Below are 110306 nucleotides of genomic sequence, written 5' to 3' on the forward strand. Positions count from 1 at the left end.
ATGGTCCCGTTCGTCCCCGTTAACTGTCGCTGTTGTTCCACATCTCGATCTGCTGTTCGAGATAGCTTTGCGTAGCTTTGAGCGCCGTCAGGCGCGTTTCCATCTTGGAATAGACGGTCGTGAGCTGCGCTTCGTAACTGGTCATCTGCGTGTCGAGCTTTTCCAGCTGTTCACTCAAGGATTTGGCCAGCGCCTCATATTTGACCTGCGCCTGCGCCAGCGCACCGTCCTTGACCTGGACCCGGTCGCGCACCGCGTCCATCATCCCGGCGAGGCCTGGGTTGGTCGCGGTCGCGACCGCCGGATTGAGCATCTGGGTGATCGCCGACGGATCGGCGGCAATCGCCTTGTCGAGGACGTCAGTGTCGAGCTTGAGCGTGCCATCGCGATTGGTGGCGATGCCGATGTCCGACAAGGTGCGATAGGTGCCGCTGCTGGTCAGTGCGGTGGAGGTCATCTGCGACAATTGTCGCTTCATGTCCCGGATCGACGCTTCGCCGTTCAGAACACCGGACGAGGCGGAATCCGCGCCGGTGCTGGTCGATGTGTTGAGCGCCTTCATCAGCGTATTATAGGCATCGACGAATTCGACCATCAGGTCGCGCATGGTCGTCGTCGGTTCGGTCGACGCCAGCGTGACCAGCGCGCCCGGCGCTGCCTTGTTCAGGTCGATGCGCAAATGGGCGATCGCCGTGTCGATCGTGTTGCTGGCATAACGCTGCTCCACGCCATCGAGGCTGATGATCGCATCCTTGGGCGTCGCCATCGACGCCATCGTCGCGCTGTCCGTGCCTTCCCAGGCGAATTTCGCAAGCTCCGCGCCGCTGACCGATGCCAGCGAAAAATCATTGGCCGCGCCAGTCGCGCCCTTCATCACCAGCCGCGTGCCCTGCGTATCGGTAACGACCGAGGCGGTTACGCCCAGGCCCGATGCGTTGATGGCAGCGGCAAGGCCCGAATAGCTATCATTGTCGGCGGTGATGCTGATGGTGGCGCTCTGGCCACCCACCGTCAGCGTCATTTCGCCCTCGCCCACCGCCGTCGCAGCGGTTGCGCCCAAGACCGGAGTCGATGCCAATGTGCGGGCCGATGCGAGTTGCTTGACTTCTAGCTGGGCGGGCAGACCCATCGGCACGCCACCCGGCAGCAAGCCGACCGTAGCGATGCTGGGATCATTGGAGGCGGGCGTCCCGGCATAGCCAGTGCCCGCGAGCAGGCTGTTCAATGCATCGGCGAAAGTGTCGATCGAACTGGAGGCCGAGGCGAGCGCGGAGATGCGCGCACTGTTCAGGCTCTGCCGGTTGGTGATGACCTCCTGCTTGGGATCACGCGTGGCAGCGACCAGGCTGGAAACCAGCGCCTTGGTGTCGATACCCGATCCGACGCCGAGCGCCGTGGTAATGCTGCTGCTGACCGATGCCATTGCGTCGTCCTTTCAGAGGAGAGAACGGCGCTAGCGCGAAGACCTTTAGGAATGATTTGCGAGGGGACTGATCAGTTGGCCGAAGCGACGATCTGATCGACGACACCACGCGAAACATGGGCCTGCGCGGCATGGCTGTAGGCCGCACGATCGACCATGCGACGAGCGACCACGGCGGCATGTTCGATCGCTTCCTTGCTGGCAGGCGGCAGCGGCACCAGAATGATCGGCCGGGCCAACATCGCGTCGATGGACCGCGCCGCGCCATCGACCGACGTGCCGCTGTCTAGGTCCGCCAATATATCGGCGATGCGGGCGTGGATTTCGACATATTCGGCGGCGCTGGCGACATCCTCGTCCACGCTCGCCACATCGATCTGTGGCATCGACGCACGGGCGTCGCGGTCGGGTGAAGGGGCGGATCGCCCTGCTTCAATCGGCTGAACGGCCTGCGCAGACGAGATGGCGCGTGGCGCGGTCCGATCGACCGGCGGCAACTCGATACGGGAAAAATAGTCGCTCATGACGCACATCCTAATGCGTCCCCATGAAGAGAATACGGACGAGCACGGCTAAACTTTAATTCACCATTACGCTTTCGTTACGGCTTTCGCCCATCGGCATCGAAGCGCAGGTCGTCGGGTACGGTGATGAAGGGGCGGTCCATTTCACTCGCCATGCGATTTTCGACACGGAAGACGAAAGCGAGGACGGTGGCGACGGCCATGTAGAGGCCTTCATTGACGACCTGCCCGGCGCGTGAGGTGAAGTAGATGGCGCGGGCGAGGTCGGGATATTGCAGGATGGTGACGCCATTCTGCTCCGCCAGTTCGCGGATGGCGGCGGCAATCGCATCATTGCCGCGCGCGACCACCACCGGCGCGGCATCCACGCCCGGCTTGTAGCGCAGCGCCACCGCGAAATGGGTCGGGTTGGTGATGATGACGCTGGCTTCGGCCACCGCTTGGCGCGTCGATCCGTTCAGCACCTCAAACTGGCGGCGACGGATCTGGCCCTTGAGTTCGGGCGAGCCTTCGCTTTCCTTATGCTCGTCCTTCACATCCTGTTTCGACATGCCCAGGCGCTTGGCGCGCTGCATGATTTGCGCCGGGACATCGATCCCCGCGATCAGGAACAGCCCGCCCGCCATAACCAGGCAGGTGAGGATGAACATATTGCCAAGGTCGGCGATGGCAGGACCAATACCCATCTTGCCCAGCCCCGTAATTTCGGTCAGCCGATCCCAGACCATCCAGATACCGATCGCGCCGAGCAGGCCGATCTTGGCGATGGACTTCATCAGCTCGATCAAGCCCTGCGTGCCGAACATACGCTTGAGGCCCGATGCCGGGTTCATCTTCGACGCCTTGGGCGCGAAGGCGCCGGGGCGGAAGCCGAGCGACCCCAGCAAGGCCGGGGCAGCGATCGCGGCCAGGAAGGTCGCCAGCATCACGCCCGCCACCGGCAGCGCGATGCCGGTCAGCAGGTCCAGCCCGCGTTGGGCCGGGGAGAAATCGGTAATGTCCTCGCGCCGGAAGCGCAGCGCCTCGACCAGCATGTCGGACAGGGAATCGATCAAGGATGGGCCTGTGACGGCGAGCCAGCCAATGCCTGCCATGACCACCATCGCCGTGCCCAGTTCGCGCGACTGAAGGATGTCGCCCTTCTTGGCGGCGTCATCCAGCTTCTTCTGGGTCGGTTTCTCGGTCTTTTCGCCGCCCTCATTGCCGCCGGCCATGGCTATTGCCCCTCCGCGATCATGCGGGCCTGTTCAAGGCCGGCCTTGATCGAGGCGGTCATGCCTTCGGCCATGATCGGGACGGCCATGGCGAGGAGGATGAGGCCGGCCATCATCGCGACGGGCATGCCGACGGCGAACAGGTTGAGCGAGGGGGCGGCGCGCGCCAGCATGCCCATGACGATCTGCACCAGCACCAGCGCAAAGGCGACCGGCAGGGCGACGGTGACGCCCGCGCCCAGCAACGCGCCGCCAAATTCGATCATCCGCCAGATCGTGTCGTTGGACAGCATCGCCGCGCCCGGCGGGATCGCCTGATAGCTTTGCACCACGAAGCTGGCGAGCAGCAGATGCCCGTCCATGCCGAGCAGCAGGAAGGTCGCGAGGATGGAGAGGAAGGTGCCCAGCACCTGGGTCGATTGGCCCGACGAAGGATCGACCATCGCCGCGAAGTTGAGGCCCATCGCATTGCCGATCGTCTCCCCCGCGACGAAGGCGGCGGCATAGCCGATCTGGACCGCAAAGCCGAGCGCAAGGCCCGCCATCACTTCGCCCGCGACCATCATCACGCCTTCGAAACTGGCGACGCCGTCCTGCGGCAGGGTGATGGTGACGCTGTTGAGCGCGGCAAGGCCGAGCGCGAGCGCGAGGATCAGGCGAAGCTGGAGCGGCACGGCGGGCGCGCCGAAGACGGGCGCGGCGATGAAGGCCGCGCCGGGGCGGATCATCGCGATCAGCCAAACCCACAGCTGCGCCTCCACCCCCGCAAAGCCGGGGGCTATCATTGCAACAGGTCCGGGATGCGATCGAATATCTCGCGGGTGAAATCGGCGATCAGCACCATGATCGAACCGCCGAACAAGGCGAGCATGGCCCCGACCACCAGAATCTTGGGGATGAAGCTCAATGTTTGTTCGTTGATCGAGGTCGCGGCCTGCACCATGCCGATGATCAGGCCCGCGATCAGCGCGGGCAGCAGTATGGGTGCCGCCGCGAGTGCGGTGATCCACAGCGCCTGTTGGGCGAGGCCCATGAAGAAATCGGCATTGTCCATCGGGGCTAGATACCCCACCCCGTTCGCTTCGAGCGTGTCGAGAAGCGATTGCGCGAACGGTTCTCGACTTCGCTCGAACCGAACGGAAACAGGTGACGACCCACGGTCATGTCGCGAACGATCCCGCCAGGCTGCCCATCGTCAGCGCCCAGCCATCGACCAGCACGAACAGCAAGAGTTTGAACGGCATGGAGATAATGGTCGGGGACAGCATCATCATGCCAAGCGCCATCAGCGTGGAGGCCACGACCAGATCGATGATGAGGAACGGCAGGAAGATCATGAAGCCGATCTGGAAGGCGGTCTTGAGTTCGCTGGTCACGAAGGCGGGGAGCAGGATGGTGAAGGGAATGTCGGCGGGCGTGCGGAAGGCGGGGGCTTCGGCGAGGTTGGCGAACAGTTTGAGGTCGCTCTCGCGGGTTTGCTTGGTCATGAAACCGTGCAGCACCTTGCCCGACCGGCCGACCGCTTCCTCGATCGTGATCTGGCCCTTGCCATAGGGATCGAAGGCGAGGCCGTTGATCTGGTCGATCGCGGGACGCATCACGAACAGCGACAGGAAAAGCGCGAGGCCGACCAGCACCTGATTGGGCGGCGTCTGTTGCAGGCCCAGCGCCTGGCGCAGCAGCGACAGGACGATGATGATGCGGGTGAAGCTGGTCATCATCAGCACGAGCGACGGCAACACCGTCAGCAGGCTCATGAGGATCAGGATTTGCAAGCTGAGCGAGAGCGACCGGCCGTCGCCGGAAATCTGGCCCATGGCCCGGCCTAGCGCGCCGCCATTGTCGGCGGGGGCGGCAGGCGCCGCCTGGGCCAAGGCGGGCGCGGCCCATAGCAGGACCAGCAACATCGTCATTCCCAAGACGGCGAGAACCCATCTCCGAACAGCTGCACCTTGGCGCGACGTCGGGAGATGAACCCCCGCCTTCGCGGGGAGGACGGATACGGGGTTAGCGCAGGCGCGCATGGTCGCCTTCCGCGATCTTCTCGATCCGGCCGCGCGTGACCGACAGCAGGATCTTCTTGCCCTCGAACTCGACCACCGCGAGCTTGCCGAAGGCGCCCATCGGCAGGGCTTCGAGCAGCTTGAGCGAACGGTCGCCCTGCTGGCCCATCATGCCCGGCTGATATTTGCGCCACAGCCACAGAGCGCCGAAAGCCATGCCACCGACCAGCGGCAGGAGGATCAGCAGTTTAACGAAATACCAGAACATGATGGAGCCGCCCGCGCTTCATGGTTAATTGGCCCAAGCGATCCGCAGTTTCGATCCGCAAGGCAAGCGCAAAATCGATGCGGTGCGATCAGCCGCGCCGTTCGATGCCTGCAAGCCGGGTTTCAGTCGCCGCGATATCGACGATGCGGATGCCATAGCGGCCATTGACCGTCACCACCTCGCCTTTGGCGATCAGCGCGCCATTGACCATGATGTCGAGCAGGTCGTCGGCCTGGCGGTCCAGTTCCACGATACTGCCTTCGGCCAGGTCCATGACTTCGGCGAGGCGAAGCGAGGTCGATCCGACCTCCACCGACATGCGGACCGGAATGTCCGCCAGCAGCTTGAAATGACGATTATTCGTCATCCGGCTGACGGGATCTTCGGCGCGCTCCATCCGGGGGGCTTCGCTCATGTCGCTCATTGGTCGGATCCTTGTACGAGTTTTTCAATCTGGAAGGCGGCGCGGCCATCCTGTTCGCCGATGCTGCCATGGGCGACGATGCGGTTGCCCACGATCAGCGGCAGCGAGCGACCGATCGTGACGGGAATGACATCGCCGACCTTCAATTCCATGAGGTCGGCGACGGAAAGATGAGGCCTGGCCAGCACGGTGCGCGCGGGCAGGCGAATGTCGCGCATCCGCCGGGCGATGCGCCCCTGCCAGACGGGATCGCATTGCTCGTCGTCTGTCGGCAGCTTTGATCCCATCAGCGCTTCGACGGCGCGCAAGGCGGACAGCGGGAAGACGAGATCGATCGGCCATTCCTGCTCACGGGTCAGGCTGACGGTGAAGCGCTGGACGACCATCTGGTCGGCGGGCTGCGCGCTGGCGGTGAAACCGACGCCGGTTTCGCGCATGACGAGGCTGGCATCGAGCGGCAGGACGTCGCTCCACGTCTCGACGAGGCGCGCGATGATGGCGTCCGCCAGGCGGACGATCAGCCGGTCTTCGGTAGGGGTAAATTCGCCGCGCGAGGGCAAGGGCCGGTTGCCAAGCCCGCCATAGAAGCAGTCGACCAGCGTCGAGATCATGGCGGCGTGCATATGCAGCAGCACCTGCCCTTTGAGCGGGAGCAGGCGATAGACGGACAGGCTGGCAAAGGCGGGCATGGCGGCCGACCAGGCGCCCATGTCCATCAGCTGCGTCTCGTGCGCGGCGACATGGGGGCGCGTACCCGATATCGGTTCGATGAGCGTGCGCATGCGCCGGGCGAGCTTGTCGCCCAGCCGGTCGAGGCCCGACAGCATCACCGGTGCTTGTGAATCCCCCCGCCCGAAGGCGTAGGTTTGTACGTCGTCCATGATTGTCCCCAGCCCTTCGGACCGGGGGACTTCCCGGCCTTCTGGACGGTGCTATTGAATAACGAAATTGGTAAAATAAACGTTATCGACGCCGCCATAACCCGTTTTTTGCTTTAAAATATCGTTTATTATCACCTTGATCTTCGCTTGGAGCGCCTGCTTGCCCTTGGGCGTCGCCAGCATCTCTTCGGGCTGCTGGGCGAGCATCATCAGCACCTGGCTGCGGATCGCCATCTCATGCGTCTTGATCGCGTCGATCACCCGCAAATCATAATAGGTCGATACCGCCAGCGAAATCTGGGCAAAGGCGTCGGTGTCCGTCATGTTGGAGGTGAAGGGCGTCTGCAGCTGGAAATAGGTCGCCTGATAGGCGGTGGGGTTGGCTGGCGGGGGCAGATCGATGCCCTTGCCATGCGCGCCGCCATGGGCCGATGCCGCATCGCCATGGGGCGCGGCATGCGCCTTGGCGATATCCTCGGCGCTTTCGCCGGCCAGCACCAAAACGGGTTTGTTGGGATCCTCCTTTGGCCCTTCATCCTTGGGGCTGAAGAAACCGGCGGCATAGAGGCCACCCGCCGCGCCCGCACCGCCGATCAGCATGGCGATGACGACCAGCAGGATCATCTTCATGCCCCCGCCCTTTTTCTTCTTCGCCTTCGGTTCGTCGCTCATTCTTCCTGTCCCCCAGGCTCAAGGCCGATCATGCGTAGCGCGCGCGAGCGGCATCGCGGGTGTTGTCGCCCGCCTCCGCATGGTTAAGAACGGCCGCGTCGTCGGCGGCTTTATGCGATTGCGCGATATTTTCGCGCGCCTGCCAGCGGCCTTGGCCCTGGCCCTGAAAGGCGGGCTGACCTGCCTGCTGCTGGTGCTGTTGGCCCGGCGCATTCTGTCCCGACGGATCAGGGCGAGTGGCGTCCGTGGCGGCGGGCGCACGCTCGATCTTCACCTCGCTGATCTTTACGGCGGCGAGGCCTGCATCGAGGCGCAAGCGGTCGCCATCCTGGCGCAGCGCCTGTTCGGCAAGGTCGGTGGCGACGGTCAGGGCGACGGTTGCGCCCTTGTCGCCCTGCTGGATGTCGACCTGGATCTGGCCGAGCGTGTCGGCATTGATCTGAAACCGGCCCTGCGCGCCATTGGCCGACAGACCTGCAATGTCGCGGGCCAGGCTGTCGATCCACTGGCCCGACACGCCCATGTCCACCACTTGCGCGCCAAGGCTGGCGGACAGGTCGGCAACGGGTGCCGTGGGTGGGACTGGGGCGAGTGCGACGGGTTGGAGCGTGATCGGCGTTGGCACGGCTGCGGTGTCGGCACGCGACATGCTCAACGGCAGAGCGGCGGTCTCCTGATCGGTGTCCGGGCGCTGCACGGCTTCCGTCGGCTGCGGAGACGCCGCGCGGCCAGTCATATGATCGCGCACCAGTTGCAGCAGCGATACTGCCTCGGCTTTGACGGGCGCTTGCACCGGTGGCTGGGCATCGGCGGTCGGTGTCGGTAGCGGGGCGGCGGTAACGTCAGTTGGCGCGATGCTCTGTGGCGTTGTGAGCGCGACGGGGCTGACGACTGGGGCCGGGCCTGGATCGCTGACCGTCATCGTTGAACCGGGTGTAGCCTTATGGAGCACCGGCTTGGAGGTCGCTACAGGCGGCACAGGAACAGGCGGCACCGTCGCAGGTGCGGCTGGTGTGGCTGGTGTGGCTGGTGTGGCTGGTGTGGCTGGTGTGGCTGGTGTGGCACCAACTTCCATTAGAGTGGTCGGTTGCGCGGGTGCGGTTGTCGCCGTCGTGATGCGGGCTGCGAGAGGTGCTGGGGCCTTGGCGTCCGCAGGCAAGGCGTCAGCGACGATGGACGGCGCAGGGACCGGAAGAGCTGGCGCTGTCGCCATGTCGGTCGCGGCGACCATCGGGTCGGGCAGCGGCAGCGGGGCGGCTGGCTGTTCGGCCACGACGTCCTGAGGCAACGGGCGATCGGGGCTGGTAACGGCCAGCGGTGCAGCTCCGTCCGGTCGCGCGGGATGAACGGCTTCGGTTTGCCTGACCGGTTCGGCCGATCGGATCGGGGCTTGAGGGGATGGCTGGACTGGCGTTGCGAGAGGGATTGCCGCGTTCTGCGCCGGTGCTGCCGCGTCGGAAACGGACAGCGAAGCGGACAAAGGTTCGGCGTTTTCAGGCCCGGCTGCCGCGGCCGACTCTATGTCCGTTTCGCTGTCCGTTTCGCTATCCGTTATCGGTGTGCGGACTGGTGCAGCGGCGTCGGGTGCGGTGGCCGGTTGGATCGCAGGCGACGCGGGCGTCGTGACCATCGAAGGGCTGTCCGCCGTCTGCTCGATCGGCGATCGATCGACAGGCGATGGGCGTGCAGGCGCGGCGGCAGGTCGTGCAGCGGCGGGCGCTGCCTCAGGCTGCGGCGCGGCGGGCGCGTCTTGCGTTTCCTGGGACGGTGTGTCCGTCGCTGCCGGTGCCGGTGTGATACGCGAATCTTTGGCGGGCACGCCGGGCAAGGCTGGCGCCATAGGGCTAGGTGCCATGGTCGGTGTAGCGGATTGCGGCTGGGCGGGTGCGGATGGAGACTGTCCGCTCTGCTCAGGCCGGGGCGGTTGAACGGGCGTCGCCGCAAATGCAGCGGCAAGCGCAGGGGTCGTAGCGTCTGGAACCGAAGGCGCGGCGCGGGGCGTGGCAGGCACGGCTTCTGCGGCTAAGACCGGTGTTCCTGGCACGGAGATGGGGGTGCTGGGCGTCGCAGACGCTGCTCCCGACGCTAGGCTCGGTCCGTTGGGCGCTGCAATTACGGCGCTTGGCGTCGTCGCTGCCGCGCTCGGCGGGGCGGTCGCTGCGTCGAGCAGCTGCGCGAAGTCGGGGGTGCCGGGCATTGGCGCGACGCCCCCGCCCTTCCCTGTCCCACCGGCGGGTGTCGTGAAGAGCAAGGCCTTGATAGAGGCGAGCATCGTCATGTCAGGCATCCCCCGTCCGCTGCATGCGGCGATAGCGCGGCAAGGCCGCCAGCTTGTTTTCGCGCCATTCTTCAAGGTTCGCGCGGGCGCGGTCCTTGAGGCGGGTGGCGATTTCCTTTTCGCGGTTCGCGGCGAGCGTCACGCCTTCCTTGCTCTCCACCTTGCGTCGCGCATCGTAGAGCGCGCCGTCGAGCTGGCGCCCTGCCTGTTCCAGCCGGGTGGCGAGTTCCTGCATCGCCGCGAAGGATGCACCGGTGGCGGCACCTTCGGTTTCAAACAGTTCGTAGCGGACCTTGTTGAGCCGCTCGATATTGCGGGCCAGGCCATCGGCCTCGTCGCGCGCGCGCGCCGTTTCGGCCACGGCCATGGCATGCTGGACATGGCGCACGCGCAGCACGCGATGGCGGCGGGACACCAGCCCCTTCATGCGCCGAACCCGGCGATCAGCGCGGCGGCGCTGGTGTCGAGATCGATGCGGCTTTTCTGATCCTGCCGGATGAAGTCGAGAATTTCCTGACGGCGCTGGACGGCTTCATCAATCACCGGATCATTGCCGGGGCGATAGGCCCCCATCAGGATGAGATCGCGATTTTCCTCATAGGCGGCCCAGAGGCGGCGATAATTGGCGGCGGCCATGCGATGATCGTCGGGCACCACGTCGGCCATGACGCGCGACAGGGATTTGCCGATGTCGATGGCCGGGAAGATGGATTGTTCGGACAGGTGCCGCGACAGGACGAAATGGCCGTCCACGATGGCGCGGGCCGCGTCCACGATCGGATCGTCCGTATCGTCGCCATCGGCCAGCACAGTGTAGAGCGCGGTGATCGAACCGCCGGTACGAGCGTCCACCCCGGCTCGTTCGACCAGGCGGGGAATGAGCGCGAGGGCAGAGGGCGGATAGCCCTTCATCGCGGGCGGTTCGCCCAGTGCCAGGCCGATTTCGCGCTGGGCATGGGCGCAGCGGGTCAGGCTGTCGATCAGCAACAGCACTTTCTTGCCACGGGCGCGGAAATATTCGGCGATGGCGGTGGCGCGCGCGGCGGCACGCAGGCGCAACACCGGGGGATGATCGGCAGGGACAGCGACGACGATGCTCTTGTGCATCGTATGTTTGAGTTTGGTTTCGAGAAAGTCGCTGACTTCGCGGCCACGTTCACCGATCAGGCCGACGACGACGATGTCGGCTTCGGCCCCGGCGATCATCTGGCCCATCAGCACCGACTTGCCGACGCCGGACCCTGCGATGATGGCGATACGCTGGCCGCGCCCGGCGGTGAGCAACGCGTTGACGGCGCGGACGCCGAGGTCGAACGGTTCGGTGACGCGGCCGCGATCGAGGACATTGCCCTTAACGCCGTTCAGCGGCCAGACGCCGCCCGCGATGATCGGTCCCTTGCGGTCGAGCGGCTGGCCCATGGCATCGACCACGCGACCGATCAGTCCTTCGCCCACCTGCACCATATTGGCCTGGTTGTCGGGTTCGACCCGCGCGCCATTTTCGAGCGGCGCGTCGCTGTCGAGCGGCACCAGCAGGGTGCGGCCGCCGCGAAAGCCCGCAACTTCGGCGCGCGCGATCGTGCCGTCGCTGGCGATGACCCGCGCGCCTGCGCCGATCGGTCGGCGGAAGCCGGTGACTTCCAACATGCCCGCATCATGGCTGACCAGACGACCGACATGGCGCGGCGCGCGGTTCTGCACCTGCAGATGGTCGAACAGGGTTTCGGCCTGGGCCAGCGATGCGCGGATCAAGGCCTGCCCTCCATATCATCGAGCAGTGCGCGCAGGCGCGAGAGGCGCACGTCGGGGCCATCCTCGACCCAGCCTTCGGCGGTTTCCAGCCGGACGCAGCCGCGCTGCATCGCCTTATCGGGCACCAGCTTCACGCCGATCTGTTCGCCTTCCAGCATGACGATATCGTCGGGATGGAGGTGGAGCGCGCCCTTTTCGTCATTATCCTCGATGAAGGCGGCGACGGTGTCGCAGCGCTGCACGAGGCGTTCGATGTCGATCTCGACCTCGCCCACAATCTGTTCGACCAGGCGGACGACCGTAGCGGAGAGCATGGTGGAGAGCATGCCGCTGGGCGCGGGCGCGAGCGAGGCCAGCGATTCCGCCAGCCGTTCGCGGATTTCCGTGTCGGCACCATGGGCTTCGGCGGTGATGCGGCAACCTTCGTCGAAACCGAGCGTGAAGGCTTCCATCCGCGCTTCTTCGACCAGGTCGACCACGGGTTCGGCGTCCGCCATGGCGGCGCGGATCGTCGCGGTCTGCGCGCCGGGATGGGCGGTGTAGAGGCTGCGGAAACCGCTGCTCTCGCTTTGTACGAAACCGGCGACCGCGACTGGCGCGAAATCGCGGGCTGCTTCGGCACCCCAAATCCTAGACAAAGTCATTCCCCTTGCCACCGAGCATGATGGTGCCTGCATCCGCCATGCGGCGGGCGGTGGCGATGATCAGTTTCTGCGCTTCCAGGACTTCGGCGAGGCGGATGGGGCCGCGCTCTTCGATCTCGTCGGCGATCGCCTGGGCCGCTCTCGCGGACATGCTGCCGAAAATCTTGCCCTTGAGCATGTCGTTCACGCCCTTGAGCGCGACGACCAGAACGGTGTTGTCGATGGTCCGCATCAACGCGCCCAGATTCTTGTCGTCCATGTCCACGAGGTTATCGAAGACGAACATCTCCTCCTCGATAGTCTGGGCAATCATCTTGTCGCGCTTGGCGACGGCCTTCATGATACGCTGCTCATTATCCTTGCGGACATTGTTCATGATCGCGGCCGCTTCGACCGTGCCGCCGCGCTGCGAGGCGGCACCCTGCTTGCCGACCGGACCGCGCATCAGCAATTGCTCCAGATCTTCGAGCGCCTCGTTCGACACCGGCCCCAGGGTGGCGATGCGATAGACGATCTCCTCCTGATATTCGGACGGCAGCAATTGCAGCACGTCGGCGGCGACGGGTGCCTCCAGATGGGCCAGCACGATCGCCATGATCTGCGGATGCTCCGCCTCGATCAGCACGGCGATTTCCTTGGCATCCATCCATTTGAGCATTTCAAGCTGGGTGGAGCGGGTCGGCGGCGTAATGCGCGCCAGGATGGTTTCAGCCCGTTCCTCGCCCAGCGCCTTGGTCATGGCACCGCGAATATGGCGGGTCGCGCCATAGCCGATGGTGGTGCGCTTCTTGGCCTTGGCGACGAAATGGTCGAGCGCTTCGTTGACCTCTTCGGGATCGACATCGGCGACATCATACATGGCATAGCCAAGCTGGCGCACTTCCTCCGGTTCCAGCCGGGAGAGGATTTGCGCGGCTTCATCCTCGTTGAACAGCATCAGCAGGACGGCGGCGGCGGCGCTGCCCTTGAGCGCTTCGGGACGACCGGGAACGATCTCAGGCATTTTCCTTCTTCCCCTCCTTGAGGAGGTCGCGGACGACGAGGGCGGCGCGGTCGGGATCTTGCTTCACGAAGTTGCGAATGAGGTCGGCGCGCTGGGCATAGTCATAGGTGGAGGAGATCATATCGAGCGTGACCGGCCGTTCGGGATCGGGCGCTTCGACCACCTGCTTGGTGAGTTCGGACGAGATTTCCCGGCCGATGCGCTGACCTTCCTGCGTCGTCTGCTCCGCAGCGGCGGCCTGAGCGGCAGCGCGGCGCTTGAGCAGCGGGCGACCGATGCCGAAGACGAGCAGCAGCGCGACCAGCAGGGCGGTGCCGTTGCGCACCAGCGGGTTCATCCAGTCGGATTCATACCAGGGGATGACGGTTTCGGGCGTCTTGAGGAAGCTGCGCGAGGAAAGCGCCACCACGTCGCCACGGGTCTGGTCGAAGCCGACCGCGCCCTTCACCAGTGCTTCGAGCGCAGCAATTTCCTGTGCGGTGCGCGGCTTGCCATCCGCGCCGGTGTCGAGCGCCACGGCGACCGACAGGCGCTTGACGGTGCCGATCGCATCCTTGGTCACGGACACTTCACGGCCCAGTTCAAAGCTGCGGTTGAAGGTTTCCTCGGTCTTCATCAGCGGATTGGGCGGGGTGCCGGGGGTCTGCGCGGCGGTTTCGCCCTGCTGCACGGCTTGGCCATTTGGGTTGGTCTGGGTGACGGTCGGGTTGACCGGCGCCTGGTTGGTGAGCGCACCGGGGATGCCCGACGCTTCGCCGCCTGCACCCTGGCCACGCGGGTCGGATGCCCAGGTGCCCTGTTCGACGCGCAGGCGCGCTTCGTCCTGCGGGAAGGTCTCGCGGGTCGCCTGGCGCTCGGCGAAATTGAGTTCGGCATGGACTTCGGCGGAGAAATTACCCTGGCCAAGGATCGGGGTGAGCAGCGCGATGACCGACTGGCGATAGCGATCCTCGATCCGGCCCTGGATCGAGAGCTGGCGATCATCGGCGGCGTCGCCGTCATTATTGCTGAGCAGGCGGCCATTCTGATCGACCAGCGAAATCTGGTCGGGCGAGAGGTCGGGAATGGAGGAAGCGACCAGATGCACGATCGCGCTGACCTGCGCATCAGTTAGCGTGCGGCCCTGCGCCAGCCGCAACATGACGGAAGCGGACGGTTTGGCGCGGTCGCGCAGGAAGACGCTGGGCGGTTCGACGGCGAGGTGGACCTTGGCGCTTTCGACGCTGTCGATCGCCTCGATCGTGCGGGCGAGGTCCATTTCGCGGGCGGAACGCAGCTTTTCGCCCTCGACCGCGCGGCTGGCGCCCATCGGCAGGCTGTCGATCATGCTGTTGCCGTCGGGCGCGCTCTTGGGCAGGCCTTGCGCGGCGAGCATCATCTTCGCCTTGAAATAATCATCCTCCCCCACGGTCATGCTGCCGGACTTGTCGAAGTCGAAGGGGATGCCGGCCTGCTCCAGCACTTGCGCGACGGCCGATTTGTCGGCGTCGGGCAAGGCGCGGAACAGGTCGCGCTGGGGCGGTTCGCGCAGGGCCAGCCAGGCAAGGCCCGCCAGCGCGACGACGCCCAGCATGCCGAGCAGCGGCAGGCTCTTGGCGACAGCCGGTTGCTGGATGAGCCCGGTGAAGCGCGCCTTGAGCGCCGCCATGCCGGTGAGGCCGTTGCGGGCCGCCGAAGCGGGGGCCGGGAGGGCGGGCTTGCCGCCGTCGATGGTGAGTGCGTTCTCGCTCATGATTTAGACCGGCATGCTCATAATGTCCTTGTAGGCGGACAGGAGTTTGTTGCGGACCTGAAGGGTCGCTTCGAAGCTGACCGATGCCTGCTGCTTGGCCAGCATGACGGCGGCGATGTCGGTGGTTTCGCCGCGTTCGAAAGCGGCGGCGGCCTCACCGGCCTTGCCCTGCAGGCCGTTGACCTGCTGCAGCGCGTTGTTGAGCGCGTCGGTGAAGCCACCGGGCGCGGTGCCCTGGGCCGCGCCTGCACCGCCGACCGGATTGGTCGAGCCGATGTCGCGCAGCGCGGCATTCTTTTGCAGGATGGCGTTGCGGATCGCCATCACGCTGTCGGTCGGGGAAATGCCGTTCATATCCTATCCTCCCGGTTCAAGCCGCGGCCAGCTCGCGCATTTCGGCGAGCCGATAGCGCAGCGTGCGTTCCGAGATGCCGAGCTTGCGCGCGGCGGCGGCGCGATGGCCGTCCGTTTCGCGCAGGGCGCAGCGGATGGCTTCGAGCTTGGAATGGCGCGCGACGTCGCGCAGCCGGATCGGTTCGGCGGGCAGCTGGATCGGCGCTGTGGCGCGGAAGGGCGTCACCATCTGCGCCGCGCCTGCCAGATGCAGGTCGTCCGCCTCGATCCGGTCGCCATCGCGCAGCACTAGGGCACGCTGGAGGATATTGCCGAGTTCACGGGCGTTGCCGGGCCAGCCATGAGCGGCGAGCTTGTCGAGCGCGGCGGCGGTCGGCCAGACGAACCCGGTCTTGCCGCCATCCTGATGGCGCAGCAGCATCGCGGCGGTGATCGCGCTGATGTCGCCGCGACGCTCGGCGAGCGGGCGCAGTTCGAGCGGCATGACGTTGAGACGCCAGTAGAGATCTTCGCGGAAGCGGCCTGCGGCACATTCCTGCGCCAGGTTGCGGTTGCAAGCGGCGATGATGCGGACATTGACCGGCACAGCATGGGTCGCGCCGACGGGCAGCACTTCGCCTTCCTGCAGCGCGCGCAGCAGCTTGGCCTGCAGCGCGAGCGGGAGTTCGGCGATTTCGTCGAGGAAGAGCGTGCCGCCATCGGCGGCGAGGAACAGGCCTTCGGACGCATTGGCGGCGCCAGTGAAGCTGCCCTTGCGATGGCCGAACAGCATCGCTTCCATCATGGTTTCAGGCAATGCCGCGCAATTGACGGCGATGAAGTCGTGGCCCGACCGGCCCGACTGGGCGTGCAGGAAGCGCGCCATGCCTTCCTTGCCGGTGCCGGTGTCGCCCTGGATCAGGACAGTGGCGTCGCTGCGGGCGACCCGCCCGGCGAGCGTCATCAGCCGGACGCTGCCGCTGTCGCCCACCGCGGGGACGGCCGCGGGGCGCGCCAGTTCGGCGATGAGCGCAAAGGCGAAACCCATGTCGGCAAGGCCGAAGGCGACGCGGGCGGGCAGGCCGTTGGCCGCGGAGACCAGCGAAGGTGCGCCGTCGATCAGGTTGATGAGAATGTCGCGATGGGTCGCATGGCCGATCTCGGTGGCCAGCAGCACGCGGCGGCTGTCCTTTTCACGCGGGCTGGCCGCGTCGACGATGCGCACGGTAAAGAGAGCGTTTTCGAGCCAGTGCTGCAGACCCGGAACGAGCGCGCAGACTCCACGGCTCACGTCGAGCGATGACATGAACAAAACCCCAATAACTGGTCGGCTTGTGCCCCCGCACGCCCCGGACCCCTTCGATGGTTCAAGCTCTATATTTATGTGGTTATCAGATGGTTAACTTTGCCATCCAGTTGCCGCCGACCGGCAATTTAATTCCGGCAAGGCGGCAAAGACGCCGTCCTTTGTCCTACGCGCGCGCGTAGTAGCCAGGGAAATTGCCCTTTTTCAGAAAAATCGACAGCGGCGCTAAAGGCCGGTCGCTGCCCGCCGTTATCCCCTTTCGAGGCCGCAGACGCTCCATGGCAGCGACCTGATTGACACTGAAAGGGAACACCATGACTGTTATCGGAACCAACACCGCCGCTCTCCGCTCCGCCAATGCCTCGTCGATGGCCAGCAAAGGCCTGACCAACGCAATGGAGCGCCTGTCGACCGGCAAGCGCATCAACAGCGCCAAGGATGACGCCGCCGGCCTCGCAATCGCTTCGACCATGACGTCGCAGATCAAGGGCATGACCCAGGGCATCCGCAACGCCAATGACGGCATCAGCCTGGCGCAGACCGCGGAAGGCGCGCTGAACGAAGTCAGCAACATGCTGCAGCGTATGCGTGAACTGACCGTGCAGCGGAACAACGACACCAACAGCACCGAAGCCGTTGCGAACATCGACGCGGAAAAGGATCAGCTGGCCGTTCAGATCAACGACATCCTGACCAAGACCGAATTCAACGGCAAGGCGCTGTTCCCGACGACCGCCGACGCCGTGACGATCCAGGCCGGTGCCAACGACACCGACACCGTGACCATCACGCTGGAAGCCATCGACGTGACCGACGTGGCCAGCGCGACGGAAGCGGAAGATGCCGCCACTCTGGCAGACTTCGACACCGCGCTGCAGACGGTGGCGACCGCCCGCGCTACGCTCGGTGCCGTGCAGAACCGCCTGGAATCGTCGGTCAACAACCTGACCAATAACATCACCAACCTGACCGACGCGCGCAGCCGTATCGAAGACGCCGACTTTTCGGCCGAAACGACCGCGCTCGCCAAGCAGCAGATCCTGAGCCAAGCGTCGACCGCGATGCTGGCACAGGCCAACCAGAGCCAGCAGGGCGTTCTGAAGCTGATCGGCTAAACCCCTACCCCATTGGTCGGCTGAGGTCTGGTCACCTGACAGCCGCCCATAGGCGCCCGGCACATCACAGTCCCCACCGTGCCGGGAGCCACAACTTCGATCGAACGACCAGCATCAGAAGCCTCCGTCCCCCCGGGCGGGGGCTTCATCGCATATGCAGCATGGGGGGCTTGGTTTTGCGTGACAGGCTCGCCATGGTGAAACCATGACCCAGATTGACCGGCGCGCGATGATCGCTGCCACGGGCGCTGCCCTCCTCCTCCCCCGCGCTCTGCACGCGCAAACGCAGCCCCCCCCCTTTTCCTGGGAGCGGCTGATCGGCCAGGCGCAGCGGCTGGCGCGCGCGCCCTTTGCCGAGACGCCGGCCCATCCGGGTGCCGCCAAGATCGATTATACCGCGCTGCACGAGGCGCGCTTTCGCGAGGAACGGACTTTGTGGGGCGACCTGCCGGGCGATACCGGCATCCGCTTTTTCCCGCTGTCCGCCACCGCGCCGCAACCGGTCGAGATCGCGATCATCGAGCAAGGCCGCGCGACGCCGCTGCGCTATGATCCGGCCATGTTCGATGCGCCGGCGGGCAATCCCGTGACGGCCCTGCCGCCCGGCGCTGGCTTTGCGGGGTTCCGCATCATGAATGCCGCGCGTGACGGCGACTGGTTGTCGTACCTTGGGGCCAGCTATTTTCGTGCGCCAAGCCCGCAAAAGCAATTCGGCCTGTCGGCGCGGGCCGTTACGATCAATACCGGCATCCAGGGGCGCGAGGAATTTCCGCGCTTCACCCATTTCTGGCTGGAGCGGACGGGGCCAAGTAGCGTCACCATCTTCGCCCTGCTCGACGGGGCATCGATTACCGGCGCGTTCCGCTTCGTCAGTCGGCTGGACAAGGACGGCGTGCGGCAGGACGTGACCGCCGCCCTGTTCCCTCGCCGTGCCATCCCCGAACTGGGGCTGATGCCGATGACCAGCATGTTCTGGTATGATCAGGCCAACCGGACGATCGGCACAGACTGGCGGCCGGAAATCCATGATTCCGACCTATTGTCGATCGCCAGCGCCGATGGCACCGCCCATGCCCGCCCGATCGTCAATCCCACAGCGCCGATGGTCAGCGCCTTTGCCGAGCGCGATCCCAAGGGGTTCGGGCTGCTGCAACGCGACCGGGATTTCGACCATTATCAGGACGATGGCGTTTTTTATGATCGCCGCCCGACTTTATGGGCCACGCCCGCCCGGCCGCTGGGCGCGGGCGAGGTGCGGCTCTACGCTTTTCCGACCGACAGCGAATATACCGACAATCTGGCCGCCTACTGGACGCCCGCCGCCGCGCCTGTGCCGGGCAAGCGGATCGACCTTGCCTACAAGCTCGACTGGACGGCGGACCGTTCGCCCGCCGCGACCGGCATGGCAATCGTCGAGAATGTCTGGCGCGGGCGGGGCGACCAGCCTGACATCGCGCGGCTGGTAGTCGATTTCGCGGGGGTGGCGGAGGGTAGCAAGCCCGACCTGTGGGTGGACATCGCCAACGGCACTTTGGTCAAGCAGGCAGGCTATCCGGTGCTGGGCCGCAAAGGCCTGTATCGCACGGTGCTGGACCTACGGCGCAGCGGCGGCGGTGCGGCGGATGTGCGGTTGCAATTGCAGGCCGGCGGTCGCGCGGTGAGCGAATATGTGCATTACCCCGTTGGCGGATGAACGGAACCGTTGGCGTAACGAACGGTTCTTGCCGTTGGGTGAAACGCTATGGGTCTGGATGATATGGGCAATGGACAGGTGCCGGTGGCCGATGCCGCCGCCGGGGACGTGCCGGTGAGTCCGGCGTTCGAACAACTGCCCCCCGAAAGCCCGATCGCAATGCCGGAGCAGGATTTCGACGCGCGACCGCCGCTGACCATGCCGCGCCGATTCAATATCGACCTGTGGGCGCGGCGCATGCTGGTCGTGCTACTTGCCCTGATCCCGACTGGCATGGCTGCGCACGAGATGCGCCGTTCGATCGGCCTGGACGGCATTTCGCTGCTGGAGGGCATCTATCTCGCGCTATTCATTCCGCTGTTCGCCTGGATCGCGTTCGGCTGTGCCACCGCGATCATCGGCTTCCTGCTGCTGACGGTGGGCAAGGGGCGTAGCGTGACGCCGCGCCCGCTGCGCGCGTCGCAGCCGTTGCAGGGCAAGACCGCGATCCTGCTGCCGGTGTGTAACGAGGATTTTCTGGGCGTTCTGGGGCGGTTGTCAATCATGGAGCGATCGCTGGCGCAGGTGATGGGGCGCGAGCGGTTCGAATTCTTCATCCTGTCCGATTCCAACGTGCAGAGCGGCGAGACGGAGCGCGCGGCCTATCTGGAAATGCGCGGCTCTTTCTCCCGCCCCGTTCATTATCGCCGCCGTGCGCGCAATATCGGGCGGAAGCCCGGCAATATCGCCGAATGGGTCGAGCGGTTCGGCGGCGGTTATGATTATATGATCGTGCTGGACGCCGACAGTATCGTCAGTGGCCAGACCATGGCGCGGCTGGCGTCCGACATGGAGCGGCATCCGCAGGTCGGCCTGATCCAGACCGTGCCCACCGTCATGGGCGCGGCCACCCTGTTCGCGCGCTGGCAGCAATTTGCGAGCCGCCTGTTCGGGCCGATTTCGGCCGCGGGAATGATCTGGTGGGCCGGGTCCGAAGGCATGTTCTGGGGCCATAATGCCATCGTCCGGGTCAAGGCCTTCGCGCAAAGTTGCGGCCTGCCCGAACTGCCGGGCCGCGCGCCCTTTGGCGGGCATATCATGAGCCATGACATGCTGGAGGCGGCCTTGCTGCGGCGGCGTGGCTGGGACGTGCATATGGTCACGGCCGACGATAGTTTCGAGGAATTTCCGCCGTCCATGCCCGACCTGTTCACCCGCGACCGTCGCTGGTGTCAGGGCAATATCCAGCATGTGCCCTTGCTCGTACGGATTGCGGGGCTGCATCCTGTCAGCCGGTTCCAGTTGCTGGTGGGCGCGACGGCCTATTGCACGTCGCCGATGTGGTTGACACTGATGCTGGTCGTGCTGGGTGGCGGGGCGAGCGGGGTGTGGCCGCCTACTGATGTGTTGCCGTCTGGCGGATTGCTGGCGGTGACGGCCTTCCTGCTGTTCGGGCCGAAGCTGCTGGCGATGCTGTGGGCCTTGCTCGACCCGGCGCGGCGGATCGGCTTTGGCGGCGCTGCGCGGATGACGCGCGGGGTGATCGTGGACATCATCCTGTCGATCCTGATGGCGCCGGTGGCGATGCTGACCCAGACGATCAACCTGTTCGGCATATTGATGGGCCGCAAGAGCAGTTGGAACGGGCAGACCCGCGACCGCGACGGCATGGCGATCACCAGCGCGATCTGGCTGTTCAAATGGCATATCTTGCTGGGCGCGCTGCTGCTGGCGCTGGCGATCCAGGCGGGGAGCGGCATCGGTTGGATCATTCCGGTGACGGCGGGGCTGTTCCTGGCGCCCGTGCTGGCGGCGGTTACCGCGCGCAAGGATCTGGGGCGCCGGGCCGAGGCAAGCGGGCTGTTCCAGGTCGCCGATCCCTGGTGGCGGACGCAAAGCTATCGCCCGTTGCGGTTCCGCTGGCCCAATGGCGAGGAACGGCGGGTCGGGCGGCTGGCAGCGAACGACGAATAGCGTCAGTCCCAGTCGCGCAGCTTCTCGCGCAGCTTGTCGAGCGCGGCCTTCTTGATCTGGCAGACGCGCGCCGCGCCGATGTCCAGCGTATGGCCGATTTCCTCCAGATTGAGTTCTTCGACGAAATAAAGTTGCAGCACCAGCGCTTCGCGCTGCGGCAGTTCGCCGATGCAGGCAGCGAGCGCCTTCTTGAGCGATTCGCGTTCCATGACGTCGTCGGCGCGGTCCTCGACATCGGCGAACCACATGGACTGGTCCGAATAGACCTCATCCATGCTGGTATGCTGCACCATTTCGACGCTGTCGGCGAGTTCGCGATAGTCGGACGGGTCGAGGCCCATTTCGGCGGACATCTCCGCCTCGGTCGGCAAGCGGCCAAGCGTCTGTTCCAAGCCATTACGGCAGGCGGCAAGTTGCTTGCGCTTGGCCATGGCGGAGCGGCAGATGGTCGCCTGCCGCCGCAGATGGTCGATCATCGCGCCGCGCACGCGCAACTGGGCATAGGCGGCGAAGCCGAAGCCGCGATCCTCGAAACTGTTGGCGGCCTCGACCAGCGCGAGCATGCCGATCTGGAGCAAGTCCTCCACCTCGATCGCGCTCGAAACGCGGCCATGGACGTGCCAGGCGATCTTGCGCACCAGCGGCATATATTGGCGGGCGAGCCGCTCCGGGCTGTTCTCGCCGGGCTTCGCGTAAGTATGGGCGCCGGCCGCGATCTTGTTCATATACATGACTCAGCCTCCTTTCAGGCGACTCGTTCGCGCGCGTGTTCCTGGCGAGGTGCCGGGTCGTGGCGGGGCGTGGGGCGCTGTTCGCCGCCCACGACCGCGACCACTTCGACGCCCTTGCCATCGGGAATTTCGAGGAAGGACAGGACCGGCGTTTCGGGCAGATGCGGCTTGAACAAGCGCGCGAGCGCGCGCCTGGCCAGCGGCGAGGTGACGATGGCGAAGTTGCGCGCCTGCCCCAGCAGCGGCCGGGCGGCCTGGACCACCGCTTCGACGATGCGGTTAGCGAGCGCGGGTTCGATCGGGTGGCGAGCATCGCCCGCCACACGCATCGCCTGCGCGAGCATGGCTTCGAGGTCGCCATCCAGCGTGATAACCGGGAGCGGCATCTTGACGGGGACCAGCCCCTGGATGATGAGCGCGCCGATCCGCTGGCGCACAGCCTCGACCAATTGTTCGTGGTTCATGTCGGGCCGGGCGGCGTCGACCATGGCTTCGCAGATGCGGCGGAAATCCTTGAGCGCGATGCCTTCGGACAGCAATGCGCGGCACAGCGCGCTGATCTGGGTGAGGCTGAGCGTGGCGGGCGTCAGACCTTCGACCAGTTGCGGCGCGGCGTCCTTGAGCGTGTCGAGCAGCTTGCGCGCTTCGTCGAGGCCGAACATTTCGGCGGCGTTCATGGCGATGAGTTGGTTGAGGTGCGTTGCCACCACGGTCGGCGGATCGACCACAGTATAGCCCGCGATCACCGCTTCGCTGCGCTTGGCCTGCGAAATCCAGACGGCATCAAGGCCAAAAGTCGGGTCTTTGGTCGGGCGACCGACGATCACATGTTCGAGCGCACCGCTGTCGAGCGCGAGCAGGTCGTCGGGCCAGATTTCATCTTCCCCCACCACGACACCGGCGATGGTGATGCGATATTGATTGGGTTCGAGCGCCAGATTGTCCTTCACCCGCACCATCGGCACGACGAAGCCAAGCTCCTTGGAGAGCTGGCGACGGATACCGGTGATCCGCGCCATCAACGGCGCGCCCTTGCGTTCGTCGACCAGGGCAATAAGGCCATAGCCGATTTCGAGGCCGAGGATCGCTCCGTCGGACACGTCATCCCATTCGATCACCGCCGGATTGGGCGCGGGGGCGACGGGGGCGGGTTCGGCTGCTTTCGCCTGGCTGGCCTTGCGCAAGTGCCAGGCGATGCCCCCCGCCACGGCGGCGGCGGACAGAATGATAAGATGCGGCATGCCGGGCAGGACGCCCAGGAAGCCGAGGATTGCGGCGACCGGCACCCAGGCGCGGCCCGACCCGAACTGGCCCGCAATCTGGCCGCCCAGATCCTGCTCGCTCTTGACGCGGGTGACGATGGAGGCGGCGGCGATCGACAGCAGAAGCGCGGGGATCTGCGCGACCAGCGCGTCGCCGATCGCGAGGATAATATAGGTCTGGGCCGCTTCGCCGATGGCAAGGCCGTGGCTGACGACACCCAATATGATGCCGCCGATGATGTTGATGACGAGGATCAGGATGCCCGCGACCGCGTCGCCCTTCACGAACTTGCTGGCACCGTCCATCGAGCCGTAAAAGTCGGCTTCGGTCGCGACTTCGACGCGGCGCAGCTTGGCTTCTTCCGGCGTCATCAGGCCGGCATTCAGGTCGGCGTCGATCGCCATCTGCTTGCCGGGCAAGGCGTCCAGGGTGAAGCGCGCCGACACTTCGGACACGCGGCCCGCGCCCTTGGTGATGACGACCAGGTTGATGATCATCAGGATGGCGAAGACGAAGATGCCGACGACATAGTCGCCGCCGATCAGGAAATGGCCGAACGCCTCGATCACCTGTCCGGCCGCATCCGAGCCTTCATGCCCCGACACCAGCACGACGCGGGTGGAGGCGACGTTGAGCGCCAGGCGCAGCAGCGTGGCGAACAGCAGGACGGTCGGGAAACTGGAAAAATCGAGCGGCTTGGCGGCATTCAGCGCCACCATCAGCACCGCGAGGCTGATCATGATATTGGTGATGAAGCCGATGTCGAGCATGACCGCCGGAACGGGGACCATCATGAACAGCACGACCATCAGCGTCGCAAAGGGCAGCACCGCCCCCTGGACGGCGCTCATCCAGATCTTCGCTTTGACTTGGGTGGGAGTCATGAGGAGCCGTTACCTTCCGAGGGTGGCGAGCATGAGATAGGCGAGGCGCGCAGTCTGCGGCTGGGGCCGGATGCCGACATCGACCTGTTCGCTGAGGCGCTGGGTTTCGATCCGCACATAATCGGCGGGCTGGACCGTCTTGGCGCCCGATGGCAGCGCGGCGGCGGCATATTGCACCTCACCGCCGAGGCTGCCGGAGCTTTTTTCGAGCTTCGCGGCGAAACGGTCGCGAATGTCGGCGAAGCTGCGCGCGCTGCCTGACCGGTCGTAGAAGATCGACCGGTTGGCGCGCGCGGCGGCGGGAAAGAGCGAAGCGGCGGTGGCACCGGGCGCGCGATCATGGACCGAGAGGAATTTGCTGGCACCGCCCACGCCCAGAAAATGGGCAAGATAAAGATCGACCGGTCCGGCTTCGCGACCGAGCTTCTGTTCCAGATAGGCCTTGTTGTCGGCGGCGTGCTGCGCGGCCATGACCGAGGCGGTTTCGGGATGTTTGCGCAGGTCGAGTATCTGCTGGCGCAGTTGCGGGTCCGCCACATGATAGCGGCCGTTGCTGCTCTGGCTGATCGCGTCGGATGCCCAGCCAAGCCCATAGTCGCTGCCATGCTTGTCGATGACGGCGAGCCAGCTCTGGTCGATAAATTGATAGAGGCCGGTCGCCGACGATGTGGTGGCGCGCGCGGTGGGGTTGAGGCTGCTTTCGATCTTCGCCTGACCCAGCAGATAGGAGAAGTCGACACCGGTACGGCGGCTCGCCATGGCGATCGCGTTGGTCACGCGATTGCCCGTCGATGTCGCCCCGGTAGTGATGTCTGCGAAAGCCGACACTTGACCCTAATCCCCAATCATTGCGGAGATCATTAGAGCAAGGCTTGTGCCAAGATTTGGTTAACGCGGCGTCAGGAAATTTGGCCCGCAACGCAAAACGGCACCTTTCGGTGCCGTTTTAGGAAAAACAGGAAATAAAGTTCACCGGCCGTAAGTGAGCGGCGCGTGGGTCGATCCATGAGCGGCGAGCATGGCAAGTCGTTGATTCGCATGGTCGGCCAGCAAGCTGACACGCACGCGGGCGCTTTCGAGCAAGGGCAGCATGGCGTTCAGCCGTTCGATCACGATCGGTTCGGAGCGCCATGCACCGACACCGCGCACGGCGGCGGCGGCCCGGCTGACGCGGTTGCTCGCCAGTTCGATGGCGACGGCATCGGTGCCGTCCAGCACATCGCGCAGATCCTCGAACGCTTCGAACAGGTCATCCAGCGCGGCGAGCCCCAGCGGCATGATCGTTACCCCGCAGCAGACAGGTCGAGCGCGACCATGCGATCAGCGATCGCGGCGGCATCGACCGGATAATTGCCCGACGCGATCGCGGCCTTGATCGCGGCGATGCGGTCCATATCGACCGGCGCGCCTTCTGCCGCCATGCGGGCAGCGGGGCTGGCAGAAGTCGACGCGGGTGACGCCGTCGCTGAACCGGTGGTCGAAGACGCGCGCGTCTTGCCCCCTTCGCGCAGGCGGGTCGCCTCTATGGCAGCACTGATGCTTTGGCCGACAGATTTGATCATTGGCTTCAATCCTTCACTCGTCCCTATAGGCGTATAACGGACAAGTTCAAAAATCCTTAAACCCCGGAACACGCACCAGGCCCATTTCCACGACCTGGGCCAAAATGGGGGCGGCGCGCTTGTCTTCGCGGACGCGGATCGTGTCGCCGACGGCGCCATCCTCATCCGCGATCATGCCGCGCGAAACGTTGAAGAGCGCGTTGCCGGCGATCAACTGCACCGGATCGCCCTTGCGCACGACGCTTTCCTGGGGCGTGGCGCGGGCGGCGGGTGTGAAGCGGCTGGCCGTGCGCGGCCCTGGTCCCGATGCGGCGGCCGATGCACCTGCAACGAGCGGCACGCGGATGCGCCAGCCAAGCGATTCGCATTTGACCATCGCCGCGCCGAACACCGGGCCTTCGACCTTGGGCATCGTCGGGCAGGCGGCGAGCTTCAAGCGGCGATCCACCGGGGCCATCGGCCCACCCGGTTCGCCCAGATTGGCACCCACCGACATAGCGACGAGGCTGTCGATGCGATCGAGATTTTCGAACCGCTGCTGCGCCAGCACGGGCGCGGCGACAAGCAGCGCGGCGGTGGCGAGAAGGAACGGATAAGCGCGAGGCACGGCATGTCTCCTGACAAGGTCGGCGGTTCTATGCCGGGAATTTCAGCAATATCCGTGCCAAGTTGGTCAACGTGCCTCCGCCTGCCCCGGCGCGATGCGGATCACCTGCCCCTGCCCGCTTTTGCCGTCGGACTGGTCGAGGCCGCGGATCAGCAGCCGATCCTGCGCGATGCCATCCAATTTCAGCGCGCGGGCGACGGCGCCAAGGCGAGCGGCGGCCAGATCCCAATCGTCGAAGCGCTGGCGGGCGCGGTCGGAGCCACGACTGCGTATCTCGACGCCACCCGGCTCGCGCGCAAAGCGGCGGGCGATGGCGGACAGGCGCGACTGGCCCTGCGCCGTGAGCAAGGCTTCGCCCGGCTCGAACAGGTCGGCCGCGCGCAATTCCACGCCCTGCCGCATAGCTCGGCCGCCAAATTGTTGAGCGACGCCCGCCAGCACGACATCGCGCCGCGCGCCGCTCGCCTGCAACAGCACGAAGAAGGCGAGCAGCAGCAGCAGCAGATCGGCAAAGCTGACGGCCCAGCGATTGCGCCGGGCGATGGCGGAGGCCGTGCCTATCATGCGACTTCGCGTATCGCGCCGCGCCGGATCGGCGCATTTTCGCGCCGCGCGATCGCCAGCATTCGGGTTACCGCTTCGCGTTGCCAGGCAAGTTCCTGTTCGGACAGGTCGATGAGGCGCGCAGCGATCGGCGCAGCGACGACATTGGCGATCACCACGCCGTAGAAGGTGGTGAGCAGCGCGAGCGCCATGGCCGGGCCGAGGGCGGCGGGATCGTCCATGGCCGCGAACATGCCGACGAGGCCGATGATGGTGCCGGCCATGCCAAGGGCGGGCGCGGCATCGGCGATGGACAGCCAGGCCTTATGCACCGCGCCATGGCGCTGCGCGCGGTCGGCGAGCGCTTGGCTTGCCCAGAGCTCGAACTGGTCGGTGCGGTCGCAATTGGCAAGCTTGCGCGCGGCATCGGTCAGGAAGGGCGAGGCTGTCTTGACGCGATCGGCGCAAGCAAGGCCGCGCAATTGCGCCACCTGATCAATTTTGAGCATGGTCGCACGGGCAGCGTCGCGGTCGCGCGCGGGATCGGCCGTGACCAGCGGCCCCAGTGCCAGCATCGCCCGCCCCAGGGGCCCCGCGCCATTCTGAAACAGAGCGACCAGCAGGATGCCTGCAATTATTGCGAGCAGCGTCACGGGATCGAATAAATGGCCTATAATAGTGATCATATATGCCTGTCCCCATAGGCCCGTAGCGCGACGGCAAGATGCTGCCGCAGCCCGGCAATTTTTTGCCGCCCTTGCCGCCTTCCCCCGCAAAAGCCCGGATTTCCGGGCATTTCCGCCTTGCCGTTGCGTCACCCACGCAAAATGGCACGGCTCTTGCTGAATTCAGGCTGGATCACCCGCAATGGACGCCATCAGGGGTCAGAACGGCGGGGGAAACGAAACTTTTAGGGCCAGCAGGCAAAAAGGGCAGGATCAGTGGAAGACGGTTTGTTCGGCATTCATGGAAAGGCGCTGGCGCTTCGCTCGCAGCGGCTGTCCCTGTTGGCGTCCAACATCGCCAACGCATCGACCCCCGGCTACAAGGCGCGCGACATTGATTTCGATGCGGCGCTGCAAAAGGCCACGACGCAGGCGAGCGGCAATGCCGCCGACGTGTCCAAGGCGGTCGATGACGCCATGGGCTATCGCGTCCCGCTGCAGCCCAGCCTCGACGGCAATACCGTCGAACTCAGCACCGAACAGACGCTGTTTGCCGAAAATGCGGTCAAATATCGCACCACCCTCTCCTTCCTTGAGGGTCGCATCAACACCATCAACCGTGCGCTCAGGGGAGAATGAGCATGAGTGGCTCTGGTCCCATGAACATATTCGACATTGCCGGGCGCGCCATGAGCGCGCAACTCGTCCGGTTGAACGCCACCGCGTCCAACATGGCCAATGCGGGCAATGTCACTGGCAGCGCGGCGGACGCCTATCGCGCGATCAAGCCGGTCTTCACATCGGTCACCGACAGCCCCGGCATGGCGAGCGTCAAGGTTTCCGAGATCGTCACCACCAAGGCCGAACCGACCAAGCGGCACGACCCCAACCACCCGCTGGCCGACGCCAATGGCGATGTGTGGGAAGCGGCGGTGGATAGCAATGCGGAGTTGGTCGACATGATCGAGACCGCGCGCATGTACCAGAATAATGTGCAGGTGCTGAACACTGCCAAATCCCTGATGCTCGAAACCATAAGGATCGGCAAATGAGCACGATTTCAACGGCCACCGACGCAGCCGGGCTGTCCGTCTATAACGCCAATGCCAATGTCGGCACCGGCAAGTCGGAAATGGGCCAGGCCGATTTCCTGCGCCTGCTCACCGCGCAGATGCAGACGCAAGATCCGTTCGAACCGGTCAACAATGCCGAGATGGTGTCGCAGATGGCGACCATCACCAATTCGAGCGGCATTGCCGAAATGAACGCGACGCTCAAGGGGCTGGCCGCCGATATGGGCGGCACCCGGCTGGGCGATGCGGCAAGCTGGATCGGCAAGTCGATGCTGGTGCAGAGCAATATCGCGGCGCCTGACGCGAGCGGGCTTTATGCGGGACAGATCACCCTGCCTGAAGCGACAGACGGCGCGAGCGTCGAGCTGATCGATGGCAGCGGCAATGTCGTCAAGACCATCGACCTTGGCACGCAGGCCGCCGGCGACGTCACCTTCTATTGGGATGGCAAGAATGATGCGGGCGATACGATCGCCAGTTCCGCGCTGCAGGTGAAGGTCAATGGTGCGACGCCCAGCAAGGTCGCGACCTGGGCCACCATCGCCGCGGTCCAGTCCCCCGCCGACGGATCATCGTCCAAACTCATTACCGCGCTGGGCAGTTACAGCCCGTCCGACGCCATCAGCCTGATGTAATCTCACCACCTTTTTTTCTTTCCTTTTCACCCAGGGAGCAACGCCATGTCCTTCTATATCTCACTATCCGGCCTCAAGGGCGCCCAGACCGATCTGGCCACCATTTCCAACAATGTCGCCAACGTCAATTCGACCGCCTTCAAGAAGAGCAAGGTGCAGTTCGGCGACATTTTCGCCGCCGCGCCGATGCAGACGACCAGTCAGGTTGCGGGCCAGGGCGTGCGCGTGCAGGGCATCGCCCAGCAGTTCACGCAAGGGACGATCGAAACCACCGACAAGACGCTGGACCTCGCCATCACCGGCGAAGGCTATTTCACCGTCAAGGCGCCGGACGGCACCGTCAGCTACACCCGCAACGGTGCGTTCTCGGTCGATGACGACCGCTATGCCGTCGATACCACGGGCGCGCGCATCCAGGTGTTCAGCGTCGATCCGGCCACCGGCGCGCTGACCACGCCGCCGACGTCGGCGAGCAGCCCCGCCGATCTGACCGATCTCCAGATCCCGACCACCTATCTGGGTGCCGATGGCGGCGCGCAGTTGACCAGCGTCGGCGTCGCCAAGAACGGCCTGGTGTCGGCCATCTATGCCGATGGCAGCACCGCCTATCTGGGCCAGGTCGCCATGGCGTCGTTCAACAGCCAGGAAGGCTTGCGCCAGGAAGGCGATGCCCATTGGTCCTCGACCGTCGCGAGCGGCACGCCCATCCTGGGCACCGCCAATGAAGGCATGTTCGGTGCGGTCAATAGCGGGTCGCTGGAACGCTCGAACGTCGACATCACCGAGGAACTGGTGGCGCTGATTTCCGCGCAGCGAAATTTCCAGGCGAACAGCAAGGCGATCGAGACAGCGAACACGCTGACCACCACCATCGTCAACATGCGTACCTAAACATCCAACGGTAGAAGGCTTCGTCCATGGACCGGCTCGTCAACACGGCACTTACGGCAATGCGCGGCGCGATGGCGCGGCAGGCGTCGATCGCGAACAACCTCGCCAACGCCAACACCGTTGGCTTTCGCGCAGAGATTGCCAATGCCGAGACGCGCTGGCTCCAGGGCGACACCTTCGACACGCGGGCGCAGGCGTCCGAACAAGTGATCGCCGCCAGCATGGAGGGCGGGGCCGTCACCGCGACGGGCAATCCGCTAGACGTGGCGATGAATGGCGACGCGCTGCTGGCCGTGCAGGGCGCGGACGGCAGCGAAGCCTATACCCGTCGGGGCGACCTCAAAATCTCTGACAGTGGTCTGCTAACCACCGGCGACGGCTTGCCGGTGCTGGGGGCTGGCGGTCCCATCACCCTGCCCCAGCTCGACAGCGTGTCGATCGCGCAGGATGGCAGCATCTGGGGCGTGCCGCAGGGCGGCGACCCGGCCAATCCGCAGCTGGTCGATGCGCTCAAACTGGTCAGCCCGGTTGGCTCCGGCATCGCCAAGGGTACCGATGGCCTGTTCCGCGAGGTGAATGGCGGCGCGCTGCCGCAAGACCCGCTGGCGTCGGTCACCGCCGGGTCGATCGAGGGATCGAACGTCAACGCGACCAAGGCGCTGGTGCAGATGATCGAGGCGAGCCGCGCGTTCGAAACGCAGGTGAAGCTGATCGATACCGCCAAGCAGCTGGACGATGGCGGCGCATCGCTGATGCGGCTCGATAGCTGAGATATATGGTTAATATTGGCACGCATCTTGCTGTGTCTGACGCATAAGCACCCTTCCAAGGGATGCCGCACGGAGAAATGAACGATGAGCAACGCCGCCCTTCATGTCGCCCGCACCGGCCTTGACGCGCAGAACACGAAGATGCGCGTGATCGCCAACAATCTGGCGAACGTCAACACGACCGGCTTCAAGCGCGACCGCGCCGATTTCGAAACGCTCGCCTATCAGCAGATGATCGCGGCAGGCGCCAATTCGGACAGCGAAAACAAGTTCGCGACCGGCCTGAACCTGGGGTCGGGCGTCTCGCTGCAGGGCACGAGCAAGATCAATACGCAGGGTACGCTGAGCCAGACCGGCAATGCGCTGGACATGGCGATCGAAGGCTCCGGCTTCTTCCAGATCCAGCGCCCCGACGGCTCCATTGCCTATACCCGCGCGGGCAATTTCAGCGTCACTGCCGAGGGCAACGTCGTCACCAGCGACGGCCTGCCGCTGATCCCGCAGATCACCGTGCCCGAAGGTGCGACGTCGGTCACGGTCGGCAATGACGGCACGGTATCGGCGACGTTGCAGGGCGAGGCGGAACCCACGCAGCTTGGCCAGATCGAACTGGCGACCTTCATGAATGCGTCGGGGCTGCAGTCGATCGGCGGCAACCTGCTCACCGAAAGCGCCGCCAGTGGCGTGCCGCAGGTTGGCGTCGCGGGGCTGGAAGGGCGCGGTTCGATCCGATCGGGCAGCCTGGAAACGTCCAACGTCAATATCGTGGAGGAGCTGGTCGAGATGATCGAGACGCAGCGCGCCTATGAGGTCAACAGCAAGATGATCAAGGCGACCGATGAAATGCTCCAATATGTCAATCAGAATATGTGATCTGATATGATGTATGCCAATCAAAACCCGTTCGGGCTGAGCCCGTCGAAGCCCTCCCCTGCGCAGCGCGAAGTGGCCTCCCTGTCGGTCGGCCGAGCCCTTCGACTTCGCTCAGGGCGAACGGCCATGTTTATCGTATCGGCGGCAACGCTGGTGGCTTTCGCCGCCTCTCCTGCCCTGGCGGGCAAGAAGCGCGATGCCGAACGGGCGCATTATGCCCCGGCCATCGTCGCGCAACCGCCGGTGCCGCAGGCCAATGGATCGATCTTTCAGACATCGGTCGGCTATACGCCGCTGACCAGCGGCGCGCGCGCCACGACGGTCGGCGACATCATCACCATCGTCCTGGTCGAACGGACGCAGGCAACCAAGAGCAACAGCGCCGATACCAGCCGCAACGGCAATATCGGCCTGGCACCGCCCACGACCGGCGTGCTGTCCAAGCTCTTCTCCGCGAGCGACGTGGCGATGGGCGGCCAGAATAATTTTGCGGGCCAGGGCGGCGCGACCCAGTCCAACGCCCTTTCGGGTGAGATCACCGTGACGATCGCGGCGGTCTATCCCAACGGCACGATGCTGGTGAAGGGCGAGAAGGCGCTGACGCTCAATCGCGGCGACGAGTATATCCAGATCAGCGGCCTCGTCCGCCAGGCCGACATCAGCCCGGACAATCGCATCGCCTCGACCCGCGTGGCCGATGCCAAGATTATCTACACCGGCAAGGGTGAGATCGCCCGCGCCAGCAAGCAAGGCTGGTTGCAGAGCCTCTTCTCGATGATCAGCCCCTTCTGATGGAGAGCATCGTGAAAAGCATCTTCGATCGCGTCGCCTCCATCCTCCCCTTGCAGGGGAGGTGGCAGGGCGTAGCCCTGACGGAGGGGTGTCGCCCTATCGAGGGGGTGACACCCCTCCACCGGCTTCGCCGGTCCCCCTCCCCTTTCAGGGGAGGATTTTTCAGTGCGCTGTTCGCGAGCCTGTTCCTGATCGCCACATCGGCGCAGGCCGAGCGGGTCAAGGATCTGGGAACGTTCCAGGGCATCCGTCCGAACCAGCTCACCGGCTACGGCATCGTCGTGGGCCTGGCGGGTACGGGCGACGACAGCCTGCAATATGCGACCGAGGGTATGAAAGGCGTGGTGTCGCGCTTTGGCCTGACGTTGCCGCAGGGCATCAATCCCGCGCTCAAAAATGCGGCCGCCGTTCTGGTGACGGCCGATCTGCCCGCCTTTGCCAAGCCGGGCCAGCGGCTCGACGTCACGGTGTCGGCGCTGGGTAAGGCCAAGTCGCTGCGCGGCGGTACGCTGATCATGACCCCCCTGCGCGGTGCCGATAACGAGATCTACGCCATGTCGCAGGGTAATCTGGCGGTCGGCGGCCTCGGCGTATCCGGCGCGGATGGCAGCCAGGTGTCGGTCAACATCCCCTCGGCCGGGCGTATCCCCGGCGGGGCGACGGTAGAGCGCGCGGTCGCGACGGGTTTCGATACCGCGCCGACTCTGACCTTCAACCTGGCCGAAGCCGACCTCACCACCGCGCTGCGCGTGGCGGATGGCATCAACCGGGCCTTTGGCGATCGGCGCGCGCGCGCCATGGATGCCGTGTCAGTCGCGATCGACGCCATTCCGGGCGCAGAAGACCGCATTTTGATGATGGGCATGATCGAGAATATCGAGATTTCCCCTGCCGATGCCGCCGCCAAGGTGATCGTCAACGCGCGCACCGGCACCGTGGTCATCAATGGCGCGGTCCGCATCCATCCGGCCGCCGTCGCGCATGGCAAATTGACCGTCAGCGTCAATGAAGCGCCGCGCATCGTCCAGCCCGCACCCTTCAGCCGAGGCGAGACGGCGGTCGAGCAGCAGAGCGCCATCAGCATCGACGAAGAAAAGAAACCGATGGTCAATTTTAAAGGTGGGGCGTCGCTGGCCGATATAGTGAAGGCGGTCAATGCGATCGGGGCTTCCCCGGCGGACATGGTCGCCATCCTCGAAGCCTTGAAACAGGCGGGCGCAATGAAGGCGGAACTGGTGGTGCTATGATGCAGGTGACAACGACCCCCGCCGCCACGGCGCCATCGGGCGCAGGCACCGCGAACAAGGCGGCGCTGGAAAAGGCGGCGCAGCAGTTCGAGGCGATCTTCCTGCGCCAGATGATCGGCGCGATGCGCTCTGCGAGCCTGGCCGAAGGGATCAGCGATTCGAGCGCGACCGAGCAATTCCAGTCGATGGCCGATTCCCGCACCGCCGACGCGCTGGCGGGCAGCAACAGCATGGGCATCGCCCAATTGCTGATCCGGCAGTTCGGCGAGCGGGTCGCCCCCGCCGCACCGGCCACGGGCGAATGAGCGACCTGTTCATCATCGGTGCGTCCGGCACCCGCGCCTATCGCACCGCCATGGCGGCGATCGCGGAGAATATCGCCAATGCCAGCACGGAAGGCTATACTAGGCGCAGCGTGACGACCGGCGAGTCCGGCGCATCCACCGCGACGATGGCCTATTATACCGCACGCGCCAATTTCGGCGGCGTCCAGGTGATGAGCGTGGATCGCGGGGCCGACCCCTATCTCGATGCGACCGTGCGCCTGACCACGATGAACCTCGCCAGTTCGGCCGCACGGCTGCGCTGGCAGGGCGATACCGAGATTGCGCTGAACGACGGCGCCACTGGCATCGGCCAGCTGATGACCGGCATGTTCCAGAATATGGACAAGCTGGCCGCCGCGCCGGGCGATACGTCGCTGCGCGTCACGACGCTGGACAGTATCGGCCGCGTCGCCGACGCTTTCCGCCAGACCGCCGCCGATCTGGATGCCGTGTCCAAGGGGATCGAGGCCGAAGGGCAATCGGTGGTGGGCAGCGCCAATGCGTCGCTGGCCGCGCTTGCCGACATCAACAACAGCCTGCTGCGCGCGCAGCCCGGAACGTCCGCCTATGCCCAGTTGCTCGACAGCCGGGACGCGGCGTTGCAGGATCTGAATGAAACGCTGAACGTCGATATCAGCTTCGGCGCGAGGGGCGTGGCTGAGGTCAGCTATGGCGGGCAGACGCTGGTGACCGGCAATAGCGCGACCAGCCTGTCGCTCGCCGCCGATGAAGATGGTCGCCTGTCGCTCAGCCTGAGCGATGGAACGGCGCTGTCTGTCCCGGCCAACGGGACGCTGGGCGGCCTCTTTTCCGCTGCCGACACGGCGGCTGACCGTGCCGACGATCTCGATACGCTGGCCGAACAGTTCGTGACCAACATCAATGACTGGCATGCGCAGGGCGTTACCGATGGCGGCGCGGCTGGCGCACCTCTGCTGGCCTTTGGCGGTAGTGCCGCCAGCGTCACGGCCCTGGGGCTTGCGCCCGACGAGCTGGCGCTGCGGTCTGGCGACGGGACGCTCAACGGCAATCTGCTGACGGTATCCTCGACCCTGCGCGGCAATGGCAGCGTGGAACAGGGCTGGACCGCGCTGATCGCCACCCAGGCCAATCTCCTGGGCGCGACCAAGGCGGAAAACACCACGGCGCAGGGCCGCAGCGATCAGGCGGTGGCGGCGCGCGAGGCGGTGAGCGGGGTCGACCTCGACATGGAAGCCGCCGACCTGTTGCGCATCCAGCAAGCCTATTCGGGCAGCGCCAAGATATTGCAGATGGCGAAGGAAACCATCGATGCGATCCTCCAGATCATCTGACCGGCAAAGGGCTGAACCATGGTAGGCATTACGCACAAGATCATGCTCGCCGAAATCAGGCGGCAACAGTCGCTGTCGAAGAGCATCATCGAGGGACAGACCGCGGTATCCACCGGCGTCACGCTCAACAAGGCATCGGACAATGCGCTCGCCTGGGTCCAGGTGTCGGACATCGCCCGCGCCCAGTCGCAACAGGCCGCCTGGCAGGCCAATATCAGCTATGGCACGACCCGCGCCACCAATGCCGAAGCCAATCTGGCCGAAGTCGACACCCTGTTGCAACGCGCGCAGGTGCTGGTGACGTCGGCGCGCAACGGGTCGCTCAACGACACCAGCCGCGCCGCGATATTGGAGGAAATGTCGACGATCCGCACGACGATCGGCGAATTGTTCAACCAGAAGGATTATCAGGGCACGCCGGTCTTCGACGAAGGCCAGAGCGTGTTGGTGCCGGTCAGCCGGGGCATGAACCTGGCGGTCGTCGCTACCCGGCAGGAGGTGTCCGAGGGCATCGATGTCGATGGCACGCCGATGTCGATCGACGACATGCTGGGCCAGGCCATGACCGCACTGGAAGGCAGCGACGATGCGGCGCTGGCGAGTGCGCTCGACGCGGTGAAGACGGGGCAGAGCCACATCGTCGTCGAACAGGCGCGGCAGGGCGTGCGCAGCGACCGGCTGGATGTCATCGGCACGCGGCTGACCGATATCGGCCTTGATTATACCGAGCGGCGCGCGAGCCTGGAGTCGACCAATTTGAGCGAGGTCATTTCCAACGTATCGGCGCAATTGCTGCAGCTGGAGGCGGCACAGTCCGCCTTTGCCCGGATCAACAAGCAGACGCTGTTCGACCTGATCGGCTAAAAAAACGGCTGTCCTAAAGCTGCCGCTAACCAGTCCGTATTAACCAAGTGACGGACCCTTTGATGGGGTCGATGCCCCAGGGCATATTTTTCGGGGATTACCATGTTAGCAGTCATCGGCCTTGTCGTCCTGTTGGTCATGGTATTTGGCGGGTTCATCATCACCGGCGGCGATATCGGCCCGGTGCTGCACGCCCTGCCCCATGAAATGATGATCATCGGTGGCGCGGCCGTTGGCGCGCTGATCATCGGCAATTCGGGCGCCGACCTCAAGGCGCTGGGCGGTGGCCTGGCCAAAGTGTTCAAGGGGCCGCAATATAAGAAACAGGATTTCCTCGACTGCATCTTCCTTGTCAGCAAGCTGATGAAGACATTGCGGGTCGAAGGGCCGGTCGCGCTGGAACCGCATATCGAAGATCCGGCCAGTTCGACGATCTTCACCGAATATCCGCGCCTGATGAAAGACAAGACGCTGATTCATCTGATCAGCGATACGTTGCGTCTGGTGGTGGTCTCGTCTGGCACGCTCGATCCGCACGCGGTCGAGGATGTGATGGATAACAGCCTCAAGACCCACCATCATGAAGCGATCAAGCCCGCCGACAATCTGCAGGGCCTGGCCGACGCCCTGCCCGCGCTCGGCATCGTCGCCGCCGTGCTGGGCGTGGTGAAAACCATGGGGTCGATCGACCAGCCGCCCGCCATTTTGGGCGCGATGATCGGTTCGGCGCTGGTTGGCACCTTCCTGGGCGTGTTGCTGGCCTATGGCATGGTCAATCCCTTCGCCAATCGGTGCCGCAGCGTGATCGAGGCGGACGGCGCGATCTATCATGTCGTCAAGCAGATCATCGTCGCCTCGCTCCACGGTCACCCGCAGCCGCTGGTGATCGAGGCCGCGCGCTCCAGCCTTCCCCATGCGAACCAGCCGGCCTTTGCCGAAGTGTTCGACGGCATGCGGGGCAAATAAGCCGTGGCGGGGGACAAGAAACGCGGCGCGAACGAGCCCGAACCACGGCCGATCATCGTCAAGAAGATCATCGTGGAGGGCCATGGCGGTCATCATGGCGGTGCATGGAAGGTCGCCTATGCCGATTTCGTGACCGCGATGATGGCGTTTTTCCTGCTGATGTGGCTGCTGGGCGCGACCACGGAAAAGCAGCGCAAGGCGCTGGCCGACTATTTCACGCCGACACTGGTCGAACTCAAGATGGCGTCGGCTGGCTCCACCGGGCTGATGGGTGGCGACTCCATCATGGGCAAGGAAAATTATCCGACCACCGGTGGCCAGGGCAATTTGTCGATCACCATACCCAGGGACGCGAGCGGCACCAAGGACCAGGGCGGCAAGGCGATGCGCGCGGCCGACCGGCAGAAGTTCGAATCGATCAAGAAAAAGCTGGAAGCGCAGATGATGCGCAAGGGACTGGAAAAACTGCGCAAACATGTGCGGTTCACCGAGACGCGCGAGGGATTGCGCATCGACCTGATCGACGAGGCGGATTTTGCGATGTTCGCGATGGGCACCGACCGGCTGGTGCCGCAAGCCCGCGCGCTGATCACCGAGGTCGCTACCGCGCTGCAGACCATGCCCAACCTGTTGATCGTGCGCGGCCATACCGATGGCCTGCCCTATGCGTCGGGACGGACAATGAACAATTGGCTGCTGTCATCCAGCCGCGCCGAATCCACGCGCAAGGCGCTGGCCGACAGCGGCATCGGCAATGCCCGCTTCGCCCGGATCGAGGGCGTCGCCGATCGCGAACCCTTCATCAAGGGCGACAGCTATGACCCGCGCAACCGGCGCATGTCGATCATCCTGGGCTGGACCCGTGGCGGCGACGGTGCGGCGGATGCGGACATGGACGCAGAGACCAAGGCCGCAATCAAGGAACGCGACGATCCGGTGCGCGTCGCCACGGAGCAGGCCAAGAAGCTCGACATGGGCGGCACCGCGCTGCCGAGTGGCGCGGCGCTGATCAACCCGTCAGCGGCGGGAACGTCAAGCAAGCCGGGTCAGCATTGAGCGTAGCTTATGCTCAGGCAGGCGGGTCTGCGGGTGTTTCTGTCAAATCCAATATATCATAGCCACCGGTTGCGATGCGCCGTTGAATATGGCTTCCGACCGGGACCATATACTGACTCCGCTGGGTGAAACGCTCGATACGATAATGCCCCTGACCATGGCCTTCGTCGGTCGTGGCGGAGTAACGACGATCTGCAATTTGACGGAGGGCGGGTTGTACCCAGGCTTTCGACGTCGATCCCCGCAGAATTTCAACATCCTCCGTGCGCCCGTCAGGTCGTATCCAAAAGCCGATATCTGCCCAACGTATGGCGGCGTAATCGCTGGCCCTGGCAGAAATCGGATCCACGCCACCAAACATTCGGGCGCTCGCATTGGCGGCGGCGGTTGCGGTAGGGCCGTAGGGCGGCGACCAGATCAGTACGGCTTCACGGCCCCCATCCTGTCCCAATTCAGCCACGAGCCGGGAGATTTCCTCTTCATCTGCCCGGCGCGCCGCCAAACGAAGACGCAGAACCCGCAAGGCGATCTGATAGCCAGGCGTTTGCGCAAGGGGGCGTTCTTCAAGCCGGTCCAATAGTTCGGCCGATGTCCGGTTGTCACCACTGGCTGCACTCAACCATGCCCGCTTCATGCCTGCCAGCATGGCCGCCTTGTCCTGGCCCGACGCCAATGCATTCTGTTCGATGCCGCGATATGTAATCTCCGCCTGGCGATAGTCACCAAGCTTGATCCACATGTCACCCAAGGCCGTCGAACCGGAGATGCGCGATGGATCGTCTTCTGGCAAATGCCGCTCCAATATTCGCACCTGCTTGACGACGGCCCGTCGATAGGCCTGCTTGTCGCCTTCATGAACGGCAACCGTCGCATAGGCCTCATACAATGCCGCTACGGCTCTTGGTGCGACAGCGGCCTCTTGCTTGTTGCGATCAATCGCTGCGGCCAGCAACCGTTTAGCATCGAGGTAGGCACCATCCCTGAACTGCACCTCCGCCAAGGCAATCGATGCCTGCGCATCGCGCAATGGGGTGCAGCCCGTCTTGGCGCACTCGGCCTGCGCCTCAATAAGGCGTTGACCCGTGACGACGATATCGCTCGGCATCTGGAGAAGAAGCAAAAGACCTAGCATCGAACCCGTCCTTTATTACGGACCCCAAAGCTGCGCGATCAGCAAGGGGGATGCAAGCCCTTCACATGGCCGACAAGGGTTACGCCTCGCGGCCCCAATCACGCAGGCAGCACTAGGCTCGCCTCCAGCCCGCCCTCTGCGCGGTTGACGAGGCGCAATTCGCCCTGATGTTCGGCCATGATCGCGCGCACGAGCGCGAGGCCCAGTCCGGCCCCGCCGGTTTCGCGATTGCGGGAGCCTTCCAGGCGGGTGAAGGGTTCGAGCATTTCTTCCATCCGGTCCTCGGCGATGCCGGGGCCGTCATCGGCGACGACCAGCCGAATGGAACCCGCTTCGCGCACCACCGACACATGGGCGCGTTCGCCATAGACGATGGCGTTTTCGATGAGGTTGCGCAAGGCGCGGCGGATCTGTTGCGGTCGCACGAAGGCGACGGCGCGGTCGCTTTCGGTCATGTCGACGGGCGATTCCAGTTCGATGAAATCCTCGACCACAGCATCGGCAAGCGCGGCAAGATCGACCTTCTGCACCGATTCCGTGCTGCGTCCTGCGCGAGCGAGCGAGAGGATATCCTCCAGCATCCGGTTCATTTCATCGATGGTTTCGGACATGCGTGCGCGTTCGGCGTCATCCTCGACCGATTCGGCGCGGACCCGCAGCGAGGCGAGCGGCGTGCGCAGATCATGGCCGATGGCGCCCAGCATCCGGTCCTTTTCGTCCAGCATGGCGATGATCCGCGACCGCATGGCGTTGAAGGCCATGGTGAGATCACGCACGTCGCCGGGGCCGCGTTCGTCCACGGCGTCGGCCGCGCCGGTACGGGCAAATTGCTGCGCCGATCCGGTCAGTTGCTTCAGGGGGCGGGCGAGCCGACTGCCGATCCAGAGCAGAGGGAGGAGGACGATCACATAGAGGATGAGGGTCTGGCCGATCAGCCAGCCGCCAAAGCGTGCCGGACGATCGCCGCTCCGGGCTTGCGTGACGACCCATTTGCCTGGTTCATATTCGGCCGCCAGCGTCAGCCGCTCGACGCGATGGTCATGCGGCCGTTCGCCATCGGCGCGCACGCGAATCCGTTCCCAGCGGCGCATCGGCATCACCGCGTCGTCCTGCACCACGCGCACGGTCAGGATGCGCAGGCCGATATCCTCGAACATCGCCGCCGCCCGCTTTTCGATGTCCGGGCGGCTTTCGCCGGTCAGTTGCGGCGCGCCCTGCACGAAGCGCGCCCGCATCCGCGCCGGGCCAGGCCGGTCGGGGCGGTTGTCGAGCGCGTCGACCACGCGATAGACGGCGGGCGCGGTCTGCGCGGTCAATTGCAGCCGGATGCGCTCACGATAGAGCAGGCCGAAATTGATCGCCTGCGCCACGAACAGCGCCAGCGCGACGAGCGCGATGATCTGTCCGACCAGGCTTTGCGGCCAGAGGCGGAGGCGCTTCACAGTTTGCGCACATCTGCGGAGAGCGTGTAGCCCCCACCCCATACGGTCTTGATCAGCGTCGGATTCTTGGGGTCAGGCTCGATCTTCTTACGCAGACGGCTGATCTGATTGTCGATCGCGCGGTCGAAGGCGTTGGCCTCGCGCCCCTGGGTGATGTCGAGCAACTGGTCGCGGCTCAGCACCGAATTGGGGCGGGTGGCAAAGGCCAGCATCAGATTATATTCGGCGGTCGAGAGCGGCAGCGACACGCCCTCACTATCGACCAGCGTGCGTTCCTGCGTCTTGAGCAGCCATCCGGCGAAACTGTAATTGGCGCCGTCCGGCGCAGTCACGCGCTGGCCGCCGGTGGCGACGCGGCGGAAGATCACCTTGATCCGGGCGACCAGTTCGCGCGGGGAAAAGGGTTTGAGCACATAATCGTCCGCGCCAATCTCCAGGCCCACGATACGGTCGGTTTCTTCCGTCCGCGCGGTGAGCAGGATGACGGGGATTTCGCTGGTTTCGCGAATATGGCGGCAGAGCGAGAGCCCATCCTCGCCCGGCATCATGATGTCGAGGATCACCATATCGATCGCATTGGCGTTGAGGCGAATGCGTGCCTCCGCCGCGCTGTCGACGGCGGTGACGCGAAAGCCGTTGCGCGACAGATATTGCGCCAGCGGTTCGCGGATCGAACGCTCGTCATCGACGAGCAGGAGATGGGGTTTTTCGCTCATTGCGCCTGTCTGTCATGGGCGGGAAAAAGTTGGAAGGGCGAAGGCGTGGCGGGGGAGCCAGTCTTCGCCCTTCCGGAAGCGTTCACGAGTCCGGTTCAGGGATGGCAGGGGGATGCCGGGCCTGGACCCGTGAACGGGGGGTGTTCGATCAGTTGGCGGACGGAGCGGCGGCCTTGCGGTCCTTCCAGGCGCTACGCATCGCCTGACGCGCGGCCTTCATTTCGTCGGCGGTCACCTGGCCATCCTTGTTGGCGTCGGCCTTGTCGAACATGGCCATTGGTCCGGCCATGAATTCGGCCTTGGTCACGGTGCCATCCTTGTTCGCGTCGCCGCGACCGCCCATCATCTTGCCGCCCTTACCGGGACCGCCATGATGACGGCCACCCCATTGGCGACCTTCCGGCCCGCCGGGCTTGCCCGCTTCGGCGCGCTTGTCTGCCCGCTTGTCAGCCTTGGCCTCCTGCGCGGCGGCCATTTCGGCCTTGCTGATCTGGCCATTCTTGTCGGTGTCCAGCTTGGCAAAGCGCATGTCGAGGCGCTGGGTGCGCATCGCATCGCGATCGGCCTGGGTCAGCTTGCCGTCCTTGTCGATGTCCATCTTGGCGAAGCGCGCTTCCAGCCCGGCGGTCAGTTCCGCCTTCGTGATCGTGCCATCCTTGTTGGTGTCGGCCATCATCATCATGCCACCGCCACGGCCACCACGACCGGGACCATCGCCCGGCTGGGCGAAAGCGACGTGGGAAGCGGCGAGGCCGCCTACAAAGAGCGAGCCGAGCGCGACGGTTCCAAAAAACTTGCGGATCATGTCCTGTTCCTTCCAAAGCATCTATGTGGAACGACGTTTCGCCGTCCTTGAAGATGCTTATCGGCCCAACTTGTCCCGCAACTATGTCAGGCTGACCGCCAAACTGTCGCAATGTGTAACAGGGCGAACAGCCGCCTTATTGGTCGCGCCGCCCCAGCAGGCGCAGGCGCAGGGCGTTCAGCTTGATGAAGCCCGCCGCGTCGCGCTGGTCATAGGCACCGGCATCGTCCTCGAACGTCACGACCTTTTCGCTGTAGAGCGAGTGCGGCGACTTGCGGCCGACAATATAGACGCCGCCCTTGTAGAGTTTGAGGCGGACCGTGCCGGTGACCTTTTCCTGGCTATGGTCGATTGCGGCCTGCAGCATCTCACGCTCCGGGCTGAACCAGAAGCCGTTATAGATGAGTTCGGCATAGCGCGGGGCGAGTTCGTCCTTCAGATGCGCCGCGCCGCGATCCAGCGTCACCTGCTCGATGCCGCGATGGGCGAGATGATAGATGGTGCCGCCCGGCGTTTCATACATGCCGCGCGACTTCATGCCGACGAAGCGGTTTTCGACCAGGTCGAGGCGGCCGATGCCATGTTTGCGGCCATAGTCGTTCAGCGTTTCGAGCAGGGTCGCGGGGCTCATGACGGCGCCGTTGATTGCCACGCCATCGCCGCGCTCGAAATCGATGGTGATATATTCGGGCGCGTCGGGCGCATCCTCCGGGTTCACCGTGCGCGAATAGACATAATCGGGGACTTCATCCCACGGATCTTCCAGCACCTTGCCCTCGGACGAGGTGTGCAGCATGTTCGCATCGGTCGAGAAGGGGCTTTCGCCGCGCTTGTCCTTGGCGATCGGAATCTGGTTCTTTTCGGCGAACTCGATCAGCTTGGTGCGGCTGGTCAAATCCCATTCGCGCCAAGGCGCGATCACCTTGATGTCAGGCGAGAGGGCGTAATAGCCGAGTTCAAAGCGGACCTGGTCATTGCCCTTGCCCGTCGCGCCATGGCTGACGGCTTCGGCGCCGACCATCTTGGCGATTTCGATCTGGCGCTTGGCGATCAGCGGCCGGGCGATCGACGTGCCGAGCAGATAGAGGCCTTCATAGAGCGCGTTGGAGCGCATCATCGGGAACACATAGTCCGCCACGAACTCTTCGCGCAGGTCGTCGATGAAGATATGTTCTTCCTTGACGCCCATCAGCCGCGCCTTGGCACGGGCCGGCTCCAGTTCCTCGCCCTGCCCCAGATCGGCGGTGAACGTCACCACTTCGCACTGATAGGTCTGTTGCAGCCATTTCAGGATCACGCTGGTGTCGAGGCCACCGGAAAAGGCGAGGACGATGCGGTTGATCTTGTCAGACATGGTGGGCGACTCTTCTGTTCGGGAATGGCGCGGATGATGCGCGCGCCGGTATCAGGCAAGGGGCAAAAGCGCAACCGGAACAGGGTCGGGCGGCTCGGCCTTATTCGGGGGTGCGATCCTCCCGATAGGCCGCGTCGACCGCAGCCTCCTGCCGCGCGCGCTGGGTGTCATCCGCCTGTCGCTGCGCCTTGGTGCGGCCGAATTTGGCGCGGTTGGCCTCGGCCTGCTGGGCCTTGTCGTCCCGCGCCTTGGCTTTGCGCGCCTGGCGCAGATTGATCACGTCACCCATCACTGCCCATCCCTATGTTGGCGATGGGCAGCATAGGGCGCATGATCGCGCCTTGCCAAGCGCCGCCTTCCCCCCGCATGAGCGGTGTTTCCGTTGTTTCGAGCCAGATATTCATGACCAGCATCCACGACGTCGCCGCCCTCGCCAAAGTTTCGATCAAGACAGTGTCGCGCGTCGTCAACGATGCCCCCAATGTCAGCGCCGAATTGCGCGAGCGGGTGCAGGCGGCGGTGCGCGAACTGGGCTATCGGCCCAACCAGTCGGCGCGGCGGTTGGCGGGAGGGCGGTCGTTCATGATCGCCTATCTCTACAGCAATCCCGCGCCCGGTTACATCAGCGGCATCCAGTCGGGGGCCGCCGCGCGTTGCCGGGAGTTGGGTTATCATCTGGTCGTGGAACCCATTTCGCCGGGCGGCGAGGAGCGGTTCGATGTGCTCGACCGACTGGTGGCGGCCTTGCGCCCCGATGGCGTCTTGCTGGTGCCGCCCCTGTCCGATGATGCAGCGATGCTTGCGCGCCTCGCCGAGCTGCGCCTGCCCTGCGCGCGGATCGCCGGGTCGGTGGTTGGGGCGGGCTTCAATATCCACACGCCCGAACGCGCCGCCGGACGCATGGTTGCGGACCATCTGATCGCCCATGGCCATCGCCGGATCGGCATCATCACCCCGCCCGCTAAGCACCGATCGGCCTTGCGCCGGGTCGAGGGGTTTCGCGACGGGCTGGCCGCAGCGGCGGTGCCGGTCGACGAGAGCCTGTTCGTCGACGGAGGCTTTACTTTTGGATCAGGCATCGCGGCGGGCGAGGCCTTGCTGGCCCTGCCTGAGCCGCCGAGCGCGATCTTCGCCACCAATGACGATATGGCGCTGGGCGTGCTGACGCTGGCGCATCAGATCGGTTTGCGGGTGCCGGAAGATCTTTCGGTGGTCGGCTTCGACGATACCCCGGCCAGCCTGACATCCTGGCCGCCGCTGACGACCGTGCGCCAACCGCTGGAGGATATGGGCCGCGCCGTCATAGACGCACTCGCCAACGGCCCGGAGGATGCGCCGGAATTTCTGTTCACGCTGATGGAACGAGCGAGTTCAGGGCCGAAGCCGGGCTGAACCGGAAACAACAATGGATAGCGGCGCGGAACGCGCAATAATCAGAATACCAAAAGTTACCGTGCTAGCAGTAATTAGAATTGGTGATTGAATAAGCGCCTATTTCAATACAAATATTATGATATACAAAAGACTAATATTGATCCATTGCGTGTTGTTAGAAAGCCATATAAAATTATTATGAAACGGGCAAATATTCGTCAAGAATGTTTGAGAAATGCTCAGTCCTAGACCAAACGATACCGTCACGAACTTTTCTCGCTGGCGTGCCTGCGAAAATACTGTTCTCTGCTAACTTGCCCGATGCAATAGCGCACTGCCCCAGCACAGAGCCAGAACCCACATGAGCCCCCTTATTCACACGCGAACTGTTTCCTAGCCATACGTGGTGACCGATGAAAACGTCTTTAGACAGATTAATAGGTTCCTGAGTGCACGCATCAAAAATCGTGTGGCCGTCGCTAGTGCGCAAAATGACACTATTCGAAACCATACAATCGTTGCCAAGCGCTACAACATCACCGCTTTCCGATAAAATCGTTCCGCTTTCCCATGTGCATTCGGAGCCTATCACAACAACGGAATTTGCACGGCGCACTTGTATCGTCAAACCTTTAAGGCGACAATTCTCACCAATTATTATCGCACAGTGATCACCATTGATAGAAAAAGAACATCCATCTAGAGTAGTGGAAGCCCCGATAGAAATCAGACTGGAGGCACCTGCCGCTGTAGCTTTGCTCGCACCGCGGACACATGTGACGGAGGGATCAATAACTACAAAAGCTCCGCCGCCAGTAGCCCTCCTAAAGTCAGCACCATCCGCCGTAATTGGATTGCTCCCCGTTGGTGACTTACCAACGACAATCTCTCCGAAAGGGTATTTTTTAAGGACGCTGTCAACAACAGACAGTCTTAACTGATCCACCTTGTCAAACATCAATTCGTCCCCAAAAATCCCTGCTTCGAGCCATACATGGTGTTTTGATGCGTGTTAAGATACGGAGTGGATCAAGAAACCGACCATCGCGAAACGGATTGCTGGTCTACATATTGCATACGCAACACTGCATGACACAATGGCAGAAATGCCATCCGGCCTTCAATGCAAGACGGACTGGAGCGGGTAGCGGGGATCGAACCCGCATCACAAGCTTGGAAGGCTAGTGCTCTACCATTGAGCTATACCCGCTCGGCAGGAGAGCGCCCTGCCATCATTGGGCGGGCTTCGTCAAGATCGCGCTTACACCGGCCTAGCATTTCCTCTATCAGGCGGGGATGGACACGCCATCCCTGCGCCAGTTGGACCTTTTTGCGCAGATGGTGGCGGCGGAGAATTTGACGCGTTGTGCCAATGACATGGGGCTGTCGGCCGAAGAGATTGCGCGCGACCTGGCATCGTTGGAAATGCGGCTGGGCTATCGCTTGTTCGAGGATCTGGAGGGCGCGGCGCGGTTGACCCCGGCCGGACGCAAGACGGCCGAGGCGATGACGTTGCTGTCGCAGGATAAGGCGGATGATTGGGACCGCCCGGCTCCCGCTGCCGTGGCCGCTGCCCCGATGCCGCCCCCTGCCCCTATTGCCGCCGAGCCGCCGCGCCGCACCATCATGCTGGCCGCGCCCGCGCCGGTGTTCGGCCATTTGCAGGATGCCTTGGCAGCGTTCGAGGCGGCGAACGAGGACGTGGCGATCGCGCTCGACCTGCATGTCCAGTCGGCGGCGGATGCGGATGCGGCGCTCAAAAGGGGGCGCGCCGACATCGCCTATTTCTATGCACTGGAAGCACCAGCGGATTTTCCGTCGCGCTATGGCTGGTCGGAGCCGGTCAATATCTATGCCGGGGCGGATCATCCCTTTGCGCGGTCGCAGAGCGTATCGCGCGCCGATCTGGCCGCAGCGCCGATGCTGGCGATGGAGCGCGATAACGCCATGCGCGCGGTGATTGAGGCTGCGCTGGCCAGGGGCAAGGTCCTGTCGGGGCCGCTAGCGCTGGAAAGCGACAATATGGCGGCGATCATGGCGGCCCTGCGGGACAATGTAGGCCTGTTCGCGGCTTTCGGTCCGCTGGCGCGTGACTTGGGCCGGATGGAGGGCATCAAGCGGATCGCGCTCGACATGCCCCTGCCCGCAGTCGAAATTCGCCAGGCGGTGCGGCCCGATGCAGCGGAAACCCCGGCGGTCGAGGCGCTGGCGGACTTTCTGTTTCTGTAAATTGCCGGAGATCGTGGCGCGAATGCTGCGCTGCAACGGAAAAGCGACGAGCCGATATTGATATACCATATCATATTGGTTACAGGGTCTCATTCTTCCCGTTGCCAAGGATGACCATCGTTGATGTCCCGCCTCTTTTCTTTGCGTGCTGGTTGCGCCCTGTCCGCCCTGTGTGTCGCGCCCGCGGCTTTTGCGCAGGCGCCTGACCCGCAAGCGCCGGACCAGGCCTATCATGACAATCGCGCCGATATTGTCGTCACCGCGCTGATCCCGCGTCGGCAGGGCGATATCCTGTCCGGCACTACTGTCCTGACCGGCGACAAGCTGACCCAGCAATTGCGCACAACCATCGGCGAGACGCTGGCGCGGCAGCCGGGCGTGTCGGCGACCTCCTTCGGTCCCAATGCGTCCCGCCCGATCCTGCGCGGCTTTCAGGGGGAGCGGGTGCGTATCCTGACCGATGGGATCGGCAGTTTCGACGTGTCCAATACATCGGTCGATCATGCGGTGGCGATCAACCCGCTGACCGCCGACCGGATCGAAATCCTGCGCGGTCCCGCCGCCCTGCTCTACGGATCGTCGGCGATCGGCGGCGTGGTCAATGTGATCGACAGCCGCATACCCCGGCGCGTGCCGGATGAACCGGTGCATGTCGAAGGCCTGGCCACCTATGGCAGCGCGGCGAATGAGCGGACGGTGAGCGGCGAGATCGAAGCGCCGTTGGCAGAGAATTTCGTCGTCCATCTCGATGGCAGTTGGAGCAAGAGCGACGACCTGCGCACCGGCGGCTATATCCTGTCCAAGCCGCAGCGCGCGCTGGCGGCGCAGTCGGACGACGCCGAAATCCGCGAAGACGGGATGTGGAAGGGCAAATTGCCCAACACGGCGGCCGAGACTTGGGAAGTGGCGGGCGGCTTTGCCTATATCGGCGATGGCGGCAATCTGGGCGTATCGGTGTCGCACACCGAGAACCGTTATGGCGTGCCGTCGCGGATCGACGTGACGGAAGAGCATGATCATGAGGGCGAAGAGCATGGCCATGAAGAGGAAGAAGGCCACAGCCATGAGGATGTGACCTTGTCCATGCGCCAGACCCGCGCCGACCTGCGCGGGGAAGTCGCAACGGGGGGCGGGTTCCTGGACAGCATCCGCCTGCGCGCGGGCTGGGCCGATTATCAGCATCAGGAAATCGAACCGACGGGCGAAGTCGGAACGACGTTCAAGAATCAATCGATGGAAAGCCGCCTGGAATTCATCCAGGCCAAGCGCGGCGGTTGGGACGGCGCGTTCGGCGCGCAATTTTTCACCCGCCGGTTCCAGGCAGATGGCGAGGAGAAGTTCCTGCCCAAGAATGAGACCAACCAGCTCGGCGTCTTCACGCTCCAGTCGCTCGATCTGGGCGACACGCGACTGGAGGCGGGTGCGCGCTATGAACATACCGACCTGAAGGCCGATCCCGATGCCGATCTGTTCGTCGATGGGCGGACGCGCAGTTTCAACGCGCTGTCGGGATCGCTCGGCATCAGCCAGGCGATCATGCCCGGCTGGCGCGCAGGCCTGAACCTGTCGCGGAGCGAACGGGCACCGTCGGCGGAGGAATTGTTCGCGCGCGGCAATCATGCCGGGACGCAGGCATTTGAACTCGGCAATCCCGATTTCGGCAAGGAACGCAGTTGGGGCGTGGAAGGCACGCTACGCGGCGGGGGCGAAGGCTACAGCATCAGCCTGGCCGCGTTCCACAACTGGTTCGACGGCTATATCTATGACGCGATCGTCGATGACAGCGTGTGCCAGGCGGCCAATGGCGGGGCGGAACTGGAATTTCCCTGTTTCGCCTATGCCCAGGCGGATGCGCGCTATTATGGGTTTGAGGCAGAGGCGTCGGTCAAGCTGGCGCAGGTCGGCGGCTATGCGATCAATGTCGATGGCGTGGCCGATTATGTGCGCGCGCATATTAAGGGCAATGGCCCGGCGCCGCGCATTCCGCCGCTGCGGCTGCTGGGCGGGGTGGAAGCGCGTGGCGACCGACTGTCGGCGCGGGCGGAGATCGAACATGCTTTCGCGCAGGAACGGATCGCCGATTATGAGACGCCTACCGACGCCTATACGCTGGTCAATGCGTCGCTGGCGTTCAAGCCATTCGCGGGGAATGACCGGACGACGTTGATGTTGTCGGCTAATAATATCTTCGATGTCGAGGCGCGGCGGCATGCCAGCGTGCTCAAGGATTTCGCGCCGCTGGCGGGCCGCGACATTCGGGTGACGGCGCGCTTTTCGCTGTAAGGCGGGTATCCAGGGGCACAGGTGGGGTCAACCTGCGCCCCTGGACGGCCGGGCGTCAGGCGACCCGACCAAGCCGGTGGTAGAGATTGGCATATTTGACCGATTCGGGCTGGTCCTGAACCTCGCGCAGATAATGGGCGATGGCGGTGCGGATCAGGCCGAAATCTTCGGGCGAGAAGACCGCGCGCGAACGGGCGGGCTGGGGATGGCCGGTGGTGTCGGTGGTCATGTCCTTGTCCTTTCAGATGCGCCGTTCATCGGCTTGCGTACAGCGATACGGACAAGGGTCGGCCAATATAAGGACGGTTAGTGGCCGCGTGTCATGATTGAATTTGGTATAATTGTCATTCTATGACAATATGACCATATGGCAGAGCTGACCGATCGCAAACTCTATCTTGGCCCCAAATTGCGCGTGCTGCGCCGGGAACTGGGCCTCAACCAGACGCGCATGGCCGAGGAATTGGGGGTTTCTCCCAGCTATCTCAACCATTTGGAGCGCAACCAGCGGCCGTTGACGGCGCAGATGCTGCTGCGGCTGGCCAATACTTATGACATCGATATTCGTGACTTTACCGCGACTCCGGCCGAGGGCGGTCCTGGTGAACTCAGCGAAATATTGTCCGATGCGCTGGTGCGGGACATTGGGATCGCGCGCGACGAGGTGCTGGAGGTCGCGGAAAATTATCCGGGTGTGTCCGAAGCCTTGGCGCGATTCTATCGCGCGCTGACCGATTTGCGGCGCTTGCCGGGTGAGGCGGTTGCAGGCGCGCGCGGCCCGGCGCCGCTGGTCGCGCCGGTGGATTGGTTGCGGGAGATGATCGCGCGGGCGGGTAATCATTTTGCGGAGATCGATGCGGGCGCGGAGAGCCTGGCCGCGGCGATGAGCGACGATCCGGCGCTGTTGCAGGCGGAATTGCGCGCGCGGTTGAAGGACCGGCATGGCATGGCGGTGCAGGTGGTGCGCGCCGATGTGCTGGCGGGGACGCTGCGCCATTATGACATGCACCGGCGGCGGTTGATGCTGAACGAGCGGCTGCCAGCGTCCGGGCGGCTGTTCGCCATCGCCTATCATCTGTGCGCGCAGGAACTGGCCGAGGCGATCGCGGCGCAGGTGGCGCGCGCCGCGCCGCCCGATGAGGATAGCCGCCGCATCGCCACCATGGCGCTGACCAACTATGCCGCCGCGGCGCTGATCATGCCCTATGACCGGTTCCGCCAGGCGTGCGAGCAGAGCCGCCACGACCTGGCCGTGCTGCGTGACCGGTTCGGGGTGTCGACCGAACAGCTGGCACATCGGCTGACCAGCCTGGGGCGCACGGGCGCGCGGGGCATCCCCTTCTTCATGGTCAAGATGGACCGGGCGGGGCTGGTGTCCAAGCGGTTCGATGGCGAGGCCTGGCCCTTTGCCCGCTATGGCGGGGCGTGTCCGCGCTGGGACGCGTATGACGCGGCGGCGAGCGAGGCGGTCGCGTGCCAGTTGATCGAGACGCTGGACGGGCGGCGCTTCGTCACGCTGGCGATGGGGATAGCGAGCGCACCGGGGGCGCGCGGCCGATCAGTGATCGCGATCGGGTGCGAGGCGAAACATGGGGGGCGGATCGTCCATGCCGACGGCATCGACCCGGACAAGGACGGTGCGACGGAAGTGGGTCCGACCTGCCCGCTGTGCGAACGGCGCGCCTGCGCGGACCGGGCCTTGCCGCCGGTGACGCGGGCGCTGGATTTGCACAGCTATGAGCGCACGGTCGCGCCGTTTCCGTTTCGGCGGGTTGAGGGGGGGGGTGGGCGGGCGGATGCGCCGTTGCCAAATGTGCAGAAGTTCACACCGTCGCAGGCCACGCAATCGCTAGGGGACGGACGGGTGGCGTGGATTTCGCAATAGGAGAATTTTTGCGAAGTGCGGGGGGGGCGGGGAGAAAGAGCGGCGGGATTATGGCATGGATTGGGGCGTGTAGGACAAGGCATGTTGGCCAATTACGGAATGACCGAATACCGGCACGATAGCCGGGCATTCTCCCTTTCTCTCTCAATAGGGTGAGCCTCCAATTTGGAAAATTTTGTTGTCCTACGGTACGACGATAGTGCTACGCCGTTTCTGAATTAAGCTGCCCCAGCTAAATTACTGCTATTGCATGCTGCCAAAATTTAACCACTTATGTTTGAGAAAATCGCTTCGGGGGCACGGCTACGCCTGCTAATGCGCGTTTGTGAATTGAGTCGAAAGGTTGAGACGATTGCTTTTGGCGAGGCTACCGCAAGTCTGCTCGTTGCAGGTGCTGATATGAGCACATGCGCGTATGACTAAGGATTTTTTTCCCGCATCGCCGCGGGTGATTTATGATAAAACGCCCCTTCGCGAAGTCATTTGTCAGTTTCGCTTTCCTCCCGTCCTTCGCGTTGAGGCTCAAACTCCTGCCGACTTCCAAGATCGGGTACGAGATCGGTTTCCGCTTCTGGAGCGGAGTCAGCCTGTCAACGCGAACATACTGGCACAGCTTCCAAGCGATTTACTGAACTCCCTCGGTGCACCGATTAATAACACTTCATATATTTTCCGTGCCGATGACGGGGCGCACTTGACCCTTACGCCTGACTCATTAGCGTTGACGGTTACTGCTTACACGTGCTGGGAAGATTTTCGTGCTACCCTCGCTCCCGCTATTGATGCGTTGATCGAAATATATCGACCCGCCTATTTCACTCGTACCGGACTACGTTATCTCAATGTCATTCTACGCGAGGCACTTGGTTTAAACGGACGCTCGTGGGGCGACATTTTAATACCTGAGATAGTAGGCGAGTTGGCCTTACCTCAATGGGAATCAGGGGTGGAGGACGCTAGAAGAGTGATTCGCAGTAAAATCGCTAATACGCCGGATGCCGTGCTTTTGCAGCATGGAATAGCTCAAGTAGAAGGTGTACCTGAAACTGGGTACATGCTCGATTTTGATTTCTATTCGGATAACCGAACGGAAGTGGGAGATGCTCATGCAACAGTGGATAGACTCAACGGATACACAGGTCGTGCCTTCCGTTGGTGCATTAAACCTGCCGTTCATGCCGCAATGGGGCCTCGGGAATTGTGAGTTTGTAACGATCGACAGTGACCGCCACCGTTCTGTTAAGTTTCTGACGCACGTAGAAGTTACGGGTGACCATAGCCGTGCGCTACCCGAAGATGCCGTTAAGCGATTGATTTCAATGATTATCGTATCTCGCCTCGATACAGCTGCGCTGTCAGAAGCATGTGAATCTCTGATCGAAACCTATCGATGGACCTTCAGGCCGGAGGTAGCATTGCCAGTAGAATCGCCCCGACAAACACTCGCCATTAAGCCGAAGATGAAGGTGGTTGAATCACGCCCCTTCGACTTCGACGAGGAATGACGGCTTTCTGTAGGACATAGCTCTGACTGACAATCTGCCTGTGTTGGCGAGTGTGCCAATTTTCGGCCAAGCCGATGCCTCATGCGAATTTCGTCAAGCGGAAATCCTTAGTGGGTTAGCAGAGTACACGTTCGATCCCGAAACCCAAGAAGTCGAAGTCACAAAGCATGCCTATTGTGTGGTATTGAGCCAGGACTGCGATCTGCTTCGGGATTTTGAGGACCGACAGGCAGCAAAACCCAGCCCCCTCAACGGCGTGCTGATATTCCTTGCCCGCCCCGCCACAGACCTGAAAGATTTGGTCAATGGCGGCATCCGAAAGCGGATCATTCAAAATGATGATCAGCGCTACCACGTTATTGAGGCCGTTCCGGCTACGGCTGATGCTGTAGGCGAAGGAATCCCTGCTCTTGTGATTGACTTCAGACGCTTTTTCACGATGTCGTCCAAAGTACTCTACTATCAATGTGGATTGGAGGCCGAAACGAAACGACGGTCCGTGTTATCTATGCCTTATAAAGAACACTTACAAAGTCGCCTCGCTTTTTACCTAGCCCGTGTCGCACTCCCAAACCCGCACAGCGTAATAATTTAGCTTTATTTTCGATCATACGCCAAGGGCGCTCACCGACCTTGTCTTGACTATCACAATCAAGCTGCTGGTGATGATATCGGCTCCTACCGTTAAGACCCTCCCACCATAACGCCTAACATGTAGTGACCGAACATCTAGTTTGGGGCGCGCTGCTAAGAACGTCAGACGTCGGAAACTAGCGCACAACCCCCCTCCCCGCCCCCAACAAAAAAAGGGCCGCCCCTTGGGGCGACCCTTTTTCTATCCTCTCCCCATAACAGGGACAGTCAGGAGGCCGTTTAGTCGGCCTTCGTCTGGAGGTTGACGGCGGCGTATTTGCCGCGGCGGTCTACTTCCAGTTCGAAGTCGAGACGGTCGCCTTCGTTGAGGGCGGCCATGCCGGCGCGTTCGACGGCGCTGATGTGGACGAAGGCGTCAGGTTGGCCGTCATCGCGCTGAATGAAGCCGAAGCCCTTCATCGCGTTGAAGAATTTGACCGTGCCGCTGGAGCGTTCGCCGGTCAGCTGACGCTGAGGGCCACCACGTTCCGCACCACCGCCGAAGCCGCCGGGGGCTGCACCGAAACCACCAGCGCGGGGTTCGCGCGGTTCGCGCGGCGGGCCGCGATCGGTGACGGGGAGCGGTTCGCCGTCGATGACCAGATCGGTCGCCGACACTTTGCCACCACGATCGACCAGGGTGAAGCCGAGCTGCTGTCCTTCGGCCAGGCCGGTCAGGCCAGCCTGTTCCACGGCGCTGATGTGGACGAACACGTCTTCGCCGCCATCGTCACGAACGATGAAGCCGAAGCCCTTTTGCCCGTTGAAGAATTTGACGACGCCCTTGCCTTCGCCAACGACCTGCGCAGGCATGCCGCCCCGACCGCCACCGCCGCCGAAACCACCGCCGCCGCCGCCGCCGAAGCCGCCACCGCGCGGTGCGCCGCCGCCGAAGCCGCCGCGATCACCACCGCCAGCGCCACCGCCGAAGCCGCCACGATCACCACCGAAACCGCCGCCGCCGCCGAAGCGGTCACCGCCGCCGCCGAAGCCGCCGCCAAAACCACCGCGACCACCGCCGCCGCCACCGGCACCCTGATCGTAGAAATTGTCGTCGCCGAAACCGTCGCGCTTGTCCTTGCCGCGCCCGCCGCGGCGACCTCTGTCAAAACTCATGCCCTGTTAGTCACTTTCGCTTCGCCCCAAGACCATTCGGACACGCATGTCGGGCGAATGACATGCAAAATCCACCGCAAAGGCGGGTTTGGGAATCACTATATCAAATTTTCGAGGGAGCGCGAACGATTTTAACAGGGGCGGTCCCGTTCCGTTCCTTTTGCGCAAACCACTGTGCTTTGCGGGTAATATCTCCCTTCTTTCCGCCGCCGCAAAGCGTCGATTGCGATATCCCCGCTTTACCCATAGAGGGAGGATATGACCGTCCATTTCCATGAAGAAGATCTGCCCGCTGGCGTGCTTGCCCCCGGCCCGATCGCCGTCGATACCGAAACCATGGGGCTGATCACCCCGCGCGACCGTTTGTGCGTCGTCCAGATAAGCGATGGCCAGGGCGACGAGCATCTGGTGCGCTTCAAGCCGGGCAGCGACTATGCCGCGCCGAGCCTGCGCGCCGTGCTGGCCGACCCGGAGCGGCTCAAACTCTATCATTTCGGGCGGTTCGATATCGCCGCGATCCAGCATTATCTGGGCGTGGTGGCAGCCCCCGTCTATTGCACCAAGATCGCGTCGCGGCTGATCCGCACCTATACCGACCGGCATGGGCTGAAGGAACTGGTGCGCGAATTGCTGGGCCAGGACATCAGCAAGCAGCAGCAGTCGAGCGACTGGGGCAATCCGGTGCTGAGCGACGCGCAGAAGGATTATGCGGCGTCCGATGTGCGCTATCTGCATGCGTTGCGCGCCGAGCTGGACAAAAGGCTGGTGCGCGAAGGGCGGATGGAATTGGCGCAGGCCTGTTTCGACTTCCTGCCGCACCGCGCCGCGCTCGACCTGGCCGGGTGGCCGGAGATCGACATTTTCGCGCATATGTAAGGAAGTCGAAGCCCCGTGTCCGTCCAGGCCGATCAGCAACGCGATGTGCGCCGCCAATGGGCGCAGCCGGGGGGCAGCCATGACCGTATGGTCAAGCTGCTCAAAAACTGGCTGCCCGTGGCCGTTGGCGTGCTGAGCGCGCTGCTGGCGACCGCGCCCTTTACCGGCGGGGACAAGGTGAGCTTCGTCCTCGACAAGAATAAGGTCGATGTGGCGAAGGAGCGGATGCGGGTGACCGAAGCGCTGTATCGCGGCGAGGACAGCAAGGGGCAGCCCTTTTCGCTGCGCGCGGGGTCTGCCGTGCAGAAAAGCTCGCGCGAGCCGATCGTGGACTTGAACGCCATGTCGGCACGCATCCTGCTGTCCGATGGTCCCGCCGTGCTGAGCGCGCAGAAGGGCCGCTATGATATGGACAGCGAGCGGGTCGGCATTGAGGGACCGGTGCAGTTCGAGGCGGCGGGCGGATACAGGCTGACCACGCGCGATGTCGGTATCGACCTCAAATCGCGGCGGATGCAGAGCGCAGGCCGGGTCGACGGGCGCATCCCGATCGGGACGTTCAGCGCCGACCATCTGGAAGCGGACCTGGGCGCGCGGACGGTAACGTTGAATGGCCGGGCGAACTTGCGTATCGAACAAAATGGTCTCAAAGGGCGCAACTGATGACACGCTCCTTCCTTTTGCTGACGATCGGTGCCGTGGGCGCCGCCGGGATGATGATCGCTGGCGCGGGTGCGCAGGTGATGCAGAATCATGACAGCAATGCGCCCGTCAATTTCAACGCCGACCGGATCGAGGTGCAGGACCGCGCCGACCGCGTCGTGGTGTCGGGCAATGTCGAAGTGACGCAGGCGGGCATGACACTGAACGCCGCGCGCATGACGGTGGCCTATCGCAACCAGCCGGGGAGCGGGACGAGCGGCGTGGAGATCGACCGGATCGACGCATCGGGCAATGTCGTGGTGACCAAGGGCGACCAGACCGCGCGCGGCAATGTCGCCATCTACGACCTCAACAGCAAGCTGATCACGATGCTGGGCAATGTCGCGCTGACGCAGGGCGGCAATCGGCTGACCGGCGGGCGGCTGGTGATGGACCTCAATAGCGGGCGATCGACCGTGGACGGGCGCTCTTCGGGCGGCGCGGCGGGATCGACGACCAGTCCGAGCGGGCGCGTGTCGGGCACCTTCACCGTGCCGCAGCAGAAGAATTGACGCAAGCCGAGCGGGCTGTGCGCGACCGGGTGCTGGGTCGGGTAGAGGTCGAGGCGTTGCTGGCGGGGGCGTTGCCCCGGCACCTTATCGATTGCGATCTGGAGGGGGCGGACCTGAGTGGGCTGGCCCTGCCCGGCTGGACGTTCGAGACATGCCAGTTGCGGCGCGTAGATTGGACAGGCGCGCGGCTGGAGGGGACGATCTGGCGGTCCTGTCGTGGGGCGTTCGCGAATTTCGTGGGGGCGGACTTGAACGAGGCGCGCTTTGCCGCCTGCGACCTCAACAATAGCCAGTGGCGCGGGGCGCGGTTGGGCGCGGCGACATTCGAGCGGTGCAAGCTGACCGGGGCCGACCTGTCGGAGATCAAGGCGTTCGACCTGCGCTTTGACGAGACGCTGCTGATCAACGCCAAATTGCCGGGCTTCTCCTTTCGCAAGCAAGTGCTGCAGCGCATCGATTTCAGCGCGGCGGACCTGCGCAAATGTGATTTTCGCGATGCGCGGTTCGAGGAGTGCAGCCTGCGCGAGGCGCATCTGGCCGATGCACGGTTCGATGGCGCGGATCTGCGCGGCGCGGACCTGGGCGGATTGCGGCTGAACGATGCCAGCCGCTTTCGCGGCGCAACGATCTCCCGCGCGCAGGCGAGCCAGTTGCTCGGCGAACTGGGGCTGAAGGTTCTGTAGGCTCCGCAAAAACAAGCCCGGCGCTCTTGCGAGGCACCGGGCAGGATCAGGGTCTATGGCTGGGAGCCGACCCGATAGGATGCTGCGTCAGCCCTTCTTTTCGGGCGGCAGGGTGATCTTCACATCCTCGCCATTCTGGCCAGGGAAGTTGGTGAACATCGCGTCGATCAGGTTCGGAACCAGATAGGTCAGCTTGTTGGACAGCGACTGGGCGCTCGCCTTGCCTTCGAACAGGCGGCGATTGTCGGCCGCGCGGTCGATCTTCATGCTGAGGTCGCTGGTGTAGACGGTGTAGCTGGACACGTCGTTGAAACCGCCGCCGCCGAACAGCCAAGGATCATAGAAGCCATAGCCCCAAGGGCGACCCCAGCGACCGCCAAAGCCACCGCCCCAGGGACCAAAGCCGCCATAACCGCCGCCAAAGCCCGTCGAGCGGACCTTTTCGCGGCCATTGTCGACATCATAGGCGACGCGGACGATGAGGTCGGCGCGCGCGGGATCGCTGGCCGGAACATAGCCGGTCTGCGCCAAGCGCTGCCCGACCATGTCGGCATAATGGGCAAATTCGAGGCCGCCCGCAAGTTGCGGATTGTCGGCGACGATGGTGTAGCTCTGGCCCGCCGGGGCCGGGAGCTGCTGGAAACGGGCGACATCGGCCTTGAACGGCGTGGCGCAGCCCGACAGCGCAACCAGCGCTAGGGCAGGCGCTGCGAACAGACCGAACTTTTTGAAACGGGTCATTTTTCTGCGTCCTGTATCAGGCATGAATCTATCTGCATCATTGGGGCCTGTTCTAGCAAGCCGCAACTGAACATCATTTGAACGCACGAGAAAACCGAACGGGCGCAAACCATGTCCTGTCACCTTAAGGACGCCACGCCCGGCCATAACCCGTAAGTCCCGTCAGCGCATCAGCCCCATCGCGTCATAGGCCGAGCGCAATGTCGGTTCGGCCGCCGCCGCCGCCTTGGCCGCGCCCTTGTCGAGAATCGCGTCGAGCGCGGCGTCGTCGGTGCGCAGTTCGAGGAAGCGCTGGCGAATCGGGCGCAGCGTTTCGACCAGCACTTCGCCCAGCGCGGGCTTGAACGCGCCGAAGCCCTTCCCCGCAAATTCGGCGCAGACGGCGTCGGGGGTGCGCGCGGTCAGCGTGGCGAGAATGCCGACGAGGTTGCTCGCCTCTGGTCGGCCCGCCAGGCCGGCCGCGGTTTCGGGCAGCATTTCCTGGTCGCTCTTGGCCTTCTTCACCTTGGCCATGATGGCGTCGTCATCATCGGTCAGGTTGATGCGGCTCATGTCCGAGGGATCGGACTTGGACATTTTCGCGCTGCCATCGCGCAGTGACATGATGCGCGCCGATTCCTTGGGGATGATCGGGTCCGGCAAGGTGAAGAGATCGACGCCGAAATCGCTGTTGAACTTAGCGGCGATGTCGCGCGCCAGTTCCAGATGCTGTTTCTGGTCCTCGCCCACGGGAACATGGGTGGCGTTATAGGCGAGGATGTCGGCGGCCTGCAGCACGGGATAGACGAACAGGCCGACCGACGCGCCTTCGCGATCCTTGCCCGCCTTGTCCTTGAACTGGGTCATGCGATTGAGCCAGCCGATGCGTGCGGTGCCGTTCAGCAACCAGCAGAGTTCGGCATGGGCGGGGACGCGGGCCTGGTTGAAGAGGACGCTGCGATCCGGGTCGATCCCGGCGGCGACCAGGGCAGCGGCCATGTCGCGCACATTGCGGATACGCTGTTCGCGGGCCTCATGCACGGTGATGCTATGCATGTCGGCGAGGAAGAAGAAGCACTGGCTATCCCCCTCCATCTCGTCCTGCATCTTCACCCAGTTGCGGATCGCGCCGAGATAATTGCCAAGGTGCAGATTGCCGGTGGGCTGGATGCCGGAAAGGACGCGCATGGGATGATCCGTTCTATTGCGTTATGGTCGTGCCGCGCCGACGCATCAGCGCCTTGATATCGGACAGCCGGTAAGCGCCGGTGACGAAGCAGGCCAGCCCGTAGAGCGTGACGCCCGCGCCGACAAGTATGGCGAGCGCGATATAGCGTTGGACCATGGCCCCTGTAAGCCAGGGATCGAACAGGCTGGCCCCTGCGATCAGCGCGCCGCCCATGATGAGCGCGGCAAGCGCGAGGCGCGGCAGGCGACGGCGCAGCCCGGCATCGGCAGCAAAATGGCCGCGCTTGACCAGGGTGCGATAGAGCATCGCCACATTGACGGTGGAGGCGAGCGCGGTAGCGAGCGGCGGGCCGATATGGCCGAGCGTCGGGATGAGCGCGGCATTGCCGATGATGTTGATCAGGATCGAGAGCATCGCGTAGCGCACCGGTGTCCGCGTATCGCCGCGCGCATAATAGCCCGGCGTCAGCACCTTGACGAGGACATAGGCGGGCAGGCCGATCGAGAAGGCGGACAGCGCCCAGCCGCAGCGCATCGCGTCTTCGGCGGTGAAGCGGCCATATTGAAACAGCCCGCGCACGATCGGTTCGGCGACGGTCAGGAAGGCGATGGTGGCAGGCAGCGTCAGGAACAGGGCGAGTTCGATGCCCCGATTCTGCGTCTCCATCGCCGCCTCATTCTCGCCCTTTGACAGCATCCGCGAAATGGTGGGGAGCAGGATGGTGCCAAGGCCGATGCCGATCAGGCCCAAGGGCAGCTGGTTCAGCCGGTCGGCATAATAGATATAGGTGATCGATCCGGAGGCGAGCAGCCAGCCCGACAAAGCGGTCGATACGAGCAGATTGACCTGCTGCGCCCCTGCCCCGGCCGCTGCGGGCACGATGAGGCGCAGGAGTTCGCGGACATCCTTGTCGAGGCGGGGGCGCTGCAGCTTGAGCGAAACGCCTGCGCGGCGGCAGGCCCAGATCAGCCAGAGCAGTTGCAGCGCGCCGCCCACGGTGACCGAGATCGCCTGCACCCGCGCGGTTTCATATTCGTCGGCGCCATGGAAGAACCACAGGCCGCTGATCATCGCGACGTTGAGCAGGATCGGTGCGGCGGCGTTGACCCAGAATTTGTCGAGCGAATTGAGGATGCCCCCCAGCAGCGAGGCGATGGAGATGAGCGCCAGATAGGGGATGGTGATGCGCGACAGGGTGACCGCGAAGGCGAACTGATCCGGCGTCGGATTCTGCCGCGAAAAGCCGCCGGACAGCGCCCAGGTGATCGGCCAGGCGGCGGCAATCAGCGCGAGGGTGAAGAGGATGAGGACCGGCAGCAGCACGGCGAGCGCGCGCTGGGCGAAGTCATAGCCCGCAGGCAGCCCGCCCTCGCCTGCCGCCTTCTTGTTGAATAGCGGGATGAAGGCGGCGGAAAAGGCACCCTCGGCAAAGAGCGCGCGGAACATGTTGGGGAGGCGGAAGGCGACGCCGTTGAAGGCGTCCGACGCGAACCCTGCGCCGACATAGCGGGCCGCGAGGGAATCGCGCACCAGCGCCAGGATACGGCTGACGAGCGTCAGTCCGCCGACCGATCCCAAGGCGCGGATGAGTTTCATGGCATTACCCCCGTGCCCGTTCGGGCTGAGCCTGTCGAAGCCCCACACTTCCTTTTCAAAGAAAAGTGCAGCCCTTCGACAAGCTCAGGGCGAACGGAGACAGGGGTCATCCTGCGTGTCAGGCGTGGCCGGCCGGTTCGCCTGCGGTCTGTTCCAGCGCCTGGGCCTGTTGCAGGTAGAGCGCGCCGAAATCGATGGGGTCGAGCAGCAGCGGCGGGAAGCCGCCGTCGCGGATCGCGTCGGCCAGCACGCGGCGGGCGAAGGGGAAGATGAGGCGCGGCGCTTCGGCCAGCATGAAGGGCTGGATCTGCTCTTCGGGCACGTTGCGCATGCCGAAGATGGCGGCATAGAGCAGATCGACGGCGAAGGCAGTGCCCTGGGGCGCTGTGGCTTTCACGTCGATCTTGAGCGAGATTTCCATCACTTCTTCACCGACGCGGTCCGCGCCGATGTTGAACTGGACGTCGATCTGCGGCTGGTCGGGCCACTGATAGACTGCCGGGGCGTTGGGATTTTCGAAGGACAAGTCCTTCACATATTGGCTGATCAGCGCGATTTGCGGCGCGGTGTCGGCGCCGTTGCCCTGGCTGTTGATATAGGGGTTGGTATCGGCTTCGTCGGCCATGGTCCGTCCTTGTATGGTCAATAATGTCCGGCGGGCCGCAACCCCCCGCGATGTGACCCGCGCGCTTAGCAGGGGGCGCGGAGCAGGGCAATGGCACCGGCACGAAGGGGCTATTTGAAGTTGCGTGCAAACATGCCTATGTTGGTTGGAACATTGTCCCCGCGCAAAGGGTATAGATTTCCGTGTATGTGATCGTCATCCTCGCCATGATAGCCGGTTTTCTGGCGCTCCGGCTCTATTCCGTGCTCGGCAAACGTACCGGACACGAGCAGGAGCCTGCGCTCCGTCCCGCCGAAGACCGTGCCAAGGTGACGGTGCTGCAACCCCGGCCGATGGCCGAGGGCGCGGGCGATTCGGTGCGCCTGGCAGACGGGTTGATCGCACCGGGGGCGGAAAATGGCGTGCGCGCCTTGATCGCCGCCGATCGCAGCTTCGATGTGCCGCAGTTCGTCGATGGGGCCAAGAGCGCCTATCGCATGGTGCTGGAGGCCTTTTGGCGCGGTGACCGGGACGAGCTGGCCTGGTTGTGCGACGAGGATGTGCGCGCTTCCTTTGAAGCTGCGATCGCCGCGCGCGAGGCCGAGGGCCATGTGCTCGACAACCGGCTGGTGCGGATCGAAAAGGCGCAGATCATGGAAGCCTCCGTCAATGGCGGCGTCGCGCAGATTGCGCTGCGGTTCGAGGCCGACATCGCCGCCGTCACGCGCGATCAGGACGGCAATGTGGTCGCCGGGTCGATGACCGATGCGGTCGGGACCAACGATATCTGGACCTTTACCCGCGACGTCCGCAGTGCCGACCCCAACTGGAAGCTCAGCGAAACCGACGAAGCGTGATCGGCGCATGATGCTGCGTTCTAGGGCGGGCGCGCTGGCCGCTGCCCTGCTGCTGTCGGCTTGTTCGGGCAGCATGATCCCGCCGTCCGCGACTGGCCCTGTGCCATCGCGGCCTGGGTCGTCCGGGAAGTCGCCACCCGCCCCCCACCCCGGCAACGCCGCGCCCCACCCTTCCCGTCGAGATGCCGACCGATCCCGCGCTGGTGCCGGGAACCGCCGCCGCCTTGGGCGTGACGCGCGGGCCGGAGGTCGGCAGCCTGATCCCGTCGGGCGAGCGATCACGGCTGGCGTTGCAGGCGTTTCGCATTTCCTGCCCCACGCTGATGCGGCGCACTGATGCGAGCGGGCTGACCAGGGGGTCGGACTGGAACAATGCCTGCGCGGCGGCATCGAGCTGGCCGGACACCAGCGCCAGCGAATTTTTCTCCCGCTATTTCGAAGCGGTGCAGGTGGGCGACGGCGCGGCCTTCGTCACCGGCTATTATGAACCGGAAATCGCCGGTTCGCGCACGCGCCAGCCGGGTTATGATGTACCCATCTATCGCCGCCCGACCGACCTGATCGACGTCGATCTGGGCCAGTTCAGCGAGGCCCTCAAAGGCCGCACGATCCGGGGCAAGGTCGCGGGCACCAAGTTCGTGCCCTATGACGAGCGCAAGCAGATCGTGAGCGGCGCACTGGCGGGGCGCGGGCTGGAATTGGCCTATGCCGCCGATCCGGTCGAATTCTTCTTTCTGCAGGTGCAGGGCAGCGGACGGCTGAACCTGCCCGATGGTGGCGTCATGCGCATCGGCTATGACGGGCAGAATGGCCGCGATTATACCGGCATCGGCAAGCTGATGAAGGATCGCGGGCTGATCAAGGCCGGGTCGATGCAGGACATCATGCAATATCTGCGCGCCAATCCGGTCGAGGGTGCGGCGATCATGAACGAGAATAAGAGCTTCGTCTTTTTCCGCGAACTGACCGGCGCTGGGCCGATCGGCGCGTTGGGCGTGCCGGTGACGGCCGAAGGGACGGTCGCTGCCGATCCCAAATATGTGCCGCTGGGCGCGCCGGTGCTGCTCTCGCTCGACCGGGCTGAGCCCAATGGCATGTGGATCGCGCAGGATACGGGCGGCGCGATCAAGGGGGCCAATCGCTTCGACAGCTTCTGGGGTGCGGGCGCGCGGGCGCGCGGCATTGCAGGGGGCATGTCGGCGCGGGGCAGTGCGCTCATTCTGCTGCCGATCGGGTCGGTCGCCCGCCTCACCCGACCCTGACCGGGGTGGCGATGGCGCGGCGGCATCTATCGACCGATGAGCAGGCGCTGTGGAGCGCGCTGGCCCGGACGGTGCGGCCGTTGCGCCCGCAAAATCGCGCTCCCGTCGCGCTGCCCGTGGCGATGATCGATCCGCCTGCCCAGAAACGAGTCGTGCCGCCCCCTGCCCGCCCCACTCCACCGCCTGCGCCTGTCCGCACGCCTGCCGCCGTACTGGACACGGGTTGGGAAAAGCGCATCCGCAATGGCGCGGTCAGCCCGGAGATGAGCATCGACCTGCACGGCCATAGCCTGTCGGCGGCCCACGCCCGGTTGCACCAGGCGCTGGGCGTGGCGCTGGCGCAGGGGGTGCGGGTGATATTGGTGGTGACGGGCAAGCCGCCCAAGGGCGCGCTGTCCGACAGCGCGGCGCGGCGCGGCGCGATCCGGGCCGAGATCGGCCATTGGCTGGAAACCAGCGCCCATGCCGACCGGATCGCCAGCGTCCGTGTCGCCCATCCGCGCCATGGCGGCGACGGCGCGCTCTATTTGATATTGCGGCGCCGAAAATAGCGTTGTCATCGCAAAGTCGCTGACCCTTTCTTAACCACCGTCCTTCATATCCTTGCCCCCTAAGGCTTCATCGTGGAGCGTGCGCCGGGACAGGGACAGATGATGCGGGGGGTGACGTTAAAAAGCCGCGCTGCTGCGTTCGCCTGCTCCGCAGGTGCGCTTGTCTTCATCCTGTCGCTCATCCTGGGCTATACGCCCGGCCAGCCCGATGACATTGGGCAGATCAGCCGCGCACTGATCATCGCCATCTTATGCGGGACGATGAGCTGGGCTTCGGCGCGCCAGACGGTCGCGACCACCGCCACCGCCATCGACATGGCGACCGAACGGCTCGTGTCGGCCGCGCATGGCGACCTGCAATCGCCGGTGCCGGGCGATATCGCGCGCGAAATGCCCGATCTTTCCGTGGCGATGGAAAGCCTGTTCAGCCAGGTGCGGACCAATTTGGATCATGTCCAGACGCTCGCGCTGTTCGACCAGATTACCGGCCTTGCCAATCGCACCAGCTTTTGCCGTCAGGTCGAACGCCATCTCGCCGAGCGGGTGGAGGAGCGCAAGGCCGCTTTGTTCTTCATCGATCTGGACGGGTTCAAGGGCGTCAACGATACGCTGGGCCATGCCGCGGGCGACCAACTGCTGGCGCGGGTCGCCGGGCGGCTGCGCGAAGTGGTGATGGCGCAGGTCGCCGCCGGGTCGGGCGATGCCGTGATCGGGCGGCTGGCGGGTGACGAGTTCACCATGTTCTTCCCCAACCTGCCCGGCCATAGTGCGGCGGCGCGCATTGCCCGCGCCATCCAGTTTGCGCTGGGCGAACGATTTGATTTGGGCAGTCAGCATGTCGACCTGGGCGCGTCGATCGGCATCGCCTGCTACCCCGACCATGGCGAGACGCTGACGGCTTTGCTGCGCGCGGCCGATGTCGCCATGTATCATGCCAAGCATGAGGGACGCGGCCGTGCGGAAATGTATAGCGCGGAACTAGCGCTGGAGGCATCCGACCGGGCCGACCTGGAACGCGATTTGATGCTGGCGTTGCAGCGTGACGAGTTCATCCTGGAATTTCAGGCGCAGATCGACATTGGCAGCGGCAGCGCGGTGGCCGCCGAGGCGCTGGTGCGCTGGGCGCATCCCGAACGCGACATCCTCATGCCGGGCGCGTTCGTCACTGTCGCGGAGGAAAGCGGCGTGATCGTCGCGCTGGGCGACTGGGTGATGGACAGGGTGTGCGAAACCGCCGCGCGCTGGGCAGCGGCGGGCATAAGCCAACGGATCGCCATCAACATCTCCACCCGCGAACTGGGGCAGGCTGATTTCTTCCTGCGCCTGCGCCACGCCATTGCCACCCACCAGACGCCGACGACGATGCTGGAACTGGAGATCAGCGAGTCGCTGGCGATGGAGATGGAGCCGCGCGTGCTGGATCAGTTGGCGGCGCTGCGACGCGACGGGGTGCGGGTGGCGATCGACGATTTCGGCACCGGCTATTCCAACCTGTCGCGGTTGAAGGAATTGCCGGTGGATCGCGTGAAGATCGACCGCAGCCTGGTCCGCGACATAGCCACGTCGGCCGAGGCACGGACCATCTGTTCGGCGGTGGTCGGCCTGATCCAGGGGCTGGGCCTGGAAGTGGTGGTCGAAGGGATCGAGAGCGAGGCGCAGATGGACATGCTGCGCGTCATCGGCTGCACGCAGTTTCAGGGCTATCATCTCGCCCGGCCGACGGGGGAACAAGCCTATCTCGACCGTTTCACCCTGACCGCAAGCCCGGACCGCGTCCTGTTGCTGCGCCAGCCAGAGCCACGCCGGGGCTGATCAGCCCCGCAGCGCCCGCTCCACGATCAGCGCGTAGATGCGCTGCAAATCCCGCAAATCCTGCACCGCGACCGCTTCGTCCAGCTTGTGCATCGTCGCATTGTTGAGGCCGAATTCCACCACCGGGCAAAGGCGCGAGAGGAAGCGGGCGTCGGACGTGCCGCCTGTGGTCGACAGGTCAGTGGCAAGGCCGGTGACATCGCGGATCGCGCCGCTGACAAGATCGCTGAACGCACCCGGCGGGGTCAGGAAGGGTTCGCCGCTGATCTTCGCCTCGACCGTGCCGCCCTCAGTCGCGGCGATGGCGGTGATCCGTTCGATCAACGACGCGCCGCTATGCCGGTCGTTGAAGCGGATCGAAATGCGTGCGGTCGCGAGGCCGGGAATGACATTATGCGCCGGATTGCCGACGTCGAGGTCGGTGATTTCGATATTGCTGGGCTGGAACCAGTCAGTGCCCTCGTCCAGCGTCTCCGCCTCAATGGCGGACAGGATGCGGACGAGCTTCGGGATCGGATTGTCGGCGAGATGGGGATAGGCGACATGGCCCTGACTGCCCGCCACGCTGATCCACATATTGACCGAACCGCGGCGCCCGACCTTGACCACGTCGCCCAGTTGCGCCGAGCTGGTCGGCTCGCCGACGAGGCAGAGGTCGGGGCGCAGTTCGCGCGCGGCCATCCGCTCCATCAGCGCGAGCGTGCCATGAACGGCCGGGCCTTCCTCATCACCGGTGATGATCAGGCTGATCGTGCCGGGCAGGTCGTCGGGCAGATCGTGCAGCGCCGCGACGAAGGCGGCGATCGACCCCTTCATGTCCACCGCGCCGCGGCCGTAGAGCAAATCGCCGCGCTGTTCGGGGACGAACGGGTCGCTGGTCCAGCCCGGCCCCGGCGGCACGACGTCGAGGTGCCCGGCAAAGGCGAAATGCTTGCCGCCGCCCGTGGTGCGCCAGGCGAGGAGATTTTCGACCGGGCCATCAGGCGCATCGCCGGTGACGAAACGATCGACGGTAAAGCCCAGCGGTGCCAGCATAGCCTGCAGCGCGGTAAAGACGGCGCCGGTCGCGGGTGTTACGGAGGGGCAGGCAAGCAGTTGCTCGGCAAGCGCCACGACATCATGATTGGCTCTGGTGCTGGTCATGCCCAGGCGTTAGCGAAAGCCGGGCCGCTTGGCCAGCAGGAGGAGACAAGGCCGTGCCCCGGATCGACCTGGATGCCATCGCGCAGACCAATGCCACCGGCTATCCCGCGCCCCATGCCGACATCGTTGCCGGACGGTGGGTCAGGCGGCTTGGCCCTGCAAGCGATCTCTCCGATTTCGGCGTCAGCCATGTCGTGCTGAAACCCGGCGCGGCGTCGTCCAACCGGCATTGGCATGAGGATGAGGATGAGTTCGTCGTGATGCTGGCAGGGGAAGCCATGCTGGTCGAGGAGGATGGGCGCACGTTGCTGCGCGCGGGCGACATGGCGGCCTTTCCCAAAGGCGAGCCGAATGGCCATCATCTGGTCAATGAAAGCGACACCGATTGCGCCTTTCTGGCGTTCGGGCGGCCACCGACCGGCGATTGCCATTATGCCGATATCGATATGCGATGGTCGAGCGGTCAATATCGCCACAAGGATGGGAGCGGCTTTTGACGATGCGGATGGATCGGCGCGCGCTGGTGACGGGCATGGGCGCGATGTTGGTGGCGGCCAAGGCACCGCCGGTTGCGCCCTTGCCTGCGACGCTGGTGAAGCCGCCGCGTCTGCGGCCGGGCGATGTCGTCGGGCTGATCGAACCGGCTGGCTTTACCGACGATATGTTCGACCTCGATCTGGTCAAGGAGACGATCGTGGCGATGGGGCTGGTGCCCCGACCTGCGCCGCATCTGGCCGCACGCCATGGCTATCTGGCCGGGACCGACAAGGATCGCGCGGCCGACGTCAATGCGATGTTCGCCGATCCGCAGGTGCGCGCCGTGTTCGCGGTGCGCGGCGGATGGGGCTGCGCGCGCATCCTGCCTTTGCTCGACTTCGCGACGATCCGCGCCAATCCCAAGCTGCTGATCGGTTTCTCGGACATCACCGCACTGCACATGGCCTTTGCCGCGCGGGCGGGTTTCACCACCATCCACGGCCCCAATGCGTCGAGCAGTTGGGGCCGTTTTTCCTGGGATGGATTTCGTGCGGTCGCGTTCGACGGGGCGATGCCGACCTTTGCCAATCCGGTCGGCAATGAGGACCGGCTGGTCCCGCGCGCCGGGCGCATCCGCACCTTTCACCCCGGCAAGGCGAGCGGGCGATTGCTGGGCGGCAACCTGACCGTGCTGGCGGCCTTGATGGGAACCGGCTGGCTACCCGATTTCAGCGGCGCAATATTGTTCATCGAAGATATTGGCGAAGCGCCCTATCGCATCGACCGGATGCTGACCCAGCTAGCGCTGGGCGGCGTGCTGGGGCGGCTGGCGGGCGTGGTGTTCGGCCAATGTACCGATTGCGGGGCGAGCGGGCCGTCCTATGGTGGGTTTACCCTGTCGGAGGTGTTGCAGCAGCATCTTGGCTCCCTCGGCATACCCGCCTTCCAAGGCGCGCAGTTCGGCCATGTCGCCAACCAGTTCAGCCTGCCGGTGGGCGTGCGGGCGGAGATGGATGCGGACGCCGGGACGATCCGCTTGCTGGAATCGGCGGTCGCTTAAGGCCGCTCGTCCCAGCGAACCAGCGTGACCGCGCCGTCAGGGGCGACGGCCAGTTCGCCGAACGCCCCGGTGCGCAGTTTCCGCGGCGGCAGGCCCAGCGCCAGTAGCGCGAAGCGGGCCGCGCCGTTGGAGGTGACGAGCAGGTCGGCCCCCTCCCCGGCTTGCGCGAAGACGGCGCGCCAGGCGGCGATGCGAGATTCGGCATCGACGATCCAGCCATCGGGCGCGATGCCCCGTTCTTCCCAGTCCGCCAGCGCCTGCGCCCCGATACGGGCGAGAACGTCGGCTTCGGGGCGGCCTTCGTCGGGGCCATGATCGATCTCGCCCAGCCAGTCGTGCGTCCCGTCCAGGCCATGGCCGGTGGCAGCGGCGATCGCAGCGGCGGTCTGGCGGGCGCGGAGGAGCGGGCTGCTGAACAGAAGGTGGATGGGGGGCGGTTGTTGCGCGAACCAGGTGCCCAGACGCTCGGCCTGAGCGTGGCCGCTGTCGACCAATGGGATGTCGGTGCGCGACCCGATGCGGCAAGCCTGTGCGCTGCTGGCGAAAGTGTTGCCGTGGCGGATGATGAAGAGGCGGCGCATCAGAACGAGGGCGTGGGGTCGCCATGTTCGGCGATCAATGCTTCGACGCGGCTGATATCGGCTTCGGTGTCGATGCCCGAACTATCGAAGGAGGGCGGATCGACGGGCACGGTCATGATCGGGATGCCAAGCTCCAGCAGACGGAGCTGCTCCAGCCCTTCGAGATTTTCAAGCGCCGTGGGCGGGCAGGCCTCGAACCGACGCAGCGCGTCCAGCGCATAGCCATAGAGGCCGACATGGCGCCAGACCGGCGAGCGCGGCAGGCTGGCACGCAGGCTGTCTTCGTTGCGGATGGCGGGGATGATCGCTTTCGAAAACCAATAGGCATGGCCATCGGGCGAGCGGGCGCAAGTGGTGCCGCTGAACGGTGAGCGAGTCTTGTGATCGCGCAGGGCATCGAGCGCGGGCCAATCGAGCGCGATGACCGGGGTGGCGACCTGTGCGCCCGCTTCCAGCGCAGCGATGACGGCGCCGAGCGCGCCCTTGGGCTGGAAGGGCGAATCGCCCTGGAGGTTGATGACGAAGCGGGGGGCTGTGGGCTGGGCCAGGGCGGCGGCGAGCGCGCGGCCTGATCCGGTGGCGATGGCGCTGTCGGTCATCACCGCCTCGCAGCCCACGGCGCGGGCATGATCGGCGATTTCCGCGTCATCGGTGGCGACGGTCAGCGCGACCCCTGCCCTGTCGCCAATCGCCGCGCGCGCCATGGCGATGGTGCGGTGCAGCAGCGTGCGCCCTGCGATGAGGCGCAGCGGCTTACGCGGCAGACGGGAAGACCCCGCCCGCGCGGGAATGACGACCAGGTGGTTCAGGCGACCCCGGCGTGCAGCAGGTCGTGCATATGGACGGCCCCGACCAGGCGGCCCTTTTCGCAGACGAACAGCAGCATGATATTATGCTCATGCATGACATGCAGCGCTTCATGGGCGAGATCGTCGGGGGTGATGGCGTGCGGCGTGACCGTCATGAAACGGCCGACCGGTTCGGTCAGATTCTGCTTGGCGGTGACGGCTCGACGCAGGTCGCCATCGGTGAAGGCGCCGATCAGCCGCCCTTCACTGTCCGTGATCGCCGTACCGCCGAGGCGCGCGCGGGTCATTTCGATGGTCGCGTCGAGCAACGAGGCGTCCTGGCGAACCTGCGGTACGTCGCCGCCCTTCGACATCAGCTCGCGTACCTTGAGCAGTTGCGCGCCGAGACGGCCGTTGGGGTGGAATTTGTGGAAATCGTCGGCGGAAAAGCCGCGCATTTCCATCAGCGAAATCGCGAGGGCATCGCCGAACGCCATCTGCACCGTGGTCGAAGTGGTGGGGGCCAGCGCGTTGGGGCAGGCTTCCTGCACTTCGGGCATCAGGATGCAGATGTCGGCGGCCTGCGCGACGGTGCTCTGCGCCTGCGCGGTCATCGCCAGCAAGGGGATGGCGAAGCGTTTGCAATATTGGATGATCGGGCCGAGTTCGGTCGATTCGCCCGAATGGGACAGCATCAGAACGACGTCGTCGGGCGTCACCATGCCAAGGTCGCCATGCCCGGCATCGGCGGGATGCAGGAAGATGGCAGGCGTGCCGGTGGAGGTGAGCGTCGCGGTCATCTTGCGCGCGACAATGCCGCTCTTGCCGATGCCGGTGACGATGACACGACCGCGCACCTGCATCAAGACGCCGACAAGGCGCAGGAAGGTGGCGGCAAATTCCCGCTGGCCAAAGCGGGCTTCGAGTTCGTTAAGGCCGGTCGCTGCGATGGAGAGGCTTCTGCACGCCGTCTCCACGATACGGCCACCTGAGCCGAAAGGCACGATCTTGGATGCTGATGTTGACACGCGTTTGCCCTTTTTTCCGCGCTCCGCCGCGAGCTTGTCTCACTGGCGGAGACGGTGGACGAACCGCCGATTTCGGCGTGATGTCCTCCCTTGTTCCGCGACCCCCGGACGGAAATACCGCCCGGCATGGTGCGACTGTTTACGCCGTTTCAGGGACTTATGGCAATCCTTTTTGCAACTGCGAAAAAATCATTACAGGAAAAAGACGGCCCTGTCCGCGCCCCAAAATCCGCTGAAACGATGGCTTTGAGCGACCAGCCGCGCAGCCATTTTCAGCTTCGCGCGTGCGGCGTCCGGCAACCTTATGAGACTCCGTGATAATCACGATACCATTGGACGAATCGGGGGACACCCGATTCGATGCTCACCGATGGCGCGAAACCGATGTCGCGTGCGATGGCGCTGATGTCGGCGAAGGTCGCATGGACATCGCCCGGCTGGATCGGCTGGAAGTCAATCTGGGCCTTGATCCCTATCGCGTCCTCCAGCACGGCGATGAGGTACATCAATTCTTCGGGCCGGTTGTTACCGATATTGTAGAGGCGATGCGGCGCGCGGCTGCCGCCTGCCTTGAGCGCACCATCGTCGGCGGGGGGATGATCGAGACAGCCCAAAATGCCGGTCACGATATCGTCTATATAGGTGAAGTCGCGCTGCATCCGGCCATGGTTGAACACCGGGATCGGCTGACCCGCGAGGATCTTTGAGGTGAAGATCCACATCGCCATGTCGGGGCGGCCCCAGGGACCATAGACGGTAAAAAACCGCAGGCCCGTCATGGGGATACGGAAGAGATGGGCGTAGGTCTCACTCATCAGTTCGTCGGCGCGCTTGGTCGCCGCGTAGAGCGAGACGGGATGGTCGGCGCGATCCTCGACACGGAAAGGCAGCGTGTCATTGCCGCCATAGACCGAGGAGGAGGAGGCATAGACCAGATGCCGCACCCGCCGTTCGCGCGCCAGTTCGAGCATGTTGACATGCCCCGCCAGGTTGGAGCGGACATAGGCGTGGGGGTTGATGAGCGAATAGCGCACCCCGGCCTGCGCGCCCAGATGGACGATCGATTCGATCACCTGATCATGGAGCGTCGCATTGAGCGCATCCATGTCGGCGAAATCCAGTTCGTGGAAGGTGAACAGCTTGCCATGGGCGGCGGACAGGCTGTCGAGTCGCGCGCGCTTGAGCGACACCGGGTAATAATCGTTGAGATTGTCGATGCCGACCACGGCATGACCCTGCGCCATCAGGCGATCGGCGACATGCATGCCGATGAAACCCGCAGCCCCCGTGACCAATATCGTCATGCCCATTTCTCCACGCCTGTCGGTCCTGCTGTCCGACGATCCGCCTTTATATGTAAAGCCTCGTCGGGTCGCGTCCTAGCGCGGAGGATTTAGCCTTTCCCTAATCTTTCCGATCTAAAGGCGGAAAGATGGACATGGCATCCCATCCCCTGCCCCCTTATTCCCATCCGGCGGGCGTGCCGCAGCGCACGCGCTGGGAGGATCTGGCCGTCCATGCGGCGGAGGCTAATGCCTTTTACGCGCCAGACATGCTGGCCGCGGCGATCGACCATCTGGCAGCGGATGGCGACGTCCGCCTGATCGAAGCGCGTGACAGCGAGCGGCTGATCGGCCTGCTGCCCGTCATGGTGCGATCGCGCCATGGGCGGCTGCCGATCGGCTGCGTCGGCAATTGGGTCCATGATCATTGTTTTTTCGGCGCGCCGATGATCCGGCAGGGGCATGAGGCGGCGGCCTGGCGCAGCTTTCTGGCGCAGCTGGACGACGCGCCCTGGGCGCGCGGCTTCCTGCATCTCGAAGCGATCGACGCGGCCGGGGCGAATGCCGCCGCCATCGAAGCGGTGTGCGTCGAGCAACGACGCGGGCGGCGGGAAATTCATCGCTATGACCGGGCCATGCTGCGGTCGGACCTGACTGCCGACGCCTATTGGGAGAGCCAGGTACGGGCCAAGAAACGCAAGGAATTGCGGCGGCTGCAAAAGCGCCTGGCAGACCTCGGCGTCGTGGAAAGCCGGTTGCTGACCGATCGGGGCGATGTGGCGCGCTGGTGCGGGGAATTTCTGGCGCTCGAAGCGTCGGGCTGGAAAGGCCGCGAGGGCACGGCGATGGGCTGCAAGCCCGCCGATGCGGCCTTTTTTCGCGCGGCTTGTGCGGCCGGGTTCGATGCCGGGCGACTGCATATGCTGCGACTCGATCTTGACGGGCGGCCGATCGCGATGCTGGTCAATTTCCGCCATGGCGCGGGCGCCTTTTCCTTCAAGATCGCGATCGATGAGGAATTTGGCCGTTTTTCGCCCGGCGTCCTGATCGAGATCGCCAATTTGCATGCGGTGCAGGATGATCCGGCGATCGGCTGGATGGACAGTTGTGCCGCGCCTGATCATCCGATGATCGACAGCCTATGGGCCGAACGGCGCACCATCGTCCAATATCGTATCGCCCTCTACGGCCAGGGCATGACGCAGTTTCAGCGTGCGGCAGCCTTTGCCATCGCCAATGGCGTCGAAAGCGCCGCCAGACTTTTGAAAGGACAGGGATGACCGCCCATAGCCCGATCGCGGCCGCCAGGGTCGCGACCTTCCCCGACACTGCGCGCGCGACCTTCGCCGCCGCTTACCCCGACCAGCCCGCCCGTCTGTGCCACGATCTGGTCGGGCACGCATTGCTGACGCTCGACGCGTTGGCGACGCTGGCGGAGCGGATGCCTGCATCGTCGGTGGAATATAATCTGGGCAAACTACCGCTGGGCGTGCGGCCGGAGGATACGCCGTCCAACGGGCTGACGCTGGGTGAGACGATCCGCACGATCGAGACCAATGGCAGCTGGGCGGTGCTGAAGAATGTCGAGCGCGATCCGGCCTATGCCGCGCTGCTGGATGCGGCACTCGCCGATCTGGAGCCGATCGTGAAGGCCGCGACCGGGCCGATGCTGCATCGCGAGGCCTTCATCTTCCTGACATCGCCGGGTAGCGTTACCCCGTTCCACATGGACCCCGAACATAATATCCTGCTCCAGATCATGGGGACCAAGGTGATGACCGTCTTTCCCGCGCGCGACGAAGCGCTGGTCCCGGCGCAGAAGAGCGAGGATTTCCACGGTGGCGGGCATCGCAATCTGGTGTGGCAGGACGGGTTCAAGGCGCGCGGCACCGCTTTTCCGCTGGCACCGGGCGAAGCCATCCATGTGCCGGTGAAAGCACCCCATTTCGTCGAGAACGGCCCGGCCGTGTCGATCAGCCTGTCCGTGACATGGCGGTCCGAACGCAGCGTGGCGGAGGGCGAGTTGCACAGTTTCAACGCGCTGCTGCGCAAACGCGGCCTGCCCACCGGCACGGTCAGCGCCCGGCCGGAGCGGCAGGGGCTGCGCCGCCTCGTCTATCGCGTCATGCGGAAGCTGGGCGTTTAAGCAGGCGGCGCAACAGAGCTTCGGCTTCGAGGCGCGGGCTGAACCGTTCGATCATCCACCATTCCAGACACTCCTCGCAGGTGGAGAGGCTCTGCTTGTAGCGATCCTTGCCTGCGAGCAGCGAATAGAGCGACAGGTCGCGCGCGGCATAATGCGCCACAGCGGCGGCATGGCAGAGCAGGCCGGGCTTGTCCTTGGCGGTGCGCGGTTCGGCGAAGGCGGACTGATAGTTCATCGCCACGCCGCGATGGATGAAGTTGACGAGCAGGCCGACCACCCCGCCTGAATCGGCGAAGCGCAGCAGCTCGACCGAGCCGCCGGGCAAGCCGCGCGCGGCGATGGTGGCGACGAAAGCGCGGAAGCCCGCATCGTCCCACGCATTGTCGGCATGGCGACCGCTGTTGAGCGCCGCCATCTCGTCCAGCCAGGGGGTGATATCGTCAAGGCCAGCGATAGCGATGCTGGGCAGCGGGCCGCCATGATCCTTCATCGCGCGGCGGATCTGGCTGCGGGTGTTGGCGCTGAGCAGCGACAGATAATCCCCATTCGCGGCGCGCACGGCGGCGAGGTCGACCTGATAGACGGGCGACATGTCCGCGCGCGTCTTGCGGCGGGCGGGCAGGTTCAGCAGCGGCGAGTCGGGCGCGATGCCGCTGAGGCGCAGCGCGCGCCAGTCGCGGCGGCGGGTTAGCGCGGCGACGGCGGCGGTTGCGGCTTCCGCCTCCCGGCCTGCCTCTGCCAGCAAGCCGTTATATTCGACATAGGGGCGGTCTGCGGCGGGATCGCCCGACTGGTTGAGGCTAAGCGTGGCGACGCTGCCCAGCAGGCGCTGTTGCATCGCGTGGCCGACCAGCGCGAGGGCGACGTCGTTGCCGCTATCGTCCGTGATGGCCAGCAATTCGGGGCGGATGGCATAGCTGTCGAGCCAGGCGCCAGTCCAGGTCCAGCCGAGGAAGAAGGACGCGTCAGCGGGTGCTTCGAGCGCCTGCCAACGGGTTGCCAGCGCCGCACGATCGGGCAGCGAAAAGGATGCGGTAAGAGCCATCGCGCTCCTTGTGGCAGAGCGTCCGGCGCGGTCAAGCGGTGGCTATGCGGTCGTCCGTCGATCAGGATCGACCGTGCCATCGGGGCGCACCCCGGCGCGGGCAAGATCGCGGCCGATATGGCCGGTCAAAAACCGCTGCCACATCACGAAATCGGCGCGCAGCGACCAGAGCGGATAGCGGAAGGTGGCGGGCCGGTTGCGCTCGATCAGGCCATGGCCCACCCAGGCGAAGCCATAGCCGACGACCGGCAGCGCCGCCGCCATCCACCAACGGCCAACGACCGGGGCCGCCGCCGCCAGCACCACCACCAGGCTGGTCCCCGCATAATGGAGCGCACGCGTACCAGGGCGCGCATGTTCGCGCAGATAATGGGGCCAGAAATCACGGAAACGGGTCAGGCGGGTCACGGCAATCCTCTCAAGCAAGGAGCCTAAAGCCATCCGGGATCGCTGTTAAGGCCTATGCGTCAGGCCGTGGCGCGATCGGGCGCGAACAGGAAATAATCATAGGCGGCGCGCGCGGCCTCCGCCATGATCCGGTCGCGCATCACCCGCCCGCGATGATCCTGCATGACGAAGACGGTGATGGCGAACATCCGTCCATCGGGCAGGGTGATAACGCCCGTATCGTTGCCGGTGCCGTTGATCGTACCGGTCTTGTGCGCGATGGTGGTGCCGGGCGGCAACATGCCGGGCAGACGCGTCTTGCCGGTGCGGCAGCGTTCCATGATGGTGATGAAGGCATGGGTGCTGGCGGGCGAAAGCGCCCGGCCAGTGCGGATCGCGGCGACCAGGTCGGTCATCGCGGTCGGCGTCGCGCTGTCGCGCGGATCGCGGGCGAAGGCGATATTGGGCAGGTCGCGACTGTCGCGGGTGCGCAGCGCCGGATCGGCGGCCAATGCGGCGGCGACGTTGCGGTTGAAATTGCCGGGACGCGGCGCGAGGTCCATGGCGCGGTAGAGCAGGTCGGCGGTGTTGCTGTCGACGCGCAGTCCCTTGATCCCCAGCCCCGCGACCCAGCCATTGACCGCCGTCGGGCCACCGGCACGCGCGACCAGCATGTCGGTGGCATGGTTATCACTCTGGGTCAGCATCAGATCGAGCAATCGCGCCACCGGCAGCGGCGCGCCCGGCCCCATGGTGGCGACGTCGCGCGGCACGATGTCGGTGAGCGCCAACTGCCCGGCGTCGATCATGGCGAAGATCTTGCCCGCGACCGCGACCTTATAGGCGCTGGCCATCGGGAAGAGTGTGTCGCCGTTGAGCGAGAGCGTTTCTCCGCTCGCGAGATCGCGCACGGTGATGCCGACCGTGCCATCGGTGAGGGTCGCGAACCGCTGAAACTGCGCGATCAGGCGGGTTTCGGCGGTCTGCTGGACAGCGGATTTGACGGGACCGAAGGCATCGGCGCTGGGCAGCGGGGCCAGGAACAGGCCGAAGGCGGCGGCAAGGGCGATCGGGCGATGGAAGCGCATGGCGTCTGTTTTGCGGATGTGACGGGGCCGCGCAAGCGCATTTACCCTGTCGCACGCGATTGACAGGGCTTTGCGCGCCGGGCCATCAGGCGGCATGAGCGGAACCATCAAGCTGCACGAAAGCTGGCGTGAGGCGTTAGCCGACCAGTTCGCCGCCCCGCATATGCAGGGGCTGAAAGCCTTTCTGGAGGCGGAGAAGGCCGCAGGCAAACGCATTTTCCCCAAGGGCAGCGACTATTTCCGCGCGCTCGATCTCACCCCGCTCGATCAGGTCAAGGTCGTGATATTGGGGCAAGACCCCTATCATGGTGAGGGTCAGGCGCATGGCCTGTGCTTTTCGGTGCAGCCCGGCGTGCGGACGCCGCCTTCGCTGGTCAATATCTATAAGGAGATGGAGAGCGACTTGGGGATTGCGCGGGCCGGGCATGGCTTTCTGGAACATTGGGCGCGACAGGGGGTGCTGCTGCTCAACAGCGTGCTGACGGTCGAGATGGGCCGGGCGGCGTCGCATCAGGGCAAAGGCTGGGAGCTGTTTACCGATGCGATCGTGCGGCTGGTGGCGCAGAAAGAGGAGCCGGTCGTGTTCCTGCTGTGGGGGGCTTATGCCCAGCGCAAGGCGGGCTTCGTCGACCAGAGCCGCCATCTGATCCTGAAATCCGCCCACCCTTCCCCGCTGTCGGCGCATAATGGCTTTCTGGGATCGCGGCCCTTTTCGCAGGCCAATGCCTTTTTGGAGGCGAAGGGTCGCGGGGGCATCGACTGGGCGCTGCCGCCGCTATGAAACGCACCCGGCTCAGCGTCTGCGCGCGCAAGCGGCGCTATGGGTCGGAGGAGGAAGCGCGGGAGGCGATGGTGCGCGCCGCGATTATATTGCGGCCCTATCGCTGCGACCGGTGCGAGATGTTCCACCTGACCAGCCGGACCAAGGGCAAGCGCGTCGCGCGGCCGGAGGGGTAAGCGTTCTATCTTTTGCCCAAAAAGGGTTGAGGCCCGGTCCTGCTTGCGCAGGCCGAGCCTCTTTCCCTCTCCAAACGGATAAGGCGATCAGCCGTCGTAGTCGCCGCCGATATTCTGGTTGCGCGGCGGCGCGGCGGCGGTGAGGCGGAGGGCCTCAGCCGACTGGGCGATCGAGCCGATTTCATCGGGGGTGTCGTCATCGTCAATCTGCACCTTCTGCAGCGACGCGACGAGCGAGTGATGCAGTTCGTCAGGCAGAACGGTCTCTTCCGCGATTTCGCGCAGAGCGACGACGGGGTTCTTGTCGCGGTCGCGATCGACCGTCAGTTCGGCCCCGCCGGAAATTTCCCGCGCACGCTGAGCGGCGAGAAGGACGAGGTCAAAACGGTTGGTAACTTTGTCGACGCAATCTTCGACGGTGACGCGGGCCAAACAGGGCCTCCTGAATACAGCGAAGGGAAATTTCGAATTCGTCGCCTAGCAGCATGCCCCATGGGAGTCAATGAAAAGGGCATAAGGCCTTGGCAAATCATGGCGCAAAGGGGCATGAGGCGCAGATGGCGATCAACGATCAAGCCCCGCCGCTGCCCCGTGCGGACAGCGAAGCGGACGATATCACCATCATGCTGGCGGGCAACCGGCTGCGGCTCATCACGCAAGGGGTGGCGTTGCGCGACACGCTGATCGGCCTGATCGAAGGCGCGCGCCATAGCCTAAAACTCTATTATTATATCTTTGCCGATGATGGCAGCGGCGTGCTGGTGCGGGATGCGCTGGTCGCGGCGCGGGGGCGCGGTGTCGCCGTAACGCTGATGGTCGATGGTTTCGGGTCGGGCAAGACGCCCGACAGCTTCTTTGCCCCGCTCATCGACGCGGGCGCGCATTTCGGGCGATTCGGGACGCGGCGATCGACCCGCTACCTGATCCGCAATCATCAGAAGATGGCGATCGCCGATGACCAGCGGCTGATGATCGGCGGCTTCAATATCGAGGATGGCTATTTCGGCATACCGGCGGATGGTTGCTGGTGCGACCTGGGGCTGATGATCGAGGGCGATCAAGTCGAGGCGATGACGCGCTGGTACGGGCAATTGTGGCGCTGGGTCTCGACGCGTCGGCAACGGTTCCGCACCTTGCGGCGCATGGTCCGGGGTTGGAATCCGAGCCTGCATCTGCAACAGGCCGATCCCTTTCGCTGGCTGGTCGGTGGTCCCACCCGGCGGCTGAGCCCATGGGCGAAGGTGGTCAAGCATGACATGGAACAGGCGCGGCGGGTCGATATGGTCGCGGCCTATTTTTCGCCGGGCCGGGGCATGCTCAAACGCATCGCGCGGGCGGCGCAGCGGGATGGCGCGCGCCTGATCCTGCCTGCCAAGTCGGACAATGGCGCGACGATCGCGGCGGCACGGCTGTTGTACGGGCCGCTGCTCAAGCGCGGGGTGGAGATTGCCGAATATCAGCCGCATAAATTGCACATGAAGCTGTTCGTCATCGACGATGCGGTGTTCGTGGGATCAGCCAATTTCGACATGCGCAGCCTGTTCGTCAATCTGGAGGTGATGCTGCGGATCGAGGATGCGGGCTTTGCGGCGGCGGTGCGCCAGATGATCGACCGGCAGGCGGCGCTGAGCCGGACGATCACGCTGGAGAGCCACCGCGCGAGCCGCACGCCGCTGACGCTGATCAAGCAATGGATCAGCTATCTGCTGGTGGGCGTGCTGGACTATACCGTCACGCGGCGGCTCAATTTCCGCAACCCGGACGCGGACTGAGCGCTTTTTCAGCGCATGATGAGGTAAAAGCCGACCGCTGCCTTGCCGCCATTTTCGATCACGATGTCATAGCGATCGGTAAAGAGCGGCAGCCAGGCGCAATCGGCCTGCGGCCCGCCGACCGGCTTGGCGCAGAGCGTTTCACCATCCGCGCCATGGACGCGGATCGACAGGTTCGCCGCGCTGCCATTTGCGGGTGCGACCGATATCTGTGCGCGTTGGCCGCCGAGGAATAGCTGGCGCATCGTCACGCTGCCGCCGGGCACCAGCGACCCGCGCCGATAGGCGGGGCCAAGCGCACGGCCGCGAAAGGCGAGCGTGGACGGGGCCGCGCCATGCGCCTGCGCCTCATGCGTCCAGCGCGCGGCAAGATCCTCCTGCCCCTCGGCCGGGGTGGCACCAAGCGCCTTCAAGGTCTGGACGGTGTCAAGCAAGGCGGCGTGGTTGCCGCTCGCATGGGCGGCATCGCCCTCCAGCAAGGTCCGCAGCACCGGATCGGCAGGTCGCATGTCCGCCGCGGGCGCGGCAGGTGCAGCGCCGAGCAGCAAGACGGGCAACAGCCTGATCATCAACCATCCTCCGGCTGGACGACGAAACGCGCGCCGGGCGCGGCGTCCTCCACATGAAGGGAAAGGTCATGCCGCTGTGCGATCGCTCTGGCAAGCGACAAGCCGAGGCCATGCCCCCCGCCCTGCGCGCCATCGAGCCGGACATAGCGTTCGAACACGCGATCGCGGTCGGCGGCAGGGATGCCGGGTCCGTCATCCTGCACGACGATATGCGGTCCCACCGACAGGGTCAGCGACACGCTGCCGCCGCTCGGCACATATTTGAACGCATTATCAAGCAGGTTGGAGAGCAGGCGCGTCATCTGCATCGGGTCGGCGCGCAGCATGATGCCGGGGGCGATGCGGGCGTGGAAGCCAATCCCCAATTCCTCCGCGCTGGCGCCGTAGAGGTCGGCCAGATTGTCGGCAATCTCGCTGAGATTGGTGTCGAGCAGGCCGCGCAAGTCGCCGCGCATCGCCTGCGTCCCCGCAATATCGAGCAGCGAATCGAGCAGGCGCACGACATTGCGTATCTCGCCGCGCGACTGGTCGAGCGTGCGCAGCAATTCCTCGTCCTGCGTGCCCTGCATGGCTTTGAGAATGCGGGTGTCGAGATGCATCAGCGGGGTGCGGATTTCATGCGCGGTCTGGTCCGACACGGCGCGCTGCGCCTCGATCAGCCGTTCGACCTGATCGAGCATCGCATTGGTGTTGGCGGCCAGTTCGGCCAGTTCGTCATTTTCGCCAGCGCCCGGCGCGCGCGCGGTAATGCGCCCCGCCCGCACGGCGGCGAAGGCGGCGTTGACCGTTTCGACCCGGCGGCGCAGGCGGCGCGCCGCGAAATGCCCGGCGGCGAGGCTGAGCAGCGCGATGACCGCGCCCGCCCCGGCAAAGGCCATGGCCAGCCGCGCCAGCAGCGCCTCCCCCCGATAATTGCTGCGCCCGACCAGCAGCCGCGTGTCGCCGCCCAGCCGGGTCGCGCGCGCGAACATCGTGTCGCCGCCGGGCAAGGGCACAAAACGCGCCTCCGACACTTCGGGCGCGATGGCGGGCCAGCGGTCGAGATTGCCCGCCAGGCGACGCCCGGCCCCATCGACGAGCAGATACCAGCCGCGCTCGCCATCCTCCCGCTCCACCGCCATCCGATCAGCAATGCGCGCGCGCAATTCGGCGGTGCCACCGCTGACCTGAATGTCGGCCAGTCCCGCCAGGTCGGTATCGACCTCGCGCGCCAGCATTGCCCGACCGTCAGCCGCGACGATATTGCGCACCACCAGGAACAGGGCCAGCGTGGACAAGAGACTGACCAGCAAAGCGGACAACATCACCCGGCCGAATACCGAGCGGAACAGGTCGGGTTTAGGCACCCGGCGATCCCGGCGATCCGGCGGCAATTAGGCGATAGCCGGTGCCCCACACGGTTTCGAGGACCGGGCCGTCAAACCCCTCCTCCAGTTTGCGGCGCAGGCGTCCGACATTGACGTCGACCACATTGGTCTGCGGATCGAAGCTGAGTTTCCAGACATGGCGCAGCAGCATTTCGCGCGTCACCACTTCGCCCGCATGGTCCATCAGATAGCGGAACAGCTCGAACTCCTTGGGCGAGAGCGCAAGGTGACGACCTTGGCGAAAGGCGGTGCGCGCCTTCACATGGCATTCGAGGTCGCCGAACAGTAGCACCGGATCATGGGTGGAGCGGCTGGCCCGGCGCCACAGCGCACGGACGCGGGCGACCAGTTCATCGGGTTCGAATGGCTTGGCGAGATAATCATCGACGCCGCTTTCGAGGCCTTCGACCCGATGTTCGCTCCGGCCGAGCGCGGAGAGCATCAGCACCGGCGCGCCGATCCCGGCGACGCGCAAGCGGGTAACGATGTCGATGCCGGTCAGATGGGGGAGCATCCGGTCGAGGATGATGACGTCATGCGCGCCGCTGCCCGCGCGGTGCAGGCCGATGCGGCCATCCTCCGCCTGATCCACGACCATGCCTGCCTGGGTGAGGATAGCGGCGATGTTGGCGCGCGCTGCGGCGTCATCCTCCACCACCAGCACATTGATCGATTCCTGTTGCGCCATATCGTCCCCCGCCTCGCAAATACCGGCAAAGGCCGCCAGTTACAAAGGCTGTTATGGGGACGAGATGAAGCGCGGTGGTCAGATTTTGAGGGCGTTGCGGAACATGACGAAGGCGATGACGATCAGATAGACGCCGAATATCTTCTTGAGCGGCTTGGCGGGCAGCGCATGAGCGACCGCCACGCCGAGCGGCGCGGTCAGCACCGACATGGAGGCGATGGCGAGCGTTGCGGGCACGTTGACATAGCCAAGCGATCCCCACGGCAGCCCGCTTTCCTTGAGGCCGATGAGCGCGAAGCCGATCGCGCTGGGGATGGCAATCAGCGTGCCGACGCCCGATGCGGTGGCGATGGCGCGGTGGATGGAACGGCCGCAGAGCGTCATCACCATGATCGCGATCGTGCCGCCGCCAATGCCGAGCAGCGCGGAAAAAGTGCCAAGGCCGCCCGCGATGCCGACACGAGCGATGCCCGATGGCATGTCCTGGCTGATCACCTTGTCGCCGACCTTGGGCAACAGGAAGTTGAGCGACATCAGGAACACGCCGCCAGCGAAGATCATCGTCAGGATATGGCCATCGACATGGCCCGCGAGCAGCACGCCGACGCCATCGCCCAGGATGATCCACGGCGCCCAGGTCTTGAGGATTTCAAACTCCACCGCGCCACGCTTGGCATGGGAAAGGAGCGAGCGGATCGAGGTGACGATGATGGTGGCGGCCGACGTGCCGATGGCGACATGGGCGATCGCTTCGGGGGTGCCGCCCAGCAGCGGCAGGACGACGAACAGCGCAGGCACGACGACGAAACCGCCGCCAATGCCGAAAATCCCCGCCGCAAAACCCGCGAACAGGCCAGCGGCCAGCATCGAAAGGAGCGGCACCAACCAGGTCATGACATCGCCGTTCATCAGCGCGCTCCCATGGCTGGCGTGAGGCCGGTGGCCAGGCTGTCGGTGCCCCGGACAAACAAGGCGGCGAATGAAACTAGATCGACCATGTCGTAAAACCATGCCTCTCTTCGGCGGAACCAGAGCAAGGGGCTGACAGGACAGGTCCCTTGGCTGGCTAGACGAACAAGGTCGACAAATCCGCACCTTGTCCGACACAAGTCGGACACAAAGGCGGCGCGGGCTTGGTCAGTCGAGCAGATCTTCGGCGGGCGTATAGGGCAGGTCGAGCGCGTCGGCGACGGCGCGATAGGTGAGTTTGCCCTGGGCCACGTTGAGGCCCGCGCGCAGGTGCGGATCAGCGCGCAACGCGCCCTTCCAGCCGAGGTCCGCAATCCGCAGCGCATGGGGCAAGGTCACGTTATTGAGCGCATAGGTGCTGGTGCGCGCGACCGCGCCGGGCATGTTGGCGACGCAATAATGGACGATGCCATCGACGATAAAGGTGGGGTCGGCATGGGTGGTGGCGTGGCTGGTTTCGAAACAACCGCCCTGGTCGATCGCGACATCGACCAGCACTGCGCCCTTCTTCATCGTCTTGAGCATATCGGCACTGACCAGCTTGGGCGCGGCTGCGCCGGGGATCAGCACCGCGCCGATCACCAGGTCGGCATCGGCCACGCAGTCGGCGAGGTTGGCGCGGTTGGAAAAGCGCGTTTTGGCCCGTGCCTCGAAATACATGCCGAGTTTTTCCAGCACTTCGGGGCTGCGGTCGAGGATGGTAACGTCCGCGCCCAGCCCCGCCGCCATCTGCGCCGCGTTGAAGCCGACGACGCCACCGCCGATCACCGCGACCTTGGCGGGCAGGACGCCGGGCACGCCGCCCAGCAAGACGCCGCGCCCGCCATGCGCCTTTTCCAGCGCGGTCGCGCCCGCCTGGATCGCCATGCGGCCTGCAACCTGGCTCATCGGCTTGAGCAGCGGGAGGCCGCCATGCACGTCGGTCACGGTTTCATAGGCGATGCCGATCGCGCCGCTGGCGATCAGGTCGCGCGTCTGATCGGGATCGGGGGCGAGGTGGAGATAGGTGTAGAGGATTTGGTCGGGCCGCAGCATCGCACGCTCGGCGGCCTGCGGCTCCTTGACCTTCACGATCATGTCGGCACGGGCGAAGATGTCGGCGGCGGTGGCGACGATCTGCGCGCCCGCCTTTTCATACAGGGCGTCGTGCGCGCCGATCCCCTCCCCTGCCCCGCTTTCGACCAGCACCGCATGGCCATGGGCGGTGAGTTCATGGACGCTTTCGGGGGTCAGCCCGACGCGATATTCGTGATTCTTGATTTCCCTGACGGTGCCGACGATCATGCAATGTCTCCCGATGGCGCGGCGCGTTGCGAGGCCGCTTGCCTACAGGATGACATAGCGCGGCGGCGGGCGCGAAGGTTCCCTTTAGGGAGCCGGACGGACCGGCACCGGCGCATTGCAGATGTCGACCCCGCCCGCAGGCAGATCGTAGAAATCATCCTTCCGATTGGCGCGCAGGCGCAGATAGGCGGCGAAGCTGGGCGAGGCGACGTCCATCGCCTCGAAACGAGGCTGGTCCGCGGGTGCCAGGTCGCTGGCGAGGCGGACCGAGAGGATCGGGATTTTATGTTCGGTGGCGGTGTAGAAACCAAGCTCACCGCTGCCGCGCGGCAGGCTGGACAGATGGGCCATGCCATCGACCACCCGGCCGACGACCGCGATATTGCGATCAAGCTGGCGCGGGGCGTGGCCGATGACAGTGTAGAGTTCGGCCCCCGTGCCCGCATCGGGCGACAGGTTGCGGCCGACGCCGACAGAAGCATAGCAATGGGGCAGCCAGGCCGCGTCCCCGTTCATCGCCATCGGCCAGCCATCGACATAGCCGGTCGCGGGCGCATAGGCATCAGGATGGGGCAAGGGCGTGATCGCAAGCCGCACATTGGCGAGCGAGCGGATATAGTCGGCCGCGCTGGTGGGTGCGAGGCCGGGCGGCATCGGCTTCTTCTCGGTCGCGTCGCCCCATTGGGTGACATAATTGTCCTGCACCCGGTTGATGCTGGTCCCGTCCCACCAATGCGCCCGCGCCAAAATGCGGATATTGCCGACATGGCGCGGCGCGAAAGCGGGCGCGAGCTGGATCACGACGCGCTTGCCCCCTTCGATCGTCATGACGAGCAGGTCTTCGAGCGGAATCGCGCGCCAGGCGTCGGCAGGCGCTGTCGCCACGACGGCAGCAGGCGTCGTCGGCGGATCAGCCGCGATGGCGGTGGAGGCAAGGAGGGAAGCGAGCAGCGCGGGCGCGAAAAAACGGATCATGCCGCAATCAGAGCGCGGCCGCACAGGAAAGTAAAGCATCCCCTTGCCTAGCCGCCCGCGCCGCGATAGGGAGCGCGACTTCCAGTGCAATGCGGAGCGGTGGCCGAGTGGTCGAAGGCGCTCGCCTGGAAAGTGAGTATACGCCAAAAGCGTATCCAGGGTTCGAATCCCTGCCGCTCCGCCAATTCTCACTGTTATCGTTGAATAATATCCGCTATCGCGGAGCCGTGCCCATTTTCATGCCCACTTTCGGTTTGGATTATAGCGGTGGTCAGCGGACGGCTCACCGTCGTTTAAGCGCAAGACACTAAATCCTCTGGCACCTTGCGAAATGTAGCTTGGTCAAGCAGTTATGCGAAGCTGTGGGCATGGGGGCTAGTAGATATGTCGAATGTTGAGACTGAATATGAGGCATCGAGCAGGGTCGTGTCCCGGCGCGTGGTGTAGGTTCGCTGGGATAGCCACAGCGACCTCCGGCTAAGCCGGATTGATCATGCTGCCATGGCAGGCAACGTGATGATGGGATTATCGCTTAAACCCGAGACGCTCTCAAGTGTCATGTAGCGGCAGCGTTGGACGGCCCATTTGATGGCATGGACCACCCCCATGCAAACGATCATATTATATGGTGCCATTAAAGTGGAGGAAGCGCGATGTCAGTTGTTACGATTGGCCTTGATCTGGCCAAAACGGTTTTCCAAGTTCACGGTGTAGATGAGGCCGGCTTAACCGTGCTTCGCCGAAAGCTCTCTCGGGCCGATATGGCGGCCTTCTTCAAAAAGCAGCCGCCGTGCCTAGTCGGAATGGAAGCGTGTTCTAGCGCGCATCACTGGGCGCGCTTGCTTGTGGAGATCGGCCACACGGTCAAGCTCATTCCACCTCAGTACGTTAAGCCGTACGTGAAGCGGAACAAGACGGACGCCGCCGACGCGGAGGCCATATGCGAGGCCGTCGCCAAGCCGAACATGCGGTTTGTTCCTATCAAGACGAAGCAGCAACAGGCGGTTCTGGCTTTGCATCGTGTCCGCAGCCTGTTGGTCCGACAGCGAACGGCGACGATCAATGCACTGCGCGGACTGCTGGGCGAATACGGGCTTATCGCGGGCAAGGGCGTGCGACAGCTCGCGATATTGAGCGAGCGTCTTGCAACCTCGGACAAGACCGTCGTCCCGGACGAAGCGCGAGAAGCGTTGCGATGTCTTTTCCGGCACATCGACACATTAACCGATAAGCTTGGCGAGATGGAGAAGCGGATCGTCGCCTGGCACAAATCAAACCCGGACAGCCAGCGTCTGGCTACTGCTCCGGGCGTGGGCCCAATTACGGCGACAGCGATTGTGGCAGCCGTCGGCGATGGCAGTCAGTTCAAGTCTTCCCGTCATTTTGCAGCTTGGCTTGGCCTGACGCCACGGATTCGAGCGAGCGGGGGAAAAGAGAAGATTGGTCGGATCAGCAAAGGCGGCGATCGATATCTCCGAACGCTCTTGATCCATGGAGCTCGGGCCGTTGTAGGAACAACGTTCCGCAAGGACGTGACACCTCGGCCCTGGCTTAAAGCTTTGGTCGACAGGAGGCCCGTGAATGTAGCCTCAACAGCCGTCGCTCACAAGACGGCTCGCTCGATCTGGGCCATGTTGACCAGGAATGAGGTATACCGCCGTCCATCGCCTTTGCCGATGGCGGCCTAACCAGTTCGGCGCCGATGTGATGGTGCCGACTTGCGAGGGCAACGACAGAGTATGGCGAACCGGTATCACCGGGGATCGACAAAGGTCACTGAAATGATGCGAACCAATTTGAGTTCGTCCATTTGTCCGGCCGTCGATCCGCGGAAACCATAGGGGCCTGCGGCGTGTTATGCCGCACAACAAGGCCGGATACACGACCGCAAGATCCGAAATCGTCGAAATCTGTTGAAAAGCCTTGCAAGGTGGGGGTGGTCCATACACGTCGTTCTGTTCCAGAAGGATAGCGCCGACGAGACGGGTAATCGCCTCTTCGTTGGGGAAGATGTCGGCAACATCAGTACGCCGCTTGATCTCGCCATTGAGCCGCTCGATCGGATTGTTGCTGTGCAACTTCGTGCGGTGTTGGGCTGGGAAGGTCATGTAGGCCAGCACATCCTCCTCGGCGCTGTCCATCAGGGCAGCGAGTTTTGGCACGGTAGGGCGCAATTGATCGGCGACGCTACGCCATTGGGCCTTTGCGGCCTCTGGAGTTTCCTGGGCGAAAGCGGTGGCGATGAATGCCGACACGACCCGGCGTCCGCTCTTGCCGGCATGGGCCAGCGCATTGCGCATAAAATGAACCCGGCATCGCTGCCAGGTGGCGCTGAACACTTTGGCGACGGAAGCTTTTATGCCTTCATGGGAATCGGAGATCACCAGCTTCACGCCGCGCAGACCGCGACGAGCAAGGCTGCGTAGAAACTCGGTCCAGAAGACCTCCGCTTCGGAATGACCGATCGCCATGCCGAGCACTTCGCGCCGGCCATCGCTGTTAACGCCAACGGCAATGATGACCGCGACAGAGACGATGCGACCGGCTCGCCGCACTTTGATGTAGGTCGCGTCCATCCAGAGATAGGGCCAGTCGCCTTCGATCGGACGATCGAGAAAGGCCTTCACCCGCTCGTCGATCTCCACGCACAGTCGGCTGACCTGGCTCTTTGAGATCCCACTCATGCCCATGGCTTTGACCAGATCGTCCACAGAGCGGGTCGAGATCCCCTGGATATAAGCTTCCTGGATGACGGCCGTCAGTGCCTTCTCTGCCATACGGCGGGGCTCCAGAAACCCTGGAAAATATGTTCCCTTGCGCAGCTTGGGGATCCGCAGCTCGACCGTGCCTGCCCGCGTCTCCCAGTCCCGATCCCGATAGCCGTTGCGCTGCGCGAGGCGCTCGGGATCCTTATCGCCATAGGCCGCGCCCGTAAGGTCGCCCACTTCCAGCTCCATCAGCCGCTGCGCGGCAAAGCCGATCATATCGCGTAGAAAATCGCCGTCGGCTGTCTTCCCAACCAGGGCGTGCAGGTCCATCTTGTCATTGGTCATCGGTGGTCTCCGTAAGTTGAGTCTCGCAACCCAAACTTATCCGAAGTTCGCCGGTGACCACCCGCGAAACTGACCGGCCGCTACAGCGCTTTATCGATGAGCGCGCGTCCGGTCAGCTTCGCTACCCTCAAAACCTACACCACGCGCCGGGACACGAACTTAGGATCGAAAGCGTCCAGAAATCTAGGGGGTATTCATTAGAGCCGTCGGCGCACCATCGAGCAAGATCGTCTTGCTCTCCAGATAGGCTGCAAGCCCCTCGACGCCACCCTCGCGGCCAATGCCGGACTGCTTGAACCCGCCAAAAGGCAGGCCGAATTCCAGTTTCATGCCATTCTGGCCAAAGCCGCCTGCGCGAACACGCCGGGCAATGCGATAGGCCGCATCGACATCATTGGTCAGGACCGAACCATTGAGGCCATAATTGCTTTCATTGGCGATGCGGATCGCATCTTCTTCATCTTCCGCCGGGATCAGGCACAGCACCGGCCCGAAAATCTCTTCCTGTGCAATGCGGCTCTGATTATCGACATTGGCGAATAAGGTCGGCTCCATGAAATAGCCCTTGTCCATATGCGCAGGCCGGGCGCCTCCCGTAACAAGATCAGCACTGCCCTTGCCGATCGCGACATAGTCTTCGACGCGCTCCAACTGTCGCTTCATAGCGAGTGGCCCAAGCTGCGTTGCCATATCCTCGCTATGGCCGATGCGGATGCCCTGCATCACGGCCTTGATCGCATCGGCCAGTTCGTCATGGCGCTTCCTGGGGACGATTGCGCGGCTCAGCATCGCACAGACCTGACCGCTCATGATGGTGATGGTGTTGCCCAATATGGCGGCCGCGACCTCGATCGGGAAATCGTCGCGCACGATCGCGGCGGATTTGCCCCCCAGTTCCAGCGTGCAGCGCGCAATACGGCTCGCACAGACCTCGCCGATGCGCTTTCCCGCCCCGGTGGAGCCTGTGAAGGTCACCTTGTCGATGCCGGGATTATTGACCAGATGATCAGACGCATCGCGCCCACCACAAACCAGATTCACCACGCCGGCCGGGATGCCAGCAGCCTGCGCCGCCTCGGCCATGATATAGGCTTCCAGCGGCGTCTCCGGCGACGGCTTCATGATCACCGTACAGCCCGCCACCAGCGCATAAGCGACTTTGCTCGCCATGATGCCAAAAGGCGCATTCCACGGTGCGATCGCCGCCACGACGCCTGTGGGCTCATACGCGACGATCGCGGTGTCCACCTGAAAGGACGGGCGCCGCTCGACGAACGTGAAGCTGTCGGCATAGCCCGCAATCTGCATGAAGCTGGCGGTCGCGCCGCCAGTCATGATCGGCGCGAAGCTTGCCAGGCCGCCCACCTGCAGCGTCCAGGCGCGCGCCAGCTCCGGCTCCCGCTTTTGCAATTCCTCACCCATTCGGCGCACCAGCGCACCGCGCTCGGCAGGGCTGAGCGTTGGCCATGGCCCCTCATCGAACGCCTTGCGCGCTGCGGCGACCGCACGATCCATATCCGCCTCGACCGCATCGGCCACGCGGGCGATCACATCCTCACTATTGGGGGAGACGATCTCGATCGACTTTCCGCCTGCGGACTCCACCCATTGCCCGCCAATATAGAGCTTTTCGGGGTGCGCGATGCGGATGTCGTGGGGTATCATCTTGCTGTCCTCTCCTCGATTCTGCGCATAACAATAACGAACGTTATTATTATTTCAACCGCATTGACGTGCCATTCGGTGCTTGACAGTAGAGATATGGCATGGCGTAATCATATCATTCGTTATCATTAACCGCCCAAAGAGCGGCATCGGCACATCCCATCGGGAGAGGATAATGCGAAACGCCTTGATCGCGGCCTGGACGCGCGAGCGCCTCTACGCGGTACTGGATCAATATCTCGCCGCGCTTGTGGCCCGCGATCCCACAAAGGTCGATTGGGCGCCGATGGTGCGGGCCACCGAGAATAACGTCGAACTGGCGATCGGCGACGGCCTGTGGGGCACGATCACCGGGCGCGGTGATTATGATCTACGCTTTGCCGACTGCACGACCGGCCAGGTCGGCCTGTTCACCACGGTTCACGAGACGCAGCATGATTCAGCGATGGCGTTGCGCATCGGCGTGAACGGGCAAGACGCGATTACGGAAGTGGAAATGCTGATCGTCCGCCAGGTCGATGAAGCGCTGGTTTTCCCCAACCCGCGCTTCGAACTCAAGCCCGCCTTCGACGGCGCAATCCCGATCGACAAGCGCATGACGCGCGAGCGGCTGAGGGCGATCGCCGACGGTTATTTTTCGACGCTGGAACAGAATGACGGGCAGCTTTTCACCCGCTTCCATCCCGATTGCGAACGTGTCGAAAATGGCGTGCAGACCACGAACAATCCAGACTTCCCGCTCGTAAATGCCCATCTCGGCTGCGAAGAGCAGTTCCGCATGGGCTATTATCGCTATGATGATCGCCTGCGTGGCCGCCGTTTCCCGCTGATCGACGAGGAGCGCGGCCTCGTCTTCGCCCATGGCTTCATCGATCATTGCGGCCGCCTCGCCCATTACAAGCTGACAGACGGCACCGAGATCGAATCCCACATCCGCCGTCCGCACAGTTTTTACATGTCCGAATTGTTCCGCATCGAGGAAGGTGCCATCCGCCAGATCGAGGCCAATTTCATCACCGTGCAATATCATATGCCCTCCCCGTGGGACGGCATCACAGGCCATCGGCCATGACCGCCCGAAGGTTGCAGGGCGAAGTCGCCTTCATCACCGGCGGAGGGCGGGGCCTCGGACAAGCCATTGCCGAGGCGCTGGCTGATGCTGGCGCGGCCGTGGCGGTCGCCGCACGGTCGGAACGGGAGATCGCCAAAGTCGCGGCTAATCTGCACGCGCGCGGCGGCCGCGCCATGGCCGTAACCTGCGACGTGACCGATAGCGCCAGCGTGGATGCGGCCTTCGCATGCGCAGAACAGCAACTCGGCCCCATCAGCATCCTTGTAAACAATGCCGGCGTGCAGGGTCCAATCGGTCCGATCGGTCATATCGATGTTGCCGACTGGTGGAGCGCGCAGAGCGTCCATCTTCTTGGCGCGCTGCTCTGCACGACGCGCGCGTTGCCGGGCATGGAGGCGGCAAATCATGGCCGCATCATCAACATTGCCTCGCAGGCCGGAACCTTCGTTGCGCCCAACGCCTCGGCCTATGCCGTCGCCAAGGCCAGCCTCATCCGCCTGACCGAGCATCTGGATGCCGAGCAGGCAGGCCGGGCCATCCGCGCCTTTGCCATTCAGCCCGGCACGATCCTGACCGAGATGTCGAGCCAGACACTCGCCTCGCCCAATGCCCGCGCGCATGCCGCGCCGCTTGTCGCGCTGCTGGAGAGCATCACGCCGCAAGACAGCGCCGCCGCTCGCAAAAAGCTGCAATCGCTGGCTGTCGATCTCGCGTCGGGGCGTTTCGATGCGCTTTCGGGCCGCTATCTCGATGTCGACTGGGATCTGCCCGCCATGCTCGCTGAACAGGTGCAAAGCGCATGACCGCAAAAAGCGCCGCTGCCTTGCCCATGGTCGAGCCAGCCCGTGTCTTTGGTGCAAGGCTGCTGCTCGGCCTCATCCTGAGCGCGATGATCCTGTTCGTCGATGGCTATGATCTGGCCGCTCTCCCGCTCGCGCTGCCACACATCGTACGGGAACTAGGCATTCCGGCGGCCAGCTTCGGCTTCGCGCTCTCCGCCGTCCTCGTCGGGCTGGGTACTGGCGCCGTTCTGCTCGCGCCCATTGGCGATCGCTATGGCCGTCGCCCAACAATCATCGTCACGGTCGCGCTGATCGGGCTGGCAACCATGGGCACGGCCACCGCGACCAGCGTGACCGGCTTCTCGGTCTGGCGGCTGCTGACCGGACTGATGCTCGGTGCCTGCCTCCCAAACGTCACCGCACAAGTCGCGCTTTGGGCGCCGGAAGGCAAGCGAGCGAGCACGATCACGATCGTATCGCTGGGCATCGCCATTGGCGGCATTACATCCGGCCTTGTCGTGCCGCTGCTGGTGTCGTTCGGCGGCTGGCGCGCCATCTTTTTGCTGCCCGGCATCGCCACGGTCCTGCTTGCGGTAACGCTGTTCTTCCTGTTCCCGCGCAAGGGCATGTTACCCGAACGGCAGGATGAACCGGCAACCGCCATGCCCGCGCGCAAGGGTGGCCAGTTGCTGGACATATTGCGCCCACCGCTACTCGTCGCGACCGCCATCTTCGTGCTGATCTACGGCCTCAACGCCTTCGCCATCTACCTGACCAGCAGTTGGATACCAACACTGCTGCCCCAGGCCGGCTTCTCGGTCGATCTCTCCGCCCGCTTCATGTCGATCGTCAATCTCGGTGGCCTTGTCGCTGGCCTGCTGATCGCCAAATTGGTGGATAAGAGCCGGGTGACCTTCGTGCTGAGCGCGGCCTATACGACCATCGTTCTGGCATTTCTTGGCCTCTCCTTTGTAAAGCCGGACCCTTGGATCTGGGGCATATTGCTGTTCCTGTCCGCAGGGGCCATCGCGGGCGTTCACCTCGCCCTCATCGCGATCGCGACCGATTTCTTCCCCGCCCGCTATATGGCGACAGCCATCGGCTTTGGCGTCGCGGTAGCGCGCATTGGCGCGATCGGCGGGCCGATGGTCGGCGGATGGCTGATCGCTTCGGGCATCAGCGTCGGCGGCTTCTTCCTCTTCGCGGCCCTAGCGCCCGCCGCGTGCCTCGCCGCAACCTGGCTAGTGCCAGCCGCGCAGCGCGCACGGCACAAGATCCTGTCATGACGGAGCAGATCATGTCCCTCTTCGATCAGATCGAGACCGTCCCCGACATGCCGGGCATGGAATTTGCGCTGGAAGTGCGCCTGCGCTTTCATCCCTTGCCCCGCCTGAAAGACCTGCCCACCGGCCCCGACAAGGGGATGGTCACCGTCTCGGCGGGCGAATTTCGCGGGCCGACCCTCAATGGCACAGTGCTGCCCGCAAGTGGCGGGGACTATGCCACCTTCCGCAGCGACGGCGTCGTGCAGCTCGACGCGCGCTATCTGCTGCAAGAGGCCGATGGCACGCCGATCATGCTCCACAACCGAGGCTTCATCTGGGGTCGCACGCCCGATGTGATGCCGCGCTTCAGCCGCATCGCCAATGGCGCCAGCGATGAGCGTGTCGATCCATCCGAATATTATTTCCGCACTTTGACGAGCTTCGACGTGCCCAAGGGCAAGCATGATTGGCTCGCCCGCCACGCCTTCATCGGCGCAGGAGCGCGGCTGACGGATGGCAATGTCGTGCGCTATTACAAGATCCTTTGAATGACGCCGTTCGATGGCAAAGTCGCGGTCGTCACCGGCGGGGCAAGCGGCATCGGCCTTGGTATCACGAGGGCACTGCTCGGCGCGGGCGCGCAAGTCGCCATGCTTGATCTTCGCGCCGATTATATTGCGCAGGCGCGAGCCGGGCTTTGCGACCATGAAAGCCGCCTCGCTTTTATCCAGACCGACGTCAGCGACCGGGCGGCCATGGCACAGGCAGCGCAGGGGGTGGTCGATCAGTTCGGGCGGGTCGATATTCTGGTCAATAACGCCGGCGTCGGCATCCAGCGTAGTTGGGATCAGGTGACTTATGCCGACTGGGATTTCGGGCTGCAGGTCAATCTGGGCGGCGTCATCAACGGCATCATGACGTTCGAACCGCTGCTGCGCGCCAATCCATCGGGCGGTCACATCGTCAACACCGCCTCCCTCGCCGGGCTTGCAACCGTGCCCGCGGCAATGGCGATTTATGGCACCACCAAAACCGCGATCGTCGCGCTGAGTGAGGCGCTCGCGCCGGAATTTGCTGCGGCTGGCATCGGTGTGAGCGTTCTGTGCCCAGGCCTTGTCCGCAGCAATATCTTGGATATCGACGGCAACAGACCGGTGCGCTTCAAGGGCAGTGTGGCAGATCGCGCAGTGACGCCGGAAGATCGCGAACGCAGCACATCCGATGGCTGGATGGACCCGGATGAGGTCGGCCAGATGGTGCTGGAGGGCATCGTCGCAAAAAGGCTCTACATCATCACCCATCCCACCCATCGCGACAAGTTCGAGGCGCGGGTTGCAGCGGTGCGCGAAGCCTGGCCTTCAGCCTAGCGTGGTTGGTGGCAAGGGCTGTTCGACCAGCCCGTCCGCCGTCATCATCCAGCACATGTCTTGCTGCGGCAGTGATCCAAGCGCCTGCTCCAGCGCACTGATCGTCCACGATGCGCCCCCATTGTCGATGCGATAATCCGCTGACCAGGGCCGGTAGAGATAGACCTCATCGCCCCGGCATCCCAGCAACCGCCCCGTGAAGCGCGCATCAGGCAGGCACAGGCATAAGAGCAGCCGCGCGGCATGGTCGGGCGCGAACGGATCATAGCCCTCGCGCGCCGCCATCACCTCCTGGATGTCCTGCGGCGCCTTCTCGATCAGCCTTGTTCTAGCGATGGGCGAAAAGGCATTTACCCGCACGCCAAGCGGCGCCAGTTCCTGCGCTGCACTCATCGTCAGCGCCGCCATCGCCGCTTTGGTCGCGCTATAAAGGCCGATGGGCGGGATCGGGTGCGGCCCGGCGGGCGAGGAAATATTGACGATCGCGCGCGGCGCGGGCGCTTGCGTGCGCCACTGGCGCGCAGCGGCGTCGATCAGCGCCGTCGTCCCTTTCACATTGACGCCGAACTGCCTGTCCCAATCCGCTTCGCCCAAATCCCCCAGCAGCCCCGAACGGCTGATCCCGGCATTGTTCACAAGGATATCGAGCCTGCCATGCTGGACGCAGATGCCGCTTACCAGCGCCTGCGCTGCCGACCAGTCGGATATGTCGCTCATGTCGGCGGACGCCATGCCCCCCGCTGCCATGATCTCTGCGACGACAGCCTGCGCAGGCCGATCATCGCCGCCCTCGCCAAGGCTGTTGCCGCCCAGATCATTGACGATGACCTGCGCGCCTTCGGCCGCCAGCACGCGCGCATAGGCCCGGCCTAAACCGCGCCCCGCGCCCGTGACCAGCGCGACCTTGCCCGCCAGCCGCATGGTTCAGGCCACACGCTCGGCCTGTTGCACCCGCGCGCCATCAAGCTGCGCGCGGGATACCCAGCTGCCATGCACCTGCGCCCGCATCGGCAATGGCATCGGCACGCGGGCAATCGGCCCCTTAGCGATATCCTCGGCCTCGACGATCCACAGTTCGGACTGGAACATATCCTCCCCGCTCTGGCGATCGACCACCGCGAGCAGCCAGCCGTCATGATCGGGCGTGGCCGAGGGGACATGGACCGGCTCGCTGATCGCCATGCCGAAATCCAGCGGCATCATGTCGATCCGGCCATTGCCCGGCTCGATGCGCAACATCGCGTTGAAGGCCGCGCCGACAGGACCACCCGGCAGCGGTGGTCCGCCTTGGGGGTTCATGCTCATATACCAGGCCGCGCGATAAGGCCGGCCCTGATCGACATCGCGCAGGCGCGGCATGTCGCCGGGCGGCCCCATCACCCGCTCCGCATAGCTTTCGCCATCCTTGCTCATGTCAAAGGTCCAGCGCGTAAGCCCGCCGCCAATCTCGCGCTGATCGCGCTGGATGCCCCCCGCCTCGCGCATGAAGCCGAACGCATTGGTGTCCGAAAGGCACAGGTCGAGATGGACCAGATCGCCATCGTCAAAGGCGTTGACTAGATGGAAGGCGGAAATGCCGGGGCGTCCGCGGAACCAGCGCATCTCCTCCACCTTGCCATAGCGCGGCATGATGCCGACCCAGCTCTCCAACTCCTGCTGATGCGCCCAATGCGCGCCGCCAGCCTTGAGCCTCTCAAGATCGGCGGTTGTCGGGAAGATCGGGAAGATCGCATATTTTTCACTGATCGCGAAGTCGTGAATGGTTGAGCAATAGGGCTGCTCGAACCATTGCTCGCTCGTCAGATTGCCGTCCTTGTCCGCGATGCAATAGGCCACATCCTTGGTACATAGGCCACCCGCCTCATAACCGAAGAAGAACATCTCCCCGGTCTGCGGATCGATGCGCGGGTGCGCCGTGAAAGTTTGCGAGCGCAGCGCGCCATAATAATCCCAGCGCCCGATCGTCTCCAGCGTATGCGGATTGATCTCATAACCCAGCCCATCTTCCTTGGTCATGAACAGCCGCCCCGCGTGCCAGACCGGCGTGGTGTTGGCGACGGTGCGGTCCTTGCCCTGGGCGGCGGGATCATCCGTGAACGGATTGCGATATTGGCCGAACAGCGCGCGCCGCGCATCACGCTCCAGCCGATAGCGCTCGGTCTCGACATAGCGGATCGCATAATCGACCTTGCCGCCGCTTATGGCGAAGCGGGCAACCATGCCATCGCCCGACAGCACGATATCATCCGCAGACATGGGCGGCACGGCAGGATCGGGCACCGCGCGGAAAAACGCGCCATCCACCTCGGCGGGAATGTCCCCGATCACATCGAGATTGCGCGCCGACCATTCGATGCCGACCGGTGTATTCAGTCCCGTGAAGTGGATGGTTTTCGGGAAGTTCGCCAATGTCATCCTCCTATATGTTCGTTTTTGCGCAGCGTGCGGATCACATGATCCGAGCCCTTGTCGCCAATCATGATCGCGGTCGCATTGGTGTTGCCCTGCGGTAGCGTCGGCATGATCGACGCATCGGCAACCCACAGCCCCTCCACGCCGATCAGCTTGAGGTCGCTATCGACCACCGCCATCGGATCGTCGCGGTGCCCCATCTTTGCCGTGCCGACGGGATGGTAGAGCGGGATCGACGCCATGCGCACATAATCGCGCAACTGCGCCGGGTCCGTCATCGCCGCGCCGGGCCGCAACTCGCCCTTGATGAAGGGCGCCATAGCGGCCTGCCGCAAAATATCCCGCGCAATGCCAATGCCCTCGACGATCTGGTCGATATCATCCGTGCTGCTCAACTGCTGATGCGCGATGACCGGTGGTGCCAGCGGGTCGGCAGAGCGCAGCGTGATCCGCCCACGGTTCCGGGGCCGCATCAGGCCGACCAGCGTCGAGATTGACGGGTTCGGGCGCAGCATGAGCCGACCCTGTTCGTCAAAATCAAAGGCAAAGGCCGCAAAGGAAATCTGGAGATTGGGCGCGGACAAATCCGCCCGGCTCTTCACGAAAGCCTGCGCATGGCCGATCGCCGTGGTTAGCGCCCCCTTGCGAGCCAGCGCGAACTTCATCACCTGCCACGCCCCGCGCAGCCCCTTCGCATCACGGTTCAGCGTGACCGCATCGACATCATTCACGATATGCGTGCCGACATGATCCTGCAGATTGGCGCCTACCCCTGCCCGGTCGCAAACCACATCGATGCCCATCGCGCGCAGATGATCGGCGGGGCCGATGCCGGACAGCATCAGCAGGCGCGGCGTGTTCATCGCGCCCGCGCTCAGCACCACGCCATGCCGCGCCGCCAACCGCTTCTCCTGCCCATCCTGCAGATAGACGATGCCAGTCGCCCGCTTATCCTCCACGATGATGCGCAGCACTTGCGCCTCAAGCAGGATGTGCGGCGCATTGCCGCCCTTGCGCTCATGCAGATAGCCGCGCGCAGCCGAGCAGCGCGTGCCACTGCGCTGCGACACCTGCACATAATCGACGCCCTCGGCCTGCTGGCCATTCAGATCGGTTGAGCGCGCAATGCCTGCCTGCTGCGCCGCCGTGATCCACGCATCGGTAATGGGATAGCGCGCCCGCCCTTCCGACACAGCAATCGGCCCGCCAGTGCCGCGCCAAGCATCCGCGCCACGCTCATTATCTTCCAACCGGCGGAAATAGGGGAGGACGGAGGCATAATCCCAGCCCAGCGCCCCTTCCCGCGCCCATTCGTCATAATCCCAGCGATGCCCACGAATGAACATCATGCCATTGAGCGCACTGCCGCCGCCCAGCAGCTTGCCCGCAGGCCAGATATCGGCGCGCCCGCCCAAGGTCGGATCAGGCTCCACCTGATAGCACCAGTCGAACTCCGGGTTCTGCACCACCGCGCTGGTGAGCGCAGGAATGCGCGAGCGATAATGTCGATCCGTGCGCCCGGCCTCGACCAGCGTCACCGTCAGGCCGCCATCGGCAAGCCGCCCGGCCATTGCAGCACCGCCCGATCCGCCGCCCACGACGATGATGTCCGGTTCTTGCATCATACGGCCTTCATTCCCTTAAAAGCTGGACATGATCGCCGCACTGGGCGCGTCGAGCGGTTTGCCTGCCGCCTTGAGTTTCAACTCGGCCGCGCGCGTCTTGCCCTGCTCGGCAATCAGCCAGGCATGGATGGCCGCTGTGTCCTGGGCGGTGAGAATATCGTCCCACCGTGGCATGCCATTGGGCAGCAGCAGCCCTTCCCGCACGATCTGCTGGAAGGCATCATGCACCCCCGGCTGCATCCGGCGCAGGTCCGGCACATTGGCGCGCAGCTGGTTGGAATGGCAGATCGCGCAATTCTCGAAGAACAGCCCCTGCCCGCGTGCCAGCACCGCAGGCGTGACGCCCGCCGCCTGCGCAGGCGGCTGCGAAGCAACCTCCGTGGGTGGCAGAGGTTCAGGCTGCGGCACCGGGCCGCCATCGATGCGGAAGACCAGAATGCGATTGGCATTGCCATTGCGATAAGCGGCTGAATAATTCGGCACATAGGACCAGCCACCGCCGCCAAAGCCGGTCGCCACCGCAACATATTGCACGCCTTTCACCCGATAGGTCATCGGCGCAGCCATGATCGAGCTGCCGGTCTGGATTTCCTTCAGCAGCTTGCCGCTGTCGGCATCGCGCACCATCAACTTGCCGCCGATCGTGCCATGAAAGATTAGGCCGGAGGCTGTCGACAAGACGCCGGAGCGATCCTGCCATCCCTCCATCTGCACCGTCCAGCGGGACTTGCCCGTCAGCGGATCGATCGCGCGCAGCTCGGACGAAAAGGGCTTTTCCTTCACCCATTTCCAGGCAGGCAGCGCCTCGACCTGCGCGCGCAATGGCGGCGGCAGCGTCGGCAACACATCCTGCAATTGCGGCGTGAAGATCAGGCTGGTGCCGACATTCAGCGCACGCGGGCGTCGGGGGTCGCTCGCTTTGTCCGGCGGAACCGTGAACATCAGATTGCCCATGTCCAGCACGGCCGCGAAATAGAGCTTTCGCGCCGGATCATAAGCAGGCGGATACCAATTGCGCGCGCCTGCTGACGCCGGGAAGATGATCTTCGGCCCCTTCCAATATTCGGACTCGTCCGGGGTCAGGTTGGGCTTGCCGGTCTTGAGGTCAAAGCCCTTCGCCCAATTGGTGCGCACCAGCGCGTTGATTCGCAGCGGCTTGCCAGTCTCCCGGTCCAGCACGAACAGATAGCCATTTTTGGGCGCATGCAGGATGACGGGGCGGACCTTGCCGTCAATCTCCATATCCGTCAGCACCATCGGCTGCGTCGCGGTATAGTCCCAGCTATCGCCCGGCGTTTCCTGATAATGCCATTTCACGCGGCCCGTCTTGCGGTCCAGCGCGACGATGGAGGAGAGGTAAAGATTGGTGCCGCCTGCGGGCGAGCGACGGCTGATCGCATAAGGACCGCCATTGCCCACGCCGATATAGACGGTGTCGAATTGGGGATCATAATTGATCGCATCCCAAACCGTGCCGCCGCCGCCAATGTCCCAGCGGCTCTTCGGATCCCAAGTCTTGAGCGCGTCTTCCAGCTCAGGATTTTCCTGCGGCCCGCTTTCGGGGTCGCGCGGCACGGTGAAGAAGCGCCAGGCCTGCGTCCCATCGCTCACGCGATAGGCCGTCACATAGCCGCGCACATCATATTCCGCCCCGGCATTGCCGATCACCACCACATCGCCCGCCACATCGGGCGCGCCGGTGATGGTGTAGCCACGGTCATGATCGACAATGGTATCGACCGACCAGAGCGTCTTGCCGGTCTTGGCGTCCAGCGCATACAGCTTGCCATCGAACGACCCGACGAAAACCTTGCCGCCTGCCACGGCGACGCCGCGATTGGCCTGATCGCAGCAAGCGGCGCGATTGACCTGCATGTCCACCTCTGGCTCGAAGGTCCAGAGCGGTTTGCCGGTGGCAGCATCCAGCGCATAGACGCGGCCCAGATTGCCGCTGGTGTACATCACCCCATCGATCACGACGGGCGTCGCCTCCTGCACGCGATTGGTGCCAAGGTCATAGCTCCAGGCCAGGCCAAGCTTGGCGACATTGCCAGGCTCGATGTCGGTCAGGCGCGAAAAATGGCTGTCATGCACATCGCCGCCGGGGAAAGCCCAGTCATCGCCCGCGCCATATTCCGACGAGGCACCGCCCGCACAGGCCGACACCAGCGTAACCCCCACCAGCGCGGACAAGCCACGCAGCGACTTGACGATCGCAAGCATCAGACGGGCCATGCTGCCTGGTGCGCGATCATCACCTCGCGCAGGGATTTGGGCTTGCGACCCGTGATGCGCTCGACCGTGTCGCTTAGTCGGCCGAAATAGCCCTCGCGGATCGACTGGCCGAATGTCACCATATCATCGCTCGACCAGGGGATCGGCCCCTCCGGCATGATGTCGGAGGCATGGCGCGGCACGCCGAGCGAATCGAAATAGGCAAACATCGCTTCGTCATCGACTTGCTCGACGGTGATGGGCTTGCCGGAGAGTTCCGTCACCATCGCCATCGCTTCGGGGATCGAGATCAGGTCCGGGCCGGTGATGTCATAGGCGCAATTGCCATGCCCATCCTGCGTCAGCACGCCCGCAGCCGTTGCCACGCAATCATCCCGGCTGACGAAGCCGACCTTACCGTCGCCGCAATTGTCCGGCTTGTGCCCGGCCAGCAACGCGGGGATGGCCATCGCCGTCGCCACCGCCTCGGCATATTGGCTATCGCGCAGATGCGTCCATTGCGCGCCCGATGCCTCGATAATCTCTTCCGTCGCGCGATGATCATTCTTCACGATCGCCGGATTGTCCGGCTGGTCCGCCGAGATGAGCGATGTGTAGACGATATGCCGTACGCCCTGCGCGACGGCTGCCTCTACCGCATTGCGATGTTGGCCGACGCGCGATCCCACGCGCGCCGTGCTGATGAGCAGCATCCGCTCGCCACCCCGCATCGCGACAGCGAGCGTCGCAGGATCATCGAAATCCGCATGACGCACATCTGCACCACGCTGCGCAAAATGCGCGAGCTTGGCCGGTGTGCGGGAAAGCAATATGAGGTCTTCCGGCGCACAGGTCGCCAGTAATAGCTCTGCCGCAGCGCCGCCAAAGGAGCCGGACGCTCCGGTTACGATGATCTTGCCCATGGCCATCCCCTCACTGACTTTTGCAATGTCGTTGCATTTGATAGTAACGATTGTTAGTATCGCGTCAACATGTGCTGAAGTGGAGAGGAAAGAAAATTGCCATCGCTAGCAATCGAAGACCGTATCGCCCTGCAAGATCTGATCGCCGCCTATAGCTGGGCGCTCGATACGGGCGATGTGGAGGGGCTGGTCGCCTGCTTCACGCCGGACGCGCGCATGAGCGAGGAAGTGTTCGACGAACCCGATGTGTGGGAAGGCCATGATGGCATTCGCGGCATCGCCGAACATTATCGCAACGCCGCTGGCTTTCCCGGTCGCCAGCATCATGTGACGCAGGTGCAATATATGCCGCAGGAGGACGGCAGTTGCAAAATGCGCAGCTTCGCCTTCGTCACGGAGTGCAACGGCGAGCCGCCTTATCTGCTGCGCTTTGCAGGCTGGTATGATGATCTGGCTGTGCGGGACACCGACGGCCAGTGGCGCTTCCAGCAGCGCACCGTGCGCCTGTGGGATGGCGAAGTACTCAAGAATTTCCCCGGTCGTGGGCAATGGGTGCCGCGCAAGCGCCCCGACTCGCTCATCATCAAGCGCTGAGCGAGCGACGACAACCGACATAAGACGGCGGGGAATATAGGATGACGATCATCAGGAGCGGCGGCGCATCGAGCGCCGCAGCCGGACCCTCCTTGCTCATGGGACTGGCATTCGGCTTGCTCTCCGCGCTCGGCCCGTTCGCGATCGATCTCTATCTGCCCGCCATGCCCGACATGGCGCAGGCGATGGCGGCCGATAGCGGCGCGGTGCAGCGCTCGCTCTCCGCCTTCTTTCTGGGGCTGGCGATCGCCCAAATCCCGCTCGGCTGGCTCGGTGATCGCTTCGGTCGGCGCCGGCCTTTGATCTGTGGCCTCGCCCTTTTCACGGCGGCCTCCCTGGGCTGCGCTCTGGCACATGATATCGACCAGTTGATCGCGCTGCGCTTTCTGCAAGGCATGGGCGCCTGCGCAGGCACCTCCAGCGTGCGGGCGATGATCCGCGATCAGCATAGTGGCCACCACGCCGCGCGGCTGATGGCCTTCACCTTCCTCATCATCGGCATATCGCCCGTGCTTGCGCCGCTTGCTGGCAGCTACCTGCTCCGGGCGACTTCCTGGCAGGGACTGTTCGTCATTCTGGCGAGCGCCGGATCGGTCGCGCTGCTCTGCGTGGCGCTGTTCCTGCCTGAGACATTGCCGCCCGCCCGTCGCGTCGCTTCCCGATCGATCCTGCAAGCCTGCGCTTACCTCCTGGCAAAGCGCGCCTTCGTCGCCTGGGCCTTCGTTGCGGGCATAGCGACGACGATTCCCTTCGCCTTCGTGACTGCCGCGCCCTTCCTCTTCTCGCAGGGCTATGGGCTGACACCGCATCAATACAGCCTGCTGCTGGCACTGAATGCCATCGTCTCGATCATCGCGACACAGTTTGCGCCTGGCCTCATGCGGCGGCTCGGCGTGCGGCGGCTGGTCACGATCGTCGTGCTGATCGCAACCGTGGCGACGGGGGCCATCGCGCTCGCGGTACTTACGAGCGGCCACATACCCCTCGCTATGGTGCAAAGCTATTCGATGCTGATCTTCGCCGCATCAGGCCTGATGCTGACGCCTGCCGCTATTTCTGCGCTTGACGCATCCGATCAGGGTGCCGGTGCCGCCGCAGGGCTGCTCGGCACGCTGCAGCTTGGTGTTACCGCAGCCGGAAGTGGCGCGGTCTCGCTCTTCCCCTCCTTCACCATTCTCCCGCTCATCAGCATATTGGCGGGGGGCTTCCTGCTGGTGCTGGCGGCAATGGCCATGCTGCGCCCCAGTCAGGAATGAAACCCTCTATTCCTCAGGCGGCTTGGTCCGCTCCAGGAACAGCGAAACCCCATTTTCGTCCCGCGCCTCCAGCGTGTCGATCAGTTTGCCCAGCATCGCGTTGAAGTTCGCGATTTCCGCCGGTTTCAAAGCCGAAACCAGATAGTCGGCAACGGAATCGGTTTGCGGCCGCATGGCCTTGTACAGCCGCTCGCCCTCCGCCGTCAGGCTCAACGTCTTGCGGCGTCGGTTCGTCTCGTCCCTGTCCACCATGATGCGGCCATGCTTCTGCAACGCCGCTACCGCGCGCGAAACGCTCATGGGGTTCACGCCCGTCAGTTCGACCAGTTCATGGCTCGCCGAATGGGGGAAGCGGCCAATCAGCATCAGCAGGCGAAATTCATTGAGGCTGATCTTGTGCCGATGTTCCAGATAGGTCGAAAAGGGAGCCATCAACTTGTTGGCGAGCTTCAGCACGCCATGCAGCGCGTCGGCCGAAGCGCTTTCGCGCGCTTGCGGCGTTGGTGGTTTATCCATGGCGTCGGATGCTTTGCGTCCAATATTCTTCGACATATGTCTCGCCTAACACATCTGGGTGTTCATGAGTCAACCACCCGCCATCATGCCATCGTACAACCGACGCTGGTGAATTTTCCATCCGCAAGATGATAGTGAATATATTGCCGCATGTTCTGAACCTCGCCTTTGGCGATGGGCATGAACTGCGCCAACCCTTGCGCTTTTAGCACATCGGCAGTCAGGTCGCGCAAGCCTTCGACGCGAATGATCCCTTCCAGCGCGACGAGTTCGTCGCTGCTGGCGAACCTTTCTATGACAACGCTCTCCTTCACATAGCTGTGGAGGAAGCTGTAGAAACGCTTGAATGCATCCCGGTCGCTCAGATCGATGCCGAAGAAGCCGATCCGGGCGCCTGGCGCATAAAAATCCAGGACTTTGTCATAGTCCCGATCATTGAATGCCTGCACATAGTGTTCATACTCTGCGCGTTCCATCACCCTCTCCTCACCCCATTTTGATCTTGCGCGATTTAATAACGATCGTTACCGTTTAAGCAAGAGGCCGCACAGACGAGCCGTGAGAGGATAGTGCAATGAGCAGAACGCTGCAGGAAGAGCGCAACCTGAAGCTGGTCCAGGACATGTTCGATCATGTGCTGATCCCCTTCGATGCCGACGCTGCCGATCGCTACATCGCGGCCGATTACATCCAGCACAATCAGCTGGTCGATACCGGCATCGAACCGCTCAAAGCCTTTCTGCGCAAGGTGCGGGCCGAAAGCCCCAACGCCACCCACGACATCAAGCGGCGCTTTGCCGATGGCGATCATGTGATCGTCCATTATCATGTCTGTCGGTGGCCGGGCGACGCCGGTTTCGCCGTCATGGATATCTTCCGCATTGCGGGCGACAAGATCGTCGAACATTGGGACGTGATGCAGGATGTGCCTGCGGACAGCCCCAACCCCCACTCGCCATTCTGACCCCGGACAGGAGAAGACCCATGCGCTTTACCGACAAGGTCGTACTGGTCGTCGGCGGCAATAGCGGCATAGGGCTAGCCAGCGCCCAGGCCTTTGCGGCGGAGGGCGGCATCGTCCACCTCACCGGGCGCGATCAGGCGACGATCGACAGTGCCGTCGCCAGCATTCCCGGCGCGACGGGCTACCGGGCGGATGTCGCGGATCTGGACAGTCTGGACCCGGTGATCGCCGCCATCAAGGCGCGACATGGGCGGCTCGATATCCTTTTCGCCAATGCGGGCGTTGGCGGTTTCGCGCCCGTGCGCGACATTACGCCGCAGGATTGGGACGCGGTTCACGCCGTCAATCTGCGCGGCTGCATCTTCACGATCCAGAAGGCACTGCCACTGATGGGCGTTGGCGGATCTATCGTGGTCACAGGGTCAATCGGCGGCCATGCCTTCGTGCCCGGCAACACCACTTATGCCGCTGCCAAGGGTGGCCTTGCGGCGGCGCTCAAGGTGATCGCCGGCGAACTGGTGCGCGAGGGCATCCGCGTCAATCTGGTAAGCCCCGGCCCCATCGAAACGCCCCTGCTCTATCGCAACCCCGGCCTGACCGGAGATGCGGTGGACAGGCTGCGCGAACAGATGATCGATGCCATACCGATGCGCCGCATGGGCAGGCCCGAAGAGGTTGCTCGTGCCGTGCTGTTCTTCGCATCGGATGATGCAAGCTTCATCACTGCCGCCAATCTTTTCGTCGATGGCGGCACGCTCGAACTGGGTTGAGGGATATAGCGCAATGGACAATATTTTTTCGACGATCGAAAACCCCAAGCTGGAATTTGCGATGGAAGTGCGGCTGCAATTCCCGCGCGTCCAGACCATCGCGAACAGTCCCTGGGGCGGCACGCGCAGCGCGGTCTATGTGGAAAGCGGTACCTTTGAGGGGCCACGGTTGCGCGGCAAGGCCGTGCCGGGGTCCGGCGGCGACTATGCCTATTTCCGGCCCGACGATGTGGCGGTGTTCGATGCGCGCTACATGCTGGAGGAGGAGGATGGCACGCTGATCCTCCTCAACAATCGGGGCTTCCTGTGGGGCCGCAAGCACGACACGATGGAGAAATTGCGCGACTGGGCCTTTCGCGAGGGCGAGCCAGTCGAGCAACAGGACTATTATCTGCGCGGCAACCCCAGTTTCGAATGTTCGGTCGGCAAGCATGATTGGCTGACCAAACATGTATTCGTGGGCGTCGGCGAGCGCCGCGCCGATGGCAATGTGTTGCGCTACTACGCGCTCACCTGACGGGAGATCGCCATGACCGCCGCCGAGGAAACGCTCGAAGAACGCAACAGCCGCATCGTCATCGACATGTGGCAAAAGGTGATCCGCGAAGGGAGCCGCGAGGCGGTTCTGCGCTACATCGCGCCCGGCTATATCCAGCATAATGTCAACATGCCTTCGGGCCGGGAGCATCTGTTGCGGCTGGTCGACATCATCAAGGATACGCCAGCCGACTTCAATCCGCCCCGCTACAAGGAGCTGGTCCGCACTGTGGCACAGGGCGATCATGTGGTGGTGATCTGGGAGCAGGAGCAGGACGATCCAAATGTTCCGGGCGCGACCTATACAGGCCATGCCTTCGATATGTTCCGGCTGGAAGATGGCATGATCGTCGAACATTGGGACGACACCCGCAAATGGCCAAAGCCCTGGTGATCGCAATTGAGGCGAGGATGAGATGAGCGAACGCACCACGAGTTTGAAGCCGGCCATCGATGCGACCGACGGCCAGACCGCGCCCGTGATCGCGGCCGATCACGCGCAATTGCTGCACAGCGACGATCCCGTTCTCGCCGCCAACAAACGGCTATGCTACGATATGTATCGCACCGTGCTGCAAGCAGGCCATGCCGACCAGGCACCGGATTTCATCGGCCCGCACTACATCCAGCATAATCCCAATGTGGTGAGCGGCGTCGAAGCCTTGCAAGCCTTCATTCGCGGATCACGGCCACAGCGCGAGATTTTGCCGCACATCGAACTGCCGCTGGTATCGATCATCGCCGAGCGGGACATGGTGAACTTCACCTTCGTCCGCACCGAGAAAGACGGTGATGGCAAAATCTATCACACTAGCTGGTTCGATCTGTTCCGCATCGAAAATGGCAGGATCGTCGAACATTGGGATCCCGCGATGAAGAGCGCGGACATGCTGAAACTCGACCCCAACGACAATAAGATCGGGCGTTAGCTTTTGCCCCCTGGGGCATTCCGACCCTCGCATCCATCACCATCATCAGTCTCGAAGTGCGAACCGCGCATACGGAATCGATACAATTAATAATAACGAACGATATTATTATCATTCTTGCTCTTGCCCATATTGATAACGTTCGTTATGGTTATCGCATGACCAGCAAGCGGTTCCGCGGGCTAGAGTCGAGTGAAGGAGAGGTCTGCCATAGGGTGTCCGACCTTACCCGCGTGCAGCGTTGACGGTGGCAATAAGCCCTGATCCGCGGCATGATGGTAGTCGGCAATGCAGGCACTCCCTTGAGGCATTGGGGAGGAAATATGTCTAAAAATCAGCTGCTCTCGGTCCGGTTCGGCGTTGCCTTTGGTGCGATGGCCTGGTCGATCGCCACGCCTGTCCTGGCTCAGGAAACAAATGCGGCCGCATCCGCGCGCGATGATCAGGGTATCAGCGATATCATCGTCACCGCACAGTTCCGCAATCAAAGCGTGCAGGAAGCGCCGCTTGCCATTACGGCCGTGGACGCATCGCTCATGGAAGCACGCAGCCAGACCAGCGTCGAGTCCGTCGCGCAGCGCGCGCCGAGCGTCACCTTCTCCGCTGGTGGTCAGGGCGGCGGCGCGCAGACCGCAGCCGTCAACATCCGGGGTATCGGCGCCACCGATTTCCAGTTCCCGAATGAACCCGGCGTCGGCATCTATATCGATGACGTCTATTACGGCATCAGTTCGGGTGCGGCGTTCGATCTGGTGGATCTGGACCGCATCGAGATTTTGCGCGGGCCGCAAGGCACGCTGTCTGGCAAAAACTCCATCGGCGGGTCGATCAAACTCTTCTCCCGCCGTCCCGATGATGATTCCGATGCCTATGTCGAAGCCTTGTACGGCTCCTTCAACCGCGTGGGCCTGCGCGGCGCAACGAACATCACCCTGGCGCAAGACAAGCTCTATGCGCGCATCTCCGGCCTTGCCCGTCATGTCGACGGCTTCTTCAAACGGCTCGACTATGGCTGCGTTACCGGGGTTGCGGCCCCCGGCGGCACCTTCGCCTCGCCTGCCGATGATTGCGTGATCGGTACGGAGGGCGGCCAGAATATCTATGCCGTGCGCGGCGCCTTGCGTTGGATCGCATCCGACCGGATCGAGAATAACCTGATTGCCGATTTCACGCAGGACAGTTCGGAAGCATCGCCGGGCAAGGCGCTCTTCCTGCCCCCCGTCGATGGGCGCAATTATCTCACCGCGCCAAACAGCTACACAAGCTATGCCAATTACACGGGTCTTCCCGGCACAGCCAATCAATATACGAACAAGGGTCAGAGCAATCTGCGCAGTTGGGGCGTTTCCAACACGCTCGATATCACCCTGTCCGACATGTTTTCGTTAAAGTCGATCACGGCATACCGCTACGCCAAGGGTGCCAGCTCCTGGGATGCGGACAATTCGCCCGAAGATATCTCGAACAATGCGAGCGGATTCCTGCACGAACAGTTCACCCAGGAACTCCGCCTGTCCGCCGAATTCGGCGATATGCTCGAAGTCACGACGGGCGTCTATTATTATAAGGGCGACAGCAACCAGAGCGGACGCATCCAGGTCGGCGTCGCGGGTCTCGATTTCTTCTATGACGACCCGTTCGAACAGACGTCCAAATCCGCCTTTCTGCACGGCGTCCTTCATGCCACGGATCAGCTCAACATCACGGGCGGCATTCGCTATACCGACGAAGACAAAAGCTACACATTTCGCCGCATGAGCCCCATCCCCGGCCTGCCGACCGATCCCCGCGTCGCCTCGCTGGATGGTCTTGTCGGTGAATTTGCCGGCAAACGCTGGGACTATCGCGTCGCTGTGGATTATGAGGTCGCGCCGGACGTGCGCTTCTATGCGCAGGTCGCGACGGGCTTCAAGGGCGGCGGCGTCAATCCGCGTCCCTATCTCGCACAACAGCTGGTTCCGTTCGAACAGGAAACCTCGACCAGCTATGAAGCCGGCTTCAAGAGCATGTGGCTTGATCGGAAACTGCGCCTGAACGGCGCCTATTATCACAATAGCTACAAAAATTATCAGGGGCTCACGTCGAGCTGCCCCGACATCAGCCCGCCCGGTTTCCCCTTCTGTTCGGCCACCCGGAACATCGGCGACGCCAAGATCGACGGTCTGGAACTGGAATTCGACGCGCGGCCCGTGCCTGGCCTCTCGATCGACGGCTCCGTCAGCTACACCGATTTCCGCTTCACAAGCGCGGCGTTGGGCAGCGGCATCATCCCCGGAACCACCGAGGCACCATTCGTCTCGAAGTGGAAATATGCGGCCGGCGTGCAATATGAGGTGGAACTCGGCAAGCATGGCTCGCTCACGCCGCGCCTCGACTATACCTGGCAATCGAAGTTCGAAACAACGATCCCCAACAATATCCCGAACTTCGAATTCGGCCGCGTGGAATCGCGCGGGCTGCTCAATGCGCGCCTGACCTACCGCACGCCCGACGATGCATGGGAAGCGGCGCTGGCGGCTACCAACCTCACCGACGAATTCTACTTCGTGAACAAATATGACCGCTTCGCCCAATCAGGCAATGCCTATGGACAGCCCGGTCGTCCGCGCGAAATCATCTTCAGCGTGAAGCGCAAATT

Annotated in this window: 114 protein-coding genes, 2 tRNA genes and 2 pseudogenes (2 of these 118 running past the window's edge); 53 read left to right on the forward strand and 65 right to left on the reverse strand. The window is 63.9% G+C overall.

The annotated features are described in order from the left end of the window. The 12 genes from fliS to OVY48_RS07750 form a co-directional block, all read right to left on the reverse strand. Positions 1 to 2, reverse strand: partial view of a flagellar export chaperone FliS gene (fliS, locus tag OVY48_RS07695; protein WP_096063197.1) — a 2-nt sliver only. 394 nt of this gene lie to the left of the window's left edge; a 2-nt sliver of its 396-nt coding sequence is all that appears in the window; only part of the start codon is in view: it crosses the left edge, with 2 bases visible at positions 1 to 2; the stop codon falls past the left edge of the window. 17 nt (positions 3 to 19) lie between these two features. After that, positions 20 to 1423 (reverse strand): flagellar filament capping protein FliD, encoded by a 1404-nt coding sequence (gene fliD, locus OVY48_RS07700; protein ID WP_313922394.1) that lies wholly within the window; start codon positions 1421 to 1423, stop codon positions 20 to 22. A gap of 71 nt (positions 1424 to 1494) precedes the next feature. Next, entirely contained in the window at positions 1495 to 1947 is a 453-nt protein-coding gene (locus OVY48_RS07705) for a hypothetical protein (RefSeq protein ID WP_313922395.1), read from the reverse strand. 77 nt (positions 1948 to 2024) lie between these two features. Next, positions 2025 to 3161: a flagellar type III secretion system protein FlhB gene (locus OVY48_RS07710; RefSeq protein WP_313922396.1), complete on the reverse strand. Its 1137-nt coding sequence runs from the start codon at positions 3159 to 3161 to the stop codon at positions 2025 to 2027. Positions 3162 to 3163: 2 nt separating this feature from the next. Further along, positions 3164 to 3946 (reverse strand): flagellar biosynthetic protein FliR, encoded by a 783-nt coding sequence (gene fliR, locus OVY48_RS07715; RefSeq protein ID WP_037476218.1) that lies wholly within the window; start codon positions 3944 to 3946, stop codon positions 3164 to 3166. Beyond that, on the reverse strand, positions 3943 to 4215 hold the full coding sequence (gene fliQ, locus OVY48_RS07720; protein WP_037476216.1) for a flagellar biosynthesis protein FliQ: 273 nt from the start codon (positions 4213 to 4215) through the stop codon (positions 3943 to 3945). The genes fliR and fliQ overlap by 4 nt, the downstream gene beginning before the upstream one ends. A 106-nt stretch (positions 4216 to 4321) precedes the next feature. After that, on the reverse strand, positions 4322 to 5074 hold the full coding sequence (fliP, locus tag OVY48_RS07725; RefSeq protein ID WP_313922397.1) for a flagellar type III secretion system pore protein FliP: 753 nt from the start codon (positions 5072 to 5074) through the stop codon (positions 4322 to 4324). Positions 5075 to 5168: 94 nt separating this feature from the next. Next, positions 5169 to 5432 carry a FliO/MopB family protein gene (locus OVY48_RS07730; protein ID WP_037476212.1) on the reverse strand — a complete coding sequence of 88 codons (264 nt, stop codon included), beginning with the start codon at positions 5430 to 5432 and terminating at the stop codon, positions 5169 to 5171. 88 nt (positions 5433 to 5520) lie between these two features. Next, positions 5521 to 5856, reverse strand: a complete 336-nt coding sequence (gene fliN, locus OVY48_RS07735) for a flagellar motor switch protein FliN (RefSeq protein ID WP_037476210.1) — start codon at positions 5854 to 5856, stop codon at positions 5521 to 5523. Beyond that, a complete protein-coding gene (locus OVY48_RS07740) occupies positions 5853 to 6737 on the reverse strand; it encodes a flagellar motor switch protein FliM (protein WP_313922399.1) in 885 nt (294 codons plus the stop codon). Before OVY48_RS07740 ends, fliN begins: the two co-directional genes overlap by 4 nt. Before the next feature lie 51 nt (positions 6738 to 6788). Beyond that, positions 6789 to 7409: a flagellar basal body-associated FliL family protein gene (fliL, locus tag OVY48_RS07745; protein ID WP_313922400.1), complete on the reverse strand. Its 621-nt coding sequence runs from the start codon at positions 7407 to 7409 to the stop codon at positions 6789 to 6791. Positions 7410 to 7437: 28 nt separating this feature from the next. Then, the gene (locus tag OVY48_RS07750) at positions 7438 to 8331 is read right to left on the reverse strand and encodes a hypothetical protein (RefSeq protein ID WP_313922402.1); all 894 of its coding nucleotides are present in this window, start codon (positions 8329 to 8331) and stop codon (positions 7438 to 7440) included. Between the two features lie 598 nt (positions 8332 to 8929). Here OVY48_RS07750 and OVY48_RS07755 point away from each other — a divergent pair. Further along, complete coding sequence (locus tag OVY48_RS07755) at positions 8930 to 9337, forward strand: hypothetical protein (protein ID WP_150125757.1); 408 nt, start codon at positions 8930 to 8932, stop codon at positions 9335 to 9337. A 351-nt stretch (positions 9338 to 9688) separates the two neighbouring features. Here OVY48_RS07755 and OVY48_RS07760 read toward each other — a convergent pair whose 3' ends face one another. Genes OVY48_RS07760 through OVY48_RS07790 form a run of 7 tightly spaced genes read right to left on the reverse strand, consistent with a single transcriptional unit; the run spans position 9689 to position 16457 of the window. Next, complete coding sequence (locus tag OVY48_RS07760) at positions 9689 to 10114, reverse strand: hypothetical protein (protein ID WP_313922404.1); 426 nt, start codon at positions 10112 to 10114, stop codon at positions 9689 to 9691. Further along, positions 10111 to 11439, reverse strand: a complete 1329-nt coding sequence (locus OVY48_RS07765) for a FliI/YscN family ATPase (RefSeq protein ID WP_313922406.1) — start codon at positions 11437 to 11439, stop codon at positions 10111 to 10113. The genes OVY48_RS07760 and OVY48_RS07765 overlap by 4 nt, the downstream gene beginning before the upstream one ends. Continuing rightward, positions 11436 to 12083, reverse strand: a complete 648-nt coding sequence (locus OVY48_RS07770; protein WP_069065224.1) for a flagellar biosynthesis protein — start codon at positions 12081 to 12083, stop codon at positions 11436 to 11438. The genes OVY48_RS07765 and OVY48_RS07770 overlap by 4 nt, the downstream gene beginning before the upstream one ends. Then, complete coding sequence (gene fliG / locus OVY48_RS07775; protein ID WP_037474054.1) at positions 12070 to 13086, reverse strand: flagellar motor switch protein FliG; 1017 nt, start codon at positions 13084 to 13086, stop codon at positions 12070 to 12072. The genes OVY48_RS07770 and fliG overlap by 14 nt, the downstream gene beginning before the upstream one ends. Continuing rightward, entirely contained in the window at positions 13079 to 14818 is a 1740-nt protein-coding gene (gene fliF / locus OVY48_RS07780) for a flagellar basal-body MS-ring/collar protein FliF (protein WP_069065225.1), read from the reverse strand. The genes fliG and fliF overlap by 8 nt, the downstream gene beginning before the upstream one ends. A 3-nt stretch (positions 14819 to 14821) precedes the next feature. Further along, positions 14822 to 15172, reverse strand: coding sequence for a flagellar hook-basal body complex protein FliE (fliE, locus tag OVY48_RS07785; RefSeq protein ID WP_037477059.1), 351 nt, complete (start codon positions 15170 to 15172; stop codon positions 14822 to 14824). A 16-nt stretch (positions 15173 to 15188) separates the two neighbouring features. Beyond that, positions 15189 to 16457 (reverse strand): sigma-54 dependent transcriptional regulator, encoded by a 1269-nt coding sequence (locus OVY48_RS07790; RefSeq protein WP_313922407.1) that lies wholly within the window; start codon positions 16455 to 16457, stop codon positions 15189 to 15191. 314 nt (positions 16458 to 16771) lie between these two features. Here OVY48_RS07790 and OVY48_RS07795 point away from each other — a divergent pair, with 314 nt between their 5' ends. From OVY48_RS07795 to mdoH, 3 genes are all read left to right on the forward strand, one after another. Next, positions 16772 to 17572 carry a flagellin gene (locus tag OVY48_RS07795; RefSeq protein ID WP_037477057.1) on the forward strand — a complete coding sequence of 267 codons (801 nt, stop codon included), beginning with the start codon at positions 16772 to 16774 and terminating at the stop codon, positions 17570 to 17572. A 205-nt stretch (positions 17573 to 17777) separates the two neighbouring features. Next, on the forward strand, positions 17778 to 19265 hold the full coding sequence (locus tag OVY48_RS07800) for a glucan biosynthesis protein (RefSeq protein ID WP_313922408.1): 1488 nt from the start codon (positions 17778 to 17780) through the stop codon (positions 19263 to 19265). A gap of 48 nt (positions 19266 to 19313) precedes the next feature. Then, the gene (mdoH, locus tag OVY48_RS07805; RefSeq protein WP_409593047.1) at positions 19314 to 21218 is read left to right on the forward strand and encodes a glucans biosynthesis glucosyltransferase MdoH; all 1905 of its coding nucleotides are present in this window, start codon (positions 19314 to 19316) and stop codon (positions 21216 to 21218) included. Positions 21219 to 21220: 2 nt separating this feature from the next. Here mdoH and OVY48_RS07810 read toward each other — a convergent pair whose 3' ends face one another. From OVY48_RS07810 to OVY48_RS07845, 8 genes are all read right to left on the reverse strand, one after another. Next, a complete protein-coding gene (locus OVY48_RS07810) occupies positions 21221 to 21949 on the reverse strand; it encodes a sigma-70 family RNA polymerase sigma factor (RefSeq protein WP_069065228.1) in 729 nt (242 codons plus the stop codon). A 14-nt stretch (positions 21950 to 21963) separates the two neighbouring features. Then, positions 21964 to 24096, reverse strand: a complete 2133-nt coding sequence (flhA, locus tag OVY48_RS07815) for a flagellar biosynthesis protein FlhA (protein WP_313922409.1) — start codon at positions 24094 to 24096, stop codon at positions 21964 to 21966. Positions 24097 to 24105: 9 nt separating this feature from the next. Next, complete coding sequence (locus tag OVY48_RS07820; RefSeq protein WP_313922410.1) at positions 24106 to 24924, reverse strand: lytic transglycosylase domain-containing protein; 819 nt, start codon at positions 24922 to 24924, stop codon at positions 24106 to 24108. A 141-nt stretch (positions 24925 to 25065) separates the two neighbouring features. Then, complete coding sequence (locus OVY48_RS07825; RefSeq protein ID WP_069065231.1) at positions 25066 to 25374, reverse strand: hypothetical protein; 309 nt, start codon at positions 25372 to 25374, stop codon at positions 25066 to 25068. 5 nt (positions 25375 to 25379) lie between these two features. Beyond that, the gene (flgM, locus tag OVY48_RS07830; RefSeq protein WP_096063212.1) at positions 25380 to 25658 is read right to left on the reverse strand and encodes a flagellar biosynthesis anti-sigma factor FlgM; all 279 of its coding nucleotides are present in this window, start codon (positions 25656 to 25658) and stop codon (positions 25380 to 25382) included. A 46-nt stretch (positions 25659 to 25704) separates the two neighbouring features. Further along, positions 25705 to 26265 carry a flagella basal body P-ring formation protein FlgA gene (locus OVY48_RS07835; RefSeq protein ID WP_313922411.1) on the reverse strand — a complete coding sequence of 187 codons (561 nt, stop codon included), beginning with the start codon at positions 26263 to 26265 and terminating at the stop codon, positions 25705 to 25707. 66 nt (positions 26266 to 26331) lie between these two features. Then, a complete protein-coding gene (locus OVY48_RS07840) occupies positions 26332 to 26829 on the reverse strand; it encodes a flagellar motor protein MotB (RefSeq protein WP_313922412.1) in 498 nt (165 codons plus the stop codon). Further along, entirely contained in the window at positions 26826 to 27494 is a 669-nt protein-coding gene (locus tag OVY48_RS07845; protein ID WP_313922413.1) for a MotA/TolQ/ExbB proton channel family protein, read from the reverse strand. The genes OVY48_RS07840 and OVY48_RS07845 overlap by 4 nt, the downstream gene beginning before the upstream one ends. Positions 27495 to 27749: 255 nt before the next feature. Between OVY48_RS07845 and flgB the strand changes: the two genes are divergently transcribed. From flgB to OVY48_RS07910, 13 genes are all read left to right on the forward strand, one after another. Next, a complete protein-coding gene (gene flgB, locus OVY48_RS07850) occupies positions 27750 to 28112 on the forward strand; it encodes a flagellar basal body rod protein FlgB (RefSeq protein ID WP_037477033.1) in 363 nt (120 codons plus the stop codon). A 20-nt stretch (positions 28113 to 28132) separates the two neighbouring features. Next, positions 28133 to 28525: a flagellar basal body rod protein FlgC gene (flgC, locus tag OVY48_RS07855; protein ID WP_409593051.1), complete on the forward strand. Its 393-nt coding sequence runs from the start codon at positions 28133 to 28135 to the stop codon at positions 28523 to 28525. Next, positions 28522 to 29181: a flagellar hook assembly protein FlgD gene (locus tag OVY48_RS07860; protein ID WP_313922416.1), complete on the forward strand. Its 660-nt coding sequence runs from the start codon at positions 28522 to 28524 to the stop codon at positions 29179 to 29181. Before flgC ends, OVY48_RS07860 begins: the two co-directional genes overlap by 4 nt. Before the next feature lie 45 nt (positions 29182 to 29226). After that, positions 29227 to 30072 (forward strand): flagellar hook-basal body complex protein, encoded by an 846-nt coding sequence (locus tag OVY48_RS07865; protein WP_069065239.1) that lies wholly within the window; start codon positions 29227 to 29229, stop codon positions 30070 to 30072. A gap of 26 nt (positions 30073 to 30098) precedes the next feature. Then, on the forward strand, positions 30099 to 30842 hold the full coding sequence (locus OVY48_RS07870) for a flagellar basal body rod protein FlgF (RefSeq protein WP_313922417.1): 744 nt from the start codon (positions 30099 to 30101) through the stop codon (positions 30840 to 30842). 84 nt (positions 30843 to 30926) lie between these two features. Further along, positions 30927 to 31715 (forward strand): flagellar basal-body rod protein FlgG, encoded by a 789-nt coding sequence (gene flgG / locus OVY48_RS07875; protein ID WP_069065241.1) that lies wholly within the window; start codon positions 30927 to 30929, stop codon positions 31713 to 31715. Positions 31716 to 31841: 126 nt separating this feature from the next. Continuing rightward, entirely contained in the window at positions 31842 to 32507 is a 666-nt protein-coding gene (locus tag OVY48_RS07880) for a flagellar basal body L-ring protein FlgH (protein ID WP_313922419.1), read from the forward strand. An 11-nt stretch (positions 32508 to 32518) separates the two neighbouring features. Then, positions 32519 to 33754 (forward strand): flagellar basal body P-ring protein FlgI, encoded by a 1236-nt coding sequence (locus OVY48_RS07885; RefSeq protein WP_313922420.1) that lies wholly within the window; start codon positions 32519 to 32521, stop codon positions 33752 to 33754. Next, a complete protein-coding gene (locus OVY48_RS07890; protein WP_037478986.1) occupies positions 33754 to 34059 on the forward strand; it encodes a rod-binding protein in 306 nt (101 codons plus the stop codon). Before OVY48_RS07885 ends, OVY48_RS07890 begins: the two co-directional genes overlap by 1 nt. Then, positions 34056 to 35393, forward strand: coding sequence for a flagellar hook-associated protein FlgK (gene flgK, locus OVY48_RS07895; RefSeq protein ID WP_313922421.1), 1338 nt, complete (start codon positions 34056 to 34058; stop codon positions 35391 to 35393). The genes OVY48_RS07890 and flgK overlap by 4 nt, the downstream gene beginning before the upstream one ends. A gap of 18 nt (positions 35394 to 35411) precedes the next feature. After that, the gene (locus tag OVY48_RS07900) at positions 35412 to 36257 is read left to right on the forward strand and encodes a flagellin (protein ID WP_313922422.1); all 846 of its coding nucleotides are present in this window, start codon (positions 35412 to 35414) and stop codon (positions 36255 to 36257) included. Positions 36258 to 36359: 102 nt separating this feature from the next. Further along, positions 36360 to 37223 carry a flagellar motor stator protein MotA gene (gene motA, locus OVY48_RS07905; RefSeq protein ID WP_037477018.1) on the forward strand — a complete coding sequence of 288 codons (864 nt, stop codon included), beginning with the start codon at positions 36360 to 36362 and terminating at the stop codon, positions 37221 to 37223. Between the two features lie 3 nt (positions 37224 to 37226). After that, complete coding sequence (locus OVY48_RS07910) at positions 37227 to 38279, forward strand: flagellar motor protein MotB (RefSeq protein ID WP_313922423.1); 1053 nt, start codon at positions 37227 to 37229, stop codon at positions 38277 to 38279. A gap of 13 nt (positions 38280 to 38292) precedes the next feature. Here OVY48_RS07910 and OVY48_RS07915 read toward each other — a convergent pair whose 3' ends face one another. From OVY48_RS07915 to OVY48_RS07940, 6 genes are all read right to left on the reverse strand, one after another. Next, positions 38293 to 39411 (reverse strand): hypothetical protein, encoded by a 1119-nt coding sequence (locus OVY48_RS07915; protein ID WP_313922424.1) that lies wholly within the window; start codon positions 39409 to 39411, stop codon positions 38293 to 38295. Between the two features lie 98 nt (positions 39412 to 39509). Beyond that, positions 39510 to 40853 (reverse strand): ATP-binding protein, encoded by a 1344-nt coding sequence (locus OVY48_RS07920; protein WP_313922425.1) that lies wholly within the window; start codon positions 40851 to 40853, stop codon positions 39510 to 39512. After that, entirely contained in the window at positions 40850 to 41569 is a 720-nt protein-coding gene (locus tag OVY48_RS07925) for a response regulator transcription factor (protein ID WP_313922426.1), read from the reverse strand. The genes OVY48_RS07920 and OVY48_RS07925 overlap by 4 nt, the downstream gene beginning before the upstream one ends. 148 nt (positions 41570 to 41717) lie before the next feature. After that, on the reverse strand, positions 41718 to 42374 hold the full coding sequence (locus tag OVY48_RS07930) for a calcium-binding protein (protein WP_313922427.1): 657 nt from the start codon (positions 42372 to 42374) through the stop codon (positions 41718 to 41720). Between the two features lie 136 nt (positions 42375 to 42510). Further along, complete coding sequence (locus OVY48_RS07935; protein WP_313922428.1) at positions 42511 to 43728, reverse strand: argininosuccinate synthase; 1218 nt, start codon at positions 43726 to 43728, stop codon at positions 42511 to 42513. A gap of 100 nt (positions 43729 to 43828) precedes the next feature. Continuing rightward, entirely contained in the window at positions 43829 to 44017 is a 189-nt protein-coding gene (locus OVY48_RS07940; RefSeq protein ID WP_069065248.1) for a DUF4169 family protein, read from the reverse strand. A gap of 113 nt (positions 44018 to 44130) precedes the next feature. Between OVY48_RS07940 and OVY48_RS07945 the strand changes: the two genes are divergently transcribed. Continuing rightward, positions 44131 to 45120 (forward strand): LacI family DNA-binding transcriptional regulator, encoded by a 990-nt coding sequence (locus tag OVY48_RS07945; RefSeq protein ID WP_313922429.1) that lies wholly within the window; start codon positions 44131 to 44133, stop codon positions 45118 to 45120. Positions 45121 to 45298: 178 nt separating this feature from the next. Here the strand turns inward: OVY48_RS07945 and OVY48_RS07950 are convergent, their stop codons facing one another. Then, the gene (locus tag OVY48_RS07950) at positions 45299 to 46060 is read right to left on the reverse strand and encodes a hypothetical protein (RefSeq protein ID WP_313922430.1); all 762 of its coding nucleotides are present in this window, start codon (positions 46058 to 46060) and stop codon (positions 45299 to 45301) included. A gap of 178 nt (positions 46061 to 46238) precedes the next feature. Next, positions 46239 to 46312, reverse strand: a tRNA-Gly gene (locus OVY48_RS07955). 86 nt (positions 46313 to 46398) lie between these two features. Here OVY48_RS07955 and OVY48_RS07960 point away from each other — a divergent pair. Beyond that, a complete protein-coding gene (locus tag OVY48_RS07960) occupies positions 46399 to 47331 on the forward strand; it encodes a LysR family transcriptional regulator (RefSeq protein WP_313922431.1) in 933 nt (310 codons plus the stop codon). A 123-nt stretch (positions 47332 to 47454) separates the two neighbouring features. After that, a complete protein-coding gene (locus OVY48_RS07965; protein WP_037473572.1) occupies positions 47455 to 49614 on the forward strand; it encodes a TonB-dependent receptor in 2160 nt (719 codons plus the stop codon). 55 nt (positions 49615 to 49669) lie between these two features. Here OVY48_RS07965 and OVY48_RS07970 read toward each other — a convergent pair whose 3' ends face one another. Next, on the reverse strand, positions 49670 to 49843 hold the full coding sequence (locus tag OVY48_RS07970) for a hypothetical protein (protein WP_171899211.1): 174 nt from the start codon (positions 49841 to 49843) through the stop codon (positions 49670 to 49672). A gap of 138 nt (positions 49844 to 49981) precedes the next feature. Between OVY48_RS07970 and OVY48_RS07975 the strand changes: the two genes are divergently transcribed. The 3 genes from OVY48_RS07975 to OVY48_RS07985 all read left to right on the forward strand — a co-directional run bounded on the left by OVY48_RS07975 (position 49982) and on the right by OVY48_RS07985 (position 53599). Further along, entirely contained in the window at positions 49982 to 51499 is a 1518-nt protein-coding gene (locus tag OVY48_RS07975; RefSeq protein WP_313922432.1) for a short-chain fatty acyl-CoA regulator family protein, read from the forward strand. A gap of 415 nt (positions 51500 to 51914) precedes the next feature. Continuing rightward, positions 51915 to 52703, forward strand: coding sequence for a TIGR04255 family protein (locus OVY48_RS07980; protein ID WP_313922433.1), 789 nt, complete (start codon positions 51915 to 51917; stop codon positions 52701 to 52703). A gap of 353 nt (positions 52704 to 53056) precedes the next feature. Further along, entirely contained in the window at positions 53057 to 53599 is a 543-nt protein-coding gene (locus OVY48_RS07985; RefSeq protein WP_313922434.1) for a hypothetical protein, read from the forward strand. 278 nt (positions 53600 to 53877) lie between these two features. Here OVY48_RS07985 and OVY48_RS07990 read toward each other — a convergent pair whose 3' ends face one another. Further along, positions 53878 to 54753, reverse strand: coding sequence for a cold-shock protein (locus OVY48_RS07990; RefSeq protein ID WP_096060760.1), 876 nt, complete (start codon positions 54751 to 54753; stop codon positions 53878 to 53880). Between the two features lie 258 nt (positions 54754 to 55011). Between OVY48_RS07990 and OVY48_RS07995 the strand changes: the two genes are divergently transcribed. From OVY48_RS07995 to OVY48_RS08010, 4 genes are read left to right on the forward strand one after another with little or no spacing between them, the layout of a single operon-like run. Beyond that, a complete protein-coding gene (locus OVY48_RS07995) occupies positions 55012 to 55629 on the forward strand; it encodes a ribonuclease D (protein WP_313922435.1) in 618 nt (205 codons plus the stop codon). 15 nt (positions 55630 to 55644) lie between these two features. Next, on the forward strand, positions 55645 to 56292 hold the full coding sequence (locus OVY48_RS08000) for a hypothetical protein (protein WP_037473564.1): 648 nt from the start codon (positions 55645 to 55647) through the stop codon (positions 56290 to 56292). After that, on the forward strand, positions 56292 to 56843 hold the full coding sequence (locus OVY48_RS08005; protein ID WP_313922436.1) for an LptA/OstA family protein: 552 nt from the start codon (positions 56292 to 56294) through the stop codon (positions 56841 to 56843). Before OVY48_RS08000 ends, OVY48_RS08005 begins: the two co-directional genes overlap by 1 nt. Next, the gene (locus OVY48_RS08010; protein WP_313922437.1) at positions 56840 to 57526 is read left to right on the forward strand and encodes a pentapeptide repeat-containing protein; all 687 of its coding nucleotides are present in this window, start codon (positions 56840 to 56842) and stop codon (positions 57524 to 57526) included. Before OVY48_RS08005 ends, OVY48_RS08010 begins: the two co-directional genes overlap by 4 nt. Positions 57527 to 57613: 87 nt before the next feature. On the opposite strand, the gene OVY48_RS08015 is transcribed toward OVY48_RS08010, so the two are convergent. The 4 genes from OVY48_RS08015 to secB form a co-directional block, all read right to left on the reverse strand. Beyond that, positions 57614 to 58267: a DUF4136 domain-containing protein gene (locus OVY48_RS08015; protein WP_069065257.1), complete on the reverse strand. Its 654-nt coding sequence runs from the start codon at positions 58265 to 58267 to the stop codon at positions 57614 to 57616. 162 nt (positions 58268 to 58429) lie between these two features. Further along, positions 58430 to 59434 carry a tryptophan--tRNA ligase gene (trpS, locus tag OVY48_RS08020; protein WP_313922438.1) on the reverse strand — a complete coding sequence of 335 codons (1005 nt, stop codon included), beginning with the start codon at positions 59432 to 59434 and terminating at the stop codon, positions 58430 to 58432. A gap of 13 nt (positions 59435 to 59447) precedes the next feature. Continuing rightward, the gene (gene murJ, locus OVY48_RS08025) at positions 59448 to 61031 is read right to left on the reverse strand and encodes a murein biosynthesis integral membrane protein MurJ (protein WP_313922439.1); all 1584 of its coding nucleotides are present in this window, start codon (positions 61029 to 61031) and stop codon (positions 59448 to 59450) included. A gap of 118 nt (positions 61032 to 61149) precedes the next feature. Continuing rightward, entirely contained in the window at positions 61150 to 61656 is a 507-nt protein-coding gene (gene secB, locus OVY48_RS08030; RefSeq protein ID WP_037473556.1) for a protein-export chaperone SecB, read from the reverse strand. A 182-nt stretch (positions 61657 to 61838) separates the two neighbouring features. Between secB and OVY48_RS08035 the strand changes: the two genes are divergently transcribed. The 4 genes and pseudogenes from OVY48_RS08035 (at position 61839) to OVY48_RS08050 (ending at position 66117) form a co-directional block, all read left to right on the forward strand. Next, entirely contained in the window at positions 61839 to 62492 is a 654-nt protein-coding gene (locus OVY48_RS08035; protein ID WP_037473554.1) for a Tim44/TimA family putative adaptor protein, read from the forward strand. A gap of 7 nt (positions 62493 to 62499) precedes the next feature. Then, positions 62500 to 63754 (forward strand): annotated as a pseudogene (locus tag OVY48_RS08040) (murein transglycosylase A). 11 nt (positions 63755 to 63765) lie between these two features. After that, positions 63766 to 64305: a Smr/MutS family protein gene (locus OVY48_RS08045; protein ID WP_096060766.1), complete on the forward strand. Its 540-nt coding sequence runs from the start codon at positions 63766 to 63768 to the stop codon at positions 64303 to 64305. Positions 64306 to 64407: 102 nt separating this feature from the next. Beyond that, on the forward strand, positions 64408 to 66117 hold the full coding sequence (locus OVY48_RS08050) for an EAL domain-containing protein (RefSeq protein WP_313924715.1): 1710 nt from the start codon (positions 64408 to 64410) through the stop codon (positions 66115 to 66117). On the opposite strand, the gene dapE is transcribed toward OVY48_RS08050, so the two are convergent. Beyond that, positions 66118 to 67260 carry a succinyl-diaminopimelate desuccinylase gene (dapE, locus tag OVY48_RS08055; protein WP_313922440.1) on the reverse strand — a complete coding sequence of 381 codons (1143 nt, stop codon included), beginning with the start codon at positions 67258 to 67260 and terminating at the stop codon, positions 66118 to 66120. Between the two features lie 53 nt (positions 67261 to 67313). Here dapE and OVY48_RS08060 point away from each other — a divergent pair, with 53 nt between their 5' ends. Continuing rightward, entirely contained in the window at positions 67314 to 67757 is a 444-nt protein-coding gene (locus OVY48_RS08060) for a cupin domain-containing protein (RefSeq protein ID WP_313922441.1), read from the forward strand. A 2-nt stretch (positions 67758 to 67759) separates the two neighbouring features. Beyond that, a complete protein-coding gene (locus tag OVY48_RS08065) occupies positions 67760 to 68797 on the forward strand; it encodes an LD-carboxypeptidase (protein WP_313924716.1) in 1038 nt (345 codons plus the stop codon). Here OVY48_RS08065 and OVY48_RS08070 read toward each other — a convergent pair. From OVY48_RS08070 to OVY48_RS08085, 4 genes are all read right to left on the reverse strand, one after another. Continuing rightward, a complete protein-coding gene (locus tag OVY48_RS08070; RefSeq protein ID WP_313922442.1) occupies positions 68794 to 69378 on the reverse strand; it encodes a histidine phosphatase family protein in 585 nt (194 codons plus the stop codon). The genes OVY48_RS08065 and OVY48_RS08070 overlap by 4 nt on opposite strands. Beyond that, the gene (locus OVY48_RS08075; protein ID WP_313924717.1) at positions 69378 to 70178 is read right to left on the reverse strand and encodes a 3-deoxy-manno-octulosonate cytidylyltransferase; all 801 of its coding nucleotides are present in this window, start codon (positions 70176 to 70178) and stop codon (positions 69378 to 69380) included. Before OVY48_RS08075 ends, OVY48_RS08070 begins: the two co-directional genes overlap by 1 nt. A gap of 5 nt (positions 70179 to 70183) precedes the next feature. Continuing rightward, entirely contained in the window at positions 70184 to 71143 is a 960-nt protein-coding gene (locus tag OVY48_RS08080; protein ID WP_409593648.1) for an SIS domain-containing protein, read from the reverse strand. A 353-nt stretch (positions 71144 to 71496) separates the two neighbouring features. Further along, positions 71497 to 72498 (reverse strand): NAD-dependent epimerase/dehydratase family protein, encoded by a 1002-nt coding sequence (locus tag OVY48_RS08085; RefSeq protein ID WP_069065267.1) that lies wholly within the window; start codon positions 72496 to 72498, stop codon positions 71497 to 71499. Positions 72499 to 72626: 128 nt separating this feature from the next. On the opposite strand from OVY48_RS08085, the gene OVY48_RS08090 reads away from it, so the two are divergent. Together OVY48_RS08090 and OVY48_RS08095 are read left to right on the forward strand one after the other, a co-directional pair. Then, entirely contained in the window at positions 72627 to 73757 is a 1131-nt protein-coding gene (locus OVY48_RS08090; protein ID WP_313922444.1) for a GNAT family N-acetyltransferase, read from the forward strand. Then, a complete protein-coding gene (locus tag OVY48_RS08095) occupies positions 73754 to 74623 on the forward strand; it encodes a cupin-like domain-containing protein (RefSeq protein ID WP_313922445.1) in 870 nt (289 codons plus the stop codon). Before OVY48_RS08090 ends, OVY48_RS08095 begins: the two co-directional genes overlap by 4 nt. Here the strand turns inward: OVY48_RS08095 and OVY48_RS08100 are convergent. From OVY48_RS08100 to OVY48_RS08110, 3 genes are read right to left on the reverse strand one after another with little or no spacing between them, the layout of a single operon-like run. Further along, positions 74601 to 75668: a GNAT family N-acetyltransferase gene (locus OVY48_RS08100; protein WP_313922446.1), complete on the reverse strand. Its 1068-nt coding sequence runs from the start codon at positions 75666 to 75668 to the stop codon at positions 74601 to 74603. The two genes, OVY48_RS08095 and OVY48_RS08100, sit on opposite strands and share 23 nt — an antisense overlap. 42 nt (positions 75669 to 75710) lie before the next feature. Then, a complete protein-coding gene (locus tag OVY48_RS08105) occupies positions 75711 to 76076 on the reverse strand; it encodes a DUF962 domain-containing protein (RefSeq protein ID WP_313922447.1) in 366 nt (121 codons plus the stop codon). A 59-nt stretch (positions 76077 to 76135) separates the two neighbouring features. Continuing rightward, complete coding sequence (locus OVY48_RS08110) at positions 76136 to 77143, reverse strand: serine hydrolase (protein ID WP_313922448.1); 1008 nt, start codon at positions 77141 to 77143, stop codon at positions 76136 to 76138. Between the two features lie 94 nt (positions 77144 to 77237). Here OVY48_RS08110 and ung point away from each other — a divergent pair, with 94 nt between their 5' ends. Next, positions 77238 to 77924 (forward strand): uracil-DNA glycosylase, encoded by a 687-nt coding sequence (ung, locus tag OVY48_RS08115; protein WP_313922449.1) that lies wholly within the window; start codon positions 77238 to 77240, stop codon positions 77922 to 77924. Continuing rightward, positions 77921 to 78100 carry a hypothetical protein gene (locus OVY48_RS08120; RefSeq protein ID WP_096060778.1) on the forward strand — a complete coding sequence of 60 codons (180 nt, stop codon included), beginning with the start codon at positions 77921 to 77923 and terminating at the stop codon, positions 78098 to 78100. The genes ung and OVY48_RS08120 overlap by 4 nt, the downstream gene beginning before the upstream one ends. An 87-nt stretch (positions 78101 to 78187) precedes the next feature. On the opposite strand, the gene rpoZ is transcribed toward OVY48_RS08120, so the two are convergent. After that, positions 78188 to 78532 (reverse strand): DNA-directed RNA polymerase subunit omega, encoded by a 345-nt coding sequence (gene rpoZ / locus OVY48_RS08125; RefSeq protein WP_037476174.1) that lies wholly within the window; start codon positions 78530 to 78532, stop codon positions 78188 to 78190. A 125-nt stretch (positions 78533 to 78657) separates the two neighbouring features. On the opposite strand from rpoZ, the gene OVY48_RS08130 reads away from it, so the two are divergent. Beyond that, positions 78658 to 79872, forward strand: coding sequence for a cardiolipin synthase B (locus OVY48_RS08130; RefSeq protein WP_313924718.1), 1215 nt, complete (start codon positions 78658 to 78660; stop codon positions 79870 to 79872). A gap of 8 nt (positions 79873 to 79880) precedes the next feature. Here OVY48_RS08130 and OVY48_RS08135 read toward each other — a convergent pair whose 3' ends face one another. The 6 genes from OVY48_RS08135 to OVY48_RS08160 all read right to left on the reverse strand — a co-directional run bounded on the left by OVY48_RS08135 (position 79881) and on the right by OVY48_RS08160 (position 85724). Then, a complete protein-coding gene (locus tag OVY48_RS08135) occupies positions 79881 to 80441 on the reverse strand; it encodes a hypothetical protein (protein ID WP_313922450.1) in 561 nt (186 codons plus the stop codon). Then, positions 80441 to 81745 (reverse strand): sensor histidine kinase, encoded by a 1305-nt coding sequence (locus OVY48_RS08140; protein WP_409593650.1) that lies wholly within the window; start codon positions 81743 to 81745, stop codon positions 80441 to 80443. The genes OVY48_RS08135 and OVY48_RS08140 overlap by 1 nt, the downstream gene beginning before the upstream one ends. 34 nt (positions 81746 to 81779) lie before the next feature. Beyond that, positions 81780 to 82496 (reverse strand): response regulator transcription factor, encoded by a 717-nt coding sequence (locus OVY48_RS08145; RefSeq protein ID WP_069065277.1) that lies wholly within the window; start codon positions 82494 to 82496, stop codon positions 81780 to 81782. Positions 82497 to 82574: 78 nt separating this feature from the next. Then, positions 82575 to 83405 (reverse strand): sulfite exporter TauE/SafE family protein, encoded by an 831-nt coding sequence (locus OVY48_RS08150; RefSeq protein ID WP_069065278.1) that lies wholly within the window; start codon positions 83403 to 83405, stop codon positions 82575 to 82577. 228 nt (positions 83406 to 83633) lie between these two features. Next, positions 83634 to 84749 carry an alanine dehydrogenase gene (ald, locus tag OVY48_RS08155; protein ID WP_313922452.1) on the reverse strand — a complete coding sequence of 372 codons (1116 nt, stop codon included), beginning with the start codon at positions 84747 to 84749 and terminating at the stop codon, positions 83634 to 83636. 84 nt (positions 84750 to 84833) lie between these two features. Then, complete coding sequence (locus OVY48_RS08160; protein WP_313922453.1) at positions 84834 to 85724, reverse strand: peptidylprolyl isomerase; 891 nt, start codon at positions 85722 to 85724, stop codon at positions 84834 to 84836. Positions 85725 to 85817: 93 nt separating this feature from the next. On the opposite strand from OVY48_RS08160, the gene OVY48_RS08165 reads away from it, so the two are divergent. Both OVY48_RS08165 and OVY48_RS08170 read left to right on the forward strand, forming a co-directional pair. Beyond that, a tRNA-Ser gene (locus OVY48_RS08165) sits at positions 85818 to 85908 on the forward strand. A 469-nt stretch (positions 85909 to 86377) separates the two neighbouring features. After that, positions 86378 to 87412, forward strand: a complete 1035-nt coding sequence (locus tag OVY48_RS08170; protein WP_107126479.1) for an IS110 family transposase — start codon at positions 86378 to 86380, stop codon at positions 87410 to 87412. 261 nt (positions 87413 to 87673) lie between these two features. On the opposite strand, the pseudogene OVY48_RS08175 reads toward OVY48_RS08170, so the two are convergent. Together OVY48_RS08175 and OVY48_RS08180 are read right to left on the reverse strand one after the other, a co-directional pair. Beyond that, positions 87674 to 88777: pseudogene (locus tag OVY48_RS08175) on the reverse strand (IS256 family transposase); the annotation flags it as partial. 183 nt (positions 88778 to 88960) lie between these two features. Further along, complete coding sequence (locus OVY48_RS08180) at positions 88961 to 90442, reverse strand: aldehyde dehydrogenase (protein ID WP_313922454.1); 1482 nt, start codon at positions 90440 to 90442, stop codon at positions 88961 to 88963. A 175-nt stretch (positions 90443 to 90617) separates the two neighbouring features. Here OVY48_RS08180 and OVY48_RS08185 point away from each other — a divergent pair, with 175 nt between their 5' ends. From OVY48_RS08185 to OVY48_RS08205, 5 genes are read left to right on the forward strand one after another with little or no spacing between them, the layout of a single operon-like run. Beyond that, positions 90618 to 91514: a hypothetical protein gene (locus OVY48_RS08185; RefSeq protein WP_313922455.1), complete on the forward strand. Its 897-nt coding sequence runs from the start codon at positions 90618 to 90620 to the stop codon at positions 91512 to 91514. Continuing rightward, complete coding sequence (locus OVY48_RS08190; RefSeq protein WP_313922456.1) at positions 91511 to 92317, forward strand: SDR family oxidoreductase; 807 nt, start codon at positions 91511 to 91513, stop codon at positions 92315 to 92317. Before OVY48_RS08185 ends, OVY48_RS08190 begins: the two co-directional genes overlap by 4 nt. Then, a complete protein-coding gene (locus OVY48_RS08195) occupies positions 92314 to 93582 on the forward strand; it encodes an MFS transporter (RefSeq protein WP_313922457.1) in 1269 nt (422 codons plus the stop codon). The genes OVY48_RS08190 and OVY48_RS08195 overlap by 4 nt, the downstream gene beginning before the upstream one ends. A gap of 11 nt (positions 93583 to 93593) precedes the next feature. Next, positions 93594 to 94109, forward strand: a complete 516-nt coding sequence (locus OVY48_RS08200) for a DUF3237 domain-containing protein (protein WP_069066875.1) — start codon at positions 93594 to 93596, stop codon at positions 94107 to 94109. Then, positions 94110 to 94928 carry an SDR family NAD(P)-dependent oxidoreductase gene (locus OVY48_RS08205; RefSeq protein WP_313922458.1) on the forward strand — a complete coding sequence of 273 codons (819 nt, stop codon included), beginning with the start codon at positions 94110 to 94112 and terminating at the stop codon, positions 94926 to 94928. It abuts the gene before it with no gap. On the opposite strand, the gene OVY48_RS08210 is transcribed toward OVY48_RS08205, so the two are convergent. Genes OVY48_RS08210 through OVY48_RS08230 form a run of 5 tightly spaced genes read right to left on the reverse strand, consistent with a single transcriptional unit; the run spans position 94920 to position 102102 of the window. Beyond that, on the reverse strand, positions 94920 to 95849 hold the full coding sequence (locus OVY48_RS08210; protein ID WP_313922459.1) for an SDR family NAD(P)-dependent oxidoreductase: 930 nt from the start codon (positions 95847 to 95849) through the stop codon (positions 94920 to 94922). The two genes, OVY48_RS08205 and OVY48_RS08210, sit on opposite strands and share 9 nt — an antisense overlap. Before the next feature lie 3 nt (positions 95850 to 95852). Next, a complete protein-coding gene (locus tag OVY48_RS08215; RefSeq protein ID WP_313922460.1) occupies positions 95853 to 97337 on the reverse strand; it encodes a carotenoid oxygenase family protein in 1485 nt (494 codons plus the stop codon). Between the two features lie 2 nt (positions 97338 to 97339). Continuing rightward, the gene (locus OVY48_RS08220) at positions 97340 to 98965 is read right to left on the reverse strand and encodes a GMC family oxidoreductase (protein ID WP_313922461.1); all 1626 of its coding nucleotides are present in this window, start codon (positions 98963 to 98965) and stop codon (positions 97340 to 97342) included. A gap of 15 nt (positions 98966 to 98980) precedes the next feature. Continuing rightward, positions 98981 to 101200, reverse strand: a complete 2220-nt coding sequence (locus OVY48_RS08225; RefSeq protein ID WP_313922462.1) for a PQQ-dependent dehydrogenase, methanol/ethanol family — start codon at positions 101198 to 101200, stop codon at positions 98981 to 98983. Further along, positions 101188 to 102102, reverse strand: a complete 915-nt coding sequence (locus OVY48_RS08230) for an SDR family oxidoreductase (RefSeq protein WP_069066879.1) — start codon at positions 102100 to 102102, stop codon at positions 101188 to 101190. The genes OVY48_RS08225 and OVY48_RS08230 overlap by 13 nt, the downstream gene beginning before the upstream one ends. Positions 102103 to 102198: 96 nt before the next feature. Here OVY48_RS08230 and OVY48_RS08235 point away from each other — a divergent pair, with 96 nt between their 5' ends. Together OVY48_RS08235 and OVY48_RS08240 are read left to right on the forward strand one after the other, a co-directional pair. Next, positions 102199 to 102696, forward strand: a complete 498-nt coding sequence (locus OVY48_RS08235) for a nuclear transport factor 2 family protein (protein ID WP_096062987.1) — start codon at positions 102199 to 102201, stop codon at positions 102694 to 102696. A 41-nt stretch (positions 102697 to 102737) separates the two neighbouring features. Continuing rightward, the gene (locus OVY48_RS08240; protein WP_313922463.1) at positions 102738 to 103952 is read left to right on the forward strand and encodes a multidrug effflux MFS transporter; all 1215 of its coding nucleotides are present in this window, start codon (positions 102738 to 102740) and stop codon (positions 103950 to 103952) included. A gap of 6 nt (positions 103953 to 103958) precedes the next feature. Here the strand turns inward: OVY48_RS08240 and OVY48_RS08245 are convergent, their stop codons facing one another. Both OVY48_RS08245 and OVY48_RS08250 read right to left on the reverse strand, forming a co-directional pair. Next, on the reverse strand, positions 103959 to 104468 hold the full coding sequence (locus tag OVY48_RS08245; protein ID WP_069066880.1) for a MarR family winged helix-turn-helix transcriptional regulator: 510 nt from the start codon (positions 104466 to 104468) through the stop codon (positions 103959 to 103961). Between the two features lie 83 nt (positions 104469 to 104551). After that, positions 104552 to 104944 carry a nuclear transport factor 2 family protein gene (locus tag OVY48_RS08250; RefSeq protein WP_313924719.1) on the reverse strand — a complete coding sequence of 131 codons (393 nt, stop codon included), beginning with the start codon at positions 104942 to 104944 and terminating at the stop codon, positions 104552 to 104554. Positions 104945 to 105042: 98 nt separating this feature from the next. Here OVY48_RS08250 and OVY48_RS08255 point away from each other — a divergent pair, with 98 nt between their 5' ends. From OVY48_RS08255 to OVY48_RS08280, 6 genes are all read left to right on the forward strand, one after another. Then, entirely contained in the window at positions 105043 to 105432 is a 390-nt protein-coding gene (locus OVY48_RS08255) for an ester cyclase (RefSeq protein WP_096062991.1), read from the forward strand. Positions 105433 to 105452: 20 nt separating this feature from the next. Further along, a complete protein-coding gene (locus tag OVY48_RS08260) occupies positions 105453 to 106202 on the forward strand; it encodes an SDR family NAD(P)-dependent oxidoreductase (RefSeq protein WP_313922464.1) in 750 nt (249 codons plus the stop codon). 13 nt (positions 106203 to 106215) lie between these two features. Then, complete coding sequence (locus tag OVY48_RS08265) at positions 106216 to 106719, forward strand: DUF3237 domain-containing protein (protein WP_313922465.1); 504 nt, start codon at positions 106216 to 106218, stop codon at positions 106717 to 106719. A gap of 12 nt (positions 106720 to 106731) precedes the next feature. Beyond that, on the forward strand, positions 106732 to 107133 hold the full coding sequence (locus OVY48_RS08270) for a nuclear transport factor 2 family protein (protein ID WP_313922466.1): 402 nt from the start codon (positions 106732 to 106734) through the stop codon (positions 107131 to 107133). 22 nt (positions 107134 to 107155) lie between these two features. After that, positions 107156 to 107668 (forward strand): nuclear transport factor 2 family protein, encoded by a 513-nt coding sequence (locus OVY48_RS08275; protein WP_313922467.1) that lies wholly within the window; start codon positions 107156 to 107158, stop codon positions 107666 to 107668. A gap of 323 nt (positions 107669 to 107991) precedes the next feature. Beyond that, positions 107992 to 110306 carry the 5' portion of a TonB-dependent receptor domain-containing protein gene (locus OVY48_RS08280; protein ID WP_313922468.1) on the forward strand. Its footprint extends 4 nt past the window's final position, so 2315 of the gene's 2319 nt are visible here — the first part of the coding sequence; the start codon lies at positions 107992 to 107994; its stop codon lies off the right edge, out of view.

This window comes from Sphingobium sp. SA2 (assembly GCF_032227065.1).
GTDB lineage: Bacteria > Pseudomonadota > Alphaproteobacteria > Sphingomonadales > Sphingomonadaceae > Sphingobium.

What these genes read in the sequence shown, in the direction of transcription:
- OVY48_RS07860 (WP_313922416.1), top strand. Translation starts at nt 28,522, where the DNA reads ATGAGCACGATTTCAACGGCCACCGACGCAGCCGGGCTGTCCGTCTAT.
- OVY48_RS08135 (WP_313922450.1), bottom strand. Translation starts at nt 80,441, where the DNA reads ATGATCAGGCTGTTGCCCGTCTTGCTGCTCGGCGCTGCACCTGCCGCG.
- OVY48_RS07995 (WP_313922435.1), top strand. Translation starts at nt 55,012, where the DNA reads ATGACCGTCCATTTCCATGAAGAAGATCTGCCCGCTGGCGTGCTTGCC.
- OVY48_RS07795 (WP_037477057.1), top strand. Translation starts at nt 16,772, where the DNA reads ATGACTGTTATCGGAACCAACACCGCCGCTCTCCGCTCCGCCAATGCC.
- OVY48_RS07945 (WP_313922429.1), top strand. Translation starts at nt 44,131, where the DNA reads ATGACCAGCATCCACGACGTCGCCGCCCTCGCCAAAGTTTCGATCAAG.
- OVY48_RS07900 (WP_313922422.1), top strand. Translation starts at nt 35,412, where the DNA reads ATGGTAGGCATTACGCACAAGATCATGCTCGCCGAAATCAGGCGGCAA.
- OVY48_RS08140 (WP_409593650.1), bottom strand. Translation starts at nt 81,745, where the DNA reads ATGTTGTCCGCTTTGCTGGTCAGTCTCTTGTCCACGCTGGCCCTGTTC.
- fliE (WP_037477059.1), bottom strand. Translation starts at nt 15,172, where the DNA reads ATGAACGGCATTTCCCCGACCGACAGCGTGATGGCGATCCGCAACGCC.
- OVY48_RS07705 (WP_313922395.1), bottom strand. Translation starts at nt 1,947, where the DNA reads ATGAGCGACTATTTTTCCCGTATCGAGTTGCCGCCGGTCGATCGGACC.
- secB (WP_037473556.1), bottom strand. Translation starts at nt 61,656, where the DNA reads ATGGCCGACGAAGCCGATACCAACCCCTATATCAACAGCCAGGGCAAC.
- OVY48_RS07750 (WP_313922402.1), bottom strand. Translation starts at nt 8,331, where the DNA reads ATGACGGTCAGCGATCCAGGCCCGGCCCCAGTCGTCAGCCCCGTCGCG.
- OVY48_RS07890 (WP_037478986.1), top strand. Translation starts at nt 33,754, where the DNA reads ATGCAGGTGACAACGACCCCCGCCGCCACGGCGCCATCGGGCGCAGGC.
- OVY48_RS07930 (WP_313922427.1), bottom strand. Translation starts at nt 42,374, where the DNA reads ATGATCCGCAAGTTTTTTGGAACCGTCGCGCTCGGCTCGCTCTTTGTA.
- flhA (WP_313922409.1), bottom strand. Translation starts at nt 24,096, where the DNA reads ATGACTCCCACCCAAGTCAAAGCGAAGATCTGGATGAGCGCCGTCCAG.
- OVY48_RS08130 (WP_313924718.1), top strand. Translation starts at nt 78,658, where the DNA reads ATGGCGATCAACGATCAAGCCCCGCCGCTGCCCCGTGCGGACAGCGAA.
- OVY48_RS07925 (WP_313922426.1), bottom strand. Translation starts at nt 41,569, where the DNA reads ATGAGCGAAAAACCCCATCTCCTGCTCGTCGATGACGAGCGTTCGATC.
- dapE (WP_313922440.1), bottom strand. Translation starts at nt 67,260, where the DNA reads ATGACCAGCACCAGAGCCAATCATGATGTCGTGGCGCTTGCCGAGCAA.
- OVY48_RS07990 (WP_096060760.1), bottom strand. Translation starts at nt 54,753, where the DNA reads ATGAGTTTTGACAGAGGTCGCCGCGGCGGGCGCGGCAAGGACAAGCGC.
- fliP (WP_313922397.1), bottom strand. Translation starts at nt 5,074, where the DNA reads ATGACGATGTTGCTGGTCCTGCTATGGGCCGCGCCCGCCTTGGCCCAG.
- fliL (WP_313922400.1), bottom strand. Translation starts at nt 7,409, where the DNA reads ATGAGCGACGAACCGAAGGCGAAGAAGAAAAAGGGCGGGGGCATGAAG.
- fliR (WP_037476218.1), bottom strand. Translation starts at nt 3,946, where the DNA reads ATGATAGCCCCCGGCTTTGCGGGGGTGGAGGCGCAGCTGTGGGTTTGG.
- murJ (WP_313922439.1), bottom strand. Translation starts at nt 61,031, where the DNA reads ATGAAACTCATCCGCGCCTTGGGATCGGTCGGCGGACTGACGCTCGTC.
- OVY48_RS07880 (WP_313922419.1), top strand. Translation starts at nt 31,842, where the DNA reads ATGTTTATCGTATCGGCGGCAACGCTGGTGGCTTTCGCCGCCTCTCCT.
- OVY48_RS08265 (WP_313922465.1), top strand. Translation starts at nt 106,216, where the DNA reads ATGGACAATATTTTTTCGACGATCGAAAACCCCAAGCTGGAATTTGCG.
- OVY48_RS08065 (WP_313924716.1), top strand. Translation starts at nt 67,760, where the DNA reads ATGCGGATGGATCGGCGCGCGCTGGTGACGGGCATGGGCGCGATGTTG.
- OVY48_RS07800 (WP_313922408.1), top strand. Translation starts at nt 17,778, where the DNA reads ATGACCCAGATTGACCGGCGCGCGATGATCGCTGCCACGGGCGCTGCC.
- OVY48_RS08270 (WP_313922466.1), top strand. Translation starts at nt 106,732, where the DNA reads ATGACCGCCGCCGAGGAAACGCTCGAAGAACGCAACAGCCGCATCGTC.
- OVY48_RS08090 (WP_313922444.1), top strand. Translation starts at nt 72,627, where the DNA reads ATGGACATGGCATCCCATCCCCTGCCCCCTTATTCCCATCCGGCGGGC.
- OVY48_RS07845 (WP_313922413.1), bottom strand. Translation starts at nt 27,494, where the DNA reads ATGATCACTATTATAGGCCATTTATTCGATCCCGTGACGCTGCTCGCA.
- flgM (WP_096063212.1), bottom strand. Translation starts at nt 25,658, where the DNA reads ATGATCAAATCTGTCGGCCAAAGCATCAGTGCTGCCATAGAGGCGACC.
- OVY48_RS08240 (WP_313922463.1), top strand. Translation starts at nt 102,738, where the DNA reads ATGACGATCATCAGGAGCGGCGGCGCATCGAGCGCCGCAGCCGGACCC.
- mdoH (WP_409593047.1), top strand. Translation starts at nt 19,314, where the DNA reads ATGGGTCTGGATGATATGGGCAATGGACAGGTGCCGGTGGCCGATGCC.
- OVY48_RS07790 (WP_313922407.1), bottom strand. Translation starts at nt 16,457, where the DNA reads ATGTCATCGCTCGACGTGAGCCGTGGAGTCTGCGCGCTCGTTCCGGGT.
- OVY48_RS08210 (WP_313922459.1), bottom strand. Translation starts at nt 95,849, where the DNA reads ATGCGGCTGGCGGGCAAGGTCGCGCTGGTCACGGGCGCGGGGCGCGGT.
- flgC (WP_409593051.1), top strand. Translation starts at nt 28,133, where the DNA reads ATGAACATATTCGACATTGCCGGGCGCGCCATGAGCGCGCAACTCGTC.
- flgK (WP_313922421.1), top strand. Translation starts at nt 34,056, where the DNA reads ATGAGCGACCTGTTCATCATCGGTGCGTCCGGCACCCGCGCCTATCGC.
- OVY48_RS07760 (WP_313922404.1), bottom strand. Translation starts at nt 10,114, where the DNA reads ATGAAGGGGCTGGTGTCCCGCCGCCATCGCGTGCTGCGCGTGCGCCAT.
- OVY48_RS07975 (WP_313922432.1), top strand. Translation starts at nt 49,982, where the DNA reads ATGGCAGAGCTGACCGATCGCAAACTCTATCTTGGCCCCAAATTGCGC.
- OVY48_RS07915 (WP_313922424.1), bottom strand. Translation starts at nt 39,411, where the DNA reads ATGCTAGGTCTTTTGCTTCTTCTCCAGATGCCGAGCGATATCGTCGTC.
- ald (WP_313922452.1), bottom strand. Translation starts at nt 84,749, where the DNA reads ATGATCGTCGGCACCGTCAGGGAAATCAAGAATCACGAATATCGCGTC.
- OVY48_RS08120 (WP_096060778.1), top strand. Translation starts at nt 77,921, where the DNA reads ATGAAACGCACCCGGCTCAGCGTCTGCGCGCGCAAGCGGCGCTATGGG.
- OVY48_RS07940 (WP_069065248.1), bottom strand. Translation starts at nt 44,017, where the DNA reads ATGGGTGACGTGATCAATCTGCGCCAGGCGCGCAAAGCCAAGGCGCGG.
- OVY48_RS08110 (WP_313922448.1), bottom strand. Translation starts at nt 77,143, where the DNA reads ATGCGCTTCCATCGCCCGATCGCCCTTGCCGCCGCCTTCGGCCTGTTC.
- OVY48_RS08050 (WP_313924715.1), top strand. Translation starts at nt 64,408, where the DNA reads ATGCGGGGGGTGACGTTAAAAAGCCGCGCTGCTGCGTTCGCCTGCTCC.
- OVY48_RS07810 (WP_069065228.1), bottom strand. Translation starts at nt 21,949, where the DNA reads ATGTATATGAACAAGATCGCGGCCGGCGCCCATACTTACGCGAAGCCC.
- OVY48_RS08275 (WP_313922467.1), top strand. Translation starts at nt 107,156, where the DNA reads ATGAGCGAACGCACCACGAGTTTGAAGCCGGCCATCGATGCGACCGAC.
- OVY48_RS08225 (WP_313922462.1), bottom strand. Translation starts at nt 101,200, where the DNA reads ATGGCCCGTCTGATGCTTGCGATCGTCAAGTCGCTGCGTGGCTTGTCC.
- OVY48_RS07960 (WP_313922431.1), top strand. Translation starts at nt 46,399, where the DNA reads ATGGACACGCCATCCCTGCGCCAGTTGGACCTTTTTGCGCAGATGGTG.
- fliN (WP_037476210.1), bottom strand. Translation starts at nt 5,856, where the DNA reads ATGAGCGACATGAGCGAAGCCCCCCGGATGGAGCGCGCCGAAGATCCC.
- fliD (WP_313922394.1), bottom strand. Translation starts at nt 1,423, where the DNA reads ATGGCATCGGTCAGCAGCAGCATTACCACGGCGCTCGGCGTCGGATCG.
- OVY48_RS08205 (WP_313922458.1), top strand. Translation starts at nt 94,110, where the DNA reads ATGACGCCGTTCGATGGCAAAGTCGCGGTCGTCACCGGCGGGGCAAGC.
- OVY48_RS08095 (WP_313922445.1), top strand. Translation starts at nt 73,754, where the DNA reads ATGACCGCCCATAGCCCGATCGCGGCCGCCAGGGTCGCGACCTTCCCC.
- OVY48_RS07950 (WP_313922430.1), bottom strand. Translation starts at nt 46,060, where the DNA reads ATGTTTGACAAGGTGGATCAGTTAAGACTGTCTGTTGTTGACAGCGTC.
- OVY48_RS07980 (WP_313922433.1), top strand. Translation starts at nt 51,915, where the DNA reads ATGACTAAGGATTTTTTTCCCGCATCGCCGCGGGTGATTTATGATAAA.
- OVY48_RS08170 (WP_107126479.1), top strand. Translation starts at nt 86,378, where the DNA reads ATGTCAGTTGTTACGATTGGCCTTGATCTGGCCAAAACGGTTTTCCAA.
- OVY48_RS07970 (WP_171899211.1), bottom strand. Translation starts at nt 49,843, where the DNA reads ATGACCACCGACACCACCGGCCATCCCCAGCCCGCCCGTTCGCGCGCG.
- fliQ (WP_037476216.1), bottom strand. Translation starts at nt 4,215, where the DNA reads ATGGACAATGCCGATTTCTTCATGGGCCTCGCCCAACAGGCGCTGTGG.
- motA (WP_037477018.1), top strand. Translation starts at nt 36,360, where the DNA reads ATGTTAGCAGTCATCGGCCTTGTCGTCCTGTTGGTCATGGTATTTGGC.
- OVY48_RS07965 (WP_037473572.1), top strand. Translation starts at nt 47,455, where the DNA reads ATGTCCCGCCTCTTTTCTTTGCGTGCTGGTTGCGCCCTGTCCGCCCTG.
- OVY48_RS08100 (WP_313922446.1), bottom strand. Translation starts at nt 75,668, where the DNA reads ATGGCTCTTACCGCATCCTTTTCGCTGCCCGATCGTGCGGCGCTGGCA.
- OVY48_RS08250 (WP_313924719.1), bottom strand. Translation starts at nt 104,944, where the DNA reads ATGGAACGCGCAGAGTATGAACACTATGTGCAGGCATTCAATGATCGG.
- OVY48_RS07840 (WP_313922412.1), bottom strand. Translation starts at nt 26,829, where the DNA reads ATGATAGGCACGGCCTCCGCCATCGCCCGGCGCAATCGCTGGGCCGTC.
- OVY48_RS08045 (WP_096060766.1), top strand. Translation starts at nt 63,766, where the DNA reads ATGGCGCGGCGGCATCTATCGACCGATGAGCAGGCGCTGTGGAGCGCG.
- OVY48_RS08190 (WP_313922456.1), top strand. Translation starts at nt 91,511, where the DNA reads ATGACCGCCCGAAGGTTGCAGGGCGAAGTCGCCTTCATCACCGGCGGA.
- OVY48_RS08260 (WP_313922464.1), top strand. Translation starts at nt 105,453, where the DNA reads ATGCGCTTTACCGACAAGGTCGTACTGGTCGTCGGCGGCAATAGCGGC.
- OVY48_RS08070 (WP_313922442.1), bottom strand. Translation starts at nt 69,378, where the DNA reads ATGCGCCGCCTCTTCATCATCCGCCACGGCAACACTTTCGCCAGCAGC.
- OVY48_RS08230 (WP_069066879.1), bottom strand. Translation starts at nt 102,102, where the DNA reads ATGGGCAAGATCATCGTAACCGGAGCGTCCGGCTCCTTTGGCGGCGCT.
- OVY48_RS07825 (WP_069065231.1), bottom strand. Translation starts at nt 25,374, where the DNA reads ATGCCGCTGGGGCTCGCCGCGCTGGATGACCTGTTCGAAGCGTTCGAG.
- OVY48_RS07770 (WP_069065224.1), bottom strand. Translation starts at nt 12,083, where the DNA reads ATGACTTTGTCTAGGATTTGGGGTGCCGAAGCAGCCCGCGATTTCGCG.
- OVY48_RS08255 (WP_096062991.1), top strand. Translation starts at nt 105,043, where the DNA reads ATGAGCAGAACGCTGCAGGAAGAGCGCAACCTGAAGCTGGTCCAGGAC.
- OVY48_RS07870 (WP_313922417.1), top strand. Translation starts at nt 30,099, where the DNA reads ATGGACCGGCTCGTCAACACGGCACTTACGGCAATGCGCGGCGCGATG.
- OVY48_RS07935 (WP_313922428.1), bottom strand. Translation starts at nt 43,728, where the DNA reads ATGTCTGACAAGATCAACCGCATCGTCCTCGCCTTTTCCGGTGGCCTC.
- flgG (WP_069065241.1), top strand. Translation starts at nt 30,927, where the DNA reads ATGAGCAACGCCGCCCTTCATGTCGCCCGCACCGGCCTTGACGCGCAG.
- fliF (WP_069065225.1), bottom strand. Translation starts at nt 14,818, where the DNA reads ATGAGCGAGAACGCACTCACCATCGACGGCGGCAAGCCCGCCCTCCCG.
- OVY48_RS08245 (WP_069066880.1), bottom strand. Translation starts at nt 104,468, where the DNA reads ATGGATAAACCACCAACGCCGCAAGCGCGCGAAAGCGCTTCGGCCGAC.
- OVY48_RS08005 (WP_313922436.1), top strand. Translation starts at nt 56,292, where the DNA reads ATGACACGCTCCTTCCTTTTGCTGACGATCGGTGCCGTGGGCGCCGCC.
- OVY48_RS08180 (WP_313922454.1), bottom strand. Translation starts at nt 90,442, where the DNA reads ATGATACCCCACGACATCCGCATCGCGCACCCCGAAAAGCTCTATATT.
- OVY48_RS07865 (WP_069065239.1), top strand. Translation starts at nt 29,227, where the DNA reads ATGTCCTTCTATATCTCACTATCCGGCCTCAAGGGCGCCCAGACCGAT.
- trpS (WP_313922438.1), bottom strand. Translation starts at nt 59,434, where the DNA reads ATGCGCGTCCTTTCCGGCATCCAGCCCACCGGCAATCTGCACCTTGGC.
- OVY48_RS08185 (WP_313922455.1), top strand. Translation starts at nt 90,618, where the DNA reads ATGCGAAACGCCTTGATCGCGGCCTGGACGCGCGAGCGCCTCTACGCG.
- OVY48_RS08160 (WP_313922453.1), bottom strand. Translation starts at nt 85,724, where the DNA reads ATGATCCGTTTTTTCGCGCCCGCGCTGCTCGCTTCCCTCCTTGCCTCC.
- ung (WP_313922449.1), top strand. Translation starts at nt 77,238, where the DNA reads ATGAGCGGAACCATCAAGCTGCACGAAAGCTGGCGTGAGGCGTTAGCC.
- OVY48_RS08015 (WP_069065257.1), bottom strand. Translation starts at nt 58,267, where the DNA reads ATGACCCGTTTCAAAAAGTTCGGTCTGTTCGCAGCGCCTGCCCTAGCG.
- OVY48_RS08145 (WP_069065277.1), bottom strand. Translation starts at nt 82,496, where the DNA reads ATGGCGCAACAGGAATCGATCAATGTGCTGGTGGTGGAGGATGACGCC.
- OVY48_RS07710 (WP_313922396.1), bottom strand. Translation starts at nt 3,161, where the DNA reads ATGGCCGGCGGCAATGAGGGCGGCGAAAAGACCGAGAAACCGACCCAG.
- OVY48_RS07740 (WP_313922399.1), bottom strand. Translation starts at nt 6,737, where the DNA reads ATGGACGACGTACAAACCTACGCCTTCGGGCGGGGGGATTCACAAGCA.
- OVY48_RS08195 (WP_313922457.1), top strand. Translation starts at nt 92,314, where the DNA reads ATGACCGCAAAAAGCGCCGCTGCCTTGCCCATGGTCGAGCCAGCCCGT.
- OVY48_RS07755 (WP_150125757.1), top strand. Translation starts at nt 8,930, where the DNA reads ATGTCCGTTTCGCTGTCCGTTTCGCTATCCGTTATCGGTGTGCGGACT.
- OVY48_RS07730 (WP_037476212.1), bottom strand. Translation starts at nt 5,432, where the DNA reads ATGTTCTGGTATTTCGTTAAACTGCTGATCCTCCTGCCGCTGGTCGGT.
- OVY48_RS08150 (WP_069065278.1), bottom strand. Translation starts at nt 83,405, where the DNA reads ATGAACGGCGATGTCATGACCTGGTTGGTGCCGCTCCTTTCGATGCTG.
- OVY48_RS08220 (WP_313922461.1), bottom strand. Translation starts at nt 98,965, where the DNA reads ATGATGCAAGAACCGGACATCATCGTCGTGGGCGGCGGATCGGGCGGT.
- OVY48_RS08085 (WP_069065267.1), bottom strand. Translation starts at nt 72,498, where the DNA reads ATGACGATATTGGTCACGGGGGCTGCGGGTTTCATCGGCATGCATGTC.
- fliG (WP_037474054.1), bottom strand. Translation starts at nt 13,086, where the DNA reads ATGCCTGAGATCGTTCCCGGTCGTCCCGAAGCGCTCAAGGGCAGCGCC.
- OVY48_RS08200 (WP_069066875.1), top strand. Translation starts at nt 93,594, where the DNA reads ATGTCCCTCTTCGATCAGATCGAGACCGTCCCCGACATGCCGGGCATG.